Genomic DNA, 86,948 nt, shown 5'->3' with positions numbered 1-86,948 from the left:
AGCGACAAGGCTTCCGCCAATGAGTTCAAAGTGAGCGGCGAGTTTTACCGTTGCACGAAAAACGCGAGCAATAGCTTTGGGATTGTTTTTGCGAAAATTAGCAATGGTATTATGATCAGGAACGAGTCCCTTCAAAAGCCACATGAGCTCAATGTTCCGACTGCATTCTTTCTCCAAAGTTCTGGAGGAACGCATGCGATTGAGATACCCGTAAATAAAAAGTTTAAGTAAATCCGAAGGATGATAAGCGGGTCTTCCGTTTTCGACAAAATCGAAAGTAAAGCCAAAATCAGGGAGTTTAAGACTGTCTACAAAAAGGTCAATGAGCCTGATTTCGTTATCTTTCGCTATGGCATCATCTATCGACGAGGCAAAAAGCGGGAATTGATTTCTGTTGGTTCCGTTGATGAATTTCATACTTAAATGTACAAAAAATCAACGAGTTAAGCAAGTTATTTGAAAGATTTTTAATACAAAAAATATAAGCAACCAAGAAGAAGGTTATTAGACAGTTTGATGTTCCCGCGCTACAAGCAGTTTGGGACTAAATTAAGCCCATTATTCGGATTTGCCAAATCTTCCAAATACAAAACCAATTTCAAATTAAGCCTAATGCCCAAATTGCTTGTAGCGTGTGTTATAAGCCGTGTATATATGTTGTCCTTTTTTCTTTGATTATCTTTTATTTATCTTAATTTGATTATTGTGTCTATTTATACTCTTTAATGAAAAAACATTGATAAAAGTTATTAACATCTTTTGAAATTGCGATATTTGAAAAACTACCTTATAAATATGGGGTTGACATATAAAAGCATCTATAGTAGTTTACCTTAATACTGCGTAATTGTTCGTAAAGTTATTTTTTGTTTATTTGTAAAGTCTTTTTTATTTAAAAATTATACATACATTTGTTTTGTAGAAATCAAGAGGATTTTAATATTATAAAGTTCTTTTTTAAAAACAAACAAAATGGATGTAATAGAAGATTTAATAGAAAAAAGAAAGGATGTATTAAAACAACTTGAAGCTATTGATACTGTTTTAAAAATTTACGGATTTGAAGGTTCAGATTATAAATTCAATAGTGATCTTAGTTCTTCAAGTGTTGGATCTTCAAAAGTATTTCCTAGTAAAGCGACAAAAGAAAAACAAGTTCTGTGGATTTTTGAAAATAAATTAACAAAGGCTTGCAAACTTAGAGACGTTCAGGACACTTATAATGAGTTAGTAGGTAACGATAAAGTTAGTATTGATAATACTGCTCGAAAGCTTAAAAAAGAGTCGAAATTACTTTTTGTTAGATACAATGAAAAAAATGTACTAAGTTTTTGGGGACATCCTTCTTGGATTATGGGAAGTGACTTCAAAAAAGAACATAAACCAGACTTAGATTTATTGCCCGATATAAATTTTTCTGAAGTGATGATAGGTAATGATAATGATTAAATAACAGAACTACGACAAATGTCGTCAATATTCCTTCGGGATGGTCAAACGAAAAAAAACTCGAATATTACGAGTATTCGAGTTTTTGGTAAGTGAATTTAACGGTATAACATTAAAATCAGTGAAATGGCAACTAGAACCATTATTGTAAAAACTGTTCCTGTACGAGTACAGGTTCAAAGAACTGTACAAATCAAAACAACAGTTACAGTTAAAAGAGTGAAATAATCACTCAAAATTTCAATAAGTCCCCACATTAGAGGGCAAACAAAATAACTGGGTCTCTCATTAGGATTGGCAAATTGCCTAACAGTTATTTTAAAAAGGGATGTGCTAGCATCCCTTTTTTCTTTTTACAAATATATAAAACAATTTATTATATTTCCTTGATTTCTTTCTGAATCACTTTTTTTAATGAATTTGAATCTTTCTTTTTGTCGATTATAAATAATATTTTAGTCGTTTTTCACCGCATTTTTGGGTTCATGGCTTATAACGTTACGCGGCTTTGAGATGGCTGGAAATTCGTAATCTTTCAATTTTCGACTTAAAGAAAACTTGATGCGAAACGGTAATTCCACTAAACTGCAGCTAGCTCAAAACCGCTGTTGGCAGAAGATTTTTATGGCTCAACTTCTAACTTGGCGTTTTAAATTTCAACAGTTTTAAAAAATAATATTTTCTAGCTAAACTATTTTATTTCTTAATAAATATAACTGGTCCGCAGATTTGTCCCTTTGAATCGGTACCAGTAGCTAGCACATAACCACTTTCGAAATTTGATGCGAAAGTAACGCTTCCGCTTTTGCCATTATCATTATTTAGGGTTATGCTACCTGTTGGATTTGCAGATAAAATTGTCCAACTAACATTATTAACAGCAAAAGTACTATTGTAGTTGTAAGTAGTTGTATTACCTGATTTTACAATTGAGAATGCATTATAAGTTCCAGCATTTGAAACAGTTTCACCAGAAATAAAACATTTAAATGCATTTGCACTTGTTTTAGCAGAATCTACAGATTTATTAGAATCACTATCATTTGAACAAGCAAAAACAAAAACAATTGCGATTGTTGCAACTAAAATAACTCCAAAATAATTTTTTAAATTTTTCATGATTTTTTATTTCCCTTTTGCAACATAATGTTGCCATTAAAGACGAAAACTTTAGGTACTTTTTTAAGGTTAAGTTTGTTCCGCCTTGTTGGATTACTAATTTAATTTTACATTCCTCTCAATATTTTTTGTCTTTTGGCATTTCAACGTATATGTTAACATCTCCCGCATCTTTTTGTTAAATTTTCTGCCAACTTGTATATAGGCGAAACAAACTTTCGTATATACACCCAAATATGGGTAGATTGGCGAAGGTTTGTTTCGCTTTATTGATTTTCAAATATATTAAAAAATTCTTACAAATCATCAAATGGACTTTTTATTTGTTGGATACTTTTGGTACTCACATGGGTGTATATTTCAGTTGTTTTACTACTGCTATGCCCCAATAACTCTTGAATACATCTTAAATCGGTACCACTTTCTAATAAATGAGTGGCATAACTGTGTCTAAGCCAGTGCAAAGTGACTGGCTTTGTAATTCCTGTTTTTTGTAACGCTTGTTTCAATATTAGTTGCAAACTTCGCGCATCATATTGTAATCCGATTGTTTGCCCTTCAAATAAATAAGTTTTTGGTTTGTATACTTTGTAGAAATCTCGTAGTATTTCTAAAATTTTTGGATTCAATGGGACTATCCTGTCTTTTTTGTCTTTTGAATTTTTAAGCAATACAATATTCCGCATCGAATCTATGTGAACCGGCTGGAGAGCTAATAATTTGCCACAACGCAGGCCACAACTATAAATCAATGAAAGCATCATTTTATGTTTGATGTCACTATGAGCGTTTAATATCAATTTTATTTCTTCTTTGCTCAAAACATTGGGTAAAAGTTTAGCTCGTTTTGTTCGGTGAATTTTATCAACTTCAATTTTTGTTTCTCTGACTGTCATAAAAAACAGCCTTATTACATTTACAGTTTGATTCTGATACGAAGCTGAAAGCTTCTTTTTCAATATATAGTCGTTATTAAAAATAATTACATCGTCATTTGTGATTACGGAAATGGGTTTTTTCCGATAGAAAATCAAGAACGATTTTAAGGCTTCACTTTAAGTATCAATGGTACTTTCACTGTAACGCTTAGAACGAAGCCATTGCTTAAATTTTTCAATTTGTACTATCCCTTCCGCCGATGGCAGCGAATTTGCCAAAGGTTCTAATTTAAAGCGTACTCTGTTTTCAGTTGTATCCGGAATGTGCCACATTGTTTTTTGCTGACTCCATCTCGCTCCCTCTATGTGTTTTACCTGCCTGCCGGCAGGCAGGTACGGGCGATTAAATCAGCCTTTTTTATCAAAATAAACTGCGATTCTACTTTCGTTTATATGCTTTATCAATTTTGCTGTCCAGTTCATAAAGTGCATTTTTGTCATTTGTAGAATAATTTTTTTATTGTATCGTCTGTTTATTAATACCTAATTTTAAATCTTTAATCTCTCTTTTCAACTCTAAAAACATTTCTGTCACACTTGCCGTTTCCGTTAATTCCTGTTTTTCATCTGTGAGTCCAATATTGCACACGTATTCCCAAATTTCAAGAATGTCAGAAACCTTGACTTCATAAACCGGATAAAAACTATTGTCTGATTCCACAAACAGTACATTTTTTTTATTTTTATTCAATCGCTTGTACACCATGCCTTCACTTTTGGTGATCAGTATATAGGTCTTGCCATCATTGACGTCTCCTAACTTTTCAATATACCGCCCAACGATTATGGAGCCATCTGCATGTGGTGGCATCGAATCTCCTTCCACCGGAAACCCCCTGTGCTTGCCCGAGCCCAAAAACGGCAATGAAATCTGTTGCAGACTTTCAATATATTCCGGATCGGCATACCCATTCAAATACCCGGCTTTTACTTTTTGCGTTACGACTTCAATAAAGTTATCTCCTTTTTTATCTACCGTGATTGGCAACACCAATCTGTTACTTTCTAACTGCAACAAATCATCTAACGGAATTTTCCGTACATCCACGGATAGCAATAGGTCTATACTAATGTGGTAATAATGGGCTATTTTCTTCAGTATTTCATACGGGGCTTCCGAGGTTCCGTCTTCATATTTGACGTATCTGCCCCTCGTTATCGCTAACGATTCAGCCAGCTTTTCTTGTGAAATCTTTTGTTGCACCCTAAGGTTCCTGATGTTGTCGGAAAATAAAGACATAGGTATTTTGTTATAATTTGTAACAACAAATATAGACAAATTTGTTATCATCTGTACTAATTTTGCAAAGTATAAAAAACGAAAAGAAGATGGAAAGAGCGATTGTACACATGGATTTAGATACTTTTTTTGTGTCCTGCGAAAGACTGGGGAATTCAAAACTGGAAGGAATCCCTTTGATTATTGGTGGCGGAGATCGTGGTGTTGTCGCTTCTTGTTCCTACGAAGCCCGTACCTTCGGAGTGCGTTCCGCAATGCCTATTAAAATGGCACTCCGCCTTTGTCCGCAGGCAAAAGTGATGAAAGGCGATATGGAACTGTACTCCAAATTATCGCATGACGTAACCGAAGTCATCCAAGAAAAAGCACCAATTGTGGAAAAAGCCAGCATCGATGAATTTTACCTTGATATTACCGGAATGGATAAATTTTATGGGGGTTACAAATGGACCAACGAACTAGCACAATCCGTTACCAAAGAAACAGGATTACCCATCAGTTTTGCTTTATCGATAAACAAAACCGTTTCTAAAATTGGTACAGGTGAAGCCAAACCCAAAGGAAACTTAGAAATACCCGAAAATAAAGTAAGGTCTTTCTTAAATCCGCTTTCGATTCAAAAAATACCCATGGTGGGCGATGTGACTTTTCAGCTGTTATCCCGAATTGGAATCCGTACCATTCAGACGCTTTCAGAAATGCCTGCCGAAGTTTTACAAAGAATGATCGGTAAAAATGGCATCGACATTTGGAAGAAAGCCAATGGCATCGATACCAATCCGGTGGAGCCTTACACGGAACGGAAATCCATTTCAACGGAACATACTTTTAGTCAGGATACCATTGACATTCCAAAACTAAAATCAATACTGATTGGAATGGTAGAGAAACTGGCCTTTCAGTTGCGCTCCGAAGAATGGCTGACTTCCACGGTAGTTATTAAAATACGGTATTCCAATTTTGATACTGAAACCAAACAATGCAAAGTCCCCTATACCTCAGCCGATCACATGCTGACTAAATCCGTTACCGATTTATTTGATAAAGTTTACCAGCGTCGCATGCGGCTAAGATTGATTGGAATTCGTTTCAGTGGGTTGGTTCGTGGAACCTATCAAATCAATTTATTTGAGGACACCGAAGAAATGCTGTCGTTGTATCAAGCCATGGATAAAATGAAAAGCCGTTATGGTTTTGACGCCGTAATGCGGTGTGCCGGTGCGACCTTCAAACCCAATAACAAATCAGAAATTTTAAAACGTAAAGTATAACTCATGTACCTCAACTGTCATTCTTTTCATTCGCTGCGCTACGGCACCATCCCACTGTTAGATCTCATACAGCAGGCTGTCAGTTGTGGGGTAAAAACAATGGCACTAACGGATATCAATACGGTTACTGGTATCTATGATTTTACAAAAGCATGCCACGAGCTTGGGATAAAACCAATAGTGGGTATAGAATTTCGCTACAACCATCAATTGCGTTATATCGGTTTGGCTAAAAATGCCGATGGGCTCGCCGAAATGAACCGCTTTCTGACCAAACATAATTTTGAAAATACTCCTTTACCAGTATCCGCTCCTAATTTTAAAAAAGTAGTCATTATTTATCCTTTCGAAAATAAACCAGCGGTATTAAAAGACCATGAATATATCGGCATTCCTCCAGATCAGCTTCCCAAATTGTTTCTTCCGGAATGGAAGACTTTGCTTGACAAAATGGTGATTTTACAATCCGTTACCTTTCGGACTAAAAGAGAATTCAATCTGCATAAAATCCTTCGAGCTATTGACACCAATGTGATCTTGTCCAAATTAACTGTGGATGATTATTGCAAGACGTCCGAAGTAATGATTCCTTTGGAGGAACTGCTTTCAAAATTTGAGGATTATCCGCAAATTATTGAAAATACGCAGAAACTGATGGATCAGTGTCATTTTGAATTCGATTTCAAAACACCCAAAAACAAAAAGTATTATTCCGAGAGTCGGGAAAGCGACATGCAGCTTTTAACCAAACTCGCTCATGAAGGATTAATTAAAAAGTACGGTGCCGATAATCCCCAAGCAACAGCAAGAGTGGAGAAAGAATTGAAGGTAATTGATCAATTAGAATTCAGTGGTTATTTCCTGATTACTTGGGACATCATTCAATACAGTATGAGTCAGGGTTTTTTGCACATTGGTCGGGGAAGTGGTGCCAACAGTATCGTGAGTTACTGCCTTGGAATCACGGACATCTGCCCTATTGAACTCGATTTGTATTTTGAACGCTTCCTAAATGTGAACCGCAAAAGTCCACCTGATTTTGACATTGACTGGTCCTGGAAAGAACGCGACACCATTCTCCGATATATTTTTGATACTTACGGTGCCGATCACGTTGCTTTCTGCGGAACCAACGTCGAATTTAAATACCGCTCTATTTTTAGGGAAGTGGGTAAAGTTTTTGGTTTGCCCAAAGAGGAATTGGATGCATTGGCCAAAAACCCAATGCAGCTGCATGATAGCAATAAAATCGTAAAGCTAGTGCAGGAATACGGGATGTTGCTCGAAAAATACCCCAATCAACGCAGCATGCACTCCTGTGGCATATTGATCTCAGAAGAACCCATTACCAATTATACGCCTTTGGAAATGCCTCCGAAAGGGTTTCCAATTGTTTTGTTCGACATGCATATTGCCGAAGACATCGGTTTTGAAAAGTTTGATATCCTGAGTCAGCGTGGTATCGGTCATATCGATGACAGTGTAAAACTAATCGAGAAAAATCAGGGAATCAAAGTCGATATCCGGGATACTGCTATATCAAAAAATGAGGTGAAGGCCAATCACTTTTTAAGCCATGGAAAAACCATTGGATGCTTTTATATCGAAAGCCCGGCCATGCGCGGCTTATTGCGCCGTCTCAAATGCGATAACTACAAAACCTTGGTGGCCGCTTCCTCCATTATCCGCCCGGGTGTTGCCCAATCCGGTATGATGAAAGAATATATTTTCAGGCACAACCATCCCGATAAGTTCGAGTATTTTCATGACGTTTTTAAAGAACAGTTAGGCGAAACCTATGGGGTGATGGTCTATCAGGAAGACGTGATAAAGATTGCGTTACATTATGCAGGTCTTCCGGCAGCCGATGGAGATATTCTGCGTCGGGCCATGAGTGGGAAAGGACGTTCTAAAGCTGCTTTGCAAAAAGTCAAGGATAATTACTTTGCCTGCTGTGCCCAAAAAGGACATCCGCTTAAGTTGAGTGAAGAAATATACAGACAAATCGAATCCTTTGCCGGCTACTCTTTCTGTAAGGCGCACTCTGCCTCTTATGCTGTCGAGAGTTACCAAAGCTTATATTTAAAGGTCTACTACCCTATTGAATTTATGGTTGCCGTTATTAATAATCAGGGTGGTTTTTACCGTACCGAAGTATACGTACATGAAGCCAAAATGTCGGGTGCAACCATTCAGAATCCTTGTGTAAACAAGAGCGATTATGAAACTACGGTATACGGCATCGACGTTTATTTGGGTTTCATGCTTCTGGAAGGTTTGGAAAGTAAAGTAGCGCATGGTATTGTTAAAGAACGGCAGGAACAAGGTGCATTTAAATCATTAGAAGATTTTATCAACCGCATTCCCATCGGTATTGAAGGCATACAAATTTTGATTTTTATCGGAGCCTTCCGCTTTACGGGAAAAACAAAAAACCAATTGCTGGTGATTGCCAGACTCATCTTAGTCAATTTCAAACCCGAAAATAGAAACTTGATGCTGCTTCAGGAACCAATCAAAGAATATGAACTCCCTATACTCGAACGCTCCCCTTTTGAAGATGCTTTTGATGAAATCGAGCTGCTGAGTTTTCCGGTTTCCTGCACCCCTTTTGATTTGTTGCAGACCAAATATCGAGGGGACGTAATGGCAAAAGATTTACTAAAACACCATAAAAAAACGGTTAAAATGCTCGCGTATCTCATTTCCAGAAAGCACGTTCCTACCAAAATGGGAACTATGTATTTTGGAACTTGGGTAGACATAGAAGGCGAATATTTCGATACCGCACATTTTACTAAAAGTCTGGAAAAATATCCGTTCCAAGGCGGTGGCTGTTATTTGCTCTTAGGAACTGTAGAAGTGGATTATCATTTTCCTACCATTACAGTTACCAAAATGGCCAAAATGCCGTTCCTCCCTGATCCAAGATATTCCAATACAAGCGACAGACAATATAAAGTCCACGAACAAATTCGGGAAGATGTCAGCATGACCCATCGGGCACCGTATCCACAGGAACATGAGATTAATCTGCCGAGGCATAAAATGGAGATGAGTGCAAAAAAAGAGTCAGTTTGACCTTTTTTTGAAAAAAACATAAGTCTTTAATCTTTTACACAAGAATAACAATACAATTCACGTTATATAACCAATGAAAAATCAGGAATACGCAATAGTAGATATAGAAACCACTGGCGGTAATGCCAGTAACAGTCGCATTACAGAAATTGCCATTGTTATTCATAACGGAACCAGCGTAATCGACCGCTGGGAAACACTCGTCAACCCAGAAAAAGAAATACCGCTTGCCATTTTTTCGCTTACAGGCATTAACAATGAAATGGTTCGGGATGCACCTATTTTTGATACTATTTCTGAAAAAGTTTTAGAAATGCTTACCGGACGCATTTTCGTTGCTCATAATGTCAACTTTGATTATTCGTTTGTTCGGCACCAACTCGAAGCAAGCGGATTCAAATGGACCGCGCCAAAATTGTGCACCGTTCGCGCAGCAAGAAAGATTAAGTCGGGATTGGGTTCGTACAGCTTGGGCAGGCTTTGCCAATCCTTAGACATCCCTCTAACAAACCAACACCGTGCCGGCGGTGATGCGGATGCCACAGCCATATTATTTTCCCGTTTGCTGGAATGGGACGTTGAAGGAATTATCGAAAAAATGATAAAAAAAACTTCTCAAGACCAGCGCTTACCTCCTAACCTACCGCCGAATGACTTTGAGCAATTACCTGAAAAAGCAGGAGTATATTATTTTTACGATCAGACAAGAAAAGTAATTTACGTAGGAAAGGCGATTAACTTACAAAAAAGGGTGACTTCCCATTTCACTGGCCATAATATCACGCCACTAAGGCAAAATTTCCTGCGGGATATACACGGTATTTCCTTTGAAGTTTGTGCTACAGAATTAATGGCGCTGTTGCTGGAATGTACTGAAATTAAGAAACTGTGGCCTACCTACAACAGGGCACTCAAACGCTTTGACCCTAAATATGGGCTGTATGAATATGAAGCCCGCAGCGGTTACCGATACTTGGCCATTGGAAAGTTAGGCAAATTTCAGGCGTGCATAGAGTCTTTCAATAGTTTGTATAAAGGCATCAATGTGTTGCGCAGCTTGGCCGAACAATTTGGCATTGATAACCGATTCTGTAATTACGGCATGGACGACCACGGAGAATTTATCCCAAAACCGGATCGGGACAATTTACCTGAAGTGGAACTACACAACGAGCAAGTCGAAAACGCCATTGATTTTTTAATAAAAAACAGGCCAAGCTTTGCCATCATAGACAAAGGCAGGACTGCTGAAGAACGCAGTTGCATTTGGATTGAAAACGGTCACTTTTATGGCATGGGATATATTGCATCGGATATTGGTTTTACCGATCCCTCTGAAATAAAAGATCATCTTACTTCATACAAAAGCAACCAATACAGCGTGGATTTAATCCTTGCTTATGCTGAGAAATATCCCGGCAAAGTCCGTTTTAAACTAACCGAGAATGAATCATAATTCATTTCAATTGCATCTAAATATTTACATCAGGCAGTAATGGAAAAAAAGTTTTTGACCTTCCAGATACGGAACTCATGCTCAACTAAACCTTCGCTAGCACCTATCAAGATTTTAATAATATTGCTTCGCCTGTTCGAGCAAAACTCTCGGGTCTTGAAATTTGATAGCCTAAACTTTGCAACTCAATAGTCATTCTTGGGTTTGTGTAGCGTTGTTTGGTTTCAAAATAAATGGTTGTTATCTTTTCTTTTTTACCAATTATTCTCTATAATCTAATTGATATTTTTTTGCTTTTATACCTGTAATATACGCCGGAACTTATTTCTAAGACTTTACACATTTTTTCAATCAGAAATATTTTTTCATGATTTTTTATAAAATCAAATATCATCGACCGTTCTTGGAAAAAATGCCTATTGCTTTTTTTAATATATCACGCTCTAGTTCAGCATCTTTGAGTTTTGCTTCTAACTCACTTATTGTTTTTTGATCTGGTTTTTGCTTTAAAATTCCTTTGCCAGGAAATCTTCCAATACCATATTTTTCATAATCTTTGCGCCATTTGTAAAGCAATGTAACTCGAATACCTAGTTCTCTTGCTAGTTCTGTAATGTTAGATCTTTCATTACTATGTTCAACGGCTTTTTCTTTCAAAGCCGTATCATAAATTTTATGGAGTGTTTTCATATGTTCAAATCAAGCTTTTCTCTTAACTTTATCTCCCAGCTAAATTAGTATATCCAAAATAATTGTAAAAAGAAAAAGGGATGTTCGTGAAATAAACAAATAACTACGCTTTTAAAATTTTTTACAACATAAATTACTCCGCAATTATCACGTTCCATAACATAAAATTCCACACCACTATTTAAAAGCTATTGTAATAAAATTAGTGATTATGGATTATATTTGATGTTAGTACGGGTAAAGATTTTAAATTATTTTTAATTTAATTTCACGAAATAATTGATGACTGATGAGAATAAAAAAAATTACAAGGACCGTCTGGATACTATCTTTAATCAGTTTGTTTACTGATATGGCTAGCGAAATGCTTTATCCAATAATGCCTATTTATTTAAAAACAATCGGATTTTCTATTGTTCTAATCGGCGTTTTAGAGGGTTTTGCAGAAGCTTTAGCAGGATTAAGCAAAGGCTACTTTGGGAAATTATCTGACAGTTCAGGAAAACGTGTACCTTTTGTACAAATCGGTTATGCATTAAGTGCATTGTCAAAACCAATGATGGCAGTTTTTTCTTTTCCACTATGGATTTTCATTGCACGAACGATAGATCGTTTCGGAAAAGGAATTCGCACTGGAGCAAGGGATGCTATTCTATCAGATGAAGCCACAGCAGAAACAAAAGGAAAAATTTTTGGTTTTCATCGGTCAATGGATACATTAGGTGCAGTTCTTGGACCAGCATTAGCGCTGATGTATCTTTATTTTTATCCACAGGATTACAAAACCCTATTTTATCTTGCTTTTATTCCAGGAGTACTTGCAGTTGGAGCATCCCGTTTTTTGAAAGACAAAACAAAATCCTATTCAACAGAAAAAAAACATATTCCCTTTTTCTCCTTTCTTAATTATTGGAAAAAAAGCTCAGCACAATATCGGAAATTAGTAATCGGATTATTATTATTTACATTATTTAACAGCTCCGATATTTTTTTGTTATTAAAAGCCAAACAAGCAGGATTGAGTGACACAGCAGTAATTGGAGTTTATATTTTTTACAACCTGGTCTATGCTCTTTGTGCATTCCCATTAGGAATTTTTGCTGATAAAATAGGACTGAAAAAAATGTTCGTTTTCGGACTTTCGTTATTTGCAATGGTGTATTTTGGAATGGCTTTTAGTACAAGTTTTTACGCAATAGCATCGTTGTTTTTTATTTATGGCGTTTATGCAGCTGCAACTGAAGGGATTTCAAAAGCGTGGATTAGTACTATTTCTGATAGGAAAGATACAGCCACCGCAATAGGAACCTATTCAGGATTTCAAAGCATATGCACTATGTTAGCAAGTACGTTAGCTGGAGTAATTTGGTATCAGTTTGGGGCCAATGCAACATTTATCGTGACGGGAATAGCAACACTAGGTATCATTGTTTACTTCTCATTTCAATCATTCAGGTAAATTTTTGTTTTACAAATCATATAGTAAACTAAACTTCTCTCAAAATCATCACACATTTGTTTTACAATCTTTCGTTTCTCTAATAAAAAATTCACCTAATTCTTTATTCATTATGGCATATTTGGTTTCTATTTTCCCATAACCTAAAATGAGTAAGTTGCATCGCTTTAGAAGTGCCTCTATATTTAGTACGTTAATTAACATTTGTACCCTAAAGATGGCCCAAGTGCGTCGCGCTTGCGTCAACCGCTATTATATTTAAAAAAAATTGTTTTACCTGCTGAAAATCAGTACATTTAGATTCGAATTCGCGGAGCAGTGACATTTAAATATTACATAATCCATTTGATTTCTGGAAAAATTTAATTCGTGCCTTTGTGTGGCAAAATCGCATCTGCCTTTAATGCCCTACTAATTAAATTCTTGCTTCGCATTACTCCGTATAATTATTCAGGTTGCCACAAACAATTTTGAAAATGAAAAGTAAAGCATCTAGAACAGTAGCCATAATAGTCGCACATCCTGATGACGAAATCCTTTGGGCCGGTGGAATTATACTGAATAATCCCCAGTGGCAATATTTCATTACTAGTCTTTGCCGAAAAAATGACGAAGACCGTTCCGCAAAATTTTATAAGGTTATAAAAATTCTTAATGCACAAGGGATAATGGGCAATCTCGATGACGAACCTGAACAAAAACCTTTAAATGCTATACAAGTGGAGCAAAAAATATTGGATTTATTACCCAATAAACATTTTGATTTAATCATTACTCATAGTCCTTTTGGAGAATATACCAAACACTTAAGACACGAAGAAGCAGGTAGAGCTGTAATTACGCTATGGAATAAAGGTAAAATTGCCACAAATAAACTTTGGGCTTTCGCTTATGAGGATGGAAATAAAAATTATTTTCCAAAAGCAATTGAAAATACTCCCTATCTAGAAACGCTCAAAAAAGAGATTTGGAATAAAAAATACAATTTAATAACCGAAACCTATGGCTTCGAGAAAAACAGTTGGGAAGCAAAAACAACACCAAAAACGGAGGCATTTTGGGTTTTCAATAACCCAAATGAGGCAAATATGTTTTTGAATAAATAATATTAAAATTATATTTATGAAAGTATTGGTACTTTATGATTATCCACCATCACCCGGCGGATTGGCAACTCAAGGCGATCTTTTATACAAAGGCTTGCTCGAATTAGGAGTTGATGCCAAAGCAGCTCATTTTGGATCAACACAAGAAAAAGAGTGGTATTATCGCTGGTTTCGACCCGATGTAGTAGTCGGTATTGGCTATTGGGGGCATACGCCACAGTTAATTTTACATCCGCAGCAGTTTAGTGTTCAGCCCGTTCCCTGGTTGGTTGCAGATGGCTATATTGCCAATTATCAGGAAGTCTTAAATGAGCTTCCTTTGATATTGGTCACTTCACATTGGGTAAAAGAAATGTATGTCAGAGACGGAATTAATGGAGATAAAATTGAAGTTTTACCTGTGGGTTGCGATACCAATTCTTTCAAACCTTACGATAAAAACAATCCTAAAATACTGGCTGTTCGTGAATTTTTAGGTATTTCTCCTGACCAATTGATGATTTTAACCGTTGGTGGAGATGCAGCATCCAAAGGTGCTCAAGAAGTCATGCAAGCCTTGGCAATTATTAAGACTAAAGTACCAGATTGGAAATATGTTTGCAAAGTCTGGCCTCAACAACGAACAACATCTCAAAATTCTCTGGATCTACAAATAGCATCCGATTTGGGCATCGAAAAAAACGTAATTTATGAAACAAATACTATTTCTAGAAATTTCATGCCTTACTTCATTGCTGCTTGTGATATTTATGCTGCTCCATCTCGTCTAGAAGGATTTGGAATGTCACAAGTAGAAGCGTGTGCGTGCGAAAAGCCTGTAATTGGTATAAAAGCCATGGGAATGCTGGACACATTGGTTGATGGCGAAACCGCATTTTTAGCCAATGTTGCACAAAAAATTGTGGTTAATGAAGTTACGCTCGGCCACGAATCAGGATTTGAAAATAATTACAAAGTTAAATTTAAAGAAGCTCGAACCGTCGATTATCGCGCAAATGTTCAAGATATCGCCGCTGGATTATTGAAGCTGATGAATGATGCAGAATTAAGACAAAAAATGGGTGAAGCAGGCAGAAAACGAGTAGTCGAAAATTTTGATTATAAAATTGTTGCCCAAAAATTTATAGATATAATGAATAATAAATTAGGTATAAAATAAATGATAAATTCTCAAAAAACTACAGTAATAAATGCTGCCAAAAAGGCAGCTATCGAAGTGCTTTTACATAATATGCATGGTTCATTTCACGGACTTCCCCGAACTGCGGGCTGGGGTTATCCGGAACCGTATACTAGAGATTTATTGATTTCAATTCTCGGAATTGCCGTTTCTGGAAATGAAAAACTACTAGAAAGCATTAGGAAGGTTTTGGAAACTCTGGCAAAAAACCAAACCGAAAGAGGACATATTTCATCATTGGTTCATGATGGTGATGATAGAGGAGCAAGCGATACAACGCCTTTATTTTTGTTAGGAGTGGGTATTTACAGAAAAGTAATCGATGAACCCAATTTTTTAAAAGAGGCCGTACAAAAAGCATTAGTTTGGATGGAATATCAAAGTCCATCCGACATGTCTTTAGTTGCACAACAACCTACCAGCGACTGGCGTGATGAACAATGGGTACTGGGCTATGGATTGTTTGTTAACACGTTGGTTTACAGTTATCTGAAAATTTTAAATCAATCTCAAAGAGCCGATGAAATACGACACGAAATGAGTCAATTTACCATTACGGGAGGTGTAATTCACGGTCATGTACACGAGGGTTTAGTATTAAAAGATAAACCTTATTATGCCTTTTGGTCGTATAAAGTTTATAGCAGTGAGCGCTTCGATTTATTAGGAAATTGCCTTGCTATTTTATCGGGAATAGCTTCACGCAATAGGGCTAATGAAATTGTTTCCTGGATAGAAACCGAATGCGATGCAATGAAAAATAAAGGATTATTGGCAGTTGATTTACCTCCTAATTTTTTCCCTTTTACCAATCCGGGCGATCCTGATTGGCACGATAGATATTCCGAATTCAATACCCCTGGCAATTACCATAATGGCGGAATTTGGCCATTTATATGCGGTTTTTATATTGCCGCCTTAGTTGCAGCAAATAGATTTGCATTAGCAGAACAGAAATTAATAGTATTAACTGAATGCATGAAAAAAACGAATCTTTTGACAGAATCAGCAGCTAAAAATAATGATAAATCTAATAAATATATAACTGCCGAAAATAGGGAATTTGGATTTAATGAGTGGATAAAAGCACAAAACGGGGAGCCTAAAGGTCAAAATTGGCAAACTTGGAGTGCCGCAATGTATTTATATGCCGTTAAATGTGTGGAAGAAAAAAGAACGCCTTTCTTTGAAGAAATGCGACAGAAATAATTGAGTACTCTACAATTCATTTTAGATAAAATTCCGCCCGTTAATATCGCAGGAACAAGACCTGAAGATGGCTTATGTAAAAGTATTGCCGCCAAATCCTAAAGGAAAAGTCATATTGCCCCTTCACAATAAAAATTTCGGTGGGGTGTATTGGGAGCAGATTATAAAAGTGCTAAGTAAAGAAGGCTTTCATGTACTTGCTCCTGACAAAATTGGCTTTGGAAAATCCACCAAACCTGTCAACTACCGGCTCAGCTTTTAGCAAATGTCTCTTAATATTAAATCAATTCTCGACAGTCTGAAAATCAATAAAATTATTCTTTTATTACATTCTATGGGTAAAATGCTTGTTACAGGATTTGCATCGTCCAATCCTAAAATAACAGTAATATTTCTCAAAATAATAACATTGCCAATATCAATAGTTTGATCTTCTCCTGTTGGTTTAATAGTAATATTTACGATCTCTTTCTCGAAATAACTTTCTTTTCCATCTGCAAAAATTTTCATTGGAAGTGCTTTTCTACTTTCGTTTTGAAAATCGCTGACGATTAACGATTTCATCAAATCATTTGTCAGAGCGAGTGTTGCTGTAAGTTTTCCAATCACTTCCTCCGTTTTTAATCCAATTATTTTCAAAGCTTCATCATTGGCAAATAAAATTAAACCCTGATTATCTAACCCGACAATTGGGTCGTGCATATTGTTGATTAAGGTTTCTAGTCTTTTCTTTTCAAATGACAGTTTGTACAAATTACTATTGTTATATTCCTGCAGTTTTTCTGCCATGGTGTTGAACGATTTGGCCAGATCTCCAAACTCATTGTGATTCATAAAGTGCACGCGTTGCGAATAGTTTTTATTGGCTATTTCCTTGATACTGGCCGTAAGCTCTTTTATCGGGTTGGCAAAATTGTTGGGCAAATTCACCAGAAGATTAAAAGCAATCAGAAAACAAAGTGTTCCGGTAATAGCGATCTAAAAATTAGCCGTCTATGCCGTGTGTTCGGCAATATCGATTTTTTTGGTTAATCGCATTCATATTCAGTTTCATAATCTCGAAAATGTCCTGACGAATTTGACTTTTTAGGGTTTCGTCTGTCTTGTTTTTTTTCAAAAAATTAAAAACTTTCTTCAAATTATAAGTTGCGTTATCCTCGCCAGCTTCAGTGATATTGGCAATTTGTTTTATGAGATTTGTTTCAAACACTACAATTGCTTTTTCTTTGTCAGCATTCATTTCATCCAAAGAAAGCAACATATTTTGAGAATATTCTAATGTGTTGTAATTGGCCTTCAGAATATTTTCGGAATCTTTTTTTATAGAAAAAACATAAAAAGAAGCAACTAATGAAAGAATTATTATTATTAGAAAAAGCAAGCCAACGCCTAGGTTTAATTTTGTTTTAATTTTCATTTTAAGATAGTATTACAAGATCAATATTGGATGACGACAAGCTGTTAAGCAATTTATTAAAAACAGTTGTCGATAAAATTACTTTAAATAAACTCAAATGCGGTTTCCCGATACAAACGGTGGTAATTTGCTTTTGGGCGACGACCTCTAAAATAGCATTCGTAATATGTTTGCTTTCCATTCTAATCACTTCAGCACCCAGCTGTGTAGTTAATTTGAAATTATTTATCAGATGTCGTTGTTTGTCGAGTGCAATTTTGTCGCTGCTTTCTTTTGGTGTTTCTACATACAAAACATACCAATGTAAATTTTAAACTTTCCTTTTCGTGACTTCTGAATTAAATCAAGAAAGTGTTTAACATTATTTTCTTTTTCATTGTCCAATTTAGATGTAGGATTATATATTTTAGGAAATAATTAAAATGAAATTGCCAATGCTGTAGTTAAAAACACATTTTGATTGTTTGGCAAATTGTCTGTCAGAAAAATATCGTCTTCGCTATTTAATGTTCTCGCCTCTAATCTAAACATGATATTATCAGCCGGTAAATAATCAAAGTTAGCCGAGAAACCATAGGTTTTAAATCCGTTTGGTGTTCTTGTGGCGATGATTACCCCTTTTTCATCTGCATAATATTCGCCTCTTGCTGCCAATTGAATTTTAGCGGTAGGTTTGTATTGTGCAATTAAAACAGGTGAAAACCAAACATAATATTGATCACTTTTGACTGCAGTTTGTTGCGCTCCGATATCAAAACCGGTATGAATATTTACTTTTTCAGACACTTTTAGCAATGCGTAAAAATTATTGAAATAACGCCATTTTTTTTCCGTATCCGGTTGTTCATTCCCCACATAAGTACTCCAGTTCAAAGCCACTGAAGAGGAAGGTTTGAAAGTCACTTGCGTCCCAAAAGCGGGGGTTTGATTGCCTTCAATTTTCTGGATGCGTTGCCATCCGTTCAGATACATCGCTGACAAATACCATTTCTCACTTTTTGAAGTATACCCAATTTTTACTCCCGTTTCATAATACGGTGAATTATCAGCCAAAATACTTCTGGTCAAAGCCATACAATCTTTACCAATTGCGCTTTCAAACCCAATGTGCGAAGGCATAATTCCCGCATCAACCCAAAGATTATGAGTTGTCGATATTTTCACTCCAATATTGCCTTCATACACATTTTGCAACAAATCCGGTTCGGCAGCCAGATTGTATTGGGCATACGTTCCGGCCATGAGTGCAAAATTCCCACGAATATTGTCCTTGGCATAATTCACTTTTGCCAATCCTAAATTCAAATTGACTTCATTATGTTTGTTATGACTGTAAATAAATCCTGGCCTTACATGATTGTCGGGTTTGCCAAAATCATAACTGTAATACGTTTCTATATAACCCGAAAACGTAAAAGGACTTTTTTCTTTCTCCACTTCCTGAGCATTAATTGTTGTACCTGCAAAAGCTAGTAATGCTGTAATTATTATTATTTTCATTTTTGCCGATTATTACAAGCCTTTCAGGGTTTTTAACCCTGAAAGGCTTAAAATGTTAATTATTATTTTTATTTTAACTCATCCAAAGCGACATTCAACTTTAAAACATTTACAGTTGATGTCCCTATTATTGCAGGATTATTGATTTTGGTTTCCACCAAAGCTTTTACTTTTTCTTCCGGCAAGTTTCTTGCTGCTGCCACTCGTTTCACCTGAATCAACGCTCCTTGCGGTGAAATATTTGGATCTAAGCCACTTCCCGAAGCCGTCACCATATCCGATGGAATTTCTCCTTTTTTCAGATATGGATGAACCATTAAAAAAGTATCAATTCTTTTTTGAACTAAAGCCAAATATTCCGCATTATTAGGTCCTTTGTTGCTTCCCGCACTTCCTGCAGCGTTGTAATCCACAGCAAAAGGCCTTCCCCAAAAGTAGTTTGATTTATCGAATTTCTATCCAATTTTTTGGTAACCCACTACTTTTCCGTTTACAGTAACCGTTTCTCCTTTTCCGTTGTTTGGAACAAGCTGTGCTATTCCGAAAATCGCCATTGGGTAAATGACAGCTAACAACACCACCATAAATAGTGTGAATTTAAGTATTGAAAATATATTTTTCATTTCTTTATTTTTTTAAACCTAACCCATTTTAAAAATCGATTAGGTATGGTTTTACATGAATAATGCTACGACCAAATTGATTAATTTGATTCCGATAAATGGAATAATCAATCCCCCAATTCATTGAAATCAACAATGTCAAAATAAGATAATAATCCTTCAAGTAGAAAAAAAGGAAATATTGAAAAATCCATTTATTTTTTTATCCAAATTTAAGACTTCTCCCCATTTTTTTTAAGTGAGCCTTTTAAATTCGATGCTTCAAAACTTCAAATTCTTCAGATTTTACAATTTTAGCGAGATGTCCGCGAAGTTTTTTTGCGTCGTCAATAATGAGAATGTTTTTCAAAATGGTAAAATGAAATTTTAAAGCGAAAAATATATTTTGCTTACTTCTAAGTACCTATTTACTAGATTAATATCAAATTTCAATTAAAAAATCGCCTTGTAAATTAGAAATATTTTTTAGTTGATTAGCATTAGAAATTCTACAATATTCGTTGAGTAAAAGAAAATTTTCTTTTTTATCACAGAACATTTAGTCAGTTCCCATCCATTTCTAGCCTGGATTAGCGTCTCTCGCATCATTGATTTGGATACTAATAAAAGGATGATATAAAGTAGTTTTTATTAAAAACAAAAGTTGCTCTTTCGGATTGGCAAAAATCTATCCATGAAAAAAAAAGTTGGAGCTGGTCCGTTAGCAATTACGCTTTTATGTAAATATTCTAAAACTTATCATTAAATTTTGCAACAAATAAAAATAATTATATAACACATTTTATGGTGAAAAAAAGATATTTGCGCCTTGATTCTTCATACAGTATTTTTAAATCCAAAAAAAATGTCTACAGCAAAAACTACGAAAGGTCTTAAGGAACAATACGTTCCTACAGCAGAATTTTATAGCCAAATAATTGATAGTTTACTGGACTATTCCATTTTTACGGTTGATACAGATTTAAATATTAACAGTTGGAATTCCGGGGCAACACATATATTTCAATATGAAACAGATGAAATCATGGGTAAACCATTTGAAACTATTTTTACGAAAGAAGATAAAAAAGCTGGAATTCCGCAAAGGGAAATTGATATTGCTCTAAAAGAAGGACGATCTGTAGATGTAAGATGGCACTTATGCAAGGACGGAAAAACGTTTTTTGCAGATGGATTGGTATTCCCATTGAAAGACGAAGATGATGCAGTCATAGGATTTGTAAAAATATTGCGCGACATCACTGCCAAAAAAGAGTCCGAAGACTCAATTAAAAAATATGCAAAAGAGCTGGAAGATCTTAATGCCCACAAGGAAAGTGTACTTGCGATTTTGTCTCACGATTTAAGAAGCCCACTTGCAGGAATTATTCAAGGTGCTCAATATTTGGAGACAAATTTCGATAAAATTGATCCTATTTTAGCCAAAGATTTGTTGAAAGAATTTCATATTGCGGCGGTAAACGAATTGAACATGCTGGATTATCTGGTAGAATGGACAAGGATAAAGTATGCTGCCGAAGCGTTTGTACCGTCAAAAATTGAACTTACTCATTATGTAAAAAAAGTTTTTGAGTCTTTAAAAGAAACCGCATCCATCAATACCATAAATCTTCACAATGAAATAGAAGAAAATTGTAGCGTTTTTGCCGATGAGAAAATGTTGCTTTCTATTCTTCAAAATATAGTTTCGAATGCGATTAAACATTCGCATAAAGGTGGCCAAATTACCTTGTCAGCAAAGCAAAGTGACGACATGATGATTGTAGCAATAAAAGATTCAGGAAAGGGTATGTCAAAAGAAATAATGGATAAACTTTTTACTCCTCAGGTTAAAGCACTTTCAAAAGCGGTAGAAGAAAATAAAGGAGCGGGTATTGGTCTATTGCTTGTGAAAGGATTTTTAGAAAAAAATAACGGAAAAATATGGGTTGAAAGTGAAGAAGGTAAAGGATCTACTTTTTATTTTACCTTACCCCTCAATAAACCTTCCGATAAGAAGGATATTTCGGAAAAAGCAGAGACTGAATAATACATCAAAATACGCATCGCGGTAAATAAATCAGTGATGAATTTTATTGCTCCGTAACCCACTGGATATAATTAAAGTTTTTTTTGGTGTGTAAAATATCGTTTTATAACTCGTTAGCTCTAAATAGATTTAAGTATTATAAGTTACAAATTGTATCTTTAGTATTGATTGATTTTGTCATTTCGATCAACGAGAAATCTCACTTTGTGAATCTATTATTTGATTCCTACTCGTTAGGAATGACAAAATCACAACTTTAACCCGTTGGGAGTAAGTAATACAAATTTCAATTAATCTTCAATAAAAAATTGAACCACATAAAAACATAGAAAAAAAGGGTTAGATAGCACAATTCTCGCATTCACACAGCTATGGTTTTTTTAAAAAAAGTAAAACGCCTTCCAAATTTTAAAATTTATGTTTGTATGTGGTTAAAAAATTAAACAAATTGAAATATACTTAACGGGTAGATTAGTTATCTTTTAATAATAAATTCAACTGCGCACCGTAAACACATTTTCGTGATTCGACTTATTTTTTAACGTTACTCAAATCAAAGCGATAAATAGCTTCCAACTTCAAAAGGAGTGTATTTGATTTGTTTTCTAATACTAGGGTTCGGTTATCCCCAAATTTTAACGCTAGAATTTGTAAATCAAGTTTTTGATCTATTGGATACACTCTAAACTGGTTTAAAGAATAGCCCATTTTTAGACGTAAAAGAATTTTTTTGTCCAGAACGCTTCTTTGTACGTAAGTGGAAAAATCTATCGAATTATTTTCGACATAATTCGAACGAACGTTATCAGTAGTCAGTTTGTAACTGTTTCCATGACCCAGAAAGTCCACGCCTACTTTAGTTTTATCAGTCAAACTATAATTGATGTCAGCGTCATTTGGCATAAAGGCATTTATTTCAAAACGTTTATTCAAACTATGGTAATAGAAAGTAACAATGGGAACTACGGACATACCGTAAGCTTCACTGCTGCCGTAAACCCCCAAACCATAACCAAAACTTTCGTTTCTTTTATATTTTAATAAAGCCAATCCGCCCAGATAAATATCTTCACTGCTGAGATTGATATAATCAGATGCCACTTTTGGCAGAAAAAGGTATATTCCGCTCCAGTGTTCGGAATGTTTTACAGTCAAACCCGCTCTTAAATTTGTTGAGTGTAAATGATTTTTTTCAGAATTAGGAAACAATTGTAATTTGTAGCTGCTGAAATTCACACCAGTAACAGCAATATATTTTTCATTTAAAACAATTGGTAAAATAAGATTCGTTTGAAACGTAGTTATGTCGGTTTTAATGGATGAATTTTCGAAAGTTGTTTTTTGCGATTTCCCATAATTGATGGAAAACAGATCAATGTATTCTTGCGCACTGCATAAAAAAGGCAGTAATAAAAATAACAATGGTATTAATTTTTTTTTCATTTTATAGAGTTGATATTATTTAAAAATTGTTAAATATGGTCTTTTCGTTTTTGATAAACATTTGAAGTGCTCTTCTTTAAAACAGAACCACAACACAAATTTAGTGGTGTAAAGCATCACAATTGGTACAGCAGTGAAATAGCTGTTTCTATTTTATTTGTACTTCCAGTTGCTTCCGCTAGCATGTGAAACTAAACTATTTCTATCAGGACTGCGGAACTAAATTAACCGTTGCATTTTCTTTTTCTATTTGTTGTTGCACATAGGCAAGCGTATTTTGAATGTCATCAACACACACAAAAATAAATTCACCGCTTTGCGCATGATCGATGGCATATTGTACGGATTCTATTTCATTTGAAATGATACTTATCTTAATGTTGCTGTCAATTTCCCGAATACCATCAGAAAGCATCGTGCTTAGTTCTTCTGTCGTTCGTCCTCTGTTGTCTCCGTGTCTTATTATTATTTCATCAAACATTTGAGCAGAATACCTGCCAATTTTTTTTATATCTTCGACACGACGGTCTCCGGTGGCTGAAATTATTCCTGTCTTTTTTGTTGCTTCAACTCGCTCCATAAATTTTTGCATCTGAATGTATCCGTCCGTATTATGAACATAATCAATCATTAATCGGAAATTCTTAAACTCGAAAACATTCATTCTGCCAGGCGTCAATGCTGGTGAAGGGATAAAAGAATTAAGCGCAGCCTTAATTGTTTCGATAGGAAAATTACTTATTGAAGCCGCTAATAAAGCGGGCAAAACATTTTTAATCATAAACTCGCAGGTACCTGAAAAGGTAAGGGGCACTTGATCAACTGCTGCTATTTTTATTTTCGATTCGCCTTTGCTTATGACAAAATAATTATCTTCAATAAAAGCCGCTAATCCGCCGTCACTGCAATGTTTTTTTATCCGTTCATTATTGGCATCCATGCTGAATAATGCAATGGTGCAAGTGAGGGTATTTTTCATTTGATAAACCAAATCGTCATCCCCATTCAGAATTGCAGTTCCGTTATCAAAGGTACTTTGCGCCACCACTGCTTTAACCCGAGCCAATTGATCAATGGTGTCAATGTCATTTAATCCCAAATGATCCTCAGTAACGTTGGTTACCACACTTATGTTGCATTTATCAAATCCAAGGCCGGCTCGAAGTATTCCGCCTCTGGCACATTCGAGCACTGCAAAATCAACAAGTGGGTCACGAAGCACGGTAGCTGAACCGCCGGGTCCGCTACAATCTCCTAAACGAATTGCATTTCCATCGATATAAATTCCATCCGTTGTCGTATATCCTGTATGATGTCCTGCCGCTTGCGCCAGATGGGCAATCAATCGTGTAACCGTAGTTTTTCCATTGGTACCTGAAACAGCAACAACCGGAATACGTCCGTTGGCATTATTAGGGAAAAGCATATTGACTAAAGGCTCAGCCACATTTCTTGCCATTCCTTTGGTGGGAGAAAGGTGCATTCTCAAACCAGGACCTGCATTTACTTCAATCACAGCTCCGTTTTTTTCGGTTATCGGAATAGCAACATTTTCTGCCATTATATCAATACCACAAATGTCCAAATTCATCAGACGTGCAATACGTTCTGCCATAAAAACATTCTGTGGATGCACCAAATCCGTTATATCCGTTGCTGTTCCGCCCGAGCTTAAGTTGGCAGTATCTTTTAAAAATAAAATTTCTCCAATTGATAAAACCGAATCCAGTCTAAGTCCTTTTGCCGCTAAAATGGCTTGTGTTGCCACATCAATTTTTATTTTAGTGAGTGCTTTTAGGTGACCTTCACCTCTGTTTGGATCACTGTTAGTTTCAGTAATCAGTTCTTCAATAGTTGCTATACCATTGCCTAACACTAAAGCCGGTGTTCGTTTTGCTACCGCTGCCAGTTTGTAATTTATAACCAGAAAACGGTAGTCATTACCTGGAATAAAACGCTCCACTATTACATTTCCTGAAATTTTTTGGGCATCATAAAAACCTTTTTGTGCCTCTTCTAGAGTTGTTATTTGTGTGGTAATTCCTCTGCCGTGGTTGCCATTTACCGGTTTGGTCACAAGCGAAAATCCAATTTTTTTTACAACTTCTTCCAGTTCAGTTATATTATCTATTAGCATACCTTTAGGTACGGGAATGTATGACTGGGACAATAAGTTGCGGGTTGCATCTTTATCACAAGCCATATCAACTGCTATGCTGCTTGTAGTTGATGCAACGGATGCGCGGATAATTTTTTGATTGCATCCCTGTCCCAACATCAATAGAGAATCATCATTTAGTCTGGTGTAAGGAATATTTCTGCTTTCCGCTTCTTTTACAATGGCGAACGTACTAGGACCCAATTTTTCTCTATTGTGCAAGAGTTGCAATTCTTGAACAGCAACGTCCACATTATACTCCAATCCAATTAACAGGTTTTCCACTAGATCAACCGCAGCTTTGGCAGCATATTTCCCAGCTCTTTCAGTACCATATGAGAATACAACATGATAAATGCCCTTTACATTGGTAGAGAGCGTTTGTCCGAAACCACACTCCATTCCCGCGAGGCTTTGTAATTCAAGCGCTACTTGTTCTACGACATGTCCGACTAATATTCCTGTTTTTACACGTTCTAAAAAACTGTTTTCAATTCCTTCTGAACATTTGCGACTTTTTAAAAACGGCAACAGTTGTTCCAATACTTCGCCAAAACCTCCAATCGTGTTTGTAGGCCGTTGCTCCCACTCTCCAATGTCAAGTTTCATAACAATAAGTTTTTTCCTGTTTCCAGACCAGTAATTGGCTCCACGCATCACCTTAATCTCTATTATTTTCATTGTCTTTTACTATTTTTTAAAACGTATTATATTATTATTTAAATCCATCGGCACTAAAATTATCTACTTTATATACCCTTAAAAAAGAATTGAATTCCATACACGAGCAACTTGGTACAAAGTGAATAAATTGAGAATTAAGATTTAAAAAGTGCGTTTAGTTCCTGTGCATTTAAAACCCCGCATTACTTGCGGTATTATTGATATATAAAGACTTGTTCGAATAAGTTTTAGTTAATAATAACCTCATGAAGCTTTATCAGATCAGTGTGGCTGTCTTCAGAATAAAACATTTTCGGAATTCCGTGAAGCCTTACAGCTTCTATTATAAGATCAAGCTTTTCAGCGCTGTAAAGGAAACTCGGAGGGAACTGCAATAAGATGCAACCCAGATTATCGTTCAGTCCTTGTCTGCAAAGCGAAATGAATTCATCTATTTCAGGTTTGCAGTCCACGAACTTTTTAATATGCGTTATCAGTTTTGGTGCTTTAACGGAATCGATAAAACCATCAGGGGCTTTTTTATACCAATTTTCAAGGATTCGCAATATGGAGAATTTATAAAATGTAGCATTTATTTTAAAAGTGTTAAAATGCATGCAATAAAATTCAAACCATTTGGCTGATAGAATATTTTCAGGATAAAAAACATTCTTCCATTTGGCGCTGTAAAAGGAAGAACAACCGATATGTATATTTTTAGCGAACATAAAAATAAGAATTATATTTATGAAAAGGAATGCTGAATTGTTGTCAGATACACTTAACAAAGAAGTTTTCTCCAAACATTTTGACTGCAGTGAATAAGATAAGATTTCAGAAAAATAAAAAAACAAGCGCCCAAATCTTTGATTCTGGCGCATTACATCACGATAGAATCCGTATAATTTTTTATTTATTTATCACCTTCGTTCGCAGCATCAACATTGATATGTGATACAGTAATTTCTGTTAATTTTACGTCAGCGTTTTTCTCTTCTTCGAGTGTTTTTGCAAGAAGCAAGGCAGCTTTTGTTTTACCAAGAGTAACTGCATAAACACGCAAAGTCCCATAAGCAGCGATTTTATAATGTTCCACTTTCTGGGCTGCATCAATCATCGCTGCATCGCGAACATTGCCAACTTCAGTTTCCTCCATTATTCGATTGGCCTCATCCAACAGTCCTGCCATTGCATCACATTTCTTGGCAACTGCTTTAAGACCTAATGATTCAAAAATTTGCTTCAAACGTGTAACATGTTCTTCGGTTTCTTTCAAATGTTCTTCAAACACCTTAATCAATTGAATAGATGTAGCATTTTTGGCCATTTTAGCCAATACTTTTGTCAATGCTTTTTCTGCCCAATAAATATCTTTTAATCCGTCTTCGAAAAAATATCTCAAGTCTTTCGCTGCCTCAGGTTTTGCTTTTACCACTCCCTCTTTTAAGGTAGGAGTTGATTCCTTGGCTGTTTTTCCTGTCGTATTGTTCGGTGGTTTAATGGCTTTTGCAGATTCGTCTTTTGTGGTTTTCATAACTTTTGATTTCAGAAAATAATTATGATATTATTTCACGAGCAAATTTAAAAATTAGTAAAATCTATTCTGTACACAATTATTTTTATTAGTTACAAAATTCACAGTCTCGTGAATTTTATTAACATGAATTCATAACTATTTCTGAATTTATAAAGAAAATGTAAATGATTTAAGCAAATAAAGAAAAGGAAATAAAAAAAACTGAATTTTCAAAAATAAACGCCTTTGATAGCAGTTTAAAGAATGGAAAATTGCTCTTAACATGCAAGGTTTATTTTATTGATTAAGTGTATAATCTCATTTTAAGCCCAAAATCTGTCAATTCTTTTTTGATAAGGACATCGGCATTTTCTTCTTTAACGAATTCGCAAACAAAAATAAAAGGCATTTTCGGTACTATATTCTCTCTTATTTTTTAAAGAAGTAAGACCATCAAAAGCCGAAAAAGTATAATTGAAAAGGATGATATCGTGCTGGAATATACGAAGTGCTTTTTTATATTCTGTTTCTGTTTGTACTGTTTGCGCAATATAATCAACATCGTCTTTTTTTAATTATTAAATTCTCTCCCTCAAATTCCATTTTAAAATTTGAAGAGTGTGTTTTTCATGGGTTGTGATTATGGCGTTAATTTACTTCATTAACTTCAAAATAGTAATTAATAGGTTCCGATATTAAATGATATAAATAACATCAATTCAAACAAGATATACGATAGATATTAATTAATAGAGAAGACAATTAATATGTTGTTTTTATAATTAGAAGTAATAAATGTTCTAAAAACTAATATAAGTGAGAGAAATAGCGCTATTTGTGTCTTTATTGTAAATGTTCAAACTTTGCGTTAAAATGGAAAATAAAGCGAATTTGATGCCGCAGTTATTCTATTAACTTTTAATATTAATAAAATACCGAAAAAGTATTTAAAAATAGTTTGTTTTTTAATTGTGCGGCAGTAAAAGCGATAAATGACGTCCATCTTTATAAGGATAGTGTTTGATTTTTCCTCGAATAATCGAGTCTGGTCATCCCCAAATTTTAACATTAGAATCTGTAATTGAAGTTTTTGATCTATTGGATATACTCTGAACTGGTTTAATTAATAGTTCTTTTTAAGAAGTAAAATAACTTTATTATTGGAAAGGCCTTATTGATAAAAGAAGAAAAACTATCAAATTATTTTCGACATAATTGGAATGAATTGTATCAGCGGTAAGTTTGTAACTATTTCCATGACCCAGAAAATCCACGCCCACTTTAACTTTATTAGTCAAACTATAACTGATATCACCATCATTTGGCATAAAAAAATTCATCTCGAAACGTTTCTCCGTTAAAACAAAAAAAGGTTGACATTTAAAAATGCCAACCCTTGTAAACCCTTTATACTAGCGGTATATTTCTTCTCCCTTGTTTTCGCGCCATGAGTTTTCAATGTCATTCGCATCTTCATCGTTTCTCGGATGAACACCCATCACAATGCGCCCATCTTTTACCCCGGATTCATATATTTTCGCTCGTTCTTCCGGAATTCCAGAACCCACTAAGGCCCCTATTACTCCACCTGCGATACCACCTGCCCCAGCCCCTGCAAGTCCTGCAGCTAAAGGACCAGCTACCAGCAAACCAAGACCCGGTATGACCAAGCTCGTTCCTAACGCCGCAACAACACCTACAATTGCACCTACAGTTCCCCCAATTGCAGAACCTTTTCCTGCACCTTCAGCTGCTTTTGTACCTATTTCTGTTTCTTCTACATCTTGCGAAAAATGTTTTTTACGGGTTTCATCTGACATTATTAAATTTATATCATCCTTGCTGTACCCTCTTTCATATAGGGAGTTATAGGCATTCTCCGCACTTTCGCGATCAGCGAACATTCCTGTTAGCATTTTTTTTTCCGCTTTAGTTTGTTCTGGCTGGTTTTGATTTTCTTCCGTTTCCATTGTTGCTTTATTTAAGATTAGAATTATTAATTACTTTGTTACGTTGATTATTTCAAACTATCTTTTTTAATTTTTTCATTTTGCATCAAATACATATCTTTCTTTTTATTGTTATTAGTTTCCTTAGTAGTGGTTTTTTTGGTAATAACCTTTTTTGTTTCAGGATCTCTGAGATTACCAGCCATATTCATGTATTGTCCTTCTTTCATCATCATCTTTGTACCGTCCTTTTTCATTATCATTCCGTTTGACAGCACTTTCGTCCCGTTATTCATAGACATTTCGTGATCCATTAAGGTCTTTTTTCCGTTTTTGACCATCATCAACTTTCCATTTTTCATCATTACGCCATCGGGAAACGACTTACTAGCTGTTTGATAATTCCCTTCTCTGGTCATCTGACGTTTTTTATCATCAATGTGCTGCATTTTTTTGTTCGTTAAATCTGTTTGGGCGAACAAACACATTGAAAAGCAAAGTGCCACACTTATAAAAATTACTTTTTTCATTTTAATTGATTTTAAAAGATTAATGTAAAAATTACTTTGAATAAGATTAAAAAATAACATAGACTTATATCTCATTTTTCTATATACATACTCGGAAATAGCTTTTATGGAATATAATTTCTCTTTTACTAAGGTTCCTTAATTATTACGAAATAGCATTTTATAAAATTTTACCACCATAAAGATAAAACATAAATAACTCATTAACAAGTATTTAAAATAAATTTAAGATAAATAATAAAAGTTTGTACCTGTCAATTTTATTTAAATAAAGCGTCAAATAGATAAATTAATCATTAAACAGGGATCCACCCCCACTAAAATTAAGCTGCCTCAATTTCCTGTCAATAATCGCATTAATTTAAAACTTTCCTTAATTATTCGATTGGAATTATACATGTCAAACTGCTTTACAAATCTTTTACACGATATTGCAGCGCTGACTGACAAGGTTTCTAAGAATTAAAATAATTTTATACAATCTCTAAAAAATGATTATTTGATAAGACTTTAAAAATGGGAATCTGGAATTTGGATTAGCTTTAGAATTGTTAAATTAATTAGTCGGATCTTTCTTCTACAAATGGAAACATTATTTCTCATTATTCTTCCCTTTCCACCAATGATCATAAATTATTTAAATTTCCAGAAGTATTCTTTTTAGTATTAAGTCCTTCTATTTAATTTTTTCGTCCAAAAGCCTTATCTCAAGTTTGTATCTTAGAAGGTTTAGTTTTTAAAATTCAACATTTTTTTTAAATCAAAAAAAATACTAATCACTCACTATAAAATAATTATAATATTTATTTCTCAATTATAAACATTATATATGATTAAAAATCTTTAACTTTAAAAGTATTTATTTGACATAAATGTCATCTGAACATTTTTTAATTAAAAATATAAATCTCATGCAAAAAGGTAACAAATTAACGGAAATTAAATTTCCAAAATCTGTAACGCGCCTTTCGGCTATTGATAATAGTATAACAGGAGGATTCATTGCCAAAGCTGATGCAAAAAATCTTGCAGAACTTGTCGCGCAAGAAGACAGTTTAATGGCTATATTTTCCCATCATTTAAGAAGCCCTCTCGCAGGAATTGTCGGAATGACGGAGTATCTGAAGTCTAATTCTGAAAAAATGGGGATTTCTGTTAGAAAAGAAAAGCTTAATCTGATTTACGAATCCTCATAAGAGGAATTAAATATGTTATACTATCTGGTGGAATGGGTAAGAGTAAAATGCGCGTTAGACGTATTTTCTCCCTCCTAATTTGAGTTGGTACATTATGTGAATACCGTTTTTGAAATATTAAAAAAATACGCACTTCTAAACACAATTAGTCTTCATCACGAAATCGAAGAAAATAAATGCGTTTTTGCCGATGGAAAAATGTTGCTCTCGATACTACAAAACATTGTTTCAAATACTATTAAATATTCACGTCCCATCGGAAAAATAACCATTACAACTAAGAGGAAAAATGATAAAATTATTGTGGAAATTCAGGATACTGGAATTGGTATAAACAAAGAAAAACAGAAAAACTGTATTTCGATTTGATAAATATGGAGACCGAACTAAATGACGTTAAAAGAGAGCTTTTAAAACGTTTTGAAAAAATCGAAGATATTCCCGTAGTAAAAAAAATTGAGGATTAAAGTCTTAGGAGCCGGTAAGAGCAATTTTGTAAAGTGCTGGGCTCGATGCTTTTTTTAAAACACATTAACTTATTAAAAACATTTTGGAAAGAAAACAAAAGCTTACGTTATATTTATCCTTAGGACCAAAAAAATTAACATAAAATCAGATAAAATTTTAAAATCGAATTTTTACAGAATAAATTTTAATACTATTTTTTTATTTTGAATCACTTTAAATGCACAAAACAATCTAACGTTTGATAAAAGAAATGTTCAATATGAACTTTGGATTGCTTATTGCAAGTAGAAAGCAGCACAATTACTTATGGTTTTTATATATTGATGCTAAAGCTCTTTAGAATACTGAAACGACTTTTTATCACTTCATAAAAAAGCGTACTTATTTAATTAAATTTAAAAATAAATCTATGCGAGTTCATGTCATACGAAAAAATGTAAAATTTATCCCTGATTGCAGTAGGGTTGTTGCCCGCTATTTTATGAATGGCGATCAACGGACTCAAAAAATGGTGAGTCACATCATGATATTAAACGAAAAACAAGTTAGAGAGACCTTGGAACATACACTTCGTGATTTTGCCAGACGTCACAGGAATATTTCAAATACATTTTATAAGCATTGCGAAAAAATTAGAGGAATAATTGAAGGGATGCAAATCAACTATGATAGCCTATCAGCTGAACGAAAAATGCTCATCGGTTCGTACTGTACCATGGAGTATGCCATAGAATCCGCAGCCTTTTTCAACCCTTCTATTGTGGAAGATTTCGATCAGTCAAACCTTGAAGAGGGAGAGAAACGAGTCATCATTTCTTTCCGTGCCACTGGTGAAGGTCACATCTCATCAATCGTTTTTAGGAGGGGAATCCTCGATAAGAATAACGATCTCCAAATGGTAAAAATTGGTGATAACATTGATAAAGCTGAAATTATACACAAATCATTATATAACAAAAAACGATTTATACAGAAATTGACAGAAATGCATACTCAGGACAAATATTCAACTTGTATTATGCAAGACCTACCGGATGAATTTGAGTATTACGCTTTAAAAAATATTGTAAATAAAGCCTTAAGCGATCAAACAATAAGCCTTGATAGGAAAACCGCTCTGGAAGAAGTGATCTGGTTGGCGGATTCATTTTATGATTTGCATTTTAAACACGATTCTGACATCACCGAACGTGTTATATTTCCAATATCAGATTCTGAAAGCCGCGGTATTGAAGATGCCCGTTTTGTTCGCTTTGTGGATGATGATAAATCCGAAAAAGTAATAGCTACTTATACCGCTTATAATGGTCATGTAATTCTTCCGAAACTGATTTCTACTGAAGACTTTTATACGTTCCGTGTAATGCCTTTGCATGGAGCTGGTGCTCAAAATAAAAACCTCGCAGTATTTCCTAGAAAAATCAAGGGCAAGTATGCTATGCTATCTAGAGTTGATGGTGTAAACAATTACCTTATGTATTCCGATAGACCTACCCAATGGGATAATCCCGTTATGATCCAGGAACCGCGTTATCCATGGGAATATACACAAATTGGAAATTGTGGATCGCCACTTTGGACTGATGAAGGCTGGCTGGTGATTACTCATGGTGTAGGTGCCATGAGACGATATTGCATAGGTGCTTCGCTGTTTGATCTTGATGATCCTTCGAAGGAAATTGGGAGACTTAGTGAGCCCCTACTCTCACCGCTGGAGGATGAACGGGAAGGATATGTACCTAACGTAGTGTATTCATGCGGTTCGATTATTCACAACAACAGCCTTATCTTACCTTATGCAGTCTCAGATTATATGTCTACTTACGGTGTAGTCGATTTGGTGGAATTAATCGAGGCTTTGAAGAAAAGTAAATTATAACATAATAAGTAATCTAATTAGATTTCATATTATAGAATTAAAATTATTGTACTAGTTGTTATCCGTTTTTTGTAATTATTTTTCATTAAATAATTACAAAAAACGGATTAATAATAGTGTAAATATTGCCAAAAGAATGGTTAATGCAATTTCGTTACGCGTTTTTTGACGAATTGCTCCTTCGGCCAAAGTAATCTTTATAAACAGAAAACTTTCGCCTGATTCATTATTCACTTTAAGTTTAATTTTGTCCAATCACACTGCAGCTGCGTCGGTTACAAAAGATTTATCGCATCCTGATTCCCGAATAACAGAAACACTTTCAACGGTAATGGTGCTTTCATCAATAGTCGCTAAACCTACAATGATTTCACTATCTGTGGTTATTAAATTACCGGCTTTAAAGATAAAAACATCGTCTTTCTTCAATTCGGAAGAACTGATATTCTTAATTTCATCATTGCCTAAAACCTATTTCGCCATTGTTTCTTCACTTGTTTTCCTTAAACTATCCGCTTGTAATTTTCCTCTTGCCTCGCCAAAACCCCAGTGATTTTTAAAGAATCTCTTTGTAAAAAGTATTCAAAGTATTAGAAAATCTATTTCTTCAGAATCGCACCAATTCAGTTAAATCTCAACAATAGACGTGAAGTTAGTAAATATAATACGCGAATAAGACCAGCTGTATTTATAAATCAGAAGGATAAACTATAAAATCTCTTAACATAATGACATTGAAGCACAGACCCCAAAGCTGCAGATACTGGAATGCAAAATGGAATTTTCTGCTTTGGGATTTCGCCCAAACTCTAATATAAAATCCAATATCAGGGGTTATAGGTAAAAAAACCTATTTTTGTGGCGTGAAAAAATCAGTTTCAATCATTGGAGGAGGACCCGCAGCGCTTATACTTGCAGCATTATTGGATTGTGAAAAATTCAAGGTTACAGTTTACGAAAAAAATAAAACATTAGGCCGAAAATTTCTGGTGGCCGGAAAAGGAGGTTTCAACCTCACCCACTCGGAACCCATTGCAGAATTGATTGCGCGCTATACACCACCCCATTTTTTGAAAAAAGCACTCCTTGATTTTGACAACGACAATTTTCGGGATTGGATTGATACCATCGGTATTCCAACCTACATCGGCAGTAGCAAACGGGTGTATCCTGAACGTGGTATCAAACCCATAACTGTACTGAACGCCATCCTGGACGTTCTCGAAAAGCAAGGTGTTGCTATTCAGTACCAACACACTTGGACCGGCTGGACGAGCAACGATGACCTTGTTTTTAATGCTACTACAGAAATAAAATCGGACTATACCATTTTTGCCTTAGGAGGTGGTAGCTGGAAGATCACCGGTTCTGATGGCACTTGGCTAGATTTATTCGAACAGCAAGATATTGCTATCGTTCCGTTTCAATCTTCGAATTGTGCGTATCGTGTGGACTGGTCGGAAGATTTTATTTTAGAACATGAAGGCAGTCCACTAAAAAATATTGCTATTAGCTGCTCAAACAAAAGGCAAAAAGGGGAAGCGGTTATTACCCGTTTTGGTTTAGAAGGTAATGCCATTTATGCGCTTAGTCCACAAATTCGGGAAGAACTGCAAAGCCAACAAAAGGCGATTGTTTTCTTGGATATGAAACCAACTTTGCGTTCTGATGATTTGCTTCAAAAAATTAAAAAATCGACTTTCAAAAAGACGAGCGAAACACTGCAAAAAGAAATTAAATTGAGTCCTGCGCAGATTGGGCTTTTGAAAAAATACCTTTCGAAAGAAACCTACTTAAATCCAGCACTGCTCGCTCAAAATATTAAAAAAATGAGTATCGAAATCACCGGTTCTGGCCTATTAAACGATGCGATATCAACAACAGGAGGCATCCAACTGAATGCTGTGGACGAAAATTTTCAACTAAAAGATAAAAAAAGTAATTATTGCATTGGTGAAATGCTCGACTGGGATGCACCTACCGGCGGCTATCTCTTGCAAGCTTGTTTTAGTATGGGGATGCATCTTGCGCGTCACCTGAACAGCCTTCCTTAATTTTTTTATACTATTGTCGTAGACTTATTCCTAGTAAATCACGCATCAACGTTTTTAAAAAATTAGCCACAGATTCACAGATTAAAAATAGATTTTTGGTAAAAAAAAATTGATATTATCCAATTTAAAATCAGTGAATCCGTGGCAAAAAATGGTTAATACGTTTTGCGGACAGTCATACCCTCTCTATTCTATTGTTGACAGCAAAAAAGTATTTTAATTATGAATTGACTTTCCAACAGTTTTAAAATTTATTTACAATACCATTTCTTCAAGCAAGCGTTGTGTTGTTTGTTCCAAATCATTACACAAACCCGAATGTGGTCTTGAGGTTTGAATGGCTGAACTTCGGATTGCGGTCAACCAACGAAAACGCGATGGAATATCAAATTGCCCTATTGGTCCACCTGATTTTTCGCCATGTGCCACTTTCGCAAATGCCTTTACATTTAAATGTAGTTGTTCGACATCCATATCATCTGCAAAAAGCTGGAGTTTCGCTTCATTTACAGAATACAGCACCTTAATGAATTTTGCTTTTTTACAAAAAAGAATAATACCCACATTAAGGAATTCTTCGCGTTCTACCCTTGGCACAACCCGGAGTACGGCGTACTCATATAAGTGTTGCTCTTGCATTTTGTGCTTCGTTTATAAAAATTTCTGAATGGTTTAAACGTGTGGATAAAAACTGAAAATAGACTTCCCGTATCGCTTCAGGAGTTTCATCGCTGTCTTCCCAATTCAGCCATACTTCTGGAATCAGATTTACAATACTTTGCAGTACATCGTGAGTTAATATTTTTTTGAATATTGTATCCGTTTCCGGCAGCAAGCAAGCCTGAGGTAATAATACATGGTCTTTTATCAGTGCAAAAGGACTTTGCGCATGCTTTTCCCAATTGGTCCACGAATGATGAAAATAAAGACTGGCACCGTGATCGATCAGCCATAATTCTTTGTGCCAAATTAACATATTGGTGTTTCTAAACGTTCTGTCCACATTTGTAATAAAAGCATCCAACCAAACAATTTGAGAAGCTAGTTTTGAGTCAACCAAAGTGACAACAGGATCAAAATTTATGGCTCCCGATAAATAATGTAATGCCAGATTAAGGCCTTGACTCCCTTGAAGCAAATCTTGAATCTCTTCGTCGGCTTCACTGCGTCCAAAAGCTTCATCGAGATTGGCATAAACCAATTCCGGCATTTTCAATTTTAAAACACGAGCAATTTCTCCGCCTATTAATTCGGCAATCAAAGCTTTTACACCGTGTCCGGCACCTTTGAATTTCAGTACATATTTAAAATCATCATCGGCTTCCGCGAGCGCAGGCAAAGAACCACCTTCTCGCAACGGAGTGATGTATCGCATAACATTTACGGTTCTAAGATGAGGTATGTTTTCCATAATCGATTTGGATAAAGCTATTTTGCTTGGATACAAACTTACAAATAAGTGGGATGGAATTCATTTATGAGCGTTATTTACACCATTTTTTTCAAACTTAAAAAAGCTTTTCCAATATTTGCAATCACATCTGAAGCGATAAACGATTGATAACCCGTTTCGGGCAACGCAATATCAGCGGTTAATCCATGAAGGTAAACGCCAAGAATAGCGGCATCTATAGTTTCATAGGATTGCGCTAATAAACTGGTAATCATTCCTGTCAAAACATCACCCGTTCCGGCGGTAGCGAGAGCAGCATTTCCGGTGGTATTTTCATAAACACTTTCACCATCTATGATTCGTGTTGGTGCTCCTTTCATTACGATTATAACTTGGTGTTGTTTTGAAAAAGAGATTGCTTTACTCATTTTCTCCTCTTCGGAATCCCATTTTCCTATCAATCGTTCCAGTTCTTTGGGGTGTGGTGTAATAACGGTTTTGGGTTGCACTAAATCCAATAATTTTTTATTTTTGGAAATTATATTTAATCCATCAGCGTCTATAACTAAAGGAATTGTGTTCGTTTTCAAAAATTGATGCAGCGCATTTTGAGTTTCAACGGCCTGACCTAACCCGGGACCAATTCCTATGGCTTGCGGGGTAAAGTCAAAAGTGAAATTAGAAATCATTTCCTCCTGAATATCCGTCAAAACCATCACTTCTGGGATTGAGATTTGTAAAATATCGTACCCACATTTTGGAATGAAAACGGTGACCAATCCGCATCCGGTTTTTAAACACGCTTTCGAAGACAAACTCACTGCTCCTATTTTGCCGTAGCTTCCGCCAATGATCAAAGCGTGTCCCTGAATTCCTTTATGGGTCTTTTTGTCTGGCTGTTTGTAGCGTTTCAGGATTTCTTCTTGGTCAATGTAAATGGAATTCGTCATGGAAATTTGTTTGTTTAAAATTACGAATTTAATATGAAAAAAATTCGTTAATGGAATCGAAATTTCCTAGCCCTGACTGCAACGGAAATCCTTTTTATGCGCCTTTTCGGCGAATAAAAAGATTGCAGTGAAAAGCAGGAAATAGCTCCTAAAAAAAATGGTTATAAATCCTACACCACAAATTATTCCGAAAACGTTTGAAACTTTAAACTTTGCTTGAATCCGCCTTTGTCACCCGAAATAAAATCAATAAATTAGCGACTTCAAACTTTATAGAAAAACACAATGAAAAATACTGCGCTTACGCACATACACGAAAATTTGGGAGCAAAAATGCTTCCGTTTGCCGGATACAACATGCCTATTTTATATGAAGGAGTGAATGCGGAACATGAAACGGTGCGCAATGCCGTGGGTGTTTTTGACGTTTCTCACATGGGTGAATTCCTGCTTACGGGTCCAAATGCATTGGCTTTGATTCAAAAAGTGACTTCAAATGACGCTTCGACTTTGACTATTGGAAAAGCGCAATATTCTTGTTTGCCAAACAATGATGGTGGAATTGTAGATGATTTGCTGGTTTATAAAATGAAAGAGGAGCAATATTTATTAGTCGTAAATGCATCGAATATTGACAAGGATTGGGATTGGATTTCGGCTCATAATGATTTGGATGTGGAGATGAAAAACCTTTCGGATGATTATTCATTATTGGCAATTCAAGGACCAAAAGCGGTTGAAGCAATGCAGTCCTTGACCTCAAAAGATTTATCAGCGATTCCATATTACCATTTTGAAGTAGGCGATTTTGCCGGTATCGAAAACGTAATCATTTCGGCTACGGGATATACAGGATCTGGAGGTTTTGAGATTTATTGTAAAAACGCGGAAGTGGAGCAAATTTGGAATAAAGTTTTTGAAGCAGGTGCGGCTTTTGGTATCAAACCAATTGGTCTTGCGGCTCGTGATACGTTGCGATTGGAAATGGGTTTTTGTTTGTACGGAAATGACATCAACGACACCACTTCTCCACTTGAAGCTGGTTTGGGATGGATTACCAAGTTCACAAAAGAATTCACCAATTCAGAAAACCTGAAAAAACAAAAAGAAGCAGGAGTTTCTAAAAAACTAGTTGCTTTTGAAATGCAGGAACGTGCGGTGCCACGACACGATTACGAAATTGTAGATGCATCAGGAAATGTAATAGGAATAGTAACTTCGGGAACGATGTCACCTTCACTGAATAAAGGAATAGGAATGGGTTATGTGACTGTAGAAAACAGTGCCTTGGACAGCGAAATATTTATTAAAATCCGTAAAAATGAAATACCTGCCAAAGTGGTAAAATTACCTTTTTACAAGAAATAAAAATAAATGAAGAAACTTTCACTCATATTTTTGCTGACTACATTTTCCCTTTTTGGTCAAAATGACGCAAAAACCTGTGAAACACTTTCTAAAATAAATGCGTTATTACAACGCGAACATTACCAACCTAAACCGATAGACGACAGTTTATCGGTTTTTGTCTTTGATGGTTTTTTGGATGCTTTGGATTCGAACCGAAACTTATTCACCAAGATTGAATACAAAAAACTACGCGAACACAGACTCCAACTGGACAATTACATTTTGCAAAATAATTGTTCTTTTATGAATGATTTTGTTGCTGTTTACACCTTGGCCTTAAACAGAAAAAAGAAAGTTTTAGAGAAAATACAAAAGGATTCTTTTGATTATACTTCAAATGATTCTGTAAAATTTTCGAAGAAAAAATTTCCTTTTGATTTAGTTGCCACTGATTTAGAACGTGTTTGGAAAAAAAGAATCCGCTATGATATTCTGGAAGATATTTCTAAATCAAGCACTAATTTAGATTCTTTGAATCAAAATTTCTCAGCCCTTGAAAAAACAACCAAAACAAAACTATTTGACGCTAATTTGTGTCAGGTAAACAGTATTTTGGAAACCAAAGACCGAATCGCAAGTGATCTGCAAAACACTTTTATGAATCTCTTTTGCACTTATTTTGACCCGCACTCTAATTATTTTTCGTTGGCCGCAAAATCCAGTTTCATGTCGGGTTTGTCTACCAGCTCTCTCTCACTAGGATTGAACGTTGGTTTTAATGACAAAGAAGAAATCATTGTACAGGAAATTGTTCCGGGCGGACCAGCTGCGAAAACCAATAAATTTGACAAAAACGATATCATCCTGAAGGTTTCCGATACAAAAGGAACCACTTACACTGTTTCATGCTCATCTATTGAAAAAATTGGAGAATTGATTTTTTCAGATTCCAATACTGACATAGAATTAACCATTCAGAAAAAAAATGCCGCCATCGTTACCGTATTTCTTCGAAAACAAGTAATGAAAGCAACTGATAATGCCGTTTACAGCTACATCGCCGAAAAAGAATCGAAAATTGGCTACATCAATATCCCAAATTTTTATTCGAATTTTGATGGAAACACCGTTCAGGGTTGTGCCGATGATGTTGCGAAAGAAATTGTAAAACTGCAAAAAGACAACATTAAAGGTTTAGTTATTGATCTTCAAAATAATGGTGGTGGCTCTATTCAAGAAGCGATTAAACTAGCCGGAATGTTTATAGATATCGGTCCTTTATCCGTTTTGGTAGACAGTAAGGACCAACAGACTATACTAAAAGATTACAATCGTGGCAGCGTTTACAGTGGCCCTTTAGTACTATTAATGAATGGTAATTCTGCCTCAGCAAGTGAATTTTTTGCGGCGGCTATCCAAGATTACAACCGCGGTATCATCATCGGAAGCACCTCATTAGGCAAGGCAAGCATGCAGGCTATATTACCATTAGATAAAAATAATCAAGAGGACTTTGTGAAAGTAACGATTGAAAAATTTTATAGAATTACCGGTGACAGCAATCAAATAAAAGGAATAGTACCAGATATTATGCTCCCCGTTTTATTTGACAGTATAAATCCTCGTGAAGTCAGTTATAAAACGGCTCTGAAAAACGATGTTATTATTACAAAAGCCAGATTTAGTCCTTTGCCAAAAACCTATTTCCCGCAACTAACAGCATTAAGTCATACGAGAGTAAAAGAAAATATCCGTTTTAATGAAATCAATGTGGCTAACCAACAGATTAATGCACTTTACAACAATCCTAAAAAGCCAACCCGATTGGTTCTCAAAGATGTATTTGATGACGTGCATAAAATTGACACCCTTTGGGAAAAGGTCAAAAAAATAATTGACAGTAAAAGTAATTTTACGCTTTCGAATACCACTTATGATTTAGAGAAATTAAAATTTGATACTTTTCAGCAAGACAGTAATACGTATAAAATTGAGAATTTAAAAAACAGTCCGTATTTAGAAGAAGCAATTGCGATACTTAATGATTATAATACTTTAACCAAATAAACCAACCCACAAAACATGAAATCAACCTTTACTTTGCTCTTATTTTTGATAACTGTAACCATTACAAATGCTCAGGAATTCAAAACGCCAGTTGATTATTTGAATTATATCAGCAAGGAAACTGATATTATTTCCCGAACTACATGGAAATACACCTCGGCTGTGGCACATAGCAAAAATGCCCGAAAAATTGATGTTACTCGAAAAACATTGGTAAAAAGCATACAAACCGCGGCTAAAAAAATAGAAGCTTTGAAAGAAGGTTATAAAGGTGATGTGGAATATAAAAACCAGCTTTTGGCTTATCTAGCAATTTCTGAAAAGCAAATTAATCAGGAATATGACAAAATAATAAACATGCAGGAGGTTGCTGAACAATCGTATGACTTTATGGAAGCGTTTATTATGGCAAGAGATTTAGTCAATGCTAAAATCAATGAAGAAGTCGATAAATTGAATGCCAACCAAAAAATATTTGCCAATAAATATGGGATTCAAATTGGGGAAGATAAAAGTGAATTAGGCAAAAAAATGAAAATATCCAACGAAGTTTTCGAAAATCACACGCAATTATATCTGATCTTTTTTAAAGTAAATTTTACAGAATCGGTATTGATGAAAGCGATTGCTGAAAATAATTTGAACGCGATTCAACAAAACAGCAATGCACTGGAACAATATTCTAATGAAGGTCTGGATAAACTAAAAACATTTAAAGCCTACAAAAATGACGTAATGCTTGTAAATGCTACTAAAAAAGTATTGGAATTCAGTAAAAAAGAAGCGTCAGAATTCGCACCTGGAGTTGTTGCTTTTATTATGCTAAACCAAAAATTTCAGGAAAGCAAAAAAATAATGGACGATAAAAAAGCCAACACCAGATCAAAAGCAGAAATTGATAATTTCAATGCATTGGTAAATACACTGAATAAAGAGGTAGGAACGTATAATAAACTAAATACAAAGTTCAACACAGAACGATCCCTCGCTATCAATAACTGGAATATAACCGGAACAAATTTTATTTCAAAACACGTTCCAATTGATTAACAAAAATATTTGAAAAAATAACTAATAACTGTATTTTTGCAGTTCAAAATAAGAAATAGAAATGGGAAGAGCGTTTGAGTTTAGAAAAGGAAGAAAAATGAAACGTTGGTCAGCAATGGCCAAAGCATTTACCAGAATTGGAAAAGATATTGTAATGGCCGTAAAAGAAGGCGGACCAAATCCTGATGCCAACTCAAGATTAAGAGCCGTTATCCAGAACTCTAAGGCCGTGAACATGCCTAAGGAAAATGTGGAACGCGCGATTAAAAAAGCAACTGATAAAGATACAGCCAATTATAAAGAAGTTTTATTTGAAGGATATGCACCTCACGGAATTGCAATCTTGGTTGAAACCGCCACGGATAATAACAACAGAACGGTGGCTAATGTCAGGAGTTATTTTAATAAATGCAATGGTACGATGGGAACTCAAGGTTCAGTTGAATTCATGTTTGACCACACCTGTAATTTTAGAATTCCAGCAAACGGAATTGATCCTGAAGAACTGGAGTTAGAATTAATCGATTTTGGTGCTGAGGAAGTTTTTGAAGACGAGGACGGCATATTGATTTACGCCCCTTTTGGCAGTTTTGGAACCATTCAAAAAGAATTAGAAAATAGAGGATTAGAAATTCTTTCTTCCGGATTTGAACGAATTCCTCAAATCACTAAAAAACTCTCTGAAGCAGAAATGGCTGATGTAGAAAAACTAATTGAAAAATTAGAAGATGATGATGATGTAATGAACGTGTATCATACGATGGAAGAAGCTTAGACTTCATTTAAATTATATTTAAAACTCTAGCTTTCGCTGGAGTTTTTTTGTTTCACAATTATAAATTAAGAATTAAGCCTTTTTTATTTCTTTTTTTAATTATCCTCTGCTGCGTAACTGCTTTGTTATTTTTTAAAATCAGCCTAAAGCATATTTTAAACATAAAGTAGATAGTTACTTATAATTATGTGTTTGCCCTCTTGCCTGTCCCTTTCTATCAAGTTTTCTTATAATAGATCAATTTATATCAATACAGTTTTTTAATAAGCTTTTACCTTTAAATTATTATATCAATACAGCTTAAATAACGGACTATGATGAAAAACAGAAAATTTAGCAAAAGAGTATTTTTTGATATCTTTTTTACTGCTAACAAGTTTCTTATATTTGCTAACTTTTACTAAATGTAACGCCATAAAAACAAGCGATGCATCAAACTATTGGCAGCACAATTATATTACAAACTAAATTTCATTATTTGAGACAAAAAACACTTAGGAAAAATTTAGTTTTTGTGACGATTTTTTACAAATATATTTTGTAATAGAAGACATTTTGTTAATTAGCTAAATATTCCTAATACAGAATATCGTTTCAAGGAACGTATAAAATTATAATACATATGACAAACAACATCCTGATTGAAAATCAATATAAAAGAACAAGTTTATTTGAAAAAGAAAATGTAAACTATTTAGTTCGCGTTTTAAAAAGATTTAATACCGTACCAAAGATAAATAATATCAATATTATCACCTCAACTAGTGAGCCTACTATTTTCAAAATTGTACCCAACAAATCAATTATAATTGGTTCATCCTTTTTGAGTAAACCCATTTTAGCTTTAGTCTATTTAAGATATGGAATCGAATGGCAGCTATGGTACAAAGCTTTGAATACCGAAAAACAAGATGTAGTTTTATGCGATATTGCAGCTCTTGAAGTAACTCGAATATTTTATAATTTACTACCTAAAAATGATAAAGAAAAATTAGAAAATCTTGATTATGTTCTAATTAATTTAATTAAAAATGATATCTATTTAAATACTGAATCTTCATTAATAAACGAAGAACTCCAATCTTTTCATGGTTTAAAAAATTCGAACACTGAACTCAAAAAATCTTGGAAAGCTATTGTCGAAAATCTTGCAAAACCCACAGAATACATGTTGATGTCTGGAGGAGATCTTCGTTTGAATATCGATGAAATTCATTTGCTAAATAAATACGGATGTCGTCCATTCCCAAGACCTGATGCATTTACTTTTGCTTCATCTACGGCGTCTAGCGTTTCTAATTTTGCTTTTGATAAAACAGATAAAGTGAGAAGTATATTAATTAGAAATAGCTTGAAAAATGGTTTTAAAAATACTACTATCGAGTTTTCTGAATTACTAAAAAATAACCTTAGAAAAATATTCAGATTAAGTGAGGAATGTGAAATAATTTTTTCACCATCAGGTACTGATTCTTCACTTCAAATAGCAGCTATAACGCAAATTATTTCCGATAAAGAAATCACACATATTTTAGTGGCCTCTGATGAAACTGGTAGCGGTGTAGCTGCGGCTTTAAAGGGATGTCATTTTGAAAATACTACTGCTTTAAATTATCCAATTAAAAAAGATGCAAAAATTGAAGGTTTTAGAGATGTTGATTTAGTACAAATCCCTTTTAGAGATCAAAATGGCGCATTAAAAACTTCCGCTCAATTAGATAAGGAAGTATTGGATGCCGTTATCAGGACCAAAAATCAAGGCAGGCATGTAGTATTACATACTATGGATCAATCAAAATTAGGGTATCAATCTCCTAGTGACGAATTTATAAAAAAATTAAATAGACTTGAAAACTTATCAATTCAAATAATTGTTGATGGATCACAGTTGAGATTAGATCCAAAAGACATACAAAATTATTTAAATAAAGGATATATTGTTACCATAACGGGGAGTAAATTCTTCACTGGCCCTCCATACTGCGGTGCATTAATTTTACCTCAAAGTGTCAATAAATTAATTCAATCTGTAAAAAACACATTACCAAAAGGCTTAAACAAATATTATAATAGTTCTGATTGGCCGACTTCATGGTTTTGTTCCAATGAATTATCTGACGGATATAACTATGGTTCTTACATGCGTTGGAATGCTGCCGTGGTTGAAATGGACAGGTATTACAAAACACCAATTTTATATCGAAATATGGGTATTGAGATGTTTTGCAATTTTGTTGATGACTCTATAAAAGAGGCCACATTTTTACAGCCTATTTACAGTGATGAAACAAAAACAAAGAGCTTTAGCAGTAAGGAATTTGGAATAAGAAACATCCGTACAATTTTTCCTTTCTTTATTTTTAAAAACAATGAGGTCTTAACTGTTGATAAAGTAAAAAAATTGTATACATTATTAAATTCTGATTTATCCGATCAGTTTGAAGGTTCTTCCTTAGAAATTATTCGACTTGCTGCCCAAAAATGTCATATTGGTCAAGCAGTTAATGTAAAATATACTACTGAAATTGAAAGTGCTATTTTAAGAATTAGTTTGGGCGCAAGAGTTATTTCTGAAAGTTGGGTCAGTAGAGATATTAGTCTTTTTTTTAGAAATATAGAATTACAAATGAGTCAGATCACAATCACTATTAAAAAAATTGAATTGATACTTAATAATTCTGAATTATTGGATTAAATTAAAAAGTGTTTATCTTTATATTCAATAAAAAAGTCCCATTCGCAAAAGCAAGTGGGACTTTTTTATTTATCTATAATTTTTAACTTATTTTATCATTTCAATTTTTTGAACTTCTTCTTCGTTGATGCTATCAAAGAAACCTTGTTCATTCATCCAATCATCGCTAAATACTTTACTCATGTAACGAGAACCATGATCTGGGAAAATTGCAATTACATTACTGTTTTCGTCAAATTCACCTTCTTCAGCATATTGTCTTAACGCTTGCATTACTGCTCCTGATGTATATCCTACAAACAAACCTTCTTTTCTGGTGATTTCTCTTGCAGCATGAGCGCTTTCCTCATCCGTCACTTTCATGAACTTATCAATGATATCAAAATCAGTTGCGGACGGAATTAAATTTTTACCCAAGCCTTCAATTCGGTACGGATAAATCTCATCATTATCGAATTCTCTAGTCTCATGGTATTTCTTCAATACGGATCCAAAAGCATCCACTCCAAGAATTCTAATATTTGGATTTTGTTCTTTTAAGTATTTTGCAGTACCAGAAATGGTTCCACCTGTTCCACTACAGGCAATTAAGTGCGTAATTGCACCATTAGTTTGTTTCCAAATTTCCGGACCGGTAGATTTATAATGCGCATCCACATTCAACTCATTAAAATATTGATTGATATAAATCGAGCCTTTCGTTTCTTCGTGCAAACGTTTGGCTACATTATAATAAGAACGTTCATCATCAGCAGATACGTGCGCAGGACAAACATACACTTTAGCGCCTAAGCTTCGAAGCATGTCTATTTTGTCTTTAGATGATTTAGAACTAACCGCAAGAATGCAGTTGTAGCCTTTTATGATACTGACCATTGCTAAACTAAAACCCGTATTACCGGAAGTTGTTTCAATTATCGTATCACCAGGAGATAAAACACCTCTCTTTTCAGCTTCTTCAATTATGTATAATGCTATTCTATCTTTTGAGGAATGTCCTGGATTAAAAGCTTCTACTTTAGCATAAAAATTTCCTTTTAAATCTTCAGTAACTTTATTTAGCTTAATAAGTGGAGTATTACCTATTAATTCTAAAACATTATTACAAGCAGTTATTTCTTTTTTCATAAAAAAATAGTTATTCGCAGCAATTTTTAATGAGACCACGAAAGTTACAAATTTAACAAAAAAAATGTAATTAGTTTTTAATTTCTTCTAAATCTAATAAAAAACTATATTCCTTAGCTAATTCCTTTAGGGCTTCAAATCGACCGGAAGCACCACCGTGACCCGCATCCATGTTAGTATTTAGGTATAAAACAGTATTATTTTTTTTAAAAGTTCGTAGTTTAGCAACCCACTTTGCAGGTTCCCAGTACTGTACCTGCGAATCATGAAGTCCGGTGGAAACAAACATATTAGGATAATTTTGAGCTTTTACGTTATCATAAGGCGAATACGACAACATATAATCATACGATTTTTTCTCGTTTGGATTTCCCCACTCATCATATTCTCCAGTTGTAAGCGGAATAGTGTCATCAAGCATCGTGGTTATTACATCCACAAAAGGCACTTGAGCAATCACTCCCTTGTACAATTCCGGTGCCATATTGACTACCGCTCCCATCAACAAACCCCCTGCTGAACCGCCTTCAGCATATAAATGCTTTGGTGAAGTAAACTTTTCCTGAATTAAAAACTTGGAACAATCAATAAAATCAGTGAAGGTATTTTTCTTTTTCAATAATTTTCCGTCTTCATACCATTGTCGTCCTAAATCTTCGCCACCGCGAATGTGTGCTATTGCAAAAACAAAGCCACGGTCCAAAATAGAAAGACGTGTTGATGAAAAGTACGTATCCATCGTAACTCCGTAAGAGCCATACGCGTAAAGCAATACCGGATTATTTCCGTCTTTTTTCAATCCTTTTTTGTACACCATTGAAATTGGCACTCTGGTTCCATCAGTTGCAGTGGCCCAAACACGTTCTTCGATGTAATTATTTTTATCAAATTTTCCACCAAGAACCTGTTGCTCTTTCATGATTTCTTTCTCTTTGGTTTTCATATTAAAATCAATAACCGAGGATGGTGTAGCCAATGATTGATAGCTGTAACGCAAAATATCAGTGTCAAAATCAACATTTGTAGTCGTGTATGCATTGTAGGTTTCACTGCCAAAAGGCAAATAATATTCCCCTTCCCCACTCCAGGGCATGATGCGAATGTGATTCAAACCATTGGAACGTTCCTCGACAACCAAATAGTTCCTGAAAATTTCAATATCTTCCAGTAAAACGTCTTTTCGATGCGCAATTACATCTATCCAATTCTCCTTTGCAGTACCGTTTTCAGGAGTTTTCATCAACTTAAAGTTAGTCGCTTTATCCTTATTGGTCAAAATATAAAAAGAATTCCCAAAATGAGAAATACTGTATTCCAATCCGCGAACTCTTGGTTGAAAAACCACAAATTCTCCATCCGGATTATCTGAATTTAAAATTCTGTACTCGGTTGTTAATGTGCTTCCGGAACCTATGACAATGTATTTTTTTGATTTTTCTTTACCCACTGAAACGTTAAAAGTATCGTCTTTTTCATTAAAAACCAATACATCAGCAGCTGAATCTGTGGCTAATTTATGTTTAAACACTTTATCAGACCGCAACGTAACTTTGTCTTGTCTGGTGTAAAAAATCGTTTTATTATCATTTGCCCAAACGGAACTTCCGGTAGCATTTTCAATCTTATCCGAAAGAATTTCTCCCGTTTCCAAGTTTTTGATTTGTATCGTGTAAATACGTCTTCCTACGGTATCGATTCCAAAACTCGCAAATTTATTATCCGGACTCACACTTAAACCTCCCAATTGAAAGTAGGTTTGTCCTTGGGCCAAGTCATTACAATTGAATAAAATTTCCTCATTTGCGGCAAGACTTCCTTTTTTTCTGGAATAAATAGGATAATCTTTTCCAGTTTCAAAACGGGTAATATAATAATAGCCATTGTACAAATAAGGAACTGATTGGTCGTCTTCCTTGATGCGGGCTTTCATCTCTTCGTATAATTCTTTCTGAAAACCCTTCGTATCCGAGGTCATGGCGTCATAATAGGTATTTTCCTGATTCAAATAATCAATGACATCCGGCTTTTCTCTATCGTTCAGCCAGAAATAATTGTCAACACGTTTTTCGTTGTGTTTTTCTAAAGTTTTTGGAATTATTTTTGCTATTGGAGTAGGAATATTTTTTAACATTTGTTGTGCTTTAATTTTAGTAATTGATGGTGCAAAAATAACACAAAGACAACTTAGGATGAGTTTATTTTTCATGAATATTTTATTGATTATGACTATGCAATATAGTAATTTTGTAAATAAAATTAATTTTAAAAATTAAAACATGGATTTAATGGGAATGATGGGAAAACTAAAAGAAACCCAACAAAAAATAGAAGACACAAAAAAACGCTTGGATACGGTTCTTATTGACGAACAAAGTACTGATGGCTTATTGAAAGTAACGCTGACAGCGAACAGAACTATAAAATCAATCACTATTGACGACTCACTGTTAGAAGATAAAGAACAACTAGAGGATTACATGATCTTAGTAATGAATAAAGCGATTGAAAAAGCGACTAAAACCAATGAGGCAGAACTTGATGCTGTTGCAAAAATGGATATGCCAATGATTCCGGGTATGGATAATTTGTTTAAGTAATTATGAATTATAAGTTATGAATTATGAGTTTTGACAATTTGAGAAACTCATAATTCATAGCTTATAACTTTTTTTAAACCAGTTTTTGCAGCGTTTCCAAAACATACGTATGCATAACTTCCTTATAATCAAGATGTGTAACGATTCTCAGTTTTCCATGACCCATGGAACTAATTAAAATATTTTTTTGTTTCAACAATTCAATTAAATTCTTTTCGATACAATTTGGAACCAACGAGAAAATCAAAATATTAGTTTCAACCGGTTCAACTGATGCAACCCAGCTTACCTTTTTCAAAACTTCTCCAATTTCTTTCGCTCTTCGGTGGTCTTCAGCAAGGCGCTCTACATTATTATCTAAAGCGTATATTCCGGCTGCCGCCAAATAGCCTACCTGACGCATTCCGCCACCTAAAATCTTTCGGATGCGTAACGCTCTGTGAATCGTCGCTTTATCACCCAACAATACGGAACCAATTGGTGCTCCCAAACCTTTTGACAAACAAACAGAAATAGTATCAAATAATTTCCCAAATGCTTTTGGGTCTTGATTTTTGGCTATCAAAGCATTCCAGATTCGGGCGCCATCCATGTGAAATTTTAAATTATTGGCATCACAAACCGCCTTTATTTCTTGTAAATCTTGCAGTTCATAACAAGCGCCGCCGCCTTTATTAGTTGTATTTTCGACACAAACTAAACTTGTTAATGGACTGTGATAAAATTCCGGATCATTGATAGCTCCAGCCACTTGTTCTGCAGTTATCATACCTCGATTTCCGTCTAATAAGCAACAAGAAACACCGCTGTTGAAGGAAACACCACCACCTTCATAATGATAGACGTGTGCATATTTGTCGGCAATCAATTGTTCTCCAGGCTGTGTATGCAATTTTATTGCCGTTTGATTTGCCATCGTTCCCGAAGGAAAAAAAAGTCCTGCTTCCATTCCAAACATTTCGGCAACTTTGGCTTCAAGTTCAATAACGGTAGGGTCTTGTTTGTAAACATCATCACCTACTTCAGCATTTAACATGTGTACCAACATTTCGCGTGAAGGTTTTGTAATTGTATCGCTAACTAAATTTATTTCCATATTATTTTTTATTTTTGATAAGGGGAAGTCACGACTTGTCCCTGCGTAAATTTTTTTTACTTTTGTGCCACAAATTTACACAATACCGTTTGTTAATTCCAACTAGTTCCGTTAAAACTAAACTAATTGTAGTACAGAACGGAATTTTTGATAAATATTGAAAACAGACCTATCAAATTAATATAATTTTATGACAACTACCGAACAAATTAAAGGTATTGTAGAGCGCCTGGGTGCGTTGAGGAGGTATCTTTGACGTTGATGCCAAGTTAATTGAGATTTCAAACGAAGAAGAAAAAACTTTTGCGCCTGATTTTTGGAACAATACAAAAGAAGCGGAACAAATTGTAAAAAACCTTCGAAACAAGAAAAAGTGGATTGAAGATTACAATAAAGCGGTCGAAATTACCGAAGAATTGCAACTCGCTTACGATTTTTACAAAGAAGGTGAACTTACCGGAGAAGAATTAGACGAACATTATATCGCTACTCAAGCTCATATTGAAGCCATCGAATTCAAGAATATGCTTTCTGATGAAGGTGATACTTTAAGTGCTGTAGTACAAATAACCGCTGGCGCAGGAGGAACAGAAAGTTGTGATTGGGCAGAGATGCTGATGAGAATGTACATGATGTGGGGCGAAAAATACGGCTTTAAAATAAAAGAACTGAATTTCCAGAAAGGAGAAGCAGCGGGTATAAAAACTGTAACACTCGAATTTGAAGGCGATTATTCTTTTGGATATTTAAAAGGCGAAAACGGCGTGCATCGATTGGTGCGTATTTCTCCATTTGATAGTAATGCAAAACGTCATACTTCATTTGCTTCCGTTTATGTTTATCCATTGGTAGATGATAGTATCGAAATTGACATTAATCCTGCTGATATCGAAATAACCACTTCGCGATCCAGTGGTGCAGGTGGACAAAATGTTAATAAGGTGGAAACGAAAGTGCAATTGTTTCACAAACCAACCGGAATTCAAATACAATGTTCCGAAACGCGTTCGCAACAAGATAATAGACAACGCGCCATGCAAATGTTACGCTCTCAATTATACGAAATTGAGTTAAAAAAGAAACAGGCACAACGCGCCGATATTGAAGCTGGGAAAATGAAAATAGAATGGGGATCCCAAATCAGGAATTACGTGATGCAACCTTATAAGTTAGTCAAAGATGTTCGTACCGGTTACGAAACTAGTAATGTTGACGGCGTGATGAATGGAGAAATCGATGAGTTCCTGAAAGCCTATTTGATGATGATGGGACAGAAGGAAGAATAATACTCCCTTCACAGTTTCGATTTGTAAAAATTTATACATTAATTCCCTTAAATAATATCCCCTTAAAAATTCAATTAATAATGGTTTTAAGGGGGATTTTTTATTACCCCTAGAAGACGTTTCTTGATATTTTAATAAAATATTTGCAATTTCAACGTTAAATGATTTTATTTGGAAATGAAAATTAAACCAAATTCAATATATATTTAATGAAATCCTACTCAATTCAAGAAATAAACGAGATTCTTAAGGGAGAGATTATTGGGAATACTACCCAAAAGATTACAGCTCCTGAACAATTAGAAATGGCCAATATTTCCGAAATTTCATTTATTGGAAATAAAAAATATGAAAAATTTTGGGCAACATCTAAGGCTTGCGTCGCCGTTGTTAATGAAGATATAACTATCGAACCTGGGGAAAACAGGGCTTTCATAAAAGTTAAAAATGCTGATTTGGCAATGTCACAAGTACTGGAACTTTTTGCTCCCCCTACTCCAATATTCCACACAAACATTCATCCCACCGCAACAATAGACGAAACTGCAACTATTTGTAATGGAGTCCGAATTGGTGCAGGATGTTATATCGGACCTAAAGTTGTAATTGGGGACAACACTACAATTTATCCTAATGTGACCATTCTGGATGAATGTACGATAGGAAAAAACACAGTTATCTGGTCTGGAACTGTAATCAGAGAGCGTTGTCATATAGGAAACGACTGCATTTTACATCCAAACGCAACTATTGGAGCAGATGGTTTTGGTTTTCGACCTGATCCTCAAAGAGGTTTGGTAAAAATTCCACAAATTGGAAATGTAATCATAGGCAATAATGTTGAAATAGGTGCAAATTCTTGCGTTGACAGAGGAAAATTCAGTTCTACTGTTTTGGGTGACGGCTGCAAAATTGATAATTTAGTTCAAATAGGTCATAACAGCAAATTAGGTAAATTTTGTATTATGGCCGGAAATAGTGGACTTGCCGGTTCAGTCACATTAGGAAACGGGGTTATTATTGGCGGAAGCGCTTCCATAAAAGACCATACCACTATAGGTGATGGTGCTATTGTAGGTGCTGGGTCAGGTGTTACAGGAGATATTCCAGCCGGAAAAACCATGTTAGGTTATCCAGCTGTCGAGGCACGTGATGCACTAAAGCAATGGGCAATCTTGAAAAGACTCGTAAATGAATCTAAAAAATAAACTTTCTCTTTTTTATTAAATTCGTAAAAAACAGGAGTTCATTTCTGTTTTTTTGTTTTATTAGTAAACATATATTCAATTATCATTACATACGATTTAAATTAATAAAATTTATTTCGTTGGATTTTGTATTTTTGACGCAAACTTTTTTAATATTATTTCATCATGGATTTGAACTTCAACAAAAACGAAGACCACAATAAACTTTTACTTTCCGCATTACGTCAAAAATTAAGCGTAGTTAAATTAGGCGGCGGCGAAAAACGCATCCAAAAATTACATGGCGAAGGCAAAATGACCGCACGCGAACGAATCGATTATTTATTGGATCCAAAATCGAAAAGTATTGAAATTGGAGTATTTGTTGGTGAAGGAATGTATGCCGAACACGGTGGCTGCCCATCAGGTGGAGTTGTTGTAAAAATAGGATACATCCGAGGAAAACAATGTATTGTAGTGGCTAATGATGCAACTGTAAAAGCAGGAGCTTGGTTTCCTATAACGGCTAAGAAAAATTTACGCGCACAGGAAATTGCAATGGAGAATCGCTTACCAATAATCTACTTGGTAGATAGTGCCGGAGTTTATTTGCCTTTGCAAGATGAGATTTTCCCGGACAAAGAACATTTTGGACGCATTTTTAGAAACAATGCTCAAATGAGCAGCATGGGAATTACCCAAATTGCTGCAGTAATGGGAAGTTGTGTTGCAGGTGGTGCCTACTTGCCAATCATGAGCGATGAAGCTATGATAGTAGATAAAACGGGAAGTATATTCTTGGCAGGAAGTTATTTGGTCAAAGCAGCCATTGGCGAAAGCATTGATAACGAAACTTTGGGCGGAGCGACAACACATTGTGAAATTTCAGGTGTTACAGATTACAAAGCTAAAGATGACAAAGACGCATTAGACAAAATAAAAAATATAGTTGACAAAATAGGTGATTTTGACAAAGCCGGATACAGCAGAATTAAAGCGGAAAAACCAGCATTAGACGAAAAGGAAATCTATGGTGTTTTGCCAAAAGCCAGAAATGAACAATACGATATGATGGAAATCATTAATCGTTTAGTGGATAATTCCGAGTTTGAAGCGTATAAAGACGGTTATGGTCAAACCATTATTACCGGTTATGCCAGAATTGACGGATGGGCAGTAGGAATTGTTGCCAATCAACGAAAAGTAGTGAAAACTAAAAATGGCGAAATGCAATTTGGAGGCGTTATTTACTCCGATAGTGCCGATAAAGCCACGCGTTTCATAGCCAATTGCAATCAGAAAAAAATCCCATTAGTGTTCGTTCAGGATGTTACCGGATTTATGGTTGGATCTAAATCCGAACATGGAGGAATCATAAAAGACGGTGCCAAAATGGTAAACGCTGTATCTAATTCAGTTGTTCCAAAATTCACTGTTATAGTAGGAAATTCATACGGAGCCGGAAATTATGCCATGTGTGGAAAAGCGTATGATCCAAGATTAATTTTTGCATGGCCAAGTGCAGAATTAGCTGTTATGGGCGGAACGCAGGCTGCAAAAGTATTGGCACAGATTGAAGCTTCTTCGCTTAAAGCAAAAGGAGAAATAGTGGATGAAGTCAAAGAAAAAGAATTATTCGATAAAATAAAAGCAAGATATGACGAACAAGTTTCACCATATTATGCAGCATCCCGATTGTGGACAGATGCCATTATCGATCCTCTAGATACCAGAACTTGGATTTCAATGGGAATCGAAGCAGCCAATCACTCCCCGATTGAGAAAAAATTCAACCTAGGTATTATTCAGGTTTAATACTGATTATCAATTGCTTAAATAATTATTTTGTATATTTATGGCTGTTTTGTTGCTGCTTCTTTGGAGCAGCAACAAAACAGCCTCATTGATTAAATAACACTCACAAATCTTAACCTAATTCATTTTAATAATTTAAAATTGAATAAGAAATGAAAAAAATTTTGGTTTTACTATTTAGTATATTGATTCTACCAGGTCAGTCTTTATTCGCACAAAGTAAATTAGATAGTAATAACACCAAAAAAGAAAAAAAACCTATTTATTTTGAATCGGGAATCAATGCTTCTTTACCGGTTCATATCGAAATGTATCGGACACACAGACTGGCAATTGGTTTAAATGGAAGAGTTGGAAAAATAATTTCAAGGAAATTAGAATTAGGAATCCGATTTGATTACGACTACCGATTCATCCGAAAAAACACTCGAATCCTCACTCCTGAAAGTACAATGCAGGAAAGAGCCAGCCACAATAATTTCAGCCTTTTTAGTCTTAGACCCAACATTCAATTCAATATGAACTCGCATTGGTTTTGGGGTGCTGAAACAGGCGTTGGTTATGTTTTATCAGATGAAGACAGTAAAATAGGAATGGGTTTTGTATCAGAATACGCCAGTGATCAACAATTTGGTGTATGTTCTGGATTGTATGTTGGTCGCTATTTTAATATTAGTACTAATAAAAATAAATTAGGAGTATCGATGAATTTAACACAATTTTTAGCTCTTGGCCATGCCGAAAACAGTCTTGGCTTTAGAGTAAATTACCGATTTAAAAACTAATTTTCAATAAACAAAAAAGTATTAAACTCAAAAAATGGCTTTTATAAACAAGGTTATTTTTAAATTTGATACTTATAGTAATTACAGATGCCGTAGGATGCAATTGTTTAAAAATAATATAAAGTCGTTATTTTGTCATTCCGATAGAAGGGGAATCACATTATCAATTCACAACATAAGATTTCTCGTTCCTCGAAATGACAAAATCACTACATACTAATGATACAATTTATAATTTTTAAAACTTAAATAAATAACACCTAAAGGGTTAATTTATTTAAGTTGGTCGCAATTTAAGTTTCTTATTTTTAAAAAATAGAAACAAATATTTTTTCATTTCTTTAAGATGTTTCACTTTATTTGAGAAAACCATAGCGATGTTAACCCAAGAATTGGGCATCTAACTCTTTTTTTAAGCTCCCATTTAGCTGATTTTTTATTTACGATCATTCACAAATTTTATTAATTGCACTAAATGGATTGAATTACATACTTTCCAGTATTTCTTTTCTTTTCACCTTACCATTTTCAGTTTCAGTAAATTTTGCTACATAAAATACTTCTTTTGGTTTTTCATATTTATCTAAACCATCAAAAATAGTATCTTCTAATGTTTGATTTTCACCTTCAATTACCAAAACTAATTTTTCGCCCAAAGCAGCATCATGAATCCCAGTTACAAAAAATCTTGAATTAATTTTATGGGATAACTTTTGTTCTATTTTTTCTGGAATTAATTTAACCCCGCCGCTATTGATTACATTATCTATTCTCCCTAAAAAAACAAACTGGTTTTCGCCAACTATTTCGACCAAATCATTCGTTACAATAGATTTTTCTGAAATTTTTGGAGCATCAATTACTAAGCAGTTTCGGTCATCTTTGGCAATTTTTATATTGGGTAAAACTGAGAAAGCCTCTTCTCCAATTTTCTTGGCAGCAATATGAGTAATGGTTTCCGTCATGCCATAAGTTTCATAAACTATAGTTTTTAATTTAGATAGTCCTTTTTCTAGAGCAGTATTCATTTTTGCACCACCAATAATTATCTTTTTTACGTTATTTAACTCCGCTAAAGAGTTTTGCGCTTGCAAAGGAACCATGGCTGCAAAATCATATTTGGTATCGTTTAGCAACATAGGATGTGAACTTGGTGCCACAAAATCTAAATCAAGACCAAGTATAAAACTCCTTACAAACATCATCTTCCCCGCTATGAATTTAGTCGGCAAACAATGTAATGCTTTATCACCCGGATGTAAATCAAAAAAATCACCCGTGGCAACCGCTGAATCAACCATAGCCTGTTTCTCTATTCGGATTAGTTTAGGCGCTCCTGTAGTTCCTGATGTACTGAATTCCAGATAGGATTTATTGTCAAACCAATCGAGTATAAAATCGCCCACAGACTTTTCATGCTCATCTCCTTCTTTGATAAAACTGTACGCTACTCGGCATAAATCATTTCGATCCAAATGAAAACCGTTCAATTTGAAGAGATTATGAACGTTCTGATATGTTATTGTACTGGTCATGAGTGGCCTTTTATTAAATTATTTGTATCTTAAATCAACTAAATTTTACCAGTCAATTTTTCTTTCCAGTTGGTCCAATTATATTTTTTACTAAAGATAAATAAAAGTATCGGGAAAATTATGACAACAGGAAAAATAACATCTAATCCTGCTGAAGGATCTGAAATATCTTTGAAAATAGAATGCGTTTGAAAAGCAGACCAATCCGAAGTGACCAATAAAGCACCAACCAAATTATTTGCAGCATGAAATCCCAGCGCTAACTCCATTCCTTCATCCATTAACGTAATAATCCCCAAAAATAATCCGGTGCCAATATAATAAACCAAAATTACAGGACCAATTTTAACAACTTCCGGATTGAACCAGTGCATTCCACCAAAAATCAGCGAAGTCATTAGTAATGGAAACCATTTGTTTTTTGCAAGATTTGCAAATCCCTGCATCAAATAGCCTCTAAAAATAAATTCTTCAGAACTGGTTTGTATCGGAATAAGAACTATTCCGATTAGTGCCAAGATAGCAAATGGAACAGGTTTAAAATTGAATATGAAGTCATTTGGACTGTAATAATAAAAAAATAAAGTGGATACAATTGTAAATGCAGCCCAAATCAAAAATGAAAATACGATTCGGTTCCAGTCAACTTTCGCTCTTGAAGTGGTGACGGAAAGTACCGTTTGATGGTGCAGGTGTCGGATCACCAGAATGATGCCAAGCATAATAAAAACAAACGAAATCAGCATCAAAAACAAGGTCAGATTCGGTTCAAAAAAACGCATAATTGCTTCATTACTGGCAGGATACGATTTTCCGTTTACAAATGTTTCATAAAGCAAAATGGCAAGAAGCGGAATCTGCCCAACCAATGAAGCAAAAAAGATTAGTATTGAACCGCCAATATATTTCCAAAACGTATTCTCTGATTTTAAACCTTGTTCTATAAACATGTATTTTTTAGTTTAATTTTACAACTGATTAGAGTAACAAATATTCTTTTTGTTACCCCTTATATAATGCTTTAACAACTATTGAAAACAAATTATATGATACAAATATACCATAATTCACGCTGCGGAAAATCCAGAAATTGTCTCGCACTTTTAGAACAATCAGAAAAAGAGTTTGAAGTCATCAATTATTTGACAAACCCACCTTCTTTTGAAGAACTGTCTGCTATTATTAAAAAATTGAATATGAAACCAATTGAACTGGTGCGCCAAAAAGAAAAAATTTGGATAGACAATTTTAAAGACCAAAAAATGAATAACGAACAAATTATTCAGGCCATGATTGCGAATCCAATTTTAATTGAAAGACCGATTGTAATAATAGAAAACAAGGCAATCATCGGCCGAGATTTAGAAAAAGCAGAAGCATTCATTTCATAAAATAACTGTTTTTAATTAACATTATTTTATGATTTTTACTATTAAACCAAACGCTACTTTTGCAATCTAAGGTTGGTAACTAAAGTTTTTTTAAAAATGAAAAAAATAAAATCCGCATTACTTCTTGTTCTCTTTTTTATAACTCTATTCAGTTATGCTCAACAGGCACCTGCTGTTCCAAAAATTAAAATTTCAGGAAAAGTAGTAGAAAAAATAAGCAAACAACCTCTAGAATATGCTACAATTACTTTTTTAGAACCTAACAATCAAAAACCTGTTGCTGGTGGAATTACAAATCCGAATGGAGAATTTGATATTGAGGTAAAACCGGGAGTTTATGATATAAAAATTGAATTTATATCTTTTAAATTATTTGAAATCAAACAGAAAAACCTACAGTCTAACAGTAGTTTAGGTTTGATTAGTTTGGAAGAAAATCCCAATCAATTGAATGAAGTTATCATTCGTTCTGAAAAAACAACAGTTGAAATCAAATTAGATAAAAAAGTGTACAACGTAGGAAATGACCTTATGGTAAAAGGTGGAACTGTAAGTGATGTTCTGGACAACATTCCTTCTGTTGCTGTAGATGTAGAGGGGAATATTAGCCTTCGTGGAAATGAAAATGTACGCGTTCTTATTGACGGTAAACCTTCGAATGCGATTAATATTGCGGAAGCACTACGATTGATTCCGGCAGATGCGATTGAAAAAGTAGAAGTGATTACCAACCCTTCCGCACGATATGATGCTGAAGGTGGTGGGGGTTTATTGAATATCATCCTGAAAAAAGGGAAAAATCAAGGTTTAAACGGAACATTTATTGCTTCTGCCGGATATCCTGAAACCTACGGTTTAAGCGGTAACTTAAATTATAAATCAAAAAACTTTAATCTTTTCACTACTCAAGGATACAATGATCGTAGCAATCCTGGAAATGCATTTACCAATTCAAGATATTTAAATGCGGACAATTCAACTCGAAATTATGTAAATGAAACGAGAGAGAACGAAAGAGACAATAAAGGATACAATGGAAACTTTGGAATGGAATGGTATTTAAGCGAAAGCCTTTCTTGGACCAATACCTTCAACTACAGAAAAAGTGATGGAAATAATGTAGACAATGTTTTGCAGAATAATTATGACGCAGGATTTAATTATGACTACGCTCGTAATCGTATCAATTTAGAAAATAGTGACAGTGAGAATGTAGAATTTACGACGAACTTTACTAAAAAATTTAAAAAAGACGGTCATAAATTAACATTTGATGGTTCTTTCTCTACAAATGATGACATCAACAATGCATTAATTACGGACACGGCCACAAATACAAGTGTAGTAAAATTTGATAAGACAATCAACAATCAAAGCCAAAGCCGAAATTTACTTCAAATGGATTATGTGCTACCCGTAGGCAAAGGAAGCCAGTTTGAAGCAGGATACCGTGGTGATTTCTCTGAATTACTCACGGATTACAGCGTTAAAAATGATGGAGTAATCAATAACAACTTTACCAATACATTAGAATACAGAGAGAAAGTAAATGCAATTTACACCCAATATGGTGTGAAAATTAATAAATTTTCTGCCCTTTTCGGATTGCGTTTTGAAGATTCCAATATTGAAATCAATCAATTAGCAACTAATGATTTTAACACTAAAAAATACAATAACTTTTTTCCAAGTGCTTTCTTCACTTATGAAATCTCAGATAAAAGCAGCGCTTCTCTAAGCTATAGCCGAAGAATTCAAAGACCTAGAGGAAGAATGTTGAATCCGTTCAGCAATTTGTCAAGTAACATCAATATTTTTGTTGGTAATCCAGATTTAGATCCTGCATTTTCAGACGCTATTGATTTCGGTTATATCAAAAGATGGGAGAAATTAACCTTCAATACTTCTTTGTACGTAAATAAAACTACTGATGTTTTTCAATTTGCAAGAAGAGAATCGGGAGATTTTATTGTCACTGCAGTCGACGGTAAAGATACAGTTGTAAATGGTCAGGTAACACAAATTAATGGTGGCGAAGATACACGTATTCCTATTATTATTAGTTCACCTATTAACTTAGCTACAGAATATAGAGTAGGATTTGAATTCACATTAAATTATTCTCCTTTCAAATGGTGGAAAGTAAATAGTAATTTCAATTTCTTCAGAAACGAAACGCAAGGAGATTTTGTTTATACTAATTTTAAAAATAAAGAAATTGTACAAAATTTTGATAACGTAGCAGCGTCATGGTCTACAAGACTGACTTCAAAAATAACTTTGCCACACAAAATTGAATGGCAGGCTAATGCAAGTTACAACGGTCCGCAAAATAATGCACAAGGAAGAAGTTTAGGTATTTTTTCAGCAAACTTAGCCTTCAGTAAAGACATCTTAAAGGACAAAGCAACACTTTCATTCAACGTCAGTGATGTATTTAACTCCAGAAAAAGAATGGTGGAAAGTTATCTTCCCGGAATTGTAAGTTCGTACAGTGAAATGCAGTGGAGAGAAAGACAATTTAATTTATCATTCACATATCGTTTCAATAAACCTAAAAACGAAAGAGAACAACCTAAGCGAAATCAAGGTGATAACGAAGGGGATTATTAAGGGTAACAAAATTAAGGATTCATGAAAATGGGTCCTTTTTTTTATAGATATTATTTAATTCAATAATATTGAAAAGTGTAAGCATAAAAAAAAGGGCCCATAAATGAGTCCTTTTTTTATTAAACAAAAAGATTAAACTGATTGTTCTTGCTTCTTTTTTTCTCTTTTCTCCTTGTATGCTTCCCAACTGGCTCCACCTACCCAATAGGAAACGAAACCAACTAGAAAAAACATCAACCAAAATCCTAAAGTAAGAATGGTTAAGAAAAGTAAAAAGCCTAAGTACTGTGAAAATTCAAACATGTTTTCCGGAATTTTGAATGTAGCCACAAATGTAAGTTTAATTCCTTTTCGTACCAATAAAAAAGCATAAAAACTATCAATCAATTTTTATAAAAAAGGAATTATCCGTATTTTTGAACTCAGAATTTGGAGCTGTTTCCCGCTGTTCACTCCAATCTTTTCTTTTTTAAAGAAAAAAAGAAAAGGATTTCCATTACCATCAGGGCTAAAAAGTAGTAAACGACATAATTATTCCTAAATAACAACAAAATGAAATTCAGAATAGAAAAAGACACCATGGGTGAAGTGCAGGTTCCAGCTGACAAATATTGGGGCGCACAAACAGAACGTTCAAGAAACAACTTCAAAATAGGTCCATCGGCTTCGATGCCAAAGGAAATTATTGAAGGTTTTGCTTATCTTAAAAAAGCAGCGGCTTATGCCAATTGTGATTTAGGAGTTTTACCAGAAGAAAAGCGTGATGCCATTGCTGCTGTTTGTGATGAAATTCTAGCCGGAAAATTAGATACTGAATTTCCATTGGTAATTTGGCAAACGGGCTCCGGTACGCAAAGTAACATGAATGTAAATGAAGTAGTTGCTAATCGTGCGCAAGTATTAAAAGGATTCAACATTGGTGAAGGCGAACAATTTATCAAAGCGAATGACGATGTAAATAAATCACAATCTTCAAATGATACGTTCCCAACAGGAATGCACATTGCAGCCTACAAAGCAGTTGTTGAAGTTACTATTCCCGGAGTTGAAAAACTAAGAGACACACTACACGCAAAAGCAGTTGAATTTAACAATGTGGTTAAAATAGGTCGTACGCATTTAATGGATGCTACACCATTAACATTAGGACAGGAAATTTCTGGATATGTAGCGCAATTGAACTACGGTATAAAAGCGGTTAAAAATACGTTGGCTCACTTATCAGAAGTGGCTTTAGGTGGAACGGCTGTTGGAACCGGATTAAATACTCCAGAGGGATATGATGTAAAAGTAGCGGAATATATCGCTGAATTTACAGGACATCCATTTGTAACTGCCGAAAACAAATTTGAAGCATTAGCAGCACACGATGCCATCGTAGAAACGCATGGCGCGTTAAAACAACTGGCGGTTTCATTGAATAAAATTGCCAATGATGTACGTATGCTGGCTTCTGGACCACGTTCAGGAATTGGAGAAATAATTATTCCGGAAAATGAGCCGGGATCTTCCATCATGCCAGGAAAAGTAAACCCAACACAATGTGAGGCATTAACAATGGTTTGCGCACAAGTTATGGGGAATGATGTTGCAATCTCTGTTGGAGGAATGCAAGGTCATTATGAATTGAATGTTTTCAAACCATTAATGGCTGCAAACTTCTTACAATCAGCGAGATTATTAGGTGATGCTTGTATGTCTTTTGACGAACACTGCGCACAAGGAATTGCACCAAACTACAAACGTATCAAAGAATTAGTTGACAATTCATTGATGTTAGTTACCGCTTTAAATACTAAAATTGGATACTACAAATCCGCTGAAATTGCTCAGACAGCACATAAAAACGGAACAACACTGAAAGAAGAAGCTGTTCGTCTAGGATACGTGACTTCAGAAGATTTTGATGCTTGGGTTAAACCGGAAGATATGGTAGGAAGCTTGAAATAATTAAAAATTTTAGAGTAAAACGCACTGCCGTACTTCTTAAAATAATAAACCTGCAATGTAACGTTGCAGGTTTATTATTTTATAATTTATATTCTAATAGCGAAATTTAATAATTGAACTTAACTTACGTGATTTACATGGTAAAAATTTTTTAAAATATAAGTCCTGTAAGTTTCTCTAAGTTTTAAGAAAGTTCCACAGATTCTATTACTTATTAATTGTGTCCATAACTTCTTTCATTATTCGAATACTTTTCAATTTATTTTCATGATCGAAAATTGGACTGGTGATCATCAGTTCATCTATATTCGCATAATCAATAAACTGTTTCAATGCTACTGCTAATTTTTCTTTGCTTCCTACAAACGAACAAGAAGTCATTTGGTTAACATGAAAATGCTCTTCTTCGCTCATAATTCCATCTAACGAATCAACAGGCGGTTGTAATGGTCTTCTATCATTCCGAATCAAATTCAGAAACATTTGAGTTAAACTGGTCGACAATTTTTCGGCTTCTTCATCGGTATCTGCAGCTATTGCGTTTACGCAAGCCATCGTTTTGGGTTGGTTTAAATATTTCGAAGGCACAAAATTATCCCGGTAAAACTGAAATGCCTGATACATTTGTTTCGGTGCAAAATGTCCAGCAAAAGCGTACGGCAATCCATTGGCAGCAGCCAAAGCAGCACTGTCCATACTGGAACCTAAAATCCAAATAGGAACTTTCGTCCCTTCGGCAGGAAAAGCGCGCACTGCTGCAGTTGCATTATCTTCTGAGAAAAATTTCTGTAGCGCGGCCACATTTTGAGGAAATCGCTGTGATTGCTCGTAAAAATCTTTCCGAATCGCCTGTGCGGTTAATGCATCCGTTCCCGGCGCTCTTCCTAATCCTAAATCAATACGGTTTGGGTGTAAAATTTCAAGAGTTCCAAATTGTTCCGCTATAATTAACGGAGCATGATTTGGTAACATGATGCCACCAGAACCTACGCGAATATTTTGGGTCTGACTGGCAATATAACCAATCAGTACAACCGTTGCAGTGCTGGCTACATGCGCCATATTATGATGTTCAGCCAACCAAAATCGTTTGTATCCTAAACTGTCAGCCAGTTGCGCCAGTGTTTTTGTTTTTTGTAATGTTTCGCTTGCATTACTATTTTCGGTAATTATCGCTAATTCTAATAGGGAAATCGGAATATTTTTTTTCATTATAAATTTCTACTTTTGACAAAATTAATGATTTCCTGTCGAGCCAAAAATTCTGCGCTGTTAATTGATTTATAATGTTTCTAAAAAAATGAATTCTTTATTACTTTGAAATCCATAAAAAAACCTGCAAATTTATATGGCAGGTTTAATTAGTATTGAAAGTGATCGAAATTATTTTCCATCAACATAATCTTGTAAATAGCTAAATCGTGGCGTCAGTTTTCCTTTTGTGGTAATTTTAGCTCTTTGCAAAATACCGTCTTTATCTCCGTTAAAAAACGCTGGAATAACGTGTTCCAAGAACATTTCTCCAAAGCCTTCACTCGCGTCTTTGGGTAATTCACAAGGTAAATTATCAACTGCCATGACCACAACTGCTGCAGGATGAAAGACATCAACTTCTTTGTTTTCACTTGGAAAATATCCGTATAAAGGTTCCGCAATTGTTGATGATCTGAGCGTGCAGGCTATTGGACCATTGACATCGCAGGAAACATCAGCAACTACTTTGATCTTGCAATCGTTGGATTGCAGCATTTCCTGGGTAAGAATCACCGGCGCTTCATTGGCATGAAAATGCCCCGTGATATAAATATCAGATACTTTTGTAAATCTTTCGAAATCAGAAACATATTCTTTAGGATTGTGATAAAAATCAGTGAAATCTAAAACCTGTCCGTCCTTGCGTTTGTTGTATTCCAAGACATCAATCTGAGTATAAACGGGCTGGGTGTAGTTTTTTGTTAAATAATTCTCAACCGAAACTTCTTTTATTTTTATGGCATCCAGAACTTCTTTCGCACCATTCCCCACTTTTCCAGTTCCCGTAATGACAAATTTTAAAGGAGGTAAAACCAATCGTTTCAAATGGGTAATCAATGCGTCTTTTCCTGAAAGTGTTTCTGCTCTTGGCAATTTAAACAATTCGAATTTGATTCCGAAGGCGCGAATACTATTGTATGCTCCTACTATTCCTGCATAACGCCCAAAACCAATTAACCTGCGATTGTTAGCATCTACAATCGTTTCGTAATCGTACAAATCAATATTTTTTTCTAAAATAGCCTGTAACAATTTTCTGTTGTAAGGCTGTTTTTTAATAGTATGCGAAAAAAAGAAATAGGTTTTGTTCGGAATCAAATGTTCTACCGGTACTTCTTTTACACCAAACAAAATATCGCAATCGCTAATATCATCGGTCATTTCAATTCCGAGACTTTCATATTGAACATCGGTGAAAACCCTAATATCAGAACGCTCGACTTGTACCGTAATATTTTGATAGTACTGTTTCAATCTTGTCAACTCTTCAGGTGAAAAAACAACTCTCCTGTCCGGCGGATTTTTTCTTTCTTTTAAAATTCCAAATTTCATAGGTATGATAGGGTTTTGATTTGTTTTATTATAACTTTATATTGTCAATTTGTTACAAATATAACATTATAAACTAAATTGAATTTATTTTTTAATTAAAAACCGCAGGCAAAAAACTACTATTCTCTGAAGTACAAAATAATACAAAAAGCGTGCTTCCTACCTACTGATAAAATAGTGTTAAGGTTTGGAAAAAACAACGTCTGAAAAGACATTGATTCTATATATTTGCCTTTCTAGCACTACAGAAATGATTTTGATAAAAAAAACAAAGATACTACATATATTTCTCCTCTTTTTGGTTTTGAGCTCCTGTAATAAAGAGAAAAAGAAAGTTGAAATAAGTGATGCCCAACTCCCAAAGAGTACATTGCCCAAAATGAAGCCGTTAACTAAGCCAGAGCCCAAACTAACTGCTGAATACATCAATTCAAAAAAACAAGAAATAGATTCTTTTTACAAAAAAAACTGGCCCAATAACAGCGCAAACGGAAGCTTTCTGGTTGCTAAAAACGGCCAAATTATCTATGAAAAATATGAAGGCTACGCTAATTTCAGAGATAAAACATTAATTATTAAATCCACTCCTTTACATATTGCATCAGTTAGTAAGGTTATTACAGCGACTGCTATTTTAAAATTAGTAAATGCAAAACGAATCGAATTGGATCAAAAGGTAAACACAATCTTGAAAGAGTTTCCATACCCGGATGTCACCATAAGGACATTATTGAATCACAGGAGCGGCATGCGTAATTACGCCTATTTTACAGATCGTGACAAAACGATTTGGGATAGGCACAACATACTTGCCAATCAAGACATCCTGACGATCATGGCTACTAAAGAAATTGGTTTAGAATTCAAAACCGACACCCGTTTCAGTTACTGCAATACTAATTATGCCATGTTAGCATTAATAATTGAAAAAATCACAAAGCTTCCTTACAAAGATGCCATGAAACAAATCATTTTCGAGCCACTTGGTATGAAAAACACCTATGTTTTTGACTACGAAAAAGATAAAGATACGGCAGTAACTTCCTATAAAGGAAATAAAGTGGAGATAGGAAAAGATTACTTAGATGCCGTTTATGGAGACAAGAATATCTACTCTACACCGCGTGATTTATTGAAATTTGACAGAGCCAGAAACAATTCCACTTTTTTAACGGCCGACCTGCAAAGTCAAGTATACAAAGGTTACAGCAATGAACGTAAAGGAACAAAAAATTACGGACTTGGGATTCGAATGGTCAATTGGGAAACGGGACAAAATTTTTATTTTCACAACGGTTGGTGGCACGGGAATACGTCGTCCTATATTACTTTGAGAAAGGAAGGTGTTACCATTATTGCACTTTCTAATAAATTTACCCGAAAAACGTATGACGTTCGGAAACTGGCAGTTTTATTTGGCGACTATCCGTTCAAATTAAAAGACCAATAAAAAAGGAATGATTTTTGAAATAGTGTTTCCAGTTCTGCAATAGTAGTTCAGATAAAAAGTGTACATTTGCAAACTCAAAATTCAGGTTTGAATTTTGAAATAAGAAAAAGGGGTCGACTGGTTTTGACAGCAAGTCGAATTGATAAGTAAGCACGTCGAGCATTGAGACCTTGCTCGTAAATATAAGATCTTACAATTTTACACGGCGAAAATAACTACGCTTTAGCTGCATAATCCGAATTATAGTACGATTAAGCCACGTTCCTATCAGATAGGAAAGCTGGATTCTCCTTGAAAGCCTTGGTTTGTGGCGTTCAGTTCAGGGGAACCGTAAAAATAGACCTAGATTTTCATGAGCTTCGGGTGGATTTCAAAATTAAGAAGATAAGTAGCGTGTGGCTGTTTCTGGCCTAGCACACTAACGAAAAATCAATCAGAAAATAAACGCGTAGAAAGCTTTTTAGTTGCTTGTTTGGACCCGGGTTCGATTCCCGGCGACTCCACAAAAAACCCTGTAATCCATTGATTTACAGGATTTTTTATTTTTAGTTGACAATCTAGATGAAAACTAGGGTGTTAATATCATTTTATAGAATGCTTTACTATATAGCGATCTTTACGTACATAATTATTCATTATGTATGAATTACGTTAACAGCAAATCTTTTTATTAGAAATTATACTGCAAATGAGTCAAAAAAATCTTTTTTGATTTCCGACAGTAAAATCATTGAGAATAATTTTCTATCATGCGTTTTTACATATAGTTTAGTAAATTCTGTTCCAAATTTTAGCCGCCAACTATCTCCCCTCCGTTAATATGGATAATCTGGCCGGTGATATAACTGCTGTCGGCACTTGCTAAAAAAACATAAGCTGGGCCCACCTCTGAAGGTTGTCCTGCTCTTCCCATGGGAGTATCCTGACCAAAATTACTCGTCTTTTTAAAAGTGGAAACGATTAAAGGCGTCCAAATAGGTCCGGGAGCTACACCATTCACTCGTATTCCTTTTTTAGCAAGCATTGTCGCCAGCGAACGTGTGAAGGTAACAATTGCTCCTTTGGTACTAGAATAATCTAGAAGATGTTCACTGCCCCTATAGGCAGTTACAGAAGTGGTATTTATGATACTGTCCCCTTTTTTTAAATAGGGCATGGCTTCTTTTACAATAAAGAAAAAGGAATAAATATTAGTTTCAAAGGTTTCAGACAATTGCTTTTTTGTAATTTCCTCAATTCTATTTTTAGATATCTGAAAAGCAGCATTATTAACAATAATATTAAGACTTCCAAATTTTTTGATGCTTTTATCAATACAGCTTTTACAGAATTTCTCCTGTTTCAAATCACCCTTAATAAGGTAACATGCTCTGTTTTCACTTTCCACCAGTTGTTTAGTTTTCAACGCATCAATTTCCTCATTAAGGTAAATAATGATCACGTTTGCGCCTTCCCTAGCGAAATGAACGGCAACACTTCTGCCTATTCCGCTGTCACCCCCAGTAATCAGAGCAATTTTACCTTCCAATTTTCCGCTTCCTTTATAATTTGTATTTATAATTTCGGGCTGCGGGCGCATTTTAAACTCCAGTCCGGGCGCATCTTGAATTTGCTCGGGAAATTTCTTTGGTTTAGCCATGAGATTATAATTTGAAATAGTTGTTAACTAAAACGTAAGAGGCAAACTCAAAGCGAAAACCTTACTATTAATCATTTTCGGCTTACCGTCGACATGAAATACCTCTACATATATACAGATCATTTTACATCTTAAATTTACTAAATTTCAATGTATTAACAAAAATTTAATTATTATTTTTTGAGGTGTGCACTTATGTACTTGTTATAATATCTCGATATAAAACCTTTTGAGTATTCATCATTCTGTTTATAAGTAGGTCAAATATTTTTTCCTTGTAAATTGACCTATTAATTCGGTAACTAAACTCGTCTAAATACTTCTGAATATGCTCTTTATGAACCCAAGAAAAAGTACTTCTCAACCAAGATGTTTATTCCGGTGAAAGTGTACACCCTATTCCGGACTAAACTGGACAGTTATTTTGATGGTGATTTCTGATTATAAAATTAGACAAATTTTTTTAGTTGTTTTTCAGTTGGGTTTTCACGCCAAGGAAAATTGTTGTATACAATACCCATAGAATATGAAATATCACTTTTCATTCTTACAGATATTTGTTTAATCCATGATAAATGCATTATTGAATGTAAAATTACAAAATGATAAAGTGTTGCATTTGGAACAGTTGCGCAAGTATCTCCTGCAATATTAATGCTATCAAAATAACCAAGAGGAATATATTTTTGGTTCTCTGATGAGCGTCTTGGTATTAGAATAAATTATCTTTTGATTGCCTAATTTCTGCAAACGGAGAAGGAAAAATTGCAAGTTTTCGAGTTACTTCTCTGGATATACCAATTTAGCTGGGGGATAGTTCTTTTACTTTGTTTTCAAAGGTTTCCATCTTTTTTAGGCTAATACCAAAGACATCAAAAAAGATATCTAAGAAGCATTTGGCATCTGCTTCTTCATTGGTAGTATTTTCCCATTCTTTAGAAAATCGTAATGCTCGGTCTTTTATTTCATTCCAGCTAAAAGCCATAGTGCATATTGCAATTTGGTATTTATCAAACCTACCAAATATAAATGATTTTAACACGATTATTTATACGTAGATATTCCTGATTAGTAACAAATTTAGATACTTAATAATTTATAGTTTTACGGAAAACCGTAAAACTATAAATTATTTAAAATCTCTTCATCCTATTATCCAATACCTTCAGATACTTCTCTTTCATAGTATCAGACAAAAAAGACACTTCTACAAGTTCAATCCATTTAGACAGACTTTTATTCATATCAGATAAAATGATGGCAATTGTTTTGTCATTCAACTGTAAGAGTTCTTTTGCGTAGTAGTCAATTAATTCCGTTGATTTGAAATTGCTCTTTTTACCTTTGAGAGATAACGCCAATTCTTCCTGCGGATTTTTAATAGAAATGGAAGAATTTAAAAAGTCGTAAACTGGAGTCAATGTTGTTTTTCCAGCTTTAGTAATTACCGAAAAGTTCTTTAAATGCATATCTTCATTACCAGTTATAAAACAGAATAAAACTCGTTTAAAAAAATCTGCTTTCTCTATAGCAGGAAAAGTGCAGTACTCGTCAATTACTTTGACTACCTTTTCCATAGTATAATCATACTTGGTATCTCTTGAGCTTCCTGTCAGTTGTGCAAAATCTTCCGTAGCGTATTTTTTTCCCTTACTGTATCTGTCAAATCGTTTGATAAAATAAGAAAGACTTCCGTCTTTTGAATAAACCAATCCATGAAGAGGCACATCAAGCCCATACACTTTTGCCATCTTCATAGTTACATCTTCATTTTCTGGCAATTCAGGAAAGATGTCATTTTGAGGTTTTATCATATAATTACCATACTGATCTACAATTTCAAATTGTTGATTTGCCACTGAAAAAACAGCACTTAATTTAAGTTGAACTCCTTGAATTGACAATTTCTTGGCACGATTTGCCGCCTCTTGTCTTTGTTCGGCTGCTGTAAATGGTAAATCATGTAATGTAGTAAGTTTAGGTGCAATCATCCTAAGTCCTTTTTCACTATATTTTTCAGTGCCACATAATTCGTAAGTTAATGGACATCTATTCATCTTTCCATTCTTTTACTGTTACTGCTCCTACCAAATCATTCCCCGTTGCAATAAGTTGTGCAAAAAAATCATTTTTATCAATTTTACCGATTTTCAGAAGCCCTTCCAACATGATTCCTTCTGGCAACAATCCTTCAAAAAAAGGGGGGAATTTGGCATATAAGTATGTTTTAGTATTAAATGGCATTGTCAATGATACAAGTTCGCCCTCATAATTGTCATCATAGATAAATTCATACCCTCCGGTAATATTCTCACTCAGTATTCCTGCTCTTTTATCGTGAACAAATATGATTGCTTTTTTCATAATTATTTATTGATTGGACTTTTAAACTGAACTTCAATGTTTAGTACTTTTAGAACAGCTAATAGATTATTCCAACTAACTGTTTCTTTATTTTTCTCAATATCAAAAATGGTAGTCTTCCCTACTCCTGCCAGATTAGCCAGTTCTAATTGTGTCAATCCTGCTTGCTTACGATGCTCTTTTATGAAGAGACCTAAATTAAAATCATTCATTTTTACCGCTTTAACAGTAAAAATAAACAAATACACTTTATAATACAAGTGTTTTCAAACAAAATCATTATTTTTTACCGCTATAGCAGTAATTATCATACAAATAACAATAAGTGGACTTAAATAAGGAAAACAAAAAGCTATTTTACTGCTATTGCGGTAATTTTAAGGCTACTTTCTATTTATAACATGATTATGTACCAAAAAATAGATTGCTTCAAACAATCTGAAATAATTTAGAATTCCAGCAAGTATTCTACTGTTGAACTTCAGACATCGAATTTGATACCAAACAAATTGCTCAAATAATCAAAAAAACTTTTATTTTAGCGTACTTTTAAAATATAATCTTAAAAAATCTAAAATTAATGGCCTGCATCATCCTACTGCCTACTGCCTCAAAAGATGAAATAAAAAGGATTTCTATACTTGTTTCGAAAACCTATTAAAATTTTAAAAAAATCCTCTGTGTGATAAATGTTACTGTAACTAAAATTTAAACTGACAATATTTGCATCATAAAATTTAAATTATGGAATATTTCGGTTATTTTGCGTCAATACTTATTGGCGTTGCATTAGGACTAATTGGAGGTGGTGGAAGTATTCTCACGGTACCTGTATTGGTTTATTTATTTGCAGTTGAACCCGTGATTGCAACAGCCTATTCATTATTCATTGTTGGTTTAACAAGTGCCGTGGGTAGTGTTGGATATTTCAAAAAAGGATTGGTAAACATCAAAACTGCCATTGTTTTTGGTATTCCTTCCATTATTGCCGTTTTTACAACAAGAGCAGTAATAGTTCCTGCAATTCCTAAAGAGCTGTTTTCTGTTGGAAACTTTATCTTGACTAAAGACCTTTTTTTAATGCTACTTTTCGCTGTAATAATGATTATTGCTTCTTATAGCATGATTAAAAAAGACAAAAAACTAGCTTCTGAAGAACCACATGAACAAAAATTCAATTATCCACTTATACTTATAGAAGGAGCACTTGTTGGAATAATTACCGGACTTGTGGGAGCTGGCGGTGGATTTTTAATTATACCGGCTTTGGTTATTTTGAGTAAACTTCCTATGAAAGAAGCTGTTGGAACTTCATTAGTGATCATTGCTGCCAAATCTTTAATCGGTTTTTTTGGAGAAGGTGGAGAAAACGTTATCGATTGGCAATTCTTATTTACCATTTCAGCATTTGCAATTGTTGGAATTTTTATTGGTACAGCATTATCCAAAAAAATTGATGGCAACAAACTGAAACCTGCCTTTGGTTGGTTTGTTTTAGTGATGGGAATTTATATTATAACTAAAGAACTTTTTCTGAAATAAAAACCCTGTGTGACATTAGTCACTAAATAAGAATGAAATACTCAATATTATTGGTCGTTTTATTATCTTAAAAATCAAAAAATGCCAAACCATTATCAAATACTTGTCATAGGTGGAGGAAATGCAGGACTTTCTGTAGCCTCACAGTTACTTCGTAAAAGAAGTAATTTAAACATTGGAATCATTGACCCCTCTGAAAAACATTATTATCAACCCGCATGGACACTGGTTGGTGCTGGAATTTTTGACATCAATAAGACCGTTCGAAATGAAAAAGACGTTATTCCAAAAAACACTACCTGGATCAAAGAAGCGGTGTCCGAATTTATGCCAAATGAAAACAAAGTAAAATGCCTTTCGGGTGCTATATTCACTTACGATTACTTAGTAGTTTGCCCAGGGATTCAATTGGATTGGAATAAAATAAAAGGACTGGAGGAAACATTAGGAAAAAATAACATCAGTAGTAATTACTCTTTCCAATACGCGCCATACACTTGGGAAATGATTGAAAATTTTCCGGGTGGCACAGCGGTTTTTACAAACCCAACAACGCCTATAAAATGCGGAGGAGCACCACACAAAATTATGTATTTAGCGTGCGATTACTGGCGCAAAAAAGGAATTTTAGATAAATGTGACGTTCATTATATTTCTGGAGCAAGCGTAATATTTGCTGTCAAAGAATATGCAGAGACACTAATAAAAGTGATTGCCAAATATAATATTCACGTTCATTATGGCGCTAATGTTACAGCAATTGATGGCAAAAACAAAACAGTTGAATTTGAAACTAAAGAGATTGATGACAATTTAACTCAAAAACTATCTTCTGAAAATGTAGGCTATTACAGCATTGTAGAAAATGACGGCGTGGAAGAATTAAAAAAAGTAACTTTGAACTTTGATTTGTGTCACGCAGTTCCACCGCAATCAGCACCCGATTTTATAAAAAACAGTCCATTGAGAGATGCACAAAATCCTTTGGGATATGTAGAAGTTAACAAAAACACACTGCAACACACTCGTTTTTCTAATGTATTTGCTTTGGGTGATTGTATCAATGCGCCTTCTAGTAAAACAGGTGCAGCAATACGAAAACAAGCCCCAGTTGTGGTTGAAAACCTTTTGGCAATTATGGATAAAAAGACCGTTACAGCACAATATGACGGCTATAGCGCCTGCCCTATTCCAACACAATACGGAAAATTAATGCTGGCTGAATTTGATTATTCTAATACGCCGAAAATGACTTTTCCCATAAATCAGGCAAAACCAAATTGGGCCATGTGGATTCTTAAAACTAAAATTCTGCCTTGGCTTTATTGGAATAAAATCCTAAAAGGAACTGCCTAATCATTAATACCTAGATTTTTAATTTGTTATCCCTTTCAAGTCAAACTGAAAGGGATTTTTTTATTTTGGCTTGTGTGAAAATTATCACTTTTTAACGGTATTAGTATTCGGAAATTTACAGAGTGAACATTCACTTACTCGTATTAAAACCAATTTAAAATGAAAATGTCAGACAAACAATTGGAAATAATCAAAGCCACCGGAAACATTCTCACTTCGTCGGGTGTCAGTGGTTTAACCATTAAAAAATTGGCCGCAGCCATGCAATTCTCTGAAAGTGCTATTTATAGACATTTTGAAAGCAAAGAGGAAATAATCTATGCATTGCTTGATTTTCTGGCTACAAATATGGACGAAAGATTAACAGCATCTCGTTCGATAAAAGAAAATCAAAAAGAGCAATTTGTTCGATTATTTCAGAATCAGTATTCGTTTTTTTAACAAAACCCACATTTTGTCGTCGCAGTTTTTTCTGATGGATTAATGGAAGAAAGCCAGCGCATCAACGAAATGATTTATAAAATAATGAATGTAAAAATTAAACATTAAAAACCGCTGCTTATTGAAGGTCAACAATCAGGCGTTTTCACAAAAGCCATTTCAGCGGATGATTTAACGCACATCGTAATGGGAACTTTCCGACTCCAAATGTACAAATGGCGCATGGCCGAATTCCAATTTGACATTGAAATCGAAGGGAATAAAATGATACTCGCTATGTTAACATTAATTCATTTAAAATGAAAAATACATTCCGAATTTTATTACTGCTACTGCTCAGTTTTGAGTTGTAAGCGCAGGAAAAACTTTCCTTCACAAACATTGATGCCGTTTTGCTCTACGCCGAAAAAAATACGGCAGTGCTTAAAATTTCGAAGGAACAAGTAGCATTGTCAAAGTACCAAACTTTAATTTCAAAAATAAATGCGTTTAATCCACGAGGAAATGCCATGGCTTCGGCAACAGATAATTTACAGTTGCCTACTAATTATTTGCCGGCACAAATCTTTGGCGGTGTTCCCGGTACTTTTAAGGAAACACAAATTGGACATTTTGGCATTTACAATATTTTGAATATGACCATTATGGAAAAACTGAATGATATCGCGATTCTAAAAGCCATTGGTTTTTCGGGCAAAGATGTCATCCGAATTTTTGTAAAAGAAGCCATTGTTATTGGATTAATCGGGATTGCATTTGGTTTGTTGTTAGCGATGATTTTAGTAAAAGTAATGGGTAATATGTGGGTTGGCCGTGATATAAGGTTTTTCCCGATTCGGTTTTTTCCAAAATTCTTTGGATTGGGTATAGGCTTCGGGTTAATTGTAACCACATTGGCGGGTTATATTCCGGCCAGAAAAGCAGCGAAATTAGATCCAATAACAATTTTTAGAAAATGATACAATCAGAACTATTATTACAGGCAAAAGGAGTTAGTAAATATTTTTACGAACCCGCTAAATTTAAGGTTTTGAACGACATCTCTTTTGACATTCACAAAGGGGAATTTGTAACCATGGTTGGAAAATCAGGTTCTGGAAAATCGACTTTGTTATACCTTCTTTCTACAATGGATACGGATTATGATGGAAATATTATTTTGGACGGTGAAAATTTAACCCAAAAAACAAAAGAACAGTTAGCTACCATTCGCAATGAAAAAATAGGTTTTGTTTTCCAGTTCCATTATTTATTACCTGAATTTTCAAGTTTAAAAAACGTGATGATACCGGCACTCAAATTAGGGAAATATTCCAAAGAAGAAATTGAATCGAGAGCGTATTCCATTTTAGAAAAATTAGATTTGAAAGACCAGGCATTAAAACCAGATTCCAAACTTTCAGGTGGACAACAACAGCGTGTTGCCATTGCCAGAACATTAATAAACGACCCAAAAATCATTATGGGCGATGAAGCAACAGGGAATTTAGACAGTAAAAATGCAGCAATTGTTTTTGATTTGTTCAAACATCTGACGACTGAGTTTAAACAAACGGTGATTGCGGTAACTCACGACAATGATTTTGCAAAAGCGAACGATAGAATTATAGAAATGGCCGGCTGAATTCTTTTATAAAAAAAAATTTTTTTTAAGGAAATAGTTGTGCCAAAATAATACGAATTTCTTAGTTTCAACGCATTAATCTGCATTTAAAAAAATACAGAAAAGACCTTCAGATTTGGAGGTCTCTTTATTTTGCCTATACCTTGTAATGCATTCAAATTCAAATCGCTATGTGACATTTATCACATACTATAATTAATACTAAAATAATTATTTTCTTATGATAATTATCACTTTAGTTTAAAAATGTGCCTCCTAATTTTGCCCTATCAATAATTAAAAAAACATAATATTATGAAAATCGAACAAATTTATACCGGATGTATTGCTCACGCAGCCTATTATTTAGAAAGTAACGGAGAGGCTGCCATTTTTGATCCATTACGCGAAGTACAGCCTTACATCGATAGAGCATTTAAAGACAATGCTAAAATTAAGTACGTTTTTCTGACTCATTTCCATGCTGATTTTGTTTCGGGACATTTGGATTTAGCCAATAAAACAGATGCGAAAATTGTTTACGGTCCAACAGCGAAACCGGCTTATGAAATTATTACTGCCAAAGACGGACAAATTTTTGAAATTGGAAACTACAAAGTAAAAGTGATTCATACACCAGGACACACCATGGAAAGTACTACTTTTCTGTTAATAGACGAGAACGGAAAAGAGCACGGAATCATAACTGGCGACACCCTGCTTATTGGGGATGTAGGCCGTCCCGATTTAGCGCAACACGTTGTGGCTGATTTGACCCAAGACAAACTGGCCAGACATCTTTACCAATCCTTACGAAACAAAATCATGCCTTTGTCTGATGATTTAATTGTATATCCCAATCATGGAGCGGGTTCCGCTTGCGGAAAAATGATGAGTAAAGAAACTACCGATACGTTGGGCAACCAAAAGAAAACCAACTACGCCCTGAACCCAAAAATGACCGAAGATGAGTTTGTTACTGCGGTACTAACAGGATTAACAAATCCTCCGGGCTATTTTCCGGCTAATGTTTTAATGAACATCAATGGCTACGAAAGTTTAGATGCTGTGCTTAAAAAAGCAAATAAACCTTTAAATCCGGAAGAGTTTGAATTGATTGCCAATGAAACTCGTGCCTTAATTTTAGATACCCGATTGGCATCAGAATTTGCAAATGGATTTATCCCAAACAGCATTAACATTGGTTTAGACGGTAATTTTGCCATGTGGGTAGGCGAAATGATTCCCGATATTAAACAAGAAATACTAATAGTTACCGACCTGGGAAAAGAAGAAGAAAGTATGGTTCGTCTATCTCGAATAGGTTACGATAGTACAATTGGATACTTAAAAGATGGTTTTGAATCATGGAAAAAAGCGGGCAAAGAGGTGGATACACTCACCCGAATTACTGCAACAGAATTGGAAGAAAAACTAAAAAACGAGGAAATTCCCGTTTTTGATGTCAGAAAGAAAAGCGAATATTTATCGGAACATTTGGTAGGAGCAATAAATATTCCGTTAAACGAAATCAACAGTCACTTGGCTGAATTTCCAAAAGAAAAACCATTCATCCTGCATTGCGCCGGAGGTTATCGTAGTATGTTGGCGGCATCAATTCTAAAAATGCGTGGTTGGGATAATTTTGTTGATGTTATTGGCGGTTTTACAGAAATTACAGAAACAAGCCTCCCAAAAACGGATTATGTATGTCCGACAACATTACTATAAAACAAGTTTTGTTCTATATAAAGAGAGAGAATCTGAAAAGGTCCTCTCTTTTTTTTGTTCCAAAGTGATAATAGTCACTATCCAAAAGCATTGCTGTCAGTATTTTTGAAGGAAAATAATAGATAAAGTATAATGAAAAAAATAATTTTAGTCTCCTTCTTGATGTTGCTCGCTGCAACCGGATGTGATAAAAATGATACAAAAAAATTAGAAGAAAATAAAAACCAGACTCCATTAGAAAAATTAGTTTCCGGGAATCAACGCTTTTTAGAAGAAAAAACAATTCATCCCCATCAAAATAAAAAATCAGTTTTAGAAAATCAAAACGTACAACATCCTTTCGCCATTGTAGTCACTTGTTCAGACAGCAGAGTTTCGCCTGAAATTCTGTTCGATCAAGGGATAGGCGATTTATTCGTAATCAGAAATGCTGGAAACCTAATTTCTGATATTGATATGGGGAGCATTGAATATGCAGTTGAGCATCTCGATGTTAAAGTAATTGTCATTTTGGGACATACAGAATGTGGTGCTATTAAAGCGTACATTGGTGATAAAAATAATGATTACAAAAAGCACCTAAATCACATTGATGACATTGTGGAAACTATCGCAGAGGAAAAAGAGGAGCAGGAAGCCGAAAAACAAACGCCAAAACAAGACAATGTATTAGGTTGTATTAATGCTAATATTGAACATTCAAATAGGCTTGTTCAGGAAAATTTAATTGTAAAAGAACATAAAACTAAAATTATTTCCATGCGCTATGACGTGCATACAGGCAAAATAATTCAGTTGTAAACCGCTATGTAACATTAGTCACCAATTTTAATAAAAGCATGACTTAATTTTGTCCAATAAATTAGAAACTAAAAAAAAAACGATATGTATTTTCAACACATTTACGACAAGAGTCTTGCTCAGGCAAGTTATTTTATTGGCTGTCAAAAAGCAGGTGTAGCCGCAGTTATCGATCCTAAAAGGGATGTTGACACCTACCTTGAAATTGCCAAGCAGAACAATATGAAAATTACTCATATTTTAGAAACACACATTCATGCTGATTTCCTTGCAGGTTCCAGAGAATTAGCCGCTTTGACGGGAGCAGAAATGTACCTTTCAGCGGAAGGTGGACCCGATTGGAAATATGAATTCCCTCATATTGACGTGAGAGATGGTGATGTTCTAAAAGTAGGAAACTTAAAAATTGAAGTAGTTCACACGCCTGGACATACTCCGGAAAGCATCAGTTTTCTGTTAACAGATACTCCCGCAAGCGATGAACCCGTAATGTTATTTACCGGTGACTTTGTATTTGTTGGTGATATAGGAAGACCCGATTTGCTTGAAAAAGCAGCAGGAATGAAAGGAACACAAGACATTGGTGCCAAACAAATGTATCAATCCATTAATAAATTTGATGCATTACCTGATTATATTCAAGTATGGCCAGGTCATGGAGCAGGTTCTGCTTGTGGAAAAGCATTAGGAGCCGTTCCAAGCAGTACTGTAGGATATGAAAAAATACGAAACTGGGCTTTTCAACATAAAAATGATGAAACTGGATTTGTAAAATATTTATTGGAAGACCAACCGGAACCGCCAAAATATTTTGCGATGATGAAAAAACTAAATAAAGTTGATCGTCCGCTTCTTACAACTGTTCCAAAATTAAAACAACTGGATTATAGCGAGTTAAAAGCAGCTGTGGAAAAAGGAATCAAATTGATTGATGCAAGAGATAAAACGGAATTTTCTAAAGGATTTATTCCGGGAAGCATCAACATTCAAGGGAATAATTCATTTGCCACTTGGGCAGGATGGTTTCTTACGTATGAAGAACCTTTTATGTTGCTTGCCGACGAATCACAATTAGATGATTTGACCAGAAAACTAATGCGAATTGGATTAGACAACATTCACGGGTACATTCCTTCTACGAAAATATGGGAAGAAAATGGCGGTTCTTTGGAGAAAGTAGATCAAATTACAATAGAAGAATTTAAAGCCTTACAACAAGAAAAAGATGTTCAAGTTGTTGACCTTCGTGGTGTTGCGGAATACAATGCAGGTCATATCAAAGGAGCTGACAATGTATTTGTAGGTACTTTAGTAAATAATCTGGACAAAATAAGTAAAGATAAAAAAGTATTAATCCATTGCCAAGGCGGTGACAGGGCAGCAATTGCCTATTCATTATTAACGCGAAATGGTTATAAAAATGTGCTCAACTATTCTGCTGGAATGAATGAGTGGATGAGCCAAAATAATCCTATTGAATACTAAATACCTCAATTATGTTCGGAATTTTTAAAAATATATTTTCAAAAAAAGACACCACACAAATGGAAAAAATAATAAATGAAGGTGCTTTCCTAGTGGATGTTCGCACACCGTCAGAATTCGCAGAAGGTCACATAAAAGGTTCAACGAATATTCCTTTGGATCAAGTGGCGAGCCAATTGGAAAAATTCAAAGAAAAAGATCATATTATTGTTTTCTGCCGAAGCGGTAATCGCAGCGGTCAAGCCAAAATGATTTTGGAGCAAAATGGTTTCAAAAACGTTACAAATGGTGGTACTTGGCAAGATGTAAACGAAGCGATAAGTAAATAAACAGCGATAGTTTTAAAATAGTGTGCAGTTTAAAATAAGAGATTTTTTGTTTTAAGCTGCATTCTTATTTATGCAGCAGCAGAGATTTAAGCGAAATTAACGCGATTGGATTGGTAATTGGTTTAGTAAATATCTTTAAAGCATTTGATTTTTCAAATTGACTTAAATAAAGAGTAAATTTGATAGTCTATTTATAAAAAATTAATGATTTTTAGCTATTTAAAAAACAAAAACGACTTAACTACTTTTTGCAAACAATTACACACATACAATTCTATGGAAGAGAAAAAACCAGCAAACAAAGACTTAATTTTAAGAGAAAAATTAGCGTTGCAACGAACAACTTTGGCCAATCAATCCACATTTCTTGCCTTTTTGAGAACGTCAATGTATTTTTTGATTGCAGGTTTGAGTTTGAGAAATCTGCTCAAAATTGAAAATAGTTTACTGATTGAAATCGCACTTTTTGTCACTTCATTTATCATTTTTGTTTTTGGAACCGTGAACTATTTTAAACACAAAAAATCCATAGCAGAAAATAAAAAACACATAGGTGACTACCAATTAGAATATTACAAATTATAAAAACTTACACTTTTTTGTTCCTAACTTCTTTTCCAAACGAAGATTTTAAATTAATAAATTACATCAATTGAAAACAAATACAACCAAACTTGGACTGAAAGAAAATTGGAAACAGTTTACTATTTTGGTTATTGTCAATGCCTTTGTCGGCGGAATGATAGGAATGGAACGAACCATTATTCCAAAATTTGCTGAGATTGAATTTGGCATTGCTTCAAAAACGGCTATACTCTCTTTCATCGTTGCCTTTGGAATTACAAAAGCCATTACCAATTATTTTACGGGCAAACTGGCGAACCGTTTCGGAAGAAAAAATTTACTTTTATTCGGTTGGATTCTGGCCATTCCCATTCCTTTTATTTTAATTTATGCAGAATCTTGGAACTGGGTGATTTTTGCCAATATTTTATTGGGAATTAGTCAAGGACTTACCTGGAGCAGCACAGTGGTGATGAAAATTGATTTGGTTGGAGAAAAAGATCGTGGACTTGCGATGGGACTCAACGAGTTTGCCGGTTATTTTGCCGTTGGATTAGTTGCTTTTCTGTCAGGCTACATTGCACAAAAATATGGCATTACGCCCTACCCTTTTTATTTGGGAATTGGGATTTCGATAATTGGTTTTTTATTGACTTTGTTTTTTGTGAAAGATACCCGAGTATTTGTTCACCAAGAAAACACAACGAATAAAACTGAAAAATTAGATAATATTTTTCTCGAAACCACTTTCAAAAACAAAACATTAAGCGCCATAACACAAGCAGGATTAGTCAATAACCTGAATGATGGCATGATTTGGGGACTGTTACCTATTGTGTTGCTTTCTTTGAATTATGATTCACAGAATATTGGAATTATAACCGCTATTTATCCTACTGTTTGGGGTTTTGGACAATTGGTAACCGGAAAAATGTCAGATGTTTATTCGAAAAAAAAGATGTTGTTTTGGGGAATGTTACTTCAGGGAATTGCGATACTTTTTATTCCTTTTGCTGCAGCATTCTATCAGTTGGCCGCAATTTCAGCATTTTTGGGTTTCGGAACGGCGTTAGTTTATCCTACTTTTTTATCCGCCATTGCACAGGCGACAAATCCGCATCAGAGAGCCGAAAGTATTGGTACATTCAGACTTTGGAGGGATTTAGGATATGCGATAGGCGCAATTATTTCAGGAATAACAGCTGATTTATTCGGTGTAAATTATGCCATTATATTGATAGGAGTTATCACCATTGCATCATCAGTAATAATCAAAGTTCGAATGCCAAAAGACCATTTACAAAAGACAACTAACTGATTCAAACGACATGAAAGAAATAGATAGCTCCTCAAATGAATGCATTCAAGTTGAAGTAGTAAAACAAGCGCTTCAGCAAAATGAAAAAATACAGATTATTGATGTCCGTTCCAAAGAAGAATTCGTAAATAATCATATTCCGGAAGCCATAAATATTACTTTGGCAGAAATTGAAAACCAAATACATCAAATCAAAAAAGATTGTAAAATTATTACAGCTTGCGGAAAAGGTGGAGGAAGATCGATGGATGGAGCTAAACTTTTAAAAGAAAGGGGATACAATGCAAACTGGCTGTGCGGCGGAACAAATGAATGGTTGAATTTAAAATAAAGTATAAAGCTAAAACAAAGAGATTCTTTCTTTTCAGAAAGTAATAATTCAAAAAAATAAAAAATGAACGGGAAAACACCAAAAAAATCCACTATCCAAAATATTGTTTTTATCGTGTTGATAGCACTGCTTCTGTTCAGTCCGTTGGGCACTTTTGTAAAAGTACAACTGAACCGATTAATTGCCTTTTCACCCAAAACAATTGCTGAAACAGATCAAAAAATGCTTTCCAATTATCATTGGCAATTAAAAGATGCCACTGGAAAGACTGTGTCATTGGAAGCTTACAAAGGAAAAATAGTGTTTATTAATTTCTGGGCAACCTGGTGTCCGCCTTGTATTGCCGAAATGCCAAGCATTCAAAAATTATATGCTGACTATCAGGATAAAATCGTCTTTTTGTTTGTAACGACGGATCCATTCGAAAAAGCAAATGCTTTTATGATTAAAGAAAATCTGACGCTTCCTGTCTATCAATCGGTAACCAATCCTCCATTGGAAATGGAATCTTCAACAATTCCGGCTACGTATCTTATAGATCAACAGGGAAATGTAATTGTAGCCAAAATTGGAACAGCAAATTGGAATAGTGATTCGTTCCGAGAAAAGCTAAATGAATTATTAAAAAAATAATCAGAATCAGTAAACAAAAAATTATTTATAAACGATCAACAATTAATTATTAAATAAATAATCTCAAACAGGAATAGTATTTCTATTTCAAGTAAAATATTAAAAAAGTATCTGAGAAATCTGATACTTTTTTTATTTTAAAATTGTACTTTTTTTCACCATTTACGAAATTAAAAATCTATAAAACAAGATATTTATCATGTTTTATAAATATTTTTTCGTTGTGTGACAAAAGTAACATAACTACTCATTTATAAATTTAATCTTTGTGGTTATAAAAAAATAAATATGGAAATTTTAGAATTAATCAGAGAGCCTTGGCCTTGGTATATTGCAGGCCCATTAGTTGGACTTACAGTTCCGGCTTTGTTAATCACTGGAAACAAATCATTTGGAATTAGCGCCTCATTGCGTCACACTTGCGCAATATGCTTACCGGCGAACATAAAATTTTTCAAATACGATTGGAAAAAAGAAATCTGGAATATGTTTTTCGTTTTCGGTATTTTATTGGGTGGTGTGATCGCGTACAGCTTTTTGTCAAATCCAAATCCAATTAATATTGATGGAAATCTAAAAACCGAATTGGCAGGCTACGGCATAACTGAAATTTATGGAATGTTGCCGCAACAATTATTCTCGTGGGAAAGTTTATTTACACTCAGAGGCTTTTTTATGATGGTTATTGGTGGCTTTTTTATTGGTTTTGGTTCTCGCTATGCGGGAGGTTGCACCAGCGGTCACTCTATTTCCGGTTTGTCTAATTTACAAATGCCATCGCTTATAGCAACATGTTGTTTCTTCATTGGCGGATTGATTATGGCAAATGTTATTTTACCATTTATTCTTTCACTTTAAATTACGAATTATGAACATTAAAGATCAAAATACAGATTTCGAAACGCGTTCTTTAGATACTTCTTGTATCAATGAGAGTCAATTAGAACACAAGTGGTACCACAATTTAAAATATTTAATCATTGGTATTTTGTTTGGTATTGTTTTTATTAAAGCAGAAATTATCAGTTGGTATCGCATTCAGGAAATGTTCCGTTTCCAATCTTTTCACATGTATGGTGTAATAGGAAGCGCCGTTGTGGTGGGTATAATATCCGTTTTCCTGATTAAAAAATTCAATATTAAAACCATTTATGGAGAAAAAATCGAGTTCCATGACAAAACTTTCAACAAAGGTCAAATCTACGGAGGACTTATCTTTGGATTGGGTTGGGCAGTAACAGGAGCTTGTCCTGGACCATTATTTGCACAAATTGGAACGGGTGCCACAGTGATGATTGTTACTCTGTTTTTTGCAATAGTGGGAACTTGGGTATATGGTTATTTTAGAGATAAACTGCCTCATTAATACCCTATGAATCCAGAAAAACAAAATATAGTCCAATTTAAATCGCTCGTAAAAAGGCTAATTTATCTGTTTACAACCATTATCTTCCTGGTAATGGCTTTGTTCGTCGGTTTGTTTTTTAATACATCAATCACTGCTTGGTTTCAAAAAAATGATTCGCAAATTGATTCCCTTTATGTCGATGCAGAGAAAAAAGTGATTTTGCAAAATGAAACGGCAAAATTTTGGAAACCGGTTGACATCGCTCTGATTAAAGATTCAACTTTAAAACAAGAAGTAGAATATGGCAAAGATCTAATTGCGCATACGGCTAAATACTTGGGTCCAAATGGCAGTGTGAAACAAATCACTAATGGGATGAATTGCAACAATTGCCATCTGGATGCCGGTACAAAACCGTGGGGAAACAATTATGGTTCCGTATATTCGATGTATCCAAAAATGAGAGCGAGAAGCGGCCAAGTGGAAAATCTATACAAAAGAGTGAATGACTGTATGGAAAGGAGCTTAAACGGTCAACCGCTAAAAGAAGATAACAGAGAAATGAAGGCCATGATTGCGTACATTGAATATATTGGCAGTAAAGTTCCTAAAGGAAAAGAAGCAAATGCGTCTGGAATCTATGATTTGGAGTATTTAGATCGCGCCGCTGATCCTGTAAAAGGAAAAGCACTCTATGATGCCAAATGTGCCAGCTGCCATCAAAAGAATGGTGAGGGGATTTTGGCAGCGGATAAAAAAGAATATACGTATCCGCCACTTTGGGGTAAAAATTCGTATAATAGTGGTGCAGGATTGTTTAGAATCAGTCGTTTTGCGGGGTACATAAAATTCAATATGCCATTGGGCGCCTCCTATGAAAACCCTCAATTATCCGATGAAGAATCTTGGGATATTGCTGCTTATGTAGAAAATCTGGAAAGACCGTCGAAAGATTTAAGTCAAGATTGGCCCGATATTTCCAAAAAAACGATGGATCATCCTTTTGGTCCATTTTCAGATTCATTTACGGAAACCCAACATAAATTTGGACCTTTCAAACCAATAAAAGCCGAAAAAAAGAAAAACGAAAAAAAATAATCTTAAAAACCCAATTATGAAAAACCTAACCATTTTATTTGTTCTTGTATTAAGTATGATTTCCATTGTTTCGATGGCACAAAAAAAACCGAATAAACACAAAATCATTTTTCAGTTTACCAATGCTGCTGATACTTTACAACAAAAAGCAATAATAAACCAGCTGACAAACCTAACAACGCATTGGCCAAAGTCAAAATACGAGGTGGTGATTCACAGCATGGGTTTACCATTTGTAATGTCAGGGAAATCAAAGCAAATACAAGCTATAAAAGCACTTCGGGCTAAAGGTGTTCGTTTTTTAGTGTGCGAAAACACCTTGAAAGGTCAAAAAGTAACTAAAGAACAATTGATTTCAGAAGTAGAATATGTACCAGTAGGAATAGCAGAAATTGTAGAAAAACAGGAACAAGGCTGGACGTACATTAAAGGCGGATTTTAATTAATTCCTATTACTCATTTACAAATTCAATGTTGCTTAGCGGTGTAACTTATATCAGCGTAAACAAAATCAAAGTTTATATTTGGTTTTAAATTGGTATAATAATGTACAGTACACCACTACGCAATATTTTTTCACTTCCAATAAATTATAAATCGTTCGAAAGCTTTTTATTTTCAAAATCGTTTTGAAAATGTAGATAAATCGTGTCAAAATTACAAAATCGATTTCTCACATATTAAAATGAGAAACATCTCCATAAAGGATGAATTCAATTGGTCATTAAAACATTATAAATAAGAATCAGATGTTGTTAATTTGATTTTTAAGTATCTAATCCCTTTTAAAGAAGAAACATATATCTATATATAAAAACTACTATTAATTTGATATAAACAATTATTAAAAAAACATTATTTCGAGTGTTCTGCTTAATAAAATAGAACGAAAAATATGTTTATAACCCATTTTAATAAATATTACAATTAAAAATACTAAACCTATTAACCACCCCAAATAAACCATGAAAACCTATGAAAAACAGACTAACCATTATTTCGATTTTCTTTATTACTAACCTTTTTGCACAATCCGGACATTT

The 86,948-nt window shown here is 34.6% G+C and carries 81 protein-coding genes, 1 other RNA gene and 5 pseudogenes (1 of these 87 only partly in view); 48 read left to right on the top strand and 39 right to left on the bottom strand.

Features of this window, described 5'->3' with window-relative positions; genetic code table 11:
- Positions 1 to 417 (bottom strand): transposase (locus BMZ76_RS10200; RefSeq protein WP_143071080.1); only part of this gene is annotated, 417 nt, incomplete at its 3' end.
- A gap of 555 nt (positions 418 to 972) precedes the next feature.
- On the opposite strand from BMZ76_RS10200, the gene BMZ76_RS10195 reads away from it, so the two are divergent.
- Positions 973 to 1,449, top strand: coding sequence for a hypothetical protein (locus BMZ76_RS10195; protein WP_091205686.1), 477 nt, complete (start codon positions 973 to 975; stop codon positions 1,447 to 1,449).
- 696 nt (positions 1,450 to 2,145) lie between these two features.
- Here the strand turns inward: BMZ76_RS10195 and BMZ76_RS10190 are convergent.
- The 5 genes and pseudogenes from BMZ76_RS10190 to BMZ76_RS10180 all read right to left on the bottom strand — a co-directional run bounded on the left by BMZ76_RS10190 (position 2,146) and on the right by BMZ76_RS10180 (position 4,746).
- Positions 2,146 to 2,568 carry a hypothetical protein gene (locus BMZ76_RS10190; protein ID WP_091205683.1) on the bottom strand — a complete coding sequence of 141 codons (423 nt, stop codon included), beginning with the start codon at positions 2,566 to 2,568 and terminating at the stop codon, positions 2,146 to 2,148.
- A gap of 296 nt (positions 2,569 to 2,864) precedes the next feature.
- Positions 2,865 to 3,464 (bottom strand): tyrosine-type recombinase/integrase, encoded by a 600-nt coding sequence (locus tag BMZ76_RS10185; RefSeq protein ID WP_244281790.1) that lies wholly within the window; start codon positions 3,462 to 3,464, stop codon positions 2,865 to 2,867.
- Positions 3,453 to 3,608, bottom strand: a pseudogene (locus BMZ76_RS16180) (phage integrase N-terminal SAM-like domain-containing protein); the annotation flags it as partial. The pseudogene BMZ76_RS16180 and the gene BMZ76_RS10185, both read right to left, overlap by 12 nt.
- A gap of 15 nt (positions 3,609 to 3,623) precedes the next feature.
- Complete coding sequence (locus BMZ76_RS16175) at positions 3,624 to 3,779, bottom strand: hypothetical protein (RefSeq protein WP_244281788.1); 156 nt, start codon at positions 3,777 to 3,779, stop codon at positions 3,624 to 3,626.
- 184 nt (positions 3,780 to 3,963) lie between these two features.
- On the bottom strand, positions 3,964 to 4,746 hold the full coding sequence (locus tag BMZ76_RS10180) for an XRE family transcriptional regulator (RefSeq protein WP_091205702.1): 783 nt from the start codon (positions 4,744 to 4,746) through the stop codon (positions 3,964 to 3,966).
- 89 nt (positions 4,747 to 4,835) lie between these two features.
- Here BMZ76_RS10180 and dinB point away from each other — a divergent pair, with 89 nt between their 5' ends.
- The 3 genes from dinB (at position 4,836) to BMZ76_RS10165 (ending at position 10,554) form a co-directional block, all read left to right on the top strand.
- Positions 4,836 to 6,017 (top strand): DNA polymerase IV, encoded by a 1,182-nt coding sequence (dinB, locus tag BMZ76_RS10175; RefSeq protein WP_091205681.1) that lies wholly within the window; start codon positions 4,836 to 4,838, stop codon positions 6,015 to 6,017.
- A gap of 3 nt (positions 6,018 to 6,020) precedes the next feature.
- The gene (locus tag BMZ76_RS10170) at positions 6,021 to 9,098 is read left to right on the top strand and encodes a DNA polymerase III subunit alpha (protein WP_091205679.1); all 3,078 of its coding nucleotides are present in this window, start codon (positions 6,021 to 6,023) and stop codon (positions 9,096 to 9,098) included.
- A 73-nt stretch (positions 9,099 to 9,171) separates the two neighbouring features.
- On the top strand, positions 9,172 to 10,554 hold the full coding sequence (locus tag BMZ76_RS10165) for an exonuclease domain-containing protein (RefSeq protein WP_091205675.1): 1,383 nt from the start codon (positions 9,172 to 9,174) through the stop codon (positions 10,552 to 10,554).
- A 390-nt stretch (positions 10,555 to 10,944) separates the two neighbouring features.
- On the opposite strand, the gene BMZ76_RS10160 is transcribed toward BMZ76_RS10165, so the two are convergent.
- Positions 10,945 to 11,244 carry a transposase gene (locus BMZ76_RS10160; RefSeq protein WP_091205671.1) on the bottom strand — a complete coding sequence of 100 codons (300 nt, stop codon included), beginning with the start codon at positions 11,242 to 11,244 and terminating at the stop codon, positions 10,945 to 10,947.
- A gap of 289 nt (positions 11,245 to 11,533) precedes the next feature.
- Between BMZ76_RS10160 and BMZ76_RS10155 the strand changes: the two genes are divergently transcribed.
- The 5 genes from BMZ76_RS10155 (at position 11,534) to BMZ76_RS10130 (ending at position 16,460) form a co-directional block, all read left to right on the top strand.
- Positions 11,534 to 12,703, top strand: coding sequence for an MFS transporter (locus BMZ76_RS10155; RefSeq protein WP_244281787.1), 1,170 nt, complete (start codon positions 11,534 to 11,536; stop codon positions 12,701 to 12,703).
- A 476-nt stretch (positions 12,704 to 13,179) separates the two neighbouring features.
- Positions 13,180 to 13,809 (top strand): PIG-L family deacetylase, encoded by a 630-nt coding sequence (locus BMZ76_RS10145; protein ID WP_091205666.1) that lies wholly within the window; start codon positions 13,180 to 13,182, stop codon positions 13,807 to 13,809.
- A gap of 16 nt (positions 13,810 to 13,825) precedes the next feature.
- Positions 13,826 to 14,968, top strand: a complete 1,143-nt coding sequence (locus BMZ76_RS10140) for a glycosyltransferase family 4 protein (protein WP_091205664.1) — start codon at positions 13,826 to 13,828, stop codon at positions 14,966 to 14,968.
- A complete protein-coding gene (locus tag BMZ76_RS10135) occupies positions 14,969 to 16,198 on the top strand; it encodes a glycoside hydrolase 100 family protein (RefSeq protein ID WP_091205661.1) in 1,230 nt (409 codons plus the stop codon).
- Positions 16,199 to 16,265: 67 nt separating this feature from the next.
- Entirely contained in the window at positions 16,266 to 16,460 is a 195-nt protein-coding gene (locus tag BMZ76_RS10130) for a hypothetical protein (protein WP_091205658.1), read from the top strand.
- Here BMZ76_RS10130 and BMZ76_RS16170 read toward each other — a convergent pair.
- The 5 genes and pseudogenes from BMZ76_RS16170 to BMZ76_RS10110 all read right to left on the bottom strand — a co-directional run bounded on the left by BMZ76_RS16170 (position 16,457) and on the right by BMZ76_RS10110 (position 19,738).
- Positions 16,457 to 17,122 (bottom strand): PAS domain-containing protein, encoded by a 666-nt coding sequence (locus tag BMZ76_RS16170; protein ID WP_244281786.1) that lies wholly within the window; start codon positions 17,120 to 17,122, stop codon positions 16,457 to 16,459. The genes BMZ76_RS10130 and BMZ76_RS16170 overlap by 4 nt on opposite strands.
- Positions 17,123 to 17,183: 61 nt before the next feature.
- A complete protein-coding gene (locus BMZ76_RS16165) occupies positions 17,184 to 17,615 on the bottom strand; it encodes a hypothetical protein (protein WP_244281785.1) in 432 nt (143 codons plus the stop codon).
- A 1-nt stretch (position 17,616) separates the two neighbouring features.
- Positions 17,617 to 17,925 (bottom strand): annotated as a pseudogene (locus BMZ76_RS10120) (sensor protein KdpD); the annotation flags it as partial.
- Positions 17,926 to 18,032: 107 nt separating this feature from the next.
- Positions 18,033 to 19,115 carry a porin gene (locus tag BMZ76_RS10115; RefSeq protein ID WP_091205655.1) on the bottom strand — a complete coding sequence of 361 codons (1,083 nt, stop codon included), beginning with the start codon at positions 19,113 to 19,115 and terminating at the stop codon, positions 18,033 to 18,035.
- 68 nt (positions 19,116 to 19,183) lie between these two features.
- Positions 19,184 to 19,738 (bottom strand): annotated as a pseudogene (locus BMZ76_RS10110) (K(+)-transporting ATPase subunit C).
- Between the two features lie 844 nt (positions 19,739 to 20,582).
- On the opposite strand from BMZ76_RS10110, the gene BMZ76_RS10105 reads away from it, so the two are divergent.
- Entirely contained in the window at positions 20,583 to 21,767 is a 1,185-nt protein-coding gene (locus BMZ76_RS10105) for a PAS domain-containing sensor histidine kinase (protein WP_143071079.1), read from the top strand.
- Between the two features lie 531 nt (positions 21,768 to 22,298).
- On the opposite strand, the gene BMZ76_RS10100 is transcribed toward BMZ76_RS10105, so the two are convergent.
- The 7 genes from BMZ76_RS10100 to BMZ76_RS10070 all read right to left on the bottom strand — a co-directional run bounded on the left by BMZ76_RS10100 (position 22,299) and on the right by BMZ76_RS10070 (position 30,026).
- Positions 22,299 to 23,210 carry a DUF6268 family outer membrane beta-barrel protein gene (locus BMZ76_RS10100; protein WP_091205650.1) on the bottom strand — a complete coding sequence of 304 codons (912 nt, stop codon included), beginning with the start codon at positions 23,208 to 23,210 and terminating at the stop codon, positions 22,299 to 22,301.
- Positions 23,211 to 23,415: 205 nt separating this feature from the next.
- Entirely contained in the window at positions 23,416 to 26,049 is a 2,634-nt protein-coding gene (gene cphA / locus BMZ76_RS10095; protein WP_091205647.1) for a cyanophycin synthetase, read from the bottom strand.
- Between the two features lie 230 nt (positions 26,050 to 26,279).
- Entirely contained in the window at positions 26,280 to 26,759 is a 480-nt protein-coding gene (locus BMZ76_RS10090) for a DUF72 domain-containing protein (RefSeq protein WP_091205645.1), read from the bottom strand.
- Between the two features lie 185 nt (positions 26,760 to 26,944).
- The gene (locus tag BMZ76_RS10085; RefSeq protein WP_091205643.1) at positions 26,945 to 27,565 is read right to left on the bottom strand and encodes a YciE/YciF ferroxidase family protein; all 621 of its coding nucleotides are present in this window, start codon (positions 27,563 to 27,565) and stop codon (positions 26,945 to 26,947) included.
- 1,139 nt (positions 27,566 to 28,704) lie between these two features.
- Complete coding sequence (locus tag BMZ76_RS10080) at positions 28,705 to 28,887, bottom strand: hypothetical protein (protein WP_091205640.1); 183 nt, start codon at positions 28,885 to 28,887, stop codon at positions 28,705 to 28,707.
- A gap of 72 nt (positions 28,888 to 28,959) precedes the next feature.
- Positions 28,960 to 29,517, bottom strand: a complete 558-nt coding sequence (locus tag BMZ76_RS10075; protein WP_091205637.1) for a DUF456 domain-containing protein — start codon at positions 29,515 to 29,517, stop codon at positions 28,960 to 28,962.
- Positions 29,518 to 29,564: 47 nt separating this feature from the next.
- Complete coding sequence (locus tag BMZ76_RS10070; RefSeq protein WP_091205635.1) at positions 29,565 to 30,026, bottom strand: DUF6799 domain-containing protein; 462 nt, start codon at positions 30,024 to 30,026, stop codon at positions 29,565 to 29,567.
- A gap of 911 nt (positions 30,027 to 30,937) precedes the next feature.
- Between BMZ76_RS10070 and BMZ76_RS10065 the strand changes: the two genes are divergently transcribed.
- The 3 genes from BMZ76_RS10065 to BMZ76_RS10055 all read left to right on the top strand — a co-directional run bounded on the left by BMZ76_RS10065 (position 30,938) and on the right by BMZ76_RS10055 (position 33,569).
- Positions 30,938 to 31,222 (top strand): histidine kinase, encoded by a 285-nt coding sequence (locus tag BMZ76_RS10065; RefSeq protein WP_143071078.1) that lies wholly within the window; start codon positions 30,938 to 30,940, stop codon positions 31,220 to 31,222.
- Positions 31,223 to 31,420: 198 nt separating this feature from the next.
- Positions 31,421 to 31,591, top strand: a complete 171-nt coding sequence (locus BMZ76_RS16480) for an ATP-binding protein (protein WP_396230406.1) — start codon at positions 31,421 to 31,423, stop codon at positions 31,589 to 31,591.
- Between the two features lie 508 nt (positions 31,592 to 32,099).
- On the top strand, positions 32,100 to 33,569 hold the full coding sequence (locus BMZ76_RS10055; protein WP_091205628.1) for a glycoside hydrolase family 130 protein: 1,470 nt from the start codon (positions 32,100 to 32,102) through the stop codon (positions 33,567 to 33,569).
- A gap of 93 nt (positions 33,570 to 33,662) precedes the next feature.
- Here BMZ76_RS10055 and BMZ76_RS16475 read toward each other — a convergent pair whose 3' ends face one another.
- Together BMZ76_RS16475 and BMZ76_RS16470 are read right to left on the bottom strand one after the other, a co-directional pair.
- Positions 33,663 to 33,803: a hypothetical protein gene (locus BMZ76_RS16475; protein ID WP_396230404.1), complete on the bottom strand. Its 141-nt coding sequence runs from the start codon at positions 33,801 to 33,803 to the stop codon at positions 33,663 to 33,665.
- Positions 33,804 to 33,824: 21 nt separating this feature from the next.
- Positions 33,825 to 34,028 (bottom strand): annotated as a pseudogene (locus BMZ76_RS16470) (P-type ATPase); the annotation flags it as partial.
- 404 nt (positions 34,029 to 34,432) lie between these two features.
- Between BMZ76_RS16470 and BMZ76_RS10045 the strand changes: the two are divergent.
- Positions 34,433 to 35,623: a BaiN/RdsA family NAD(P)/FAD-dependent oxidoreductase gene (locus BMZ76_RS10045; RefSeq protein WP_091205626.1), complete on the top strand. Its 1,191-nt coding sequence runs from the start codon at positions 34,433 to 34,435 to the stop codon at positions 35,621 to 35,623.
- A 255-nt stretch (positions 35,624 to 35,878) separates the two neighbouring features.
- Here the strand turns inward: BMZ76_RS10045 and BMZ76_RS10040 are convergent, their stop codons facing one another.
- The 3 genes from BMZ76_RS10040 to BMZ76_RS10030 all read right to left on the bottom strand — a co-directional run bounded on the left by BMZ76_RS10040 (position 35,879) and on the right by BMZ76_RS10030 (position 37,966).
- Complete coding sequence (locus BMZ76_RS10040) at positions 35,879 to 36,262, bottom strand: DUF3037 domain-containing protein (RefSeq protein ID WP_091205623.1); 384 nt, start codon at positions 36,260 to 36,262, stop codon at positions 35,879 to 35,881.
- Positions 36,240 to 37,034, bottom strand: coding sequence for a HipA family kinase (locus BMZ76_RS10035; RefSeq protein WP_091205620.1), 795 nt, complete (start codon positions 37,032 to 37,034; stop codon positions 36,240 to 36,242). The genes BMZ76_RS10040 and BMZ76_RS10035 overlap by 23 nt, the downstream gene beginning before the upstream one ends.
- A gap of 77 nt (positions 37,035 to 37,111) precedes the next feature.
- Positions 37,112 to 37,966, bottom strand: coding sequence for an NAD(P)H-hydrate dehydratase (locus tag BMZ76_RS10030; protein ID WP_091205617.1), 855 nt, complete (start codon positions 37,964 to 37,966; stop codon positions 37,112 to 37,114).
- A 285-nt stretch (positions 37,967 to 38,251) separates the two neighbouring features.
- Between BMZ76_RS10030 and gcvT the strand changes: the two genes are divergently transcribed.
- From gcvT to BMZ76_RS10005, 5 genes are all read left to right on the top strand, one after another.
- Positions 38,252 to 39,334 carry a glycine cleavage system aminomethyltransferase GcvT gene (gene gcvT / locus BMZ76_RS10025; RefSeq protein ID WP_091205615.1) on the top strand — a complete coding sequence of 361 codons (1,083 nt, stop codon included), beginning with the start codon at positions 38,252 to 38,254 and terminating at the stop codon, positions 39,332 to 39,334.
- 6 nt (positions 39,335 to 39,340) lie between these two features.
- The gene (locus tag BMZ76_RS10020; protein ID WP_091205613.1) at positions 39,341 to 41,383 is read left to right on the top strand and encodes a carboxy terminal-processing peptidase; all 2,043 of its coding nucleotides are present in this window, start codon (positions 39,341 to 39,343) and stop codon (positions 41,381 to 41,383) included.
- Positions 41,384 to 41,398: 15 nt separating this feature from the next.
- Positions 41,399 to 42,433: an LIC11966 family surface protein gene (locus tag BMZ76_RS10015; protein ID WP_091205611.1), complete on the top strand. Its 1,035-nt coding sequence runs from the start codon at positions 41,399 to 41,401 to the stop codon at positions 42,431 to 42,433.
- Between the two features lie 61 nt (positions 42,434 to 42,494).
- Positions 42,495 to 43,208 carry a YebC/PmpR family DNA-binding transcriptional regulator gene (locus BMZ76_RS10010; protein ID WP_091205608.1) on the top strand — a complete coding sequence of 238 codons (714 nt, stop codon included), beginning with the start codon at positions 42,495 to 42,497 and terminating at the stop codon, positions 43,206 to 43,208.
- A gap of 622 nt (positions 43,209 to 43,830) precedes the next feature.
- Positions 43,831 to 45,903, top strand: a complete 2,073-nt coding sequence (locus BMZ76_RS10005; protein WP_091205606.1) for a hypothetical protein — start codon at positions 43,831 to 43,833, stop codon at positions 45,901 to 45,903.
- An 87-nt stretch (positions 45,904 to 45,990) separates the two neighbouring features.
- Here the strand turns inward: BMZ76_RS10005 and BMZ76_RS10000 are convergent, their stop codons facing one another.
- Together BMZ76_RS10000 and BMZ76_RS09995 are read right to left on the bottom strand one after the other, a co-directional pair.
- Positions 45,991 to 47,031, bottom strand: coding sequence for a cysteate synthase (locus BMZ76_RS10000; RefSeq protein ID WP_091205604.1), 1,041 nt, complete (start codon positions 47,029 to 47,031; stop codon positions 45,991 to 45,993).
- 70 nt (positions 47,032 to 47,101) lie between these two features.
- Positions 47,102 to 49,237, bottom strand: coding sequence for a S9 family peptidase (locus tag BMZ76_RS09995; protein WP_208857656.1), 2,136 nt, complete (start codon positions 49,235 to 49,237; stop codon positions 47,102 to 47,104).
- Positions 49,238 to 49,307: 70 nt separating this feature from the next.
- On the opposite strand from BMZ76_RS09995, the gene BMZ76_RS09990 reads away from it, so the two are divergent.
- Positions 49,308 to 49,628: a YbaB/EbfC family nucleoid-associated protein gene (locus tag BMZ76_RS09990; RefSeq protein ID WP_091205600.1), complete on the top strand. Its 321-nt coding sequence runs from the start codon at positions 49,308 to 49,310 to the stop codon at positions 49,626 to 49,628.
- 73 nt (positions 49,629 to 49,701) lie between these two features.
- Here the strand turns inward: BMZ76_RS09990 and BMZ76_RS09985 are convergent, their stop codons facing one another.
- Positions 49,702 to 50,724, bottom strand: coding sequence for a threonine aldolase family protein (locus BMZ76_RS09985; RefSeq protein WP_091205598.1), 1,023 nt, complete (start codon positions 50,722 to 50,724; stop codon positions 49,702 to 49,704).
- Between the two features lie 190 nt (positions 50,725 to 50,914).
- On the opposite strand from BMZ76_RS09985, the gene prfB reads away from it, so the two are divergent.
- The 4 genes from prfB (at position 50,915) to BMZ76_RS09965 (ending at position 55,797) form a co-directional block, all read left to right on the top strand.
- Positions 50,915 to 52,010, top strand: a protein-coding gene (gene prfB / locus BMZ76_RS09980; protein WP_143071077.1) for a peptide chain release factor 2 whose coding sequence is annotated in 2 segments (ribosomal slippage) — positions 50,915 to 50,977 and positions 50,979 to 52,010 — 1,095 coding nt in all. Because the reading frame shifts where the segments join, the coding sequence is not laid out codon by codon here.
- 209 nt (positions 52,011 to 52,219) lie between these two features.
- The gene (lpxD, locus tag BMZ76_RS09975; protein WP_091205592.1) at positions 52,220 to 53,218 is read left to right on the top strand and encodes a UDP-3-O-(3-hydroxymyristoyl)glucosamine N-acyltransferase; all 999 of its coding nucleotides are present in this window, start codon (positions 52,220 to 52,222) and stop codon (positions 53,216 to 53,218) included.
- Positions 53,219 to 53,383: 165 nt separating this feature from the next.
- Entirely contained in the window at positions 53,384 to 55,012 is a 1,629-nt protein-coding gene (locus BMZ76_RS09970; RefSeq protein WP_091205590.1) for an acyl-CoA carboxylase subunit beta, read from the top strand.
- 152 nt (positions 55,013 to 55,164) lie between these two features.
- The gene (locus BMZ76_RS09965; RefSeq protein ID WP_091205588.1) at positions 55,165 to 55,797 is read left to right on the top strand and encodes a hypothetical protein; all 633 of its coding nucleotides are present in this window, start codon (positions 55,165 to 55,167) and stop codon (positions 55,795 to 55,797) included.
- A 485-nt stretch (positions 55,798 to 56,282) separates the two neighbouring features.
- Here the strand turns inward: BMZ76_RS09965 and BMZ76_RS09960 are convergent, their stop codons facing one another.
- Both BMZ76_RS09960 and BMZ76_RS09955 read right to left on the bottom strand, forming a co-directional pair.
- Positions 56,283 to 57,332 carry an AMP-binding protein gene (locus BMZ76_RS09960; RefSeq protein WP_091205586.1) on the bottom strand — a complete coding sequence of 350 codons (1,050 nt, stop codon included), beginning with the start codon at positions 57,330 to 57,332 and terminating at the stop codon, positions 56,283 to 56,285.
- A 38-nt stretch (positions 57,333 to 57,370) separates the two neighbouring features.
- Positions 57,371 to 58,282, bottom strand: a complete 912-nt coding sequence (locus BMZ76_RS09955; RefSeq protein ID WP_091205584.1) for a CPBP family intramembrane glutamic endopeptidase — start codon at positions 58,280 to 58,282, stop codon at positions 57,371 to 57,373.
- Between the two features lie 96 nt (positions 58,283 to 58,378).
- On the opposite strand from BMZ76_RS09955, the gene arsC reads away from it, so the two are divergent.
- Positions 58,379 to 58,723 carry an arsenate reductase (glutaredoxin) gene (gene arsC, locus BMZ76_RS09950; protein WP_091205582.1) on the top strand — a complete coding sequence of 115 codons (345 nt, stop codon included), beginning with the start codon at positions 58,379 to 58,381 and terminating at the stop codon, positions 58,721 to 58,723.
- Between the two features lie 96 nt (positions 58,724 to 58,819).
- A complete protein-coding gene (locus BMZ76_RS09945) occupies positions 58,820 to 61,336 on the top strand; it encodes a TonB-dependent receptor (protein ID WP_091205580.1) in 2,517 nt (838 codons plus the stop codon).
- A gap of 132 nt (positions 61,337 to 61,468) precedes the next feature.
- On the opposite strand, the gene BMZ76_RS09940 is transcribed toward BMZ76_RS09945, so the two are convergent.
- Positions 61,469 to 61,723 (bottom strand): hypothetical protein, encoded by a 255-nt coding sequence (locus BMZ76_RS09940; protein WP_167547449.1) that lies wholly within the window; start codon positions 61,721 to 61,723, stop codon positions 61,469 to 61,471.
- Positions 61,724 to 61,888: 165 nt separating this feature from the next.
- Here BMZ76_RS09940 and fumC point away from each other — a divergent pair, with 165 nt between their 5' ends.
- Positions 61,889 to 63,286 carry a class II fumarate hydratase gene (gene fumC / locus BMZ76_RS09935; RefSeq protein ID WP_091205578.1) on the top strand — a complete coding sequence of 466 codons (1,398 nt, stop codon included), beginning with the start codon at positions 61,889 to 61,891 and terminating at the stop codon, positions 63,284 to 63,286.
- A 207-nt stretch (positions 63,287 to 63,493) separates the two neighbouring features.
- On the opposite strand, the gene BMZ76_RS09930 is transcribed toward fumC, so the two are convergent.
- Positions 63,494 to 64,498 (bottom strand): LLM class flavin-dependent oxidoreductase, encoded by a 1,005-nt coding sequence (locus BMZ76_RS09930; RefSeq protein ID WP_091205577.1) that lies wholly within the window; start codon positions 64,496 to 64,498, stop codon positions 63,494 to 63,496.
- 171 nt (positions 64,499 to 64,669) lie between these two features.
- Positions 64,670 to 65,872, bottom strand: coding sequence for an NAD(P)-dependent oxidoreductase (locus BMZ76_RS09925; protein ID WP_091205575.1), 1,203 nt, complete (start codon positions 65,870 to 65,872; stop codon positions 64,670 to 64,672).
- A 250-nt stretch (positions 65,873 to 66,122) separates the two neighbouring features.
- On the opposite strand from BMZ76_RS09925, the gene BMZ76_RS09920 reads away from it, so the two are divergent.
- Positions 66,123 to 67,322, top strand: coding sequence for a serine hydrolase domain-containing protein (locus BMZ76_RS09920; protein WP_091205572.1), 1,200 nt, complete (start codon positions 66,123 to 66,125; stop codon positions 67,320 to 67,322).
- Between the two features lie 109 nt (positions 67,323 to 67,431).
- Positions 67,432 to 67,828, top strand: a transfer-messenger RNA (tmRNA) gene (gene ssrA, locus BMZ76_RS09915).
- A 284-nt stretch (positions 67,829 to 68,112) separates the two neighbouring features.
- Here ssrA and BMZ76_RS09910 read toward each other — a convergent pair.
- The 7 genes and pseudogenes from BMZ76_RS09910 to BMZ76_RS09890 all read right to left on the bottom strand — a co-directional run bounded on the left by BMZ76_RS09910 (position 68,113) and on the right by BMZ76_RS09890 (position 71,585).
- The gene (locus BMZ76_RS09910) at positions 68,113 to 68,961 is read right to left on the bottom strand and encodes an SDR family oxidoreductase (protein WP_091205570.1); all 849 of its coding nucleotides are present in this window, start codon (positions 68,959 to 68,961) and stop codon (positions 68,113 to 68,115) included.
- A gap of 193 nt (positions 68,962 to 69,154) precedes the next feature.
- Positions 69,155 to 69,331 (bottom strand): annotated as a pseudogene (locus tag BMZ76_RS16160) (IS1595 family transposase); the annotation flags it as partial.
- Between the two features lie 79 nt (positions 69,332 to 69,410).
- Entirely contained in the window at positions 69,411 to 69,674 is a 264-nt protein-coding gene (locus BMZ76_RS16465) for a type IIL restriction-modification enzyme MmeI (protein ID WP_396230405.1), read from the bottom strand.
- 89 nt (positions 69,675 to 69,763) lie between these two features.
- Positions 69,764 to 69,946, bottom strand: a complete 183-nt coding sequence (locus BMZ76_RS09905) for a hypothetical protein (protein ID WP_091205568.1) — start codon at positions 69,944 to 69,946, stop codon at positions 69,764 to 69,766.
- Positions 69,947 to 70,094: 148 nt separating this feature from the next.
- Positions 70,095 to 71,018, bottom strand: a complete 924-nt coding sequence (locus BMZ76_RS09900; protein ID WP_091205566.1) for a HipA domain-containing protein — start codon at positions 71,016 to 71,018, stop codon at positions 70,095 to 70,097.
- Positions 71,011 to 71,325, bottom strand: coding sequence for a HipA N-terminal domain-containing protein (locus BMZ76_RS09895; RefSeq protein ID WP_091205564.1), 315 nt, complete (start codon positions 71,323 to 71,325; stop codon positions 71,011 to 71,013). The genes BMZ76_RS09900 and BMZ76_RS09895 overlap by 8 nt, the downstream gene beginning before the upstream one ends.
- A gap of 2 nt (positions 71,326 to 71,327) precedes the next feature.
- Positions 71,328 to 71,585, bottom strand: coding sequence for a helix-turn-helix domain-containing protein (locus tag BMZ76_RS09890; RefSeq protein WP_244281784.1), 258 nt, complete (start codon positions 71,583 to 71,585; stop codon positions 71,328 to 71,330).
- A 484-nt stretch (positions 71,586 to 72,069) separates the two neighbouring features.
- On the opposite strand from BMZ76_RS09890, the gene BMZ76_RS09885 reads away from it, so the two are divergent.
- From BMZ76_RS09885 to BMZ76_RS09800, 19 genes are all read left to right on the top strand, one after another.
- Positions 72,070 to 72,867, top strand: coding sequence for a sulfite exporter TauE/SafE family protein (locus tag BMZ76_RS09885; protein ID WP_091205563.1), 798 nt, complete (start codon positions 72,070 to 72,072; stop codon positions 72,865 to 72,867).
- Between the two features lie 81 nt (positions 72,868 to 72,948).
- Entirely contained in the window at positions 72,949 to 74,223 is a 1,275-nt protein-coding gene (locus BMZ76_RS09880; protein WP_091205561.1) for an NAD(P)/FAD-dependent oxidoreductase, read from the top strand.
- Between the two features lie 159 nt (positions 74,224 to 74,382).
- Positions 74,383 to 74,664: a TetR/AcrR family transcriptional regulator gene (locus BMZ76_RS16155; protein WP_244281783.1), complete on the top strand. Its 282-nt coding sequence runs from the start codon at positions 74,383 to 74,385 to the stop codon at positions 74,662 to 74,664.
- Positions 74,665 to 74,778: 114 nt separating this feature from the next.
- On the top strand, positions 74,779 to 74,967 hold the full coding sequence (locus BMZ76_RS16150) for a hypothetical protein (protein ID WP_317615063.1): 189 nt from the start codon (positions 74,779 to 74,781) through the stop codon (positions 74,965 to 74,967).
- Positions 74,968 to 75,083: 116 nt separating this feature from the next.
- Positions 75,084 to 75,623: an ABC transporter permease gene (locus tag BMZ76_RS16145; RefSeq protein ID WP_244281782.1), complete on the top strand. Its 540-nt coding sequence runs from the start codon at positions 75,084 to 75,086 to the stop codon at positions 75,621 to 75,623.
- A complete protein-coding gene (locus BMZ76_RS09865) occupies positions 75,620 to 76,288 on the top strand; it encodes an ABC transporter ATP-binding protein (protein ID WP_091205559.1) in 669 nt (222 codons plus the stop codon). The genes BMZ76_RS16145 and BMZ76_RS09865 overlap by 4 nt, the downstream gene beginning before the upstream one ends.
- Positions 76,289 to 76,582: 294 nt before the next feature.
- Positions 76,583 to 77,998, top strand: coding sequence for an MBL fold metallo-hydrolase (locus BMZ76_RS09860; RefSeq protein WP_091205557.1), 1,416 nt, complete (start codon positions 76,583 to 76,585; stop codon positions 77,996 to 77,998).
- A gap of 132 nt (positions 77,999 to 78,130) precedes the next feature.
- Positions 78,131 to 78,799, top strand: a complete 669-nt coding sequence (locus tag BMZ76_RS09855) for a carbonic anhydrase (protein ID WP_091205555.1) — start codon at positions 78,131 to 78,133, stop codon at positions 78,797 to 78,799.
- A gap of 84 nt (positions 78,800 to 78,883) precedes the next feature.
- Positions 78,884 to 80,284, top strand: coding sequence for an MBL fold metallo-hydrolase (locus tag BMZ76_RS09850; protein WP_091205553.1), 1,401 nt, complete (start codon positions 78,884 to 78,886; stop codon positions 80,282 to 80,284).
- Positions 80,285 to 80,295: 11 nt separating this feature from the next.
- Positions 80,296 to 80,613 (top strand): rhodanese-like domain-containing protein, encoded by a 318-nt coding sequence (locus BMZ76_RS09845; RefSeq protein WP_091205550.1) that lies wholly within the window; start codon positions 80,296 to 80,298, stop codon positions 80,611 to 80,613.
- A gap of 276 nt (positions 80,614 to 80,889) precedes the next feature.
- Positions 80,890 to 81,198 carry a DUF202 domain-containing protein gene (locus tag BMZ76_RS09840; protein ID WP_091205548.1) on the top strand — a complete coding sequence of 103 codons (309 nt, stop codon included), beginning with the start codon at positions 80,890 to 80,892 and terminating at the stop codon, positions 81,196 to 81,198.
- 67 nt (positions 81,199 to 81,265) lie between these two features.
- The gene (locus tag BMZ76_RS09835) at positions 81,266 to 82,495 is read left to right on the top strand and encodes an MFS transporter (RefSeq protein WP_244281781.1); all 1,230 of its coding nucleotides are present in this window, start codon (positions 81,266 to 81,268) and stop codon (positions 82,493 to 82,495) included.
- A gap of 10 nt (positions 82,496 to 82,505) precedes the next feature.
- A complete protein-coding gene (locus BMZ76_RS09830) occupies positions 82,506 to 82,826 on the top strand; it encodes a rhodanese-like domain-containing protein (protein WP_091205546.1) in 321 nt (106 codons plus the stop codon).
- Positions 82,827 to 82,889: 63 nt separating this feature from the next.
- Complete coding sequence (locus BMZ76_RS09825) at positions 82,890 to 83,459, top strand: TlpA family protein disulfide reductase (RefSeq protein ID WP_091205543.1); 570 nt, start codon at positions 82,890 to 82,892, stop codon at positions 83,457 to 83,459.
- Positions 83,460 to 83,747: 288 nt separating this feature from the next.
- Positions 83,748 to 84,317, top strand: a complete 570-nt coding sequence (locus tag BMZ76_RS09820; protein WP_396230403.1) for a YeeE/YedE family protein — start codon at positions 83,748 to 83,750, stop codon at positions 84,315 to 84,317.
- A 10-nt stretch (positions 84,318 to 84,327) separates the two neighbouring features.
- Positions 84,328 to 84,825 (top strand): DUF6691 family protein, encoded by a 498-nt coding sequence (locus BMZ76_RS09815; protein WP_091205541.1) that lies wholly within the window; start codon positions 84,328 to 84,330, stop codon positions 84,823 to 84,825.
- 6 nt (positions 84,826 to 84,831) lie between these two features.
- Positions 84,832 to 85,905, top strand: coding sequence for a c-type cytochrome (locus BMZ76_RS09810; protein WP_208857654.1), 1,074 nt, complete (start codon positions 84,832 to 84,834; stop codon positions 85,903 to 85,905).
- A gap of 16 nt (positions 85,906 to 85,921) precedes the next feature.
- The gene (locus BMZ76_RS09805; protein ID WP_091205537.1) at positions 85,922 to 86,347 is read left to right on the top strand and encodes a DsrE family protein; all 426 of its coding nucleotides are present in this window, start codon (positions 85,922 to 85,924) and stop codon (positions 86,345 to 86,347) included.
- 533 nt (positions 86,348 to 86,880) lie between these two features.
- Positions 86,881 to 86,948, top strand: the beginning of a protein-coding gene (locus BMZ76_RS09800; protein WP_091205535.1) for an OmpP1/FadL family transporter. Its footprint extends 1,213 nt past the window's final position; 68 of the gene's 1,281 nt are visible here — the first part of the coding sequence; its start codon is at positions 86,881 to 86,883; its stop codon lies off the right edge, out of view.

Source organism: Flavobacterium xueshanense, assembly GCF_900112975.1.
GTDB lineage: Bacteria > Bacteroidota > Bacteroidia > Flavobacteriales > Flavobacteriaceae > Flavobacterium > Flavobacterium xueshanense.
This window is presented reverse-complemented; position numbering and strand designations above follow the sequence as displayed.

Excerpts from the sequence above, each read along its gene's own strand:
- BMZ76_RS10130 (WP_091205658.1), top strand. The coding sequence starts at position 16,266 with ATGGCTTATGTAAAAGTATTGCCGCCAAATCCTAAAGGAAAAGTCATA.
- BMZ76_RS09885 (WP_091205563.1), top strand. The coding sequence starts at position 72,070 with ATGGAATATTTCGGTTATTTTGCGTCAATACTTATTGGCGTTGCATTA.
- BMZ76_RS10040 (WP_091205623.1), bottom strand. The coding sequence starts at position 36,262 with ATGCAAGAGCAACACTTATATGAGTACGCCGTACTCCGGGTTGTGCCA.
- BMZ76_RS10100 (WP_091205650.1), bottom strand. The coding sequence starts at position 23,210 with ATGAAAAAAAAATTAATACCATTGTTATTTTTATTACTGCCTTTTTTA.
- BMZ76_RS10180 (WP_091205702.1), bottom strand. The coding sequence starts at position 4,746 with ATGTCTTTATTTTCCGACAACATCAGGAACCTTAGGGTGCAACAAAAG.
- BMZ76_RS10070 (WP_091205635.1), bottom strand. The coding sequence starts at position 30,026 with ATGAAAAAAGTAATTTTTATAAGTGTGGCACTTTGCTTTTCAATGTGT.
- BMZ76_RS10160 (WP_091205671.1), bottom strand. The coding sequence starts at position 11,244 with ATGAAAACACTCCATAAAATTTATGATACGGCTTTGAAAGAAAAAGCC.
- BMZ76_RS16165 (WP_244281785.1), bottom strand. The coding sequence starts at position 17,615 with ATGAAAATTAAAACAAAATTAAACCTAGGCGTTGGCTTGCTTTTTCTA.
- BMZ76_RS10000 (WP_091205604.1), bottom strand. The coding sequence starts at position 47,031 with ATGAAAAAAGAAATAACTGCTTGTAATAATGTTTTAGAATTAATAGGT.
- BMZ76_RS10190 (WP_091205683.1), bottom strand. The coding sequence starts at position 2,568 with ATGAAAAATTTAAAAAATTATTTTGGAGTTATTTTAGTTGCAACAATC.
- BMZ76_RS10055 (WP_091205628.1), top strand. The coding sequence starts at position 32,100 with ATGCGAGTTCATGTCATACGAAAAAATGTAAAATTTATCCCTGATTGC.
- BMZ76_RS16480 (WP_396230406.1), top strand. The coding sequence starts at position 31,421 with ATGTTGCTCTCGATACTACAAAACATTGTTTCAAATACTATTAAATAT.
- BMZ76_RS16175 (WP_244281788.1), bottom strand. The coding sequence starts at position 3,779 with ATGTGGCACATTCCGGATACAACTGAAAACAGAGTACGCTTTAAATTA.
- BMZ76_RS10080 (WP_091205640.1), bottom strand. The coding sequence starts at position 28,887 with ATGAATTTTTTTATGCCAAATGATGGTGATATCAGTTATAGTTTGACT.
- BMZ76_RS09945 (WP_091205580.1), top strand. The coding sequence starts at position 58,820 with ATGAAAAAAATAAAATCCGCATTACTTCTTGTTCTCTTTTTTATAACT.
- fumC (WP_091205578.1), top strand. The coding sequence starts at position 61,889 with ATGAAATTCAGAATAGAAAAAGACACCATGGGTGAAGTGCAGGTTCCA.
- BMZ76_RS09845 (WP_091205550.1), top strand. The coding sequence starts at position 80,296 with ATGTTCGGAATTTTTAAAAATATATTTTCAAAAAAAGACACCACACAA.
- BMZ76_RS09805 (WP_091205537.1), top strand. The coding sequence starts at position 85,922 with ATGAAAAACCTAACCATTTTATTTGTTCTTGTATTAAGTATGATTTCC.
- BMZ76_RS09920 (WP_091205572.1), top strand. The coding sequence starts at position 66,123 with ATGATTTTGATAAAAAAAACAAAGATACTACATATATTTCTCCTCTTT.
- BMZ76_RS10015 (WP_091205611.1), top strand. The coding sequence starts at position 41,399 with ATGAAATCAACCTTTACTTTGCTCTTATTTTTGATAACTGTAACCATT.
- lpxD (WP_091205592.1), top strand. The coding sequence starts at position 52,220 with ATGAAATCCTACTCAATTCAAGAAATAAACGAGATTCTTAAGGGAGAG.
- BMZ76_RS10065 (WP_143071078.1), top strand. The coding sequence starts at position 30,938 with ATGCAAAAAGGTAACAAATTAACGGAAATTAAATTTCCAAAATCTGTA.
- BMZ76_RS09985 (WP_091205598.1), bottom strand. The coding sequence starts at position 50,724 with ATGGAAATAAATTTAGTTAGCGATACAATTACAAAACCTTCACGCGAA.
- BMZ76_RS09965 (WP_091205588.1), top strand. The coding sequence starts at position 55,165 with ATGAAAAAAATTTTGGTTTTACTATTTAGTATATTGATTCTACCAGGT.
- BMZ76_RS09880 (WP_091205561.1), top strand. The coding sequence starts at position 72,949 with ATGCCAAACCATTATCAAATACTTGTCATAGGTGGAGGAAATGCAGGA.
- BMZ76_RS10155 (WP_244281787.1), top strand. The coding sequence starts at position 11,534 with ATGAGAATAAAAAAAATTACAAGGACCGTCTGGATACTATCTTTAATC.
- BMZ76_RS10135 (WP_091205661.1), top strand. The coding sequence starts at position 14,969 with ATGATAAATTCTCAAAAAACTACAGTAATAAATGCTGCCAAAAAGGCA.
- BMZ76_RS10115 (WP_091205655.1), bottom strand. The coding sequence starts at position 19,115 with ATGAAAATAATAATAATTACAGCATTACTAGCTTTTGCAGGTACAACA.
- BMZ76_RS10140 (WP_091205664.1), top strand. The coding sequence starts at position 13,826 with ATGAAAGTATTGGTACTTTATGATTATCCACCATCACCCGGCGGATTG.
- BMZ76_RS10085 (WP_091205643.1), bottom strand. The coding sequence starts at position 27,565 with ATGAAAACCACAAAAGACGAATCTGCAAAAGCCATTAAACCACCGAAC.
- BMZ76_RS10165 (WP_091205675.1), top strand. The coding sequence starts at position 9,172 with ATGAAAAATCAGGAATACGCAATAGTAGATATAGAAACCACTGGCGGT.
- BMZ76_RS10185 (WP_244281790.1), bottom strand. The coding sequence starts at position 3,464 with ATGACAGTCAGAGAAACAAAAATTGAAGTTGATAAAATTCACCGAACA.
- BMZ76_RS09825 (WP_091205543.1), top strand. The coding sequence starts at position 82,890 with ATGAACGGGAAAACACCAAAAAAATCCACTATCCAAAATATTGTTTTT.
- BMZ76_RS09960 (WP_091205586.1), bottom strand. The coding sequence starts at position 57,332 with ATGACCAGTACAATAACATATCAGAACGTTCATAATCTCTTCAAATTG.
- BMZ76_RS09910 (WP_091205570.1), bottom strand. The coding sequence starts at position 68,961 with ATGGCTAAACCAAAGAAATTTCCCGAGCAAATTCAAGATGCGCCCGGA.
- BMZ76_RS10035 (WP_091205620.1), bottom strand. The coding sequence starts at position 37,034 with ATGGAAAACATACCTCATCTTAGAACCGTAAATGTTATGCGATACATC.
- BMZ76_RS10020 (WP_091205613.1), top strand. The coding sequence starts at position 39,341 with ATGAAGAAACTTTCACTCATATTTTTGCTGACTACATTTTCCCTTTTT.
- BMZ76_RS10195 (WP_091205686.1), top strand. The coding sequence starts at position 973 with ATGGATGTAATAGAAGATTTAATAGAAAAAAGAAAGGATGTATTAAAA.
- BMZ76_RS10090 (WP_091205645.1), bottom strand. The coding sequence starts at position 26,759 with ATGTTCGCTAAAAATATACATATCGGTTGTTCTTCCTTTTACAGCGCC.
- BMZ76_RS10010 (WP_091205608.1), top strand. The coding sequence starts at position 42,495 with ATGGGAAGAGCGTTTGAGTTTAGAAAAGGAAGAAAAATGAAACGTTGG.
- BMZ76_RS09860 (WP_091205557.1), top strand. The coding sequence starts at position 76,583 with ATGAAAATCGAACAAATTTATACCGGATGTATTGCTCACGCAGCCTAT.
- BMZ76_RS10005 (WP_091205606.1), top strand. The coding sequence starts at position 43,831 with ATGACAAACAACATCCTGATTGAAAATCAATATAAAAGAACAAGTTTA.
- BMZ76_RS09840 (WP_091205548.1), top strand. The coding sequence starts at position 80,890 with ATGGAAGAGAAAAAACCAGCAAACAAAGACTTAATTTTAAGAGAAAAA.
- BMZ76_RS09810 (WP_208857654.1), top strand. The coding sequence starts at position 84,832 with ATGAATCCAGAAAAACAAAATATAGTCCAATTTAAATCGCTCGTAAAA.
- BMZ76_RS10170 (WP_091205679.1), top strand. The coding sequence starts at position 6,021 with ATGTACCTCAACTGTCATTCTTTTCATTCGCTGCGCTACGGCACCATC.
- BMZ76_RS10105 (WP_143071079.1), top strand. The coding sequence starts at position 20,583 with ATGTCTACAGCAAAAACTACGAAAGGTCTTAAGGAACAATACGTTCCT.
- BMZ76_RS09995 (WP_208857656.1), bottom strand. The coding sequence starts at position 49,237 with ATGAAAAATAAACTCATCCTAAGTTGTCTTTGTGTTATTTTTGCACCA.
- BMZ76_RS09865 (WP_091205559.1), top strand. The coding sequence starts at position 75,620 with ATGATACAATCAGAACTATTATTACAGGCAAAAGGAGTTAGTAAATAT.
- BMZ76_RS09925 (WP_091205575.1), bottom strand. The coding sequence starts at position 65,872 with ATGAAATTTGGAATTTTAAAAGAAAGAAAAAATCCGCCGGACAGGAGA.
- dinB (WP_091205681.1), top strand. The coding sequence starts at position 4,836 with ATGGAAAGAGCGATTGTACACATGGATTTAGATACTTTTTTTGTGTCC.
- BMZ76_RS09930 (WP_091205577.1), bottom strand. The coding sequence starts at position 64,498 with ATGAAAAAAAATATTCCGATTTCCCTATTAGAATTAGCGATAATTACC.
- BMZ76_RS09955 (WP_091205584.1), bottom strand. The coding sequence starts at position 58,282 with ATGTTTATAGAACAAGGTTTAAAATCAGAGAATACGTTTTGGAAATAT.
- cphA (WP_091205647.1), bottom strand. The coding sequence starts at position 26,049 with ATGAAAATAATAGAGATTAAGGTGATGCGTGGAGCCAATTACTGGTCT.
- BMZ76_RS09855 (WP_091205555.1), top strand. The coding sequence starts at position 78,131 with ATGAAAAAAATAATTTTAGTCTCCTTCTTGATGTTGCTCGCTGCAACC.
- BMZ76_RS09970 (WP_091205590.1), top strand. The coding sequence starts at position 53,384 with ATGGATTTGAACTTCAACAAAAACGAAGACCACAATAAACTTTTACTT.
- BMZ76_RS09905 (WP_091205568.1), bottom strand. The coding sequence starts at position 69,946 with ATGGCTTTTAGCTGGAATGAAATAAAAGACCGAGCATTACGATTTTCT.
- BMZ76_RS09895 (WP_091205564.1), bottom strand. The coding sequence starts at position 71,325 with ATGAAAAAAGCAATCATATTTGTTCACGATAAAAGAGCAGGAATACTG.
- BMZ76_RS09815 (WP_091205541.1), top strand. The coding sequence starts at position 84,328 with ATGAACATTAAAGATCAAAATACAGATTTCGAAACGCGTTCTTTAGAT.
- BMZ76_RS10075 (WP_091205637.1), bottom strand. The coding sequence starts at position 29,517 with ATGGAAACGGAAGAAAATCAAAACCAGCCAGAACAAACTAAAGCGGAA.
- BMZ76_RS16155 (WP_244281783.1), top strand. The coding sequence starts at position 74,383 with ATGAAAATGTCAGACAAACAATTGGAAATAATCAAAGCCACCGGAAAC.
- gcvT (WP_091205615.1), top strand. The coding sequence starts at position 38,252 with ATGAAAAATACTGCGCTTACGCACATACACGAAAATTTGGGAGCAAAA.
- BMZ76_RS10145 (WP_091205666.1), top strand. The coding sequence starts at position 13,180 with ATGAAAAGTAAAGCATCTAGAACAGTAGCCATAATAGTCGCACATCCT.
- BMZ76_RS09900 (WP_091205566.1), bottom strand. The coding sequence starts at position 71,018 with ATGAATAGATGTCCATTAACTTACGAATTATGTGGCACTGAAAAATAT.
- arsC (WP_091205582.1), top strand. The coding sequence starts at position 58,379 with ATGATACAAATATACCATAATTCACGCTGCGGAAAATCCAGAAATTGT.
- BMZ76_RS09820 (WP_396230403.1), top strand. The coding sequence starts at position 83,748 with ATGGAAATTTTAGAATTAATCAGAGAGCCTTGGCCTTGGTATATTGCA.
- BMZ76_RS09850 (WP_091205553.1), top strand. The coding sequence starts at position 78,884 with ATGTATTTTCAACACATTTACGACAAGAGTCTTGCTCAGGCAAGTTAT.
- BMZ76_RS10030 (WP_091205617.1), bottom strand. The coding sequence starts at position 37,966 with ATGACGAATTCCATTTACATTGACCAAGAAGAAATCCTGAAACGCTAC.
- BMZ76_RS09990 (WP_091205600.1), top strand. The coding sequence starts at position 49,308 with ATGGATTTAATGGGAATGATGGGAAAACTAAAAGAAACCCAACAAAAA.
- BMZ76_RS09830 (WP_091205546.1), top strand. The coding sequence starts at position 82,506 with ATGAAAGAAATAGATAGCTCCTCAAATGAATGCATTCAAGTTGAAGTA.